Source organism: Ruegeria pomeroyi DSS-3 (assembly GCF_000011965.2).
In the GTDB taxonomy this organism is placed as follows: Bacteria; Pseudomonadota; Alphaproteobacteria; order Rhodobacterales; family Rhodobacteraceae; genus Ruegeria_B; species Ruegeria_B pomeroyi.
In genome coordinates, this window is sequence record NC_003911.12 from 3,856,005 (window position 1) to 3,968,909 (window position 112,905).

The following is a 112,905-nucleotide window of genomic DNA, read 5'->3' on the forward strand; positions in this document are numbered from 1 at the left end:
CAGTGCAGAGATCATCCATGAAGATGCCGCCGACGCCGCGCGCCCGCTTGCGGTGCGGGATATAGAAATACTCGTCCGCCCAGGCCTTCAGACGCGGGTAATGCTCGCTCCCATGCGGATCCAGATGCGCCCTTTGCGTGGCGTGGAAATGCGCCGTGTCCTCGGCGTATTCGATACAGGGGTTCAGGTCCGAACCGCCCCCGAACCACCAGGCATGTGGAGTCCAGAACATCCGCGTGTTCATATGCACCGCCGGCACATGCGGGTTCTGCATATGTGCCACCAGGCTGATGCCCGAGGCCCAGAAGCGCGGATCGTCCGCCATCCCGGGAATGCCCTTGCGCGCGGCCATCGCCGCCTGCGCCCGCTCGCCCAGCGTGCCATAGACGGTCGAGATGTTCACGCCGACCTTTTCGAACACGCGCCCGCCGCGCATCACGCTCATCAGCCCGCCGCCCGCGTCCGAACCGTCGTCGGATTGCCGCGTGGTCTCGGTCACTTCGAACCGGCCCGGCGCCATCTCGCTGAACGGCCCCTCGGCATGGCTGTCCTCCAGCCCCTCGAAGGCGGCGACGATCTGGTCGCGCAAGTCGCGGAACCAGGCAGAGGCGGTGGATTTCTCGGTCTCGAACATCGGATCTTCCTTCAATGCGCAGGTGCTGCCACCGGGTCCAGCAGGGTGCGACCACCATCGACCGTCAGGATCTGCCCGGTCATGAAGCTCGACGCATCCGAGGCCAGATATTGCGCGGTCAGCACCAGCTCGTTCGCGGCGGCAACCCGGCCCAGCGGCGTGTGCCGCTCGATATCCTGGCGGAATTCGCGATTGTCCTTCAGGGCCGCCTGCAGCGAGGCGCTCATCACCGAGCCGATGGCGATGGCATTGACCCGGATCCGTTGTGGCGCCAACGCCACCGCCATGGCCCGGGTCATCTGATCCAGCGCCGCCGTCGACACCGAATAGGCCAGCAGGTCGGGATGTGTGCGCCGCGCCGCGACCGAGGTCAGGTTGATGATCGCACCCGCCTGCCCCTCGCCGTTTTCGCCGGCCTGCTTGATCATCCGCTTGGCTACCGCCTGGCTGAGGCGATAGGCCGGGAACAGGTTCTGGTTCAGGGCAACGCGCACAGAATCGTCCTCGGTATCCAGCGGATCGGTCGGGATCACCTGCCGCGCGCCATTCACCAGAATGTCGATCTGGTCGAACGCATCGATCGTGGCGGACAGCAGGTTGGCAACGGTCAGCCGCTCGCGCAGGTCACCGGCGAAATAGCGGATATTGCCATCCTCGGCCAGGTCGCCCAGCTGCTCTTCCAGCCCTTTTTCATCCATGTCCGCGAACATGACATTGGCCCCGGCCGAGGCGAATTGGCGCGCGATGGCAAGGCCGATACCATTGGCCGCGCCGGTGACGATGGCGGTCTTGCCTGCGATGGAAAAGGACATGAGCTTTCTCCTGACTTTGGGCGCAACTTAGCCGGGTTCAGCGCCGGGGGCGAGAGGCGTGAAAGACCTTGAACCGGTTGTCGCCCGCAACCTCGGCCACCTGCTGAAACCGCTCGTTCAACGCCGCCTCGTAGGGCAGGTGCCGGTTGGCCACCATCCACAACTGCCCCGACCCGGTCAGATTGCGCGCCGCTGCGGTGATAAAGCCTTGCCCCAACGCCGGTTCGGCGGCACGCCCAGTGTGAAAGGGCGGGTTCATCACCACGCAATCCAGCCGCTCGGGCGCCTGCCAGCTCAGCACGTCGGCCCAGTGAAAGCTGGCGCGCGGATCGTCGATATTGGCGCGCGCGCAGTCCAGCGCGGCATGGTCGGCCTCGACCAGATGCAGCGCACGCACGCCCTCGCGCGACAGGATCCCCGCAGACAGATACCCCCAGCCCGCGCCCAGATCGGCGATCACCTTGCCGGGCTTCTGCGGCAGCGCCTCCAGCAGCAGGGCCGAGGCGGGGTCGACCCCATCGGCGGAGAACACGCCGGGTGCGGTGCGAAACCCCGCAACCTGCTGATCGGCGGGCGGGACCCAGTCGGAAAAATCCGCCGCCTCAGCGTGGAACCAGAAGATCTTGCCATGTGCCTTGGACAAAGGCCCCTCGACCGCGACCCGCTTGCGGATGTCCTTGAGCAGGCTGTCGACCCCGTCGGTCTTGGCCCCGTCCACCACCACCCGCCCGGAGGCGCGGCGGCAGGCCTCGGCCACCATCGCGCGCGCCTGCGCCTTGGCGCGCGGCAGGATCACCACCGCATCGGCGCAGGGCGCATCCGATTGCGCCACGGTATGAAAGCCGCGCGCGGCGAAATGGTCGTGCCAGGGGCGATAGGGTTGCACCACCTCGGTATCGGGCGGCAGCGCCGAGAGGTCGTGATCGGGCGTCGGACCCAGCACCGATAAAGGCGCGCTCAGGTCCAGCCCCGAGGCCAGCGCAAGCTCAAGACGCGAAGACATGTTCGGATATCCGTTCCGGGACCTTGCGGCGCAAATGGCGCGGCATCAGTCCTCTTTTTCCATGGTGCATTGCAGCGGATGCTGATGACGGCGGGCGAAATCCATCACCAGGCTGACCTTGGTCTCTGCAATCTCGTGGCTGAAGACACCGACCACCGCGACCCCCTTCTTGTGCACGGTCAGCATGATCTCGAACGCCTGCGCGTGGTTCATGCCAAAGAACCGTTCCAGCACATGCACGACAAATTCCATCGGCGTGTAATCGTCGTTCAGCAACAGCACCTTGTACAGCGGCGGGCGCTTGGTCCTGGGGCGCGTCTGCAACAGGACCGAGGCATCATTGTCCTGGTCATGCTTGTCCGACATCATGTGCAATTGTGCAGTCATGGGGTGCGCGTATCCGATTCCGGGTTCGGTTTGGTCGCAAGCTTATATAACCTTAGCGCAGAAATGGAAAAGAGAAAGCAAACGCGACAGATGGTGCAAAATCTGACCACTGTCGGCTTTGATGCCGATGACACGCTCTGGCATAACGAGCGGTTCTTTCAGATGACGCAGGACCATTTCGCCGGGCTGCTGGCCGATTTCGCCGAAGCCGACCACCTGATGGAGCGGCTGTTGGCCGCCGAACGGCGTAACATCCGCCACTATGGCTACGGGGTCAAAGGCTTCACGCTGTCGATGATCGAAACCGCGATCGAGGTGACCGAGGACCGGGTGCCCGCGGCCGTGATCCGGCAGCTGATCGAGGCCGGGCAAGAGATGCTGGCCCACCCGATCGAGCTGTTGCCGCATGCCCGCGCCGCGGTCGAGGCAGTGGCGCAGACCCATCGCGTGCTGCTGATCACCAAGGGCGATCTGATCGACCAGGAACGCAAACTGGCGCAATCAGGGCTGGGCGACTTGTTCCATGGGGTCGAAATCGTCTCTGAAAAGACGGCCCAGACCTATGAGACCGTCTTCGAGCGTCATGGCGAGGGGGCCGGGCGGGCGATGATGGTGGGCAACTCCATGCGCTCGGATGTGCTGGCGCCGATCCTCGCCGGGGCCTGGGGCGTTTACGTGCCGCACGGGCTGGAATGGGAGATCGAAAAGGCCGATCCGCCCGAAGACCGGACCCGGTTTCACAGCCTGCCGGACCTTGGCGCCCTGGCCGATCTGGTCGGGCAGCTGGGTTGAGCCTGAATCGCGCCCGGCGTGATCTGTGTCACGAAACAGGCCGCTTCGAATCACGCGGTGCCGCGCCACAATATTGCCATGATCGCCGGTGTTGGGTCGTGTCTCGCCCCACCCCCTAGATGTGGTTCAGGGGCGTGGCGGAATTTCCGCCGATGTTCACAACCTGCGGGTTTATTTTGAGAATTCGCTGTGTTAGCCTTGGGCAAAGCAGAATAAACAAGCCAGCCGGAAACCGGCGGCCCGAGGCAGACAGAGGCAATGATCGTGCAGGTTCGGCAGAAAATGCCGGCCCGTTTGGGCCTGATCCTTTTTTTCGCGATCTGGATGATCGCGGCGCTCTCTGGTGTGGCCAGGGCAGCCCCCTATGCCGCGATGGTGATCGACGCGCGCACCGGCGAGGTGCTGCATGCCACAAATGCCGATACCCGTCTGCACCCGGCCTCTCTGACCAAGATGATGACGCTCTACATCGCCTTCGAGGCGGTCCGCAATGGCGAGCTGACCATGGATACCCAGGTGCGGATCGACCCCTTCGCCGCTAAGGAACCGCCCTCGAAACTGGGCCTGCGCGCGGGGCAAAAGATCGCCTTTCGCTATCTGGTTCGGGCCGCTGCGGTGAAATCGGCCAATGATGCCGCCACCTCTATCGGCATTGCGATTTCCGGGTCCGAGGCCGCTTTTGCCCGGCGCATGAACCGCACCGCCAAGGCGCTGGGGATGACGCGCACCACGTTCAAGAACGCCCATGGGCTGACCGAATCCGGCCATCTCAGCACCGCACGTGACATGACCACGCTGGGGCGGCATCTGCTTTATGATTACCCGCAGTATTACAACCTGTTCTCGCGCCGCGAGACCAGCGCCGGGATCAAGACGGTTGCCAATACCAACCGCCGCCTGTTGGACGCCTATCAGGGCGCCGACGGGATCAAGACGGGCTATACACAGGCGGCGGGTTTCAACCTGGTCGCCTCGGCCAAGCGCGGCGACGAACGGGTGATTGCCACCGTCTTTGGCGGCAAATCCAGCACCGCGCGCAACGCCAAGGTGGCCGAGCTGCTGGATCTGGGCTTCCGCAAGGCCCCCTCGCGCGCACCGATCCGCCGGCCTGACATGCCGCTTTATGCGGGCGAGGTTGGGGAAAGCTCGAAAACCGTGCGCGTCGCTGGTGCCCCCACCAGCAGCCTGCGGCCCAATCAGCGCCCGGGCGGTGCCATCGCCACCGTGGTGGCACAGGCGGTTGCCGAAACCGCCCGACAGGACGAAGACCGTATACAGGCCGGTATCAACGCCGCTATGGCCCAGGCCGATATCGTCGCCCAGACGACCGATACACCCGATCCCGGCCTGCGGCCCAGCATGCGGCCCGAGAACCTGATCCTTGCCGCCTCGCAACCCGATGAGGTCGAGCCGGAACCCGAACGCGAGGTGGTCACCCGGTTGTCGACCTCGGGCGGGCATCTGTGGGGCATCAATATCGGGCGCTATCCCAACCGCTATGACGCGGAGAAGGTGCTGCTGCGCACCGCGCTGGCAGAAGTATCGACACTCGACGGCTCGCTGCGCAAGGTGCACCAGTCCTCGAAAGGGTTCGAAGCGACATTCCAGGGCATGACCCGTGATCAGGCCGATCGCGCCTGCCGCCGCCTTCAGGCCCGCAACGTCACCTGTTTCATGATCGGGCCGTCATAAGGCCAGGCATCCGACGACCTCGTGAATATTGGCCGCAGTCCCAAGCTGCGGCCTTTTCTTTGCCGGCTCGCTCAGCGCTCGAATGCGGTGACGCTGACGCCGCCTTCTTCCAGGCATGCCCGCACCGAGCGGGCGATCTGGACCGCCGTCGGCCCGTCACCATGCAGGCAGATGGTGTCGACCGAGGTTTCCAGATGTTTGCCGCTTTCGGTGATGATCGCGCCTGCGCGCACCATCTTGAGCATGCGCGGCCCGGCCAGATCCGGGTCATGGATCACCGCGCCGGGCAGCGCGCGGTCGACCAGCGTGCCGTCGTCGTTATAGGCGCGGTCGGCGAATATCTCGCCCACCCATTTGCAGCCCAGTTCGCGCACCGCCTGTTCCTGCTTGGTGACCGCCAGCACCATGATGATGATATCGGGGTCCACATCCAGCGCGCCCTGATAACAGGCGCGCGCCATGTCCTGATCGACCGAGCACATGTTGGCCAGTGCCCCGTGCAGCTTCAGATGCCGGACCTGCGTGCCCACCGCCCGCGCCATGCCCAGCGCCGCGCCCAGTTGATAGCGCACAAGGTTGCGCAGGCTGTCATGGGGCACCTTCATGTTGCGGCGGCCGAACCCTTGCAGGTCGGGAAAACCCGGATGCGCACCGATACCCACCCCGTTTTCCGCCGCAAGCGCCATGGTTTTCGCCATCACGTCCGGGTCACCGGCATGAAAGCCACAGGCGATATTGGCCGAGGTGATGATTTTCAGCAGGCTGTCATCATCGCCCATTTTCCAGGGGCCAAAGCTTTCGCCCATGTCGGCGTTCAGGTCCACGCGGGTCATGATATGCTCCTCAGTCGGTGGCGGACACAACGCCGCTGATCAGTTGGTAGGACAGAAGGTCGGGAATGTCATGCGGGTCGCGCACCAGCGGTTCGACCCGCGAGGAAAGACGCGCAAGGTCCTTGAGCCAGGCCGCGTGTACCGCGACCGCCTCCTCCAGCGACACGAAATGAAAGCGTACCGCCCCCCCCGGCGGCGTCTGCGCCGCGCGCGGCAGGTCACAGGGCAGCACGGTCGCGATCCGGGGATAGCCACCCGTGGTCTGGCATTCGGGCAACAGGATGAACGGGTTGCCGGTGCCGGTCATCTGGATGTCGCCGGGCGAGATCACCTCGGACAGGATGTTGAGCTGACCCTTGGCGGCGAAACCCGGACCGTCGCTGTCCAGCTGCATCCCCATCCGGTTGGCGCGCGGGCCCCGGCGGAACTCGGTCGCCTCGAACCGGGCCAGCGTCTCACCATCGAACAGCGCGGTCTGGAAACTGGCCACCACCCGCAGGGCGCCGCCGCCGAACCGGTCCTCAGCGGCGATCTTCATGCCCGCCTCGCCCTTGTCCGGCCCGTTCTCCAGCGTGTCGCCCACCGCCACCGCGCGGCCAACCCGCGCCGCCAGATGCGCCGAGCGTGAGCCGAGGAAAGGCTCGCTCGCAATGCCGCCACCCAGATGCAGGTATCCGTAACCGCCGCGCAGCACCGCGCCGATGCTCAGCCGCTGGCCCTTGGCCAGCGCGTGCGAGGCGTTCCACGCGACCGGGCTGCCGTCGATGCTGGCCTGCATCGGCGCGCCGGTGAGCGCGATGCGCAGAGGGGCGGTGGCCTCGAACTCTCCGCCCATGCCGGCCATCTCCAGCGCCGCCAGATCGGGTTTCTGCCGCAAGAGCGCGGCCCCTTCGTAGAGCGCGCGCAGATCGGCGGCGCCCGAGCGGGACAGACCCTGATCCAGGTAGCCTTCGCGCCCCTGGTCCTGGATCGTGCAAGCGGGGCCGATGCGGTGGACGATCAGGCTCATGCCGCGATCTCCTCGACCTTGGCACCGCCGGTGCCGTCCTCGTTATGGGCGCGGATATGGTCCAGCTCGACGCGTTCGATAGGTTCAAACACCATCTCGTCGCCGGGGTTGAGGGCAAATGTCGGCTCCATCCCCGGACGGAAGCAACGGAACGCGGTCTGTCCGATATGGCGCCAACCGGTGGGTGTGGGGCCTGCAAAGACGATCAGCTGGCGGATGGCGCAGACCAGCGCGCCCTCGGGTACCATCGGGGTCAGTTGCTGCAGGCGGGGAATGTCAAATTCGGGTGCCAGCGGACCAAGATAGGGCTGGCCGGGGGCAAAACCGATGGTCAGCACCCGAACGCGCGACTGTCCCAGTCGGCGCACCGCCTCGTCCACGTCCAGACCGGCGGCGGCGGCGGCATCCTCAAGCTGCGGCGCCAGATCGGTGCCATAGACCGTGGGCACGCGCCACAGTTTGCGGCCCGAGGGCAGCGGCGCGGCGTACCAGTCTCGTTCCGCCAGCAGGGCAGCCAGCCGTGCCTGCACCTCGGCATGGCTCAGGCACAACGGATCAAAGCGCAGATAGGCCGAGGCGAGCGAAGTCGAGCTTTCGACCACGCCTTCCCACCCGGCCTCGTGCAGCGCGCCGCGAAAGGCCAGCGCCGCGCGGTTCGACCGCTCGGTCATGGTGTCGGCAAAGGTGACAAGCATCCCGTCCAGCCCGACGGAACGGATCAGGGGAAACGGGTCAGACCGGGTCATAGAGCCTCCGCATCAGGGTCGGGGTCAGATACATGGGAAACTGGTAGCATCCCAGAAAGATCAACAGCGGCTCGGTCACTTCGCTGGGTAGCGCAACGAAGAACAGAGCGAAGTTGCGGTTGCCCGCAACGATCGAGGTGGGCACCGGATCGGCCCCGCCCGTGGCGCGCAGGGTCAGATAACACAGGGTCTGCCCGCCCAGATTGATGGCAAAGGCCGCCAGCAGCCAAAAGGCCAGCTCGGCCGGGCGCTCGGTCATGGCCGGGCGCACCGCAGACATCAGCGCGATCACGATCACCGCCAGCGCGATCACCGTCAGCCCGTCCATCGCGCGGCGGTTCAGATCGCTCAACTGCCGCGCGCCCCAGTGGCGTAGGGCAAAACCGCAACCCGCCGCCAAAAGAATGACCCCCAGCAGGCGCAGGGCGGCGCCAAAAACCTCGGCCGGGTCGCCGAAAGCGGGCAACAGCCAGAACACCGGAATCGCGGTCAGCGGCAACAGCGCGGTGCCCAGGATCAACAGCCGCAGCGCCGGCGCCGGATCCTGCGCCAGCAGGATAGTGAAGTTGGCCGAGCCGGTGACCGAGGGCGCGGCCAGAACCAGCGCCAGAACCAGCGCCAGCGGTGTGACCGGCAGACCCAGCAGGCGCAGGCCCAGCAGGAACAGGATCGGCAGCGCCAGTTGCAGCACCAGAACCCGGCGGGCGGTGCGGGTCAGGTCCGCCAGCGAGCCCGCCGCATCGACCGGGCCGATACGAAAGGCTGTCAGGAACAGCAACAGCGCCACCAGTTGCGGGATCCAGGGCCGCATCACCGCCGCCAGCCCCGGCAGGGCCAGGCCAGCACCCAGCCCCACCATCAGGCCCAGCCTGCCATGCCGGGCAACAAAGGCCAGCGCCTGTTGCATCGGTTCTGCTCCCTCGCCGCCCGGGCGCTATTGCCCCGGACCCGCCCTCAGATTGTCCGGCAGCCAGGTGGCCAGATCGGGGAACAGGATCAGCACGAACACCATCAGCACCATGATCAGGAACATCGGGATGGCGGCGCGGGCGATATAGCTCATCTCGTGATCGGTCATCCCCTGCAACACGAAGAGGTTGAAGCCGATAGGCGGCGTGATCTGCGCCATCTCGACCACCACCACGATGAAGATGCCGAACCAGATCAGGTCGATGCCCGCATCGCGGATCATCGGCTCGACCACCGCCATGGTCAGCACCACGGACGAGATACCGTCAAGGAAACAGCCAAGAATGACGTAGAAAACCAGAAGCACCATCAGCAGTTCGAACCGCGACAGATCCCAGGCGGCGATCAGGTTGGCCAGTCCGCGCGGCAGACCGGTAAAGCCCATCGACAGCGACAGAAAGGCCGCGCCGGCAAGGATCAGCGCGATCATCGCACTGGTGCGGGTGGCGCCCATCAGGCTTTCGGCAAAGGTCTTCCAGCTCAACGACCCCTGCCCCAGCGCCAAGAGCAGCGAACCGATGACGCCGAATGCGGCGGCCTCGGTCGCGGTGGCATAGCCCAGGTACATTGACCCGATCACCACCAGGATCAGCGTGATCACCGGCGCCAGGAAGCGCGAGTTGCGGATCTTGTCGGCAAAGCTCAGCTTGGGTTCGGGATTGGGGCTCCAGTCCTTGCCGAGGCGGGAATAGATCGCGACATAGCCCATGAACATCGCCGCCAGCACCAGCCCCGGCAGGATACCGGCAAAGAACAGCTTGGTAATCGACTCGTTGATGGTGACGCCATAGACGATCAGCGTCAGCGAGGGCGGGATCATGAGGCCCAGCGTCGCCGCCCCGGCGAGCGTGCCGATGATCATCCGTTCGGGGTATTTGCGCTTGCGCAATTCGGGGATCGACATCTTGCCCACCGTGGTCAGCGTCGCAGCGGACGAGCCCGACACGGCGGCAAAGACGGTACAGCCGACGATATTGGTGTGCACCAGCCCACCGGGCAGCGGCGCCATCCAGGGCGACAGGCCCTTGAACATGTCCTCTGACAAGCGCGTTCGATACAGGATCTCTCCCATCCAGATGAACATCGGCAGCGCCGTCAGGGTCCAGCTGGAGGAGGCCGACCAGATCGTGGTCAGCATGACATCGCCCACGGGGCGGGTGGTGAACAGCTCCATCCCGACCCAGGCCACGCCCATCAGCGCCAGCCCGACCCAGACGCCGGTGCCAAGCAGGGTGAAGAGAACGAAGAGAAACAGAATGATGACCGAAAGATTTTCCATCGCCGCCTACTCCCCGTGGCTCTGGTCGGCGAGGTCACGCGTGATGCGGTGATCGCCCTTGAAGATGACGTGGATCAGGTGATCGGTCAGCGCGATGGCCAGGATCACGGCGCCCAGCAACATCGCCGATTGCGGGATCCACAGCGGCGTGCGGTCCTGTCCCTGGCTGATATCGTTGAACTTCCAGCTCCAATAGACAAAGCGATAGGCGTACCAGACGAAATACCACATCACCGCCGTGCCGATGCCGAAACACCAGACCTCGATCCAGCGGCGCAGCCCGTCGGGCACCGCGTTGAGCAGGATCGAGACGCGGATATGACTGCCCCGGTTCAGCGCGTTGGCAAAGGCCAGGAAAGACGCGGCCGCCATGGCATAACCCGCGTAATCGGGCGCGCCCGGAAACACCTCGCCGGTCCAGCGGGCCAGCATCTGCACCACGATCAACCCCAGAATGGCGACCAGGCACATGGCGGCCAGAACGCCAGCGATGAGATAGAGCAAATCCAGTCCGCTGCGCAAACCTCTCAGTAGCGCCATGACACATCCTCCGTTTCGGAAAAATCAGCCGGATCGAGGCGGGCGGCGGACAACCCGCCGCCCGCGCCGCGTCCCGTCGCTTAGTCGGCCTTGAAGGCGTCGACGATGGCCTTGCCCTGATCACCGGCGGCTTCGAGCCACTCGCTGGTCATGGTCACGCCGATCTCTTTCAGCTCGCCCACCAGCTGATCCGAAGCCGGACCGACGGTCATGCCGCCGTCACGCAGGCCCTGAAGGGTAAAGCCCGTGTATTCCTTGGACCGCCAGTTGCCGGCATATTCGGCCAGCCCGGCACAGGCCTGGATCACGTTCTTGTTCTGATCGCTCACGCCCGACCACACATCCGAGTTCACGAACACATAGTTGCGCGGCAGCCAGGCATCGACCTCGTAGAAATAGTTCAGCGATTCCCAGACCTTGCGGTCGTAGCCGGTGGACCCCGACGAGATCATCGAATCCGCCACACCAGTGGCAAAGGCCTGGCTGATCTCGGCCGCCTCGATGGTCACCGGCAACATGCCGGTCAATTCCGCCAGCCGCGAGGTGGCGTTGTTGTACGAGCGGAACTTGATCCCCTTCATATCGGCGACCGCGTTCACCTCGTTCTTGAAATACAGGCCCTGGGGCGGCCACGGCACCGAATAGAGCAGGGTCAGGTTCTGCTCGGCCAGCAGCGCGGACAGCGGTTCCTTGGCGGCTTTCCACAGCTTGTCGGCATCGTCAAACGAGGTGGCGAGGAAGGGCACCGAGTCAAAACCGAACAGCGCGTTCTCGTTCTGATGGCCCGACAGCAGACGCTCGCCGATCGGCGCCTGGCCGGTCTGCACGGCGCGCTTGATGTCGGCGCCCTTGAACAGCGAGCCCGAGGGATGGGTGACGATCTCGATCTCGCCACCGGTGCCGGTGGTGACGCAATTGCCGAATTCGGCCGCGGTCACCGAATGGAAGTTCGAGCCGGAATAGGCCAGCGGCATATCCCAGGTTTCGGCCGTTGCGGACAGGGCCGCAACCGAGGTCAGCGCCGTCGCCGCAAGAAGAGTTGTCAGTTTTTTCATCGTAGTCTCCCTAGTTGGTTGGTTCGTTTTGGGGTTCTCAGTTTTGCCCGGCCTTCGTGTAGCGTGCCGGTGAATAGACGCTCAGGTCAATGTTGGGCTGCCGCCCGGCGATGAGCTGTGCCAGGATACGGCCGGTTTTCGGGCCGCCGGTCAGGCCGACATGGTGATGGCCAAAGCCGGTAAAGGCACCCTTGAGATGGGGCAGCTCTCCGATCACGGGAATAGAATCCGCGGGTGCGGGGCGGTGACCCAGCCATTCGGTGACTTCGTCGGCCTTGAGGCCCGGAAACACCGCCGCCGCACTGCGCTTGAGCAACTCGATGGGCGCGCGCGACGGTCCCGCATCGAGCCCGCCGAACTCGACCACCCCGGCCAGACGCAAGCGGCCCTCCATCGGGGTGGCGACAAATTTGCGCGCGGCCACCATGACCGGCGATTTCGGCATGAAGTTCGGATTCCAGAACTCGATGTGATATCCGCGCTCGGCCTCGAGCGGCACTTCAAGCCCCAGTTTCCTGGCCAGCGGTCCGGACCAGACCCCGGTGGCAATGACAGCGGCATCGCAGGGGATGGTCCGACCCCCGGCACGCACCCCGGTGACACGGCCGTTTTCCCGCGCGATATCCTCGACATCGGCCTGGATCAGCTGCCCGCCCGAGGCCACCACATGCGCGGCCAGATCCTTGACGTATTGACCGGGATCGGTGATGCGCCCGTGATCCTTGAGCCGGACGGCGAAGCGCAGATCGGACGAGAAGATGGGATCATAGCCCCGGAACTCCTCGGCCTCCATCTCGTCCCAGACAAAGCCGTTCTGCCGCCGCAGGTTCCAGCCGAACGCGTCACCCTGAAAATGCGCGCGGTCGTTGTAAATGAACAGATAGTCCGAGGGCACCACCCATTTTTCGGCCCCTGTCCCCTGTGCCAGCGCCAGATGATCCGCCAGGCTGTCGCCGACGATGGGCGCCATTGCAGCCGCCGTTTGCGTTGCATCCCGGGCATTGGCCCGGCGCAGATAGCGCAACAGCCAAGGTGCCAGACGCGGCAGATACCCCCATCTGAGGAAGAGCGGCTCGTTGGGGCTGAACAGCATCCGGGGCGCTTTGGCGATCAGCCCGGGCGTGGTCACCGGCACGATCGAGCACGAGGCCAGGACACCGCCGTTGCCATATGACGTACCTTCGGCCGGGCCGGCACGGTCGATCAGCACCACCTGGTGCCCGTCGCGCTGCAACCAGATCGCGGTGGACACGCCAACGATACCGGCGCCGATGATCGCAATGGTTTTTGCGGTATCCGTCATGATCCTCCCCAACCGGCCATGGCACGTGCCAGAACCGATTCCCTGAACGCCAGCATGGCATACATTTTCAAAACGTCAACAAAATGTCGATAAGTTGCCATCGAATGAGTCATCCCGATCTCCGGACGGCATAATGTTCAAGCTTCTCGGGATCGGCGCGCGCGCCCAACCCCGGCCCATCCGGCACGATGACCTGACCCGCCTCGACCCGGAACGGCGTTTCCAGAATATCCTCGTTGAGGAAGTAGCTGGCCTGATAGAACTCGCATCCCAAGGTGATTTCCGGAGTGGCTGCGATCATGTGGGTGCCGGCCAGATGCGCCAGCCCTGCCTCGAACATGTCGCCACCATAGGCCATCAACCCATGGGCGGCGGCAATCCGGGCCACTGTCTGGGCCCGCGTCAGCCCACCGGATTTCATGATCTTGATCGAGACGCCGTCACAGATGCCTTCGTGCGCGGCCCGCACCATGTCCTCGGGACCATAGACACTTTCATCTGCCAGCAGCGGGACATCAGTCAGCCCACGCAGCCTGGCCATCAGCTCGAAATGATGCGCGCGCACCGGCTGTTCGATGAAGTCGGGCTGAAACTGCGCCACGTCCAGCACACGCGGCACCGCCTCGTCGATCTCAAGTCCCTGATTGTAATCGACGCGCACCCGGAACTCGGGGAAGTCGCGCGCGATCAGCTCCAGCCGCATGATATCAAAGGCATGGTCGCGAAAGCCGGTCTTGAGCTTGATCAGGCCCACACCGTCGGCGCGCAAGCGTTCCATCAGCGCGATATCGGCGTCGAAGTCCGGGTTGGCAATGGAACAGCTGAGCGGGATCGTGTCGCGGCATTTACCGCCAAGCAACGCCCAGACCGGCAGGTTCGAGATGCGGCCGGCCAGATCCAGCAACGCGCTGTCCAGTGCCGCCTTGGCCTCGGTGCAGTGAGCGACCGCGCGGGCGGCCTCGTCCATGATCGCCACCCTGTCGCCAACGCGGCGCCCGATCACCAAGGGGCGCAGGTAGCGATCCAGTGCCGCATAGCTCGCCTCGGGCGTGCCGGTAAAGACCGCCCAGGGCGAGGCCTCGCCAAACCCCTCGGCGCCGCCCTCGGCAACGAGACGGAGAACGACAATCTCGCAACTCCCCTCGACCCGACCGATCCCGTGATCGCGCGCGGACACGACAGGCAAGGCCAAATGCCAAAGGTCCATTGCGATGATCTTTTGCTCAAGGTCGCCCATCATTGTCCCCCGTTGACCCAAGGAGAGTGTGCGGAAGCCTTTGCATCATTTCCAATACTAAGATTTGCACAAACCATCATTTCAGATGATACATAAACTGATATGAGCCGTTTCTTTCGCCACTATCAGGCCTTTCACGCCATCATCGAGACCGGCACCGTAACCGGCGCCGCCGAACGGCTGGGTGTGTCACAGCCCGCAATCTCCAACCTGCTGGCACAGCTGGAACGGCGCACCCGCCTGAAACTGTTCGAACGCAATCGCGGCCGCCTGCTGCCAACACCCGAGGCGATGGTGCTGTTCGACGAGATCGACACGGTCATCCGCGGGCTGGGCCAGGTGAGTCAGGCGGTGGTCGACCTGCAAAATCAGAAGGCCGGGCAATTGCAGGTGGCCACCAACCACGCCATGGCCTTCGGCTTCATGCCGGAACAGATCGCGCGCTTTGCCGCAGACAAACCGAATCTGACCGTCGCCTTTCAGTCGCAATACTCGGCCAAGATCCAGGACTGGGTCATGGCCGGCCTGTTCGAGATCGGAATTTGCGAACAGCCGGTTCGCACCGATGGGCTGGACTGGGTTCCGTTTTTCTTCGAGATCCAATGCGCGGTACCCGCCGACAGCCCGCTGGCCCGGCACGAGGAGCTGACACCAATCCTGCTGGACGATGTGCCCTTTATCGTCATGGGCGCCGACCACATGGTGACCCGGCGCGCGCGCGAGGCATTTCACCGCGAGGGCGCCAATCTGCGCATCCGCTGCCAGACCGACCTGTTCCGCAATGCGTTGAACCTTGTGAAACAGGGGCTTGGCGTCACGCTGGTCGACCCCTTTACCCTGTCCAGCGACGATCGCAGCGGCTATGTCCTGCGCCGATTTGCACCGCGCATCCTGCTGGACGTCATCATCGTCACGGCACGCGGCCGCCCGATCTCGGCGATCGGCGCGCAATTTCTGGAGCAGGTCTCGGCCAGCATGACCACCCTTGCCACCGCAGCCCCGGACCCCGCCGAGCCATGAACAATTCGCAACCAACCGCGAAAAACCGGCAATTTCGCCCTTGTCCTTGGGGGATGAAATCCATAAACGGGTCAGCGGAGCTGTGGCCGAGTGGTCGAAGGCGCTCCCCTGCTAAGGGAGTAGGCCCGGAAGGGTCTCGTGGGTTCGAATCCCATCGGCTCCGCCACCACAACCACATCAATAATTAATGTTATAATTCAATTCATTACCTCAAAGTCACAACAGCCAACCACACACGTTGACCACACCTCAGAAAAACCCAGTGAAGCGCTGTGCTCCTTTAGACTGATTCAGTACAGGGTCAGGGCCAACAAGTGCACTCAACCTCAATGACGGCTTCCACCAGACAGCGGAAGCTCAAAAAGTAGCGCTATGTACTGGTCAGGAGACAGAGTCGCCTCATCTACTTATCTGCTTTCGGCCCATTCCTGCCGTTGGCGGCTAGGGCAAGATGCTGCACCCGCAGCCCGCATTGCCGACTTTCGCTGCAACCGCAAAAACTGAGGCATGTCGAACTCACACATTGCGAACGAAGGGTGAATTCGCTGCGGTTGCCCCAATGGCTGCTTTCGACGTTCACGAATGACTTAGCAAAGCGATTTTTGGATATGCTGGCAATTCGAGTCCTTACGCCATAACCTGATGGGGCGTTACTATTGGACTCCCCATGCGTCTCCCTACACCGTTGCTTCTCGCCATTTTCATTGTCGTTAACTCGACGACTGTCGCAACGGGCCAGAACACGGATCCGGAGCTACCAAGGCCTGATCAAATAAGTGAGTACTATCAAGCATCAGCAGCTAGCTGGCCAGCAATACCCCACATTGCTTTGCTAGCAATTGTTGCCGCAGAAGATCGCCGGTTCTTTGAAAGGCCACTGCAACACTCAACGATCACAAAACAGATTGGGCAGTGGTACCCTCAGCCGGGAATCGAGAAGCATCAAAGAGTTGTGCTCTCATTCGCGGTAGGTGAAGTACTCTCGCATGATGAAGTCCTGAACTGGTATGCGAATGAGGTTTTCCTTGGGCAAGCGTGCTTTGGTCTTTCAAATGCTTCGATGGTTTACTTTGGAAAATCAGCTGCCGACTTGAATCTTGAAGAGATCGCTTATCTTGCAGCACTGCCTAAGGCGCCTTCGCTGTTCCATCCAGTGCGCTCACGCGACAGAGCCATTGAACGCAGAGATTTCATATTGATGGAAATGCGAAACGCCGGTTTCATATCCGGCGACGAAACTGACCGCGCCATGCAGACGGCCTTGAACGTGCATGACCCATTGGTGCGATGCGAGCCTCTCGAATAATGCTTGTCGTCATGTGGAGGCGAATGATATGCACATCTATCTTGGTCGTTTGGGCCTGCGGTCAAGCGGCGGCCGAGAACGAGATTCTCCAGTTCTTTCCGTCGGGACCTATGCATGAAGACGACCGACTAACAGGCTATTTTGAGGTGACCGTACAAGGCTGCGATGTGGAGTTGACCGAAACCTCTGAACCCTTTTTCACCGTGCGCAGATTTGATGTGCAAAGTTACGAGACCGATCCAGGGCGTCTTACTTGGCCATACGCTAAGCAGCTCTCGACGCGATATAACGTTGCTTGGTTCGGACGCAACCGCGCAACAGACGCATCTCTGGAAGAGCTCAACATCAAACTTCGGCGACTCCGTGTTTCTTGGAGCGATCGGAGGAGACTTAGTCCCGATGAAGTGCGAGCCAAATCAATGGAACTTGAGCATTGGCTTTCCGAAATCAGGTCTGGTGTGCTAGGCCAATTTGCTCAACGCAACCATACCGCGAGATATTTCTCTGACAGTGAAGATTTTTTGGGTTCAGTTTCGATCAATACTGCAATGGTAATGCCTGTGCGGGCTAGTGATATGTCGTCGCTCGCGCATGCGATGTACCGGCATGGCTTAACCTGCCACCGCAACTGAAAACCTCATCATCGTGTTTTCTAAGAGCGGCCATTCGCGGCGTTGCCGCAACTTGGTATCTCTGGTCTCGAAGCCGTCATGCGGCGATGCAACAGAGGGCACCGCACCCCTGACCGGCGTCAAGACGGTTTCGGCCCAAACCGGTCATTGCCCAACCTAACCCAATGCTTCACTGCGGCCATCCATAGCTGCCGTTCGCACCCTCGTTCGGCCTGGTTGGCCTCATCATGGAAGTCTGAAACTTGCTTCATGGCATAGGCAGCCTGGCTAGGCCTTTGCTCAAACTTCGGCCCCCAAAATATGTCGAAACGGCTGCGCGGTCAAAATTGGTTCAGACGTCGGTGACATCGCTCAGCTCGGGTGAGCCTCAAAGCGATTGCAAGAATCGGCATTTAAGGGTTGCATTGGATCGGCATGATACAACCATGACTTAATCGCAAATGATACTTTGGGGGGATTGATGCAACGAAGGGAATTCCTGCGCTCTTTAGGCGCGACGACGGCAATCGCGGCCGGTGTGCAGAACCTCGGCGTGTCCATGGCCATGGCCCGCACAGGTGAGCCCTTGCGCGACCTACCGGAATTGAGATCCCAAAACGGCCACGTCAAAACCAAGTTGATCATCGAGAACGGCAAGTTTCAGGTGGGCGACCGCGTCCTGACCGTTCCGGCCTATCGGTTTGAACATATGGACACCGGCTCGCTGCCAGGTCCAACGCTGCGCATCAGACCGGGCGATCATGTCGAATGGGACCTTGTGAACAAGATGACACCGACCGGAATTCCGGATGGGGCGTCGGACGAACAGAAAAATATGTTTCAGCAGCTGGAATACACCAATGTACATGTGCACGGGATGCAGGTGTCGCCAAAACCGGGGGCGGACAATGTCTATCAAGTGCTGCGGCCATTCTGCCCGCCAGAGCCCTATTCCTATCACGTGCCGGGCCCCGACACAGGCTTGCCCCAGCCAGCGGGCATGTTCTGGTATCACCCTCACAAACACGGCAGTACCGCCCACCAGGCATGGGAGGGTCTGTCGGGCGCGATCATCGTCGAGGGCGACATCGATGAGGTGCCGGAAATCAAGAATATCCGCGAGCGGGTGATCGTGCTGAACGGTCTGCTGGTCAATCCGGCGGGCGAGGTGCCGCGCGCAGCGATCGTACCCAATGCGGGCTTTTCGCCCTTCTCGCCGATCCCGTCCCAACCCACGGACATTATCCTTACGATGAACGGACAGTTGCGCCCGGTGATCGACATCCGACCAGGCGAAGTGCAGCGCTGGCGTTTTTTGAACGCAGCGCCGCATCGGTTCTTCTGGTTGAACCTGGATGGGCATGATTTCTATCAGATCGGCCAGGACGGCATCCCCTTTGCCGCGCCGCGCCCGGTCAAGCGCATCCTGATGGCACCCGGAAATCGAGCGGAGTTCCTGGTCAAGGGCGGAGAGGTCGGCCGCTATGACCTGCACGCGGATCAATATGAGCAGGGTCATCCCGGCGGCGCCCGCCCCGGCTGGGTGATTGGCACGATGGAGGTCAACGGAACGATCCGAGACGATCCATTGCCGAGCAAGCTGGTCGAGCCGCCGAAGATGCCGGATCTACCCATCGCCAACCGACGAGAAATCCGTTTCAAGGGGGAGATTTCCGGCAATGAAGAAAAAGGCGAATATGTTGGCAGCCACGACCATAGTGGCGGCATGCGCCCACCGGTGCAATTCTATCTCGACGGAAAGATCTTCGAGCTGAACCGCATCGACCAAAAGGTTCTTGCTGGCACGGTTGAGGAATGGACGCTGATCAACGAAGACGTTTTTCAACATCCGTTCCACATTCACGTAAATCCGTTTCAGGTGATCGATATCAACGGCCAACCGACCTATGACGACAGCTGGTGGGACGTAATCGCATTGCCGTCAAAAGGCAGGCTGACAGTTAGGATGTACTTCCGCCCGGACGTAGACGGCAAAACTGTCTATCACTGTCACATCTTGCCGCACGAGGATAACGGCATGATGGCAAACCTCTATATCTTCCCGCCAGGGACGGACATGAACAATCCGCCAGCGATCCCCGACACGCCAGAGCCAACGGGAATGGGGCCCTGCAAAGTATGAGACAGTATCTGAAATCCGCCTTCGCCGCCGCGACTGCGGCCCTGATTGCGCAGGTCGCAGCTGCCGAGACGAAATATCAACCCTGGCAACAGGATGGTGTCGCCAAGCGGCCATATATTTTCACACAACAGCACAATGTGGGAAAAGAAACCGATGACGAGGCCGGGGGGCAATTGATCCGACTGGGATATCCCTTGCAGGTTCAATTGCCGGGCAACCCGGCGCTTTGGACGTTTCAGCCGGATGCCAGCCTCAATGTGGAATACCTTGGCCGCACCATGGTCTATTCCCCCAACCGCATTGAAGGGACAGAGTCGATTCAGGTGTTCGACCTCGCCCTGACGCCGGACGCCGCGAGCGGAACGCAGGGGTATTTCACCTTTACCACCGAAGAACTGCCCCCGTCGCTCGACAAGGTCGTGCCGGGCGGCATCTACGTGGTCCATTTCGAAGTGATTGAACCGAGTAAATAAGTTTGCATGCCTGAGGTGTGATCGGCCCTGAGCTGCCGTTGTCCAACCCTTTATTTTGCTGCGGTTGCAGCCCGGATAGCTGACCATCAGGCCGATAGGGTTCATTATGTTTAATCAGCTATTCCCCTGAAATGACTTCTGGAGCATTCTGCTTGACGCCACGCGCCAGGTTGGCGCGCGGCAATCTTATGTTTGCTCAGAACAGGAAGTCGTCGGCTGTGAGATCAGCCATATTGATACCAGTCAGCGTGATTGTATTGCCAGCACCATCACTGATCAGGGCATCCGAACCTGATTGTGTTAGGTGGTTGGTGGTCAGGTCGCTGAAGGACGTGATCTGAGAGACGCCACTCAGGTCAATTGTCTCGCCCGATTGGCTGGTGGAGAAGTCCGCAATCGTATCCTGGCCAAAGTCGGACAGGAACACGAAGCTATCCGCACCCGTTCCGCCTTCGAGATAGTCGTTCGCCTTGCCCCCCGTGAGAGTGTCGTTGCCAGCTTCACCGTAGAAATGGTCGCCAAGAGCCTCCCGACCGGCTTCTGGGGCATCCGTTTGCCCGGAGGTGAGGTGGTCGTTGCCATCGCCCCCGTAGAGGGTATCCGCATCGGCAGTGATGCCGTCGTCGCCCCCTGTAAGCGTGTCGTTGCCAGCGTCTCCATGCAGCAGGTCTTTGCCATTCGAGCCAAAGATCTGATCGTCACCATCCCCGCCGCTTGCGTGGTCGAAACCAACCAGGTTTTCGGTTGGACCACTTGTGTAGATCACGTCATCGCCTTTGCCACCAGTGATGGTGTCGTCGCCTCCACCACCGTACATGCGATCACCAAAAGCTTGACGATCTGCATCTGGCGTTTCCACCTGGCCAGATGTGATGCTGTCGTTGCCCGCACCGCCTTCAAGCGTGTCGCGCTCCGCGGTGGCAAGGTCATCGCCGCCGTTGAGCGTGTCGTTGCCGTCACCGCCCTTCAGGTGGTCATAACCATTAGACCCGACCAGCAGGTCATCGCCTGCGCCGCCATCGGCCGTATCGTTACCGGACTGATTGGCTTCCGCTGCACCGCTGTAGATGCTGTCATTGCCATCACCGCCCCACAGTTCGTCGTTGCCACTGCCGCCTTTGAGAACATCATTGGCCGCGCCGCCCGTGAGTGTATCGTCACCCGCTTGACCGAACAGGTGATCACCAAGGCCCTCGCGTCCGGCTTCCGGCGCCAAGGTTTGTCCCGAGGTCAGGCTGTCGTTGCCATCGCCCCCGTCCAGCGTGTCAGCGTCAGCTGTGATACCGTCGTTGCCGCCCGTCAGAGTGTCATTGCCCGCATCGCCAAACAGCAAGTCCTTGCCGTTTGAGCCATGGATCAGGTCATCGCCGTCGCCCCCGCTGGCATGATCAAAGCCAACGAGGTTATCAGTTGGACCGCCGGTGTAGATGACATCGTCACCTTTACCACCGGTGATGGTGTCGTCACCTCCGCCTCCGTACATATAGTCGCCATAAATCTGGCGATCTGCGTCGGGTATCACAACTTGCCCGGAGGTGATGCTGTCGTTGCCGGTACCGCCCTCGAGCGTGTCACGCTCGGCTGTCGCCAGGTCGTCACCGCCATTCAGCGTGTCATTGCCGTCGCCACCTTTCAGATGGTCATAGCCATTTGACCCGATGATCAGATCATCTCCGGCTCCGCCGTCAGCAGTGTCGTTGCCCGAGACATTGGCGTCATCCGCCCCGACGTAGATGCTGTCGTTGCCATCGCCACCTGACAAGCTGTCGTTGCCTGCACCACCTTCCAGATGATCGTCGTCTGCTCCGCCAAACAGGAAGTCTCTGTCCGCGCCGCCATAGAGGCTGTCCGCGCCGCTTTCGCCTGAGAGGCGGTCAATGCCGCTGTCCCCGATGAGCCGGTCCGCGCCATCTCCACCCATCAGATCGTCGTTGCCTGCCAACCCGTTGAGCGTATCGTTGCCGTCTGCACCCCAAAGCACGTTGTGGGAGGCATCGCCGTACAACTGGTCGTCATGTTCGGAGCCGAATAGGTTTTCAATGCCAGAGAAGACATCTCCAACGGCATCCCCGGTAAAGTTCGATGCGTTAGTACCATCCAGGCGCACATACACGGCTTCGGACGAACCGGCATAGCTGGCCGCGTCAATGCCATCGCCGCCGTTCAGTGTATCCGCGCCCGCGCCACCATGGAGAGCGTCGTTGGCACTGCCACCGTCCAGGCTGTCGGTCCCGTCGTTGCCGTAAAGGATGTCATTGTCGCCGCCGCCATCAAGCGTGTCCGCACCTTCGCCGCCGAAAAGAGCATCCTGTGCATTGCCCCCCGACAGACTGTCGTCGCCCTCTCCACCATCCAGGTAGTCGTTTCCTGACCCGCCCGACAGGGTGTCGTCACCAACGTTTCCTTCCAGGCGGTCATCCCCAAGGTCGCCCACGAGGCTGTCATTGCCCGCTTCGCCATAGAGGCGATCAGACCCGTTCATTCCATCGAGCGTGTCATTGCCCTCGCCACCAAGCAGGACGTCAGAACCGTCGTGTCCTTTCAGGGTATCGTTTCCATTCTCGCCAAACAGGGTATCGGCACCAGCGTCGCCATAGACGCTATCGTCACCTTCACCACCCCATTGACGGTCGGCACCATTGCCGCCGCGCACGTAGTCATTTCCAAGGCCGCCGACCAGCACATCCGCCCCATCGTGACCGTAGAGCGTATCCTGGCCATCACCTCCTGTGATGCTGTCGCTGCCATCCTGACCGCGCAGAATGTCGTCACCGTCCTGGCCTGCGATACTGTCGGAACCGGAGTCGCCAAACACCGAGTCGTCATCCGCTCCTGCGTAGATCACATCCGCGCCATCTCCACCGCGCAGAGTGTCTTCGCTGCCAGATGTGCTTTCCTGTTGGTTCAGATACAGCCAGTGGCCAGTGCTGGTGCTGTCTGCATAAATCGTGTCATTCCCTGAACCTGCCGAAGTGTTGTTTGCCACAATGGCGTGCCCAAAAATGACGGCATTTGGGTCTGCTATCTCCAGATCATCGCGATCCGCGAAATAGAAGGTTGCCTCATTGTCTTCGCCTGCGTCCGCTTCAACCAGATAGATAACCTCGTCCTGATCCGCCAGCGAGGTTAACCAGGCCGCAAACTCGGCGTCGGTCATCGCGCCGGAGACGGCATCGTCCGTGCGACCCGCGGCACGACCATGTTCGATGTAATGACGGGTTGCCGCTGACAGGTCCGCGCCGAATTGCGAACGCATATCAGAGTAGTTCTTCAGATATTGTTCGGCGTCAAAGTCACCCCGGCTCAAACCAGCGTCATGACCGGTATCAATGTAGTGACGGGTTGCAGCCGTCAGATCAAAACCATGGAGCTGATACACCGAAGGATTTGCCGCTAGGTACTGAAGGGGATTGAACGTCACCTCACGGTTCTCGGCTTGGCCGTAGTTGACCCAGTGGTCCCGCCCAATGGTCCAATTGCTTGACGTGTTGTCAACTTCGTCATTGGCGATCAGGTCATCATAGGACGCGACATAGTTCAGGCTAAAGGCTTCCTCGTCTTCAAGTGCTTTATGAGACCAGAAGGTTTTCCCACTGTTTCCCAGGAAAACGACTTGCTCGACATCCTGAACATGGACAACAGCATCACCCGAGTAGAAGATGTATTGGCCTTTACCCTGGTGGGCCGTCGAGTAAATTGGTTGCCCGCCATCGGGGCCACCTTCAACCGTCCCGGTTTGGACCTGGCTTGTTTTGTGAACAGACTCCCATTGCCACATGTCCCGGTGACCGTTGAGGCGCAGCGTATCGGTCCCTAGACCCCCTTGAACCACATTCTGCCCGCTATGGGTTTGCAGCTCGAAGATATCGTTGCCGCCACCGCCCTTGTAGACGTCGTCGCCATCCCCATCGAAGAAGAGATCATATTCAGCACCGCCATAGGCGACATCATCACCCGCGCCGCCATAGATGGTGTCACGACCTTCGCCACCGTTGAGGAAGTCGTCGCCATCTCCGCCCATCAGGCGGTCATTATGATCTCCGCCGAATAGAACATCATCCCCGGCCTCGCCACGCAAGACATCGTTGGCTGCATCGCCATAGAGGGTGTCATCTCCATCTCGTCCCCAAAGAGTGTCTTCGTTGTCTCCGCCAAACAACTGATCATCGCCATTGCCCCCATCAAGGTTGTCGTGACCGTCGCCACCGAGAAGATAATCGTCGCCATCCTCGCCATGCAATTGGTCTTGGCCGATCCCACCAATGACTAGGTCATCGCCAACTTGAGCATAAAGTGTGTCGTTGCCTTCTCCCCCGGACAGGAGGTCATCCGCACCGCCCCCACGAAGAAGGTCTTGGCCTGCACGGCCATACAACCAAACGGAAGTTGAAGTGTATTCGGCAATCAAAGTATCGCTGGCATCGCCCCCAGATGCTCGCTCGAAGCCATTTGCAGCTAGATCAAATGTTATGCTTGACGTGCCAGAGTAGAGGGCACTGTCAAAACCATCGCCACCCCTAATGGCTACGTCGTCAGCATCAAAGATTACGAGGTCGTTTCCGGCACCGCCGTCTAGGCTGTCGCTTCCTTCGCCGCCAATCAGAATATCATCAGCTTGTCCGCCAAGGACTGTATCAGCCCCTGCACCGCCGTTTACCGAGACGCTACGTGTATGCCCCGAAGCATCGAGCAGGTTTGCATTATCATTGCCTTCAGCGCCATCCAGCCACGCGCTGACAAGATCAATGTCATCTGGTCCCGTTTCGTCCAGCTTTTGGTATTGGTATGTTTCGCCATTCTCCAGCTCAACTGTAAATCCTGAAGATGTTTCAACACGTCGCCATCCTTGTTCGGACGCTGCCAAGGATACATCGCCCACACCACCTTCAATAGCTTCCCCGTTGCGGGTATAGGACGCCAACCCGTGCAGAGTGTTGCCATAGACGGTGATGTCATCATCAGTGTGATCGTAGTCGGAACCATCGTCATAACCCAGGTTGATCTGCGTGATGCCCCAATCAGCCAGGCTGCGCAGTTCCCCGTTGTCTGTCTCGCCATCCTGATCGAGATCTTGCCATATTCGCAACTCGTTCCAAACACTGTCCGAAGTATTCAGAACACCATCATTGTTGTCATCGAACGCACGCCGAAGTCCTTGTAGATCGGTATCGTCCTCATTGCCCCATAGCGTAAAAGCCAATTCTCGGGCCTGATCGATCTGACCATCCCCTGATCCGCGCGATCCATCCGCGTTCAGATCAATGACAAGAAATCCGTCATCTGCTGATACCCAACTGGTACGTTCACGATACCCATCCTGGTCCCAGTCAAATGAGATCTTTTGGTCGAAACTGATCTCCACGCCGTCATTGTTCAAATCCAAAATGACGGGTTGCTCTCCACCGCCCCAGGCACTTGGGCTCCCGTCGTGCCCCACATGCCCTCCTGCACCCGGTGACGAAACCGTATTCCCTTCTTCATCAACGCTGCCTGCATTAACTGGATTGTTATTCCCGTCCAATACGTCGCGGTACCCGATTACCTTACCGAGAGTTCCTATTACCTCCGATACGGTTCGATTTGCGGGGACGTCTTTAACGCTATAGAATGAATCGTTATGAACCCGATTCCCGTCGGCAATGTATGTGTGGAAATCTTCAACTTCAAAATTGTAGGTTCTCCAACCTACTTGCGTGATGCTGTCATCTTTAGGGGGTGAGTTTTCGATTTCACCAGGGTGTACTTTTGATCGTTTTGCTGTGACAATATTTCCATGAAAATCAACTAAACTTACTTCTTCTCCGACAAATTGAAGTTGATCTCCTATCCGGAAAAAGTTACCTGATTCACCTAGGAACAGGTGACCCGGCGTCGTAAAGAGATCATCATATTCGTCCCCACGCCTTAGTCTAATCAAATCTGTTGTATGATTCTGAAAGGTCTGCTTTACTTTTCCTGGTTTCAGGTTGCCCTCTGTGTCATAGGACACCACTATGTCGCCCGAAGAGATGTTTTCAATTCTCTTTTTCCATACTTTTTTGTGTACGGTTTCTGTGTCATACGCGCCATATTCATTCGGCTGCAGCGAAGGGTCACTAGGCCACATATATATATTTGTGCCTGCTACAAAGCAGTTATTAATGGCATCGGATAAAGTGGTCGAGTTCAACCCCAACTTTTCAGCCGCAATTTCCAGTTTGTCTTCGACTATCGATACCTTGTCGGGAAAGGTGGCCTTTGCCAATTCCTTGGCCAAAAAGTCGTAAGCCTCTTGATCAAGACTCACGTGACCTTTTTGCGCAGCGTCCAACACGTCGAGGGAGTTTGCGTAAGCGGTAGCGTGGTCTCCAGCGCCCGAGTTGATTGCTGCTACTACCGCTTCAGCGCCCCAGGATATGGTCCCAAACGCTCCTGCTTTTGCGCCCAACGTTGCTATTCCAGCAGCTATAGCAGTATTAGATACTCCCTGAGCAAACTCAATCGATTGACTGTGATGGGGGGGGGTTGGGTCGAGCAATGGTTCACGGCCTGTTAGGATGCGCCCAATGTTTATAGCTAAGTCAATTGTTATGTCCGCAAAGCTGTTAGAGTTTAGATAGTCATTGCTAGCACGCAATCCCCTATGGTACTCGACTAGATCATCAAAATTATCAATGTCCCTGTATTTAGTAAGATTAAACTCGTTTGCCATGCTTGTTATTGATCCTATTGATGGTGAATATAAATGCTACTGAAGAGATGTATATGAGGGTGCAGAAATAAGCTCTTGACCCTTCTTGAAATAGGAATATCTGCGTGATTCTTTCCAAGAGACTGTGACTTGTGTTATGAGCTTGCTGCATGAGTACCATGGAGGAAAGGAAGAAGACGGCGAGAAGTACTCCCGTGATGTCATTTTTTTTGTATAGTGAAGCGCCAAGTAACGACATGATCGCAGCCATCCATAAGGAAAGGTAACCAAGCTCTGAGAGGATGGATGCTGCAACTACAACGAGGAAGCTTGCGTAGTTTCTCAAATTCTTTGTGGTGTCGTGGGCTGCTTTTGATTCGCCGTTTACCTTTGCGGGGTCTTCGTTTCGCATCGTTTGATTCTTCCGCAATATCAATTTGGTCCTGCCTCGGATACTAGGATTTCTTTCGGGTGTCCATATGCTATCCATATTCTTCGGATCGGTGCTAATTTCAAATATTTCGTTTGGGGCAGTGCATTCTGGGAGCGGCCCTTTTCACATCACGGCGTAGTTTGCGGCTAGGCTCCAGACCCATTGATTTCAGGCTTCTGGCGTGATTCAGGCTCCGCAAGGAGATCTGATCGATGAGCAATCTGTATTGGCTGACCGACGCCCAGATGGAGCGCCTGAAGCCGTTCTTTCCCAAGAGCCATGGCAAGCCCCGCGTCGATGATCGTCGCGTCCTCAGCGGCATAGTCTTCATCAATCGCAATGGGTTGCGTTGGTGTGACGCGCCGAAGGAATACGGCCCGGCCAAGACCCTCTACAACCGTTGGAAACGCTGGAGCGACAACGGGGTCTTCGCCCGGATCATGGTGGGCCTGGCCACCGAAAGCGCCGAGCACAAGACGATCATGATCGACGCGACCTATCTCAAGGCACACCGCACTGCGTCGAGCCTGTGCGTGAAAAAGGGGGGCGCGGGCGCCAAATCGGGCGCACCAAAGGCGGTATGAACACCAAGCTGCACGCCGTTGCCGATGCCAAGGGGCGGCCGATCGGGTTCTTCATGTCCGCCGGGCAGGTCAGCGATTATACCGGCGCCGCGGCTCTTCTGGGCAGTCTGCCGAAGGCGGGTTGGCTGCTGGCCGACAGGGGCTATGACGCCGATTGGTTCAGAGAAGCGTTGAAAGACAAGGGGATAAAGGTTTGCATCCCCGGCCGGAAATCCCGCAAGAAGGCCGTCAAATACGACAAGCGGCGCTACAAACGGCGCAACCGGATCGAGATCATGTTCGGCCGGTTGAAGGATTGGAGGCGCGTCGCCACCCGATACGACCGGTGCGCGGAAACGTTCTTCTCCGCGATCATGCTAGCCGCAACCGTTTTGTTCTGGTTATGACCCGAGAACGAGTCCTGAGCCTAGCAGGGCTGCCGACCTTGGTGGCAGCGCGTTTCACCAATCAGAACTTGGCGTAATGCCTGACCTGACAATCTGCAACAGGGGATCCGTTGCGGACCTACACACTTCAATCGCCACCACTTTGACCAACCAACCGAAAGACAACTAATGCTCTATTTCGACCATTGGACCAAGGTGCCCGCCGATATCTGGCGTTGGCCAAATTTTTCCCCCGAGGAAATCGCCTGCCGGAGCACCGGTAAGGTGGGCATTGACCCGCAAGCCATGGACAAGCTGCAAGCGCTGCGCGACCGGCTCGGGGCGCCTCTCATGCTCAACTCGGCCTATCGCTCACCCGAGCACAACCGCGCCGAGGGTGGTGCCCCTGCCTCGGAACACCTCAAGGCCCGTGCATTCGACGTGTCGATGATCAACCACGACCCGGCGGAATTTGAGGCCGCCGCGCGGGCGGTGGGCTTCACCGGCTTTGGCTTCTACCGCCGAAACAACTTCATTCACGTCGATATCGGCCCCGCGCGGGAATGGGGCAATCGCTGGTTTGACCGGGTGCCGCACGGCGCCCCGCTCCGACCCGCTCCTCGCTTCTCACCGCCGCCCAAGCTGCGCCCGGAGACCCTCGCCGAGGATCGCGGCGCACGCGGCACCGCCCTTGGCGCCGGGGGTGGCGTGGCGCTGATCGGCGCGCTCGGCAATGTGGTTGGTGACCTCAACCCAACCGCGCAGGCCATCGCCTTCGGCGGCGCCATCGTGCTGGCCGCCAGTCTGGCCTACCTGATCCGTGACAAGATACGCGAGTGGGCTTGATTGCCGTGGTTTTTGGTAGGTAAGCACTCACAAAGTGCAACCTCGCCCCGCTATGATGGCGGGGCGTTTTTTGCGTTTCCGAACCCAAGCGATTCGCGCAACATTTCCCGCAACAAATCCCGCAACATTTTTTGATTTGGTTCATTTATGTTGTTGATTTTAAATGATAACATTGGTGATGCTGAATCCCATCGGTCCGCCACCACAACCACCTTCAAAAATTTCATTAAAATTCTACTGCTTAAGCCAACGGCACGGCAGCCAACCACACACGTTGACCACACCTCTAAGAAAACCAGTGAAGCGTTATGCTGCTTTAGACTGATTCAGTACAGGGTCAGGCTACATAGCCCAGAGCAGGCAAGGCCCAGTTCACAACTTTTTTGCCCTGGTGCACCGAATTGCCTTAAGCGCAATACAGCATCTCCTCAGCACCTTTTCTCAACATGTTGGAACAAGCAGCCAGTTGGTGCTCTGAAATGAACTCATCAGGTTTGTGGCCTTGTTCCGCCATAGAGCCCGGCCCGCAAACGACTGTCTGGATGCCAAGCTCTGAAAGAACGCCCGCCTCCGTTCCGAAGGCAACGTGGCTTATGTTTCCATCGCACCAGGACCGGACGCGCGATACCAAAGGTTCGGAGACCGCTACCGAAAGCCCGGGATATCCCGCCAGAGCGTCGAGCGAGATGTGCGCCACATCAGCATAGTTGCCTTTGACCGCGTCTGCCGCCTGCTGAATGCGGGCCTCAATCACCTCGGGATCATCTTCTGCAAGATGTCTGAACTCGAACAATAGCGTGGCTTTGTCGGGCACGAGATTTAGTGCCTCGCCGCCGTGGAGCTGGCCAACATGCAGCGTCGTGTAGGGGACGTCATAGTCGCCGTTGAAATTTCCATCTTGTCGGAATTCGTCTTGCATCTGACGCAGCTTGGTAACGAAATCGACTGCAAGATGAAGCGCGTTGACAAACCGGGGGGCCAGCGCGGAATGGCCGGCCTCTCCCCGAAAGTCGGCACGATAGGAGCGTTTGCCCTTGTGACTGATCGCGACCTGCATCTCTGTTGGCTCGCCCACTATGGCCAGTTCCGGGCGCCCCAACAGTGGCCGCAGTCGATCTTTCATACGTGAAATCCCGACACAGCCGATTTCTTCGTCGTAAGAAATCAGAAGCTTCAGGGGCGCGTGCAAATCACGGCGATGAACCACATCGGCCAAAGCCAGCATTTCCGCCAAGAAGCCTTTCATATCCGTCGTGCCGCGCCCGTACAGCTTGTCGCCCTGCCGGGTCAGTTTGAAGGGTGGCACGCACCAACTCTGTCCTTCGACAGGGACGACGTCGGAATGCGCAGACAACAGAAGGCCACCGTCAACCGAAGGCCCGATCTCAGCAAAAAGGCCTGCCTTTGCCTCTTCAGGGTCTGCGATACGATGCACCCTGAATCCTCGGGTGCGCAGAAAGTCTTCGACGTAGGCGATCATGTCGAGGTTTGGCCGGTCACTGACCGTTTCAAAGGCGACCAAACGCTCCAATACTTCTAGCGAGAGGCTCACGTCAGCGCTTCTCCTCCGATGGCTCTCAATGCGCCAGATCGCACCTGTTCCCGCGCGTAGTCGATGAACGCACTCACGGTTCGAGACTTTTCCGCTCCACTTGTGGTCAGAAGGCCCATCCGCAGTGAACGGACTGGTCCCGAAATCGGCACATAAACCAGCGGGCTTCCATCAGGTGACATGTCGCTTTGTGGGCGCACATTGGCGATGGAATAGCCGAACGCGTTCCCCACCATCGAGCGCATCACGGCCATGTCGCGCGTCCGCTCCACGATGCGGGGCTTTTGCTGTGAGGTTTCAAACAGGGACAGGAAATAGTCAGCACTAATGGGCAGATCGAGAAGAATCATTGGCAAACCCGCCAGATCCTCAATGGAAATGGCCGGTTTATTTGCCAGTTCATGCTCTGCGTGAAGCAAGGCGAACGGATGCAAGCGTACGAGCCCGATGAACTTCAGGTCTGTCGGAATATCCATGTCGTAGGTCAGCGCAACGTCGATTTCCGAGCGTTGCAACGCATTGAATATCTCGGCCTGGTTCAACTCTTTCTGGACGATCCTGACATCGGGGAAACCGCTTTCAAAACCGCGTCGCATTCGTGGAAGCACCAGTTGCGCGAAAGTCAGCAGGCAACCTATTGCCAAGGGGCCGCGCGTAGACTCGGAGATATCAGCGGCAATATTTGCTATCTCCCTTGCGCCACTCAGTACCAGTCGGGCTTGTTCAAACACCCTTTGCCCGCCTCGAGTGAGCGACAGGCCCTGTGCGTGTTGGCGCACGAACAGTGAAATCGCGAGTTTTTCCTCAAGCTGGGTGATGGCCGATGAGATTGACGGAGACGAGACGTTCAGCCGATCTGCAGCCCGTACAATGCTGCCTGTTTCGCCGACGGCAACAAGGTATTCCAACTGCCGGAGGGTCAGGCGCGACAAGCACGGACTCCCCATGTGCTGCGCCGCGTGCCGGCAGCTGAGATTTGCATCCGGTCAGGCCACTTCAACGGCGGCATCCTGACTGGCCAGCCAGGTCTGGAAGTCACGGATTGTGCCTTCAAAATCATCCTCGGCAAGTGGCCCTTCGACCGCGTGGGCAGAGCGCAGCGCGACCTGCATGCGCTCGAGCTTTTCCCGATCCTCTCGATTGACTTCTTCCCACAGGGAAATGCGTTGTTGGATCGTGTCGTGATCAAGATTATCGCGATATACGGACATCGTCCACTTGACGCGGATCAGACTTGCGTTGACCGGAAAAATGCACAGCGACACCAGCAAGCTTGCGGCCTGGCTGGCCACCTGAGTTGGAAACTTGGCGAAGAGGGAAGAGCGTTTGCGCTCTGGCTCGCTCAGGCCCAGTGCTCCCTCGCCACGCGGCGTGATGTTGTCGGGGTAATTCGCGGCATATGAGGTGAAACCATCACCGCTGACCAGTTTGCGAGACAGCCCCGACGGGGTGTAGCCATGCAGCGTTTGCGGGTGGACCACACTCAGGTGGTAGCCTTCCATGAAGTTCTCGACCAAGCATTTCCAGTTGGTCTGCCAGTCTTCCTCGGCCACATGGACAAGGTGAAAATCTTCTGTCTCGTAAGGTGCCAGCATCGCATCAAGCTCTGGATGCTCAAAAGGTAGTGCGTCTGGTGTCAGATTCACATAGATGAACCCGTTCCAAAGCTGGACGGCATGTTCCGGCAGCTTGCAGGACTTGGCATCGAAACCGGCATTCTCCATCCGTGGGGCACGCAGCAAGGCTCCGTCACGCCCGTAGGCCCAAGCATGGTAGGAACACACAAACCGTTTGGTGTTGCCGCGACCCTCTGCCAAGGGCATGCCTCGGTGGCGGCACACATTTGCCATGACGCGCACGCTCTGATCATCGCCGCGTACCACCAGCAACGGCTCATTCAGAAGCTGGGCAGTAAAGAAATCGCCCGGTTCGGGAATTTCGTCGACCCGACCCAGACAATGCCAGCCGGTGCGCAGAACGGTACGCGCTTCATGTTCGAATTGCTCCTGCGACGTATAGAACGCACCGGGCATGCCCATCGGTCGATCCACGGGCAGGGCGGCCAGGTCTTGAAGCTTCGTACGCAGATAGGTCATCCCAGCCTCCCTCTTGTTCATGGAATCATGCGTCCCCTGGAACGCCGTAGGATGGCGCGGCACCGGGATCGAGCGCGCGGCGCACGTAATCGTTCAGTTGCGGTTTGTAGATATCCCAGGCAGTCGCGACCGCCTCGATAGGACAATCTTCGGTCCAGTCGCAGCGCAGGTCAGCCACAGGCCAGCTCACCTTGTCGACCAGCATCATACCAGCAGAATGTACAGGCCCGGCCTCCCCCCCGGCGGACAGCCCTGCGCGCATGGCGGCGATCAGCCGGTCGCCCAGATGGCCCTCGGAGGTTTCGAATGCAAGAACAATGGCTGCAGGCACCCCATCATGGGCCAGCAGATTGCCACCTGATGCAACATCTTTACCCTGCGCCTCGTTCCAGTTGCCCAGCACGTTCTGGCCAGAGTGTATGGCGGTGGTCCCCTGACCATCAATCGCCAGAAGTTGCCGGTATGCGATATGCGTAGCTTCGCCTGCAATCTGGCGCACCGCCGCCTCAGCAGAGGCGCCCCGTTCCATCAGGTCCAGCGTCTTTGGCCCTAGGCTGGGGTCAGTGACATTCTGACTGGCGACAGCCCCCACACCGGCTCGCGCAAAAGCGCAGCGGGCCGCAACGGCCGGAGAGGAAGAGGAGATTGCCATGCCGAACATGCCGGTCTTGGCGCAGCGCGCCACGAGTGAGAACGTCATCGGCCTAATCCGGGATCACGGCGGTGGCGTCGATTTCCACCAGCCATTCGGGCCGCGCGAGGGCCTGCACAACCAGCCCGGTCGAGACTGGGTGTACGCCTTTGATATATTCGCCCATGGTGCGATACACCGCCTCGCGGTGGCGCACATCGGTGATGTAGACGACGACCTTGACCAGATGCGCCATCTCTCCCCCTGCTTCCTCGATCAATTGCTTGATGTTCTGCATCACCTTGTGGGTCTGCTCGGCCGGGTCGTGACTGTCGATGTTCTTCGCATCATCCAGATTCTGTGGGCACTGCCCGCGCATCCAGACAGTGCGTCCGCCGCGCGTGACAACAACTTGGCATAGGTCATTATCAAGCGCCTGCTCAGGGTAAGTATCGGCGGTATTGAATGTGCGGATACGGGTGTGGGCCATGCTAAGACGAGCTCCCTGCGTCGATTCGGGCCATAAGATACTTTGCAAAGTCGTAGTTCGGGCGTTCCAGGTGGCTCAGATGGCCGGGTGTCGCCACTTCTGAACATAGGCCACGATAGACTTTTTCAGTGCAGCCGCGATCCTCGACATTCACCTCATCCAGAAGTGTCTTGAGCGCGGTAAAGTTATCCTGCGCATCCGGATCAGCTGCAAAATCGTTCGACATACCGCCGCCGAAACGAATGTGCACCTGACCTGGCCCCTTGGGATGCAGGGACAGATACCAAAAGTATCCCGGTGTCAGCGTGATCATCAAGCTTGGGTAGAGCGCCAGCAGATAGGTCGTACGCCTTGCGTCGCCTTCCAGCCGGTCATTGCTGGGATGCGCCATGGCGATCCGCAGGGATTCATCCTTTAGGATCGTATGATAGTTGAAAGCCGCATGCCCCGGCGGACAGATCATGTCTTCAAGCCTGGACAGACCCCCGATCGTTCCGGCGTGACACACCGGCAAATGGTAACTTTCCATAAAATTCTCGGCCAGCACCTTCCAGTTGGTGTCCCAGACATGTTCTTCGTAGAACGCCTCCGAATAGTTTGCCATGTCATAGCCTTCGATCTTCGCCGCCACTTCGGCCAGCTGTGCGGCCACCGGGGTGGCCTCCGGATCAAGACAGACAAACACCCACCCCAGCCATTCTTCGCACCGGACCTGCGGCAGCGCATATTGGTCTTTGCAAAAGCCCTCATTCTTGGTCATCGCAGGCGCGCCGCGCAGCTTGCCATCAAGGTTGTAGGTCCAGGCATGATAGGGACAGACAATCGTTTTGGCGTTGCCACGCCCATGCAAGAGGGTCGACATACGGTGAAGGCAGACGTTGCTCATTGCACGCAAATCGCCGTCGCGGTCGCGAAGCACCACGATGGGCTGGCCTGCCAATTCGCACGCCACATAATCTCCCGGAGCCGACAGCGCATCGGCACGGCCGACACAATACCAATCCTTGCGAAAGATATACTCCAGTTCCGCGTCGACAAAGCTCTGTTCGGTGTAAACCTCGGTGGGCATCGCCCGCGCGCGTTCAAAGGGGACCGACGTGTTCTCGCGCAGGGCGGCGATGGGATCAATATGGTCTTTGGGCATGAACAAACCTCCAGAGCCGAGTCGCGTTCGGCAACCGCATTTTCATATTGAGGCGGCTGTTGCTGGAAACAAACCGTATGTCTACCTTACCAACAGTTAGATTAAATCTAATCGACATAAGATAAAGCAAAATCAATGTTGCTCAGCGAATGGGGTCGATTGCAATCCACGCGGTCCCCCGGATTTGGGCACAAGAAAAGGTGACGCGATGGAAAAGTTCGACACCGTAGTTATAGGGGCAGGCCAGGCGGGCATCGCCACCAGTGAACATCTGCGCGCCCTAGGCATTGATCATGTCGTGCTGGAACGGGGCCGTATCGCCGAACGCTGGAGAAGCGAGCGGTGGGATTCGCTTGTCGCAAACGGGCCAGCCTGGCATGATCGCTTTCCCGGCATGGCGTTTTCCTGCGATGGCGATGTCTTCGCGGACAAGGAGTGCGTCGCCCGGTATTTTGAAGACTATGCCAAAATGATTGACGCGCCCGTGCGCACCGGTGTCACGGTCGAGCGCGCTCGCCCCCATGCCGACCGCGCAGGCTTTCTGGTTGAGACGTCCCAAGGCACTTTCGACGCGCGCAATCTTATCTGTGCCACGGGACCGTTTCAGAAACCGGCGATCCCACCAATCATCCCCGAGACCTCTGACCTCACGCAGATGCATTCGACTGCTTATCGCAATCCCGATGCTTTGCCCGACGGCGCCGTTCTGGTCATCGGTGGGGGCTCATCAGGGTCGCAAATCGCTGCAGAGTTGCACGATGCCGGGCGCAAGGTTTTCTTTTCGATCGGCCCCCACGACCGCCCCCCTCGCCGCTATCGCGGGCGTGACAATGTCTGGTGGCTGGGCGTTCTGGGTATCTGGAATATGGATACACCCGCACCCGGCACCGAACATGTGACCATAGCCGTCAGCGGGGCGCATGGTGGGAAAACCGTGGATTTCCGGCTCCTTGCCGAACGCGGCATTACCCTGTTGGGGATGTCGTCAGGATATGAAGACGGTGTTCTGCACATCGCGAATGACCTGAAAACGAATCTTGATGCAGGGGACGCGAACATGCTGTCCCTGCTTGAGGCAGCAGACGCCTATATCAAACGCACCGGCATCGACTTGCCGCCAGAGCCTGAGGCATGGGTGATACCAGACGATCCGGACTGTGTTTCAAACCCGGTCCGAGCGCTGGACCTAAGCGAAAACAACATCGGCACAGTTATCTGGGCGACCGGGTTCCAGTTCGATTATGACTGGCTGGAAGCAGATACGCTGGACGACCGGGGCAGCCCGATCCATCAGCGCGGAATCTCTGCCGTGCCGGGGCTCTACTTCGTCGGCTTGCCCTGGCAATCGCGCCGCGGATCGTCGTTTATCTGGGGCGTTTGGCATGACGCCAAGTTCATCGCCGACCAAATCGCTATCCAGGAAAACTATCTGGCCTATCGACCAACTGCATCCTCATGACCGTCGCTACAGAAGCGGATGCAAAAACGGTCTGAACAGCAATCTGCAAACACATTGAGGTGCGTTCGCAACTGTGTCTCTCAGAGGTCGTTCGGTTGGTCTGAACAGTATCGAGCCAGTTCGTAAGTGGATTTCCCGCTCGGTTATGTCGACCGGGATTGGTGAGGACGGGTTGAGATATGCCTGATGGGGTGTCTGCCCGTCCAGCGATGAATGCGGTATCCTTCTCCACCCGCCAGCTCATGAGAACGCCCAAAAAACCGCACGGACGTGCGAATTTTGTACAGGTTTTGTACGAGATTTCGGTCGTTTTCGGATAGTTTGGCGGAAACGAAACGGGCGTTTCTGCAAGCTTCGGCAAAACCCTTGCAGATAAGCCATATTTTTTCAGGTGGTTTTGGTGACCCCGGCAGGATTCGAACCTGCAACCTGCCCCTTAGGAGGGGGCTGCTCTATCCAATTGAGCCACGGGGCCTCCGACCCCTCTCTACCGGGCTTTGACGGGCTTGTCATCGGCCTATCGCTAGCAGTTGAACCTTGCCTGCCGTTCGCGCTAGCATCGCTGCAAAACCCCTTGAAGCAGGTGCCCCCTTGACAGCAGATACCAAACGTCCGCTCACCCTTCGCGATGTCTCCGAAGCTTCGGGGGTTTCCGAGATGACCGTCAGCCGGGTGTTGCGAAATCGCGGGGATGTGTCCGACGCAACCCGCGCCCGGGTTCTCGCCGCGGCCAAGGAGTTGGGTTATGTCCCCAACAAGATCGCCGGCGCACTGGCCTCGAACCGGGTCAACCTCGTGGCGGTGATCATCCCGTCGCTGTCGAACATGGTGTTCCCCGAGGTGCTGACCGGCATCAATCAGGTGCTCGAAGATACCGAGTTGCAACCGGTGGTCGGCGTCACCGACTATCTCCCCGAGAAAGAGGAGAAGGTGCTGTACGAGATGCTCTCGTGGCGCCCCTCGGGCGTGATCATCGCGGGGCTTGAGCATTCCGAGGCGGCGCGCGCCATGCTGGATGCCGCCGGGATCCCGGTGGTCGAGATCATGGACAGCGACGGCAAGCCGGTGGATGCGATGGTGGGGATTTCGCACCGCCGCGCCGGGCGCGAGATGGCGCAGGCGATCCTGAAGGCAGGCTATCGCCGGATCGGTTTTATGGGCACCAAGATGCCGCTCGACTATCGCGCCCGCAAACGGTTCGAAGGATTCACCGAGGTGCTGGGCAAGAACGGGGTCGAGATCGAGGATCGCGAGTTCTACTCCGGCGGCTCGGCGCTGGCCAAGGGGCGCGAGATGACGCAAGCCATGCTGGAACGCTCGCCAGACCTCGATTTCCTCTATTACTCCAACGACATGATCGCTGCGGGTGGTCTGCTCTATCTGCTGGAACAGGGGATCGACATTCCCGGCCAGATCGGACTTGCCGGCTTCAACAATGTAGAGCTTCTCCAAGGCCTGCCGCGCAAACTGGCCACGATGGATGCCTGCCGGCTGGAGATCGGGCGCAAGGCGGCCGAGATCATCGCCAAACGGCTCGAAGACCCCGAGGCCGAGATCGAGACGCGCATCACGCTGGAGCCCAAGATCAGCTATGGCGACACGCTGAAACGGCGCTGAACACGTGGCGCTGCAACGGCTCGACAACCGCGCGGCGCGGGCGCTGTTCCTGGACCGGCACGGGTTGGCGGAACAGCCCAGCGGACCGGCACGCGGGGTCGCTCTGCTCGAGTTGATCACCCGGCTCGGCTTTGTGCAGCTTGACAGTATCAACACCGTGGCGCGGGCGCATGACCTGATCCTGTTCTCGCGCCGCCCCTCCTATCGCCCGCCCGATCTGAAGCGGCTGTACGAGCAGGACCGGGCATTGTTCGAACATTGGACCCATGACGCCGCCGTCATCCCGATGGCCTTCTACCCGCATTGGCATATGCGGTTTCAGCGCGATGCAGAGATGCTGCGCGCAAGGTGGAAGAACTGGCGCCGCGACGGGTTCGAGGGCAAATTCGCCGCCGTGCTCGACCATATCCGCGATCACGGGCCGGTCGGTTCCTCCGATGTCGGCAAGGACGAGGAAAAGACCTCGGGCGGCTGGTGGGACTGGCATCCCTCCAAGACCGCGCTGGAGTATCTGTGGCGCTCGGGCGCGCTGACGGTGATCGGGCGCGACGGGTTTCAGAAACGCTATGATCTGACCGAGCGGGTGATCGAAGACCATCTGCGCCCCGGTGCGCTGGACCATGATCCCGAGGCAACGGTGGATTGGCTGTGTAACGCCGCCCTTGACCGGCTGGGTTTTGCCACCACGGGCGAGCTGGCCGCTTTCTGGGACAGCTCCAGCCCGGCCGAAACCCGCAACTGGGCGGCTGGGGCCGAAGCGCGGGGCGAGGTCGAAACCATCGAGATCACCTGTGCCGATGGCAGCCTGCGCAAGGTGCTCGCGCGGCCCGATGTATTGGACCAAGCCATCGCCGTGCCACCCGCGCCGGGCCGTATCCGCGTGCTCAGCCCGTTCGACCCGGCGCTGCGCGACCGCAAACGCGCCGAGCGGCTCTTTGGTTTTCACTACCGGATCGAGGTCTTCGTGCCCGAACCCAAACGGGTCTATGGCTATTATGTTTTCCCGCTGCTCGAAGGCGACAGGCTGATCGGGCGCATCGACATGAAGGCGCATCGTGATTGTGGAGAGCTTCGGGTGCGCGCGCTCTGGCCCGAACGCGGGCTGCGCTGGTCGCCCGCCCGTACCCGGCGGCTGGAGGCCGAACTGGACCGCATCCGCCGCCTGGCCGGGGTTGAACAGGTCATCCTTGCCAAGGACTGGCTGCGCGACCCTCTCTGAACATCGCATCGCCGTTGCTTCTTTCTGGTCCGAAATACTCCCGCCGGAGGCATCCGGCAGTGCGGCGCACAGGAAAGGCCAGAGCAGATATCAGGCGGTTTTCCAGCGCGCCGACAAGGAGCGTGCGGTCTGCGCCAGCAGCATGACATCCAGACCCACCGCCAGAAACTGGGCGCCCATCTCCAGATAGGCCTGGGTCGCCTCTTCATTGGTGCCCAGGATGCCCGGCGCCTTGCCTGCGGCGCGGATGCGGGCCATCGCATCTGCGACGACGGCGCGCACCTCTGGGGCGGCGCTGTTACCCTGGAAACCCATGTCGGTGCTCAGATCGGCCGGGCCGATGAACACGCCGTCCACGCCCTCGACCGTCAGGATCTCGTCCAGCGCCGCCATGCCGGCGCGGTTCTCGACCTGCACCAACAGACAGATTTCCTGATCGGCGGTCTGGATATACTCGCTGACGCTGCCGAACCGGCTGGCCCGGGCGGCGGTGGCGCCGACACCACGCACACCGGTCGGTGGATAGCGGCAGGCGCGCACCAGCTGGCGGGCCTGATCCGCGCTTTCCACGATCGGCACCAGCACGGTTTGCGCGCCGGCGTCCAGCGCCTGCTTGATGATCCAGTCCTCACCCACCGGCACCCGCACCACCGGATGCGACGGGCTGGCTGCCAAAGCGGTCAGCTGGTCGCGGATCGAGCGGATGTCATTGGGCGCATGTTCGCCATCCACCACCAGCCAGTCGAACCCGCAGGTCCCCATTACCTCGGCGACAATTGGTTCGGCAAAACTCATCCAGCAACCGATCTGGCGCCTGCCTTCGGCGAGGGCCTGCTTGAACGGGTTCTTGGGCGCGGGCATGGGGGTCTCCTCTGGTCGGGTCCTGGCGGCGAGCCTGCGTCAGCGCGCGGGCTCTGTCCAGCACTCAGGGCAGTGCGCGGGCGATTTCGGTGATCACGTCAAAGGCCATGCCCACGTCCTCCTCGGTGGTTTCGAATTGGCCGGCCTGAAACCGGATCACCAGCGCACCATCGACGCGGGTCTGGGTCAGATAGATACGCCCGTCATCGTTGATGGCGTTGACCAGCCGAAGGTTCAACGCGTCCAGGTCGGCCCCATCGCGCCGATAGCGAAAGGTCCAGAGCGACCACATCGGCGGCGTCACCATCTCGAAATCCGGTTCGGCGGTAAGCCGGTCATGCAATGCGCCCGACCAGGCGATATGGTTGCGCAACCTCTGGCGCAGCCCCTCCATCCCATAGCTGCGCATCAGGAACCACAGTTTCAGCGCCCGGAACCGGCGGCCCAGCGGCACCGACCATTCCGAATAGTTGATGATCCCATCGCGTCCGTGGGTCTTGAGATACTCTGGCTGGATCGCCAGCGTGCGCACCAGATCGTCGGGGTTTTTCAGGAAATGCGCCGAACAGTCGAACTGTACCCCCAGCCATTTATGCGGGTTGAACACGATACTGTCGGCGCGCGCGATGCCGGACCAGTAATGGCGGAACTCGGGGCAGATCATCGCCGACCCGGCCCAGGCCGCGTCCACATGAGTATAAAGGCCGTATTTCTCGGCCACGTCCAGACAGCGGTCCACCGGATCGGTGGCACCGGTGCCGGTGCCACCCACACACAGGATCAGGCCCGCCGGATGCCGCCCAGCCGCCAGATCGGCCTTGATCGCGGCCTCCAGCGCGTCGGGGTCCATGCCGCGCCAGTCGCCCTTGATCGGTATCCGAACCAGATTGTCCTGGCCGATCCCGGCGACCCAGATGGCGCGATCGACCGAGGTATGAACCTCGGACGAGCAATAGATCCGCAGCGGTTTCTGACCGAACAGGCCCTGCCGGTTCCCCTGCCAGTTCAGCGCCTTTTCCCTGAGCGTCAGCACCGCCGCCAGCGTCGCCGACGAGGCGCTGTCCTGGATCACGCCCGCGAAGCCTTCGGGCAGGTCCAGCGCCTGGCGCAGCCAGTCCATCATCCGCGTTTCCATCTCGGTCGCGGCGGGAGAGGTCTGCCACAACATGCATTGCGGCGCGATGGCCGAGGCCAGGAACTCGGCCAGCACCGAGGGCGCCGATGCGTTGGAGTTGAAATAGGCAAAGAAGCGCGGATGCTGCCAATGGGTGATGCCGGGCATCACGATATCCTCGAAATCGCGAAAGATATCCTCCATCGCTTCGGGCGTCTCGGGCGGTGTTGCGGGCAAGGCGTTCAGGATCGCGCCCGGCTCGGTCCGGGCGCGCACCGGTCGTTCGCCCACGGTCAGGTGATAGTCCTGCGTCCAGTCGGCGACCCGTCGGCCCCAATCGGCGAATTCATCCCATTTCATCTGTCATGTCCTCGCCTGCCCTCAAGGGGCAATGATTGGTTGCGCCTTGAGTTGGCTTGGCACCGGTTCGGCACTTTCAAAGGTTGATCCCTCTTCGAACCAGCTTTTCGGGGCGGGTGCCCCCCACAGGGTCTGGCGCTGCGGGTCGGTCAGCGACCAGCGGATCGGTTCGAGATCCGGGTCGACCGTCTGATAGTCCGAACAATAGATCTCGATCCGGTGCCCGTCGGGGTCGCGGACATACAGGAAAAAGGCGTTCGATATCCCGTGCCGCCCCGGCCCGCGCTCGATATTGGCGACATAACCGCTGGTGCTCATCAGATCGAGCAGGTCGATGATGTTGAGCGGAGTGGGGACCCAGAAGGCGGTGTGATGCAGGCGGGGACCCAGCCCGTTGGTAAAGGCGACATCATGCACACCGCCCTTGCGGTGCATCCAGGCGGCCCAGAGGCGGCCGCTTTCGTCATCTTCGGTATATTCGGTGACACGAAACCCCATCTCGCCGTAAAAGGCGACGCTGGCATCCACATCCGCCGAGAACATGTTGAAATGGTCGATCCTGAGCGGCTTCACGCCGTTATAAAGCCGGTATTTCTGGTGGATCGGCGGCAGCCGGTCCATCCGCACATAGAATTCCAGCGGAATGCCCCAGGGATCGCGGGTGCGCAGCGTGCGGCCCATATGGGGCCGCTCGACCCAGGCGGTGGGCAAAGATTTTTCGGCGAAAAATCTTTCGGCCCGCTCCAGATCCGGTTCGTCATAAAGTTTGAAGCCCAGCACACCTACATCCGCCGTATCGGCCTCAACCAGGACGATGCAGTGATGGCCGCGCTCTTCCATCGCGCGCAGATAGAGTCGCCCGGATTCTTCATGGGTGACCTGAAGGCCAAGGATATCGACATAGAAGGCACGACTGGCCGCAAGATCCCTTACCCGGTACTCCACATGGCTGAGCCGCACGATGTTGAAGGGCGGGTAGAGATTGGGCGCGGGGACGGGCATCGGGTTCTCCTGACTGTCGAGCGAGACCGGTTTCTCGATTTATTATTAACATGTGAAATTAATCTGGATTTGTCAAACTCGAACTCCAAAACAGGATGCGGACAATCCGACGTTGCGGGAAGGGGCGATTTCGGCGAAATTGGCCTATGAGTTCCGATTTGCCCAACACGTCCAGATCCTTGCCCATCGCGCTCCTGCGCGCGCGCGAACGGGTTATGCGCCCGGTGCGCGGTATTCTGATGGATGTGGGAATCACCGAGCAGCAATGGCGGGTCCTGCGGGTGCTCGAGGAGGAGGGGCCGCAAGACCCGACCCGAATCGCCGAAGGCGCCTGCCTGCTGCTGCCCAGCCTGACCCGGATTCTGCAGAAGCTGGAAGAGAAGCAGCTGATCGCGCGCCAGCCCGACCCGGGTGACGGGCGCAAGCAGATCGTCAGCATCACCCCGGGCGGCACCCAGATCATCCGCGACAATCAGGGCGCCAGCCAGGCCGTGTTCGAGGGTATTCAGGCGCAGATGGGGCCCGAACGCTATGAGATGCTGCTTGACCTGCTGAACGAGCTTTACCGCGACAAAGCTGATTGAATTCAAAGCCGTATCAGGAGTGCGTCAAATCTTGACAGAGGGTCCCTGCCGGAGAGGAGGGGGTTCTCTCCGGCAGGGTGGCCAGGCCAGGTGTAGCTGCGCCGCCTGACCCTTCCAGCAGCCCCAGACGTGATTGGTTACCGTCCGTAGCGCTGGTCACCGGAACGCGCGCGAGCTGGTAGGGGCAGCTCATTGCAACACTGTGCGGGACACGGGGGTTCAGCCCGACAGTGACGCGTTCCGAAGGCTAGAAGTCTTTAGTTCAATTTCTCTTCTTCCCCAGAAAGTCCTGCTATCCGTGATGGTGCAACCTGAATTGTAGCGTGTTGCGCGCCAATCGCAAGGATTGCGCGAATTTATGCCGATGCAATCCTCAGTTGCGGGCGATTTGCCGCGCACAGGGGTTTGGCGGGGCCTGCGGTGGCAAGAGTTGCCAGAACGAATGCAGCGCCTAAGATGGCCAAGGGCGAGGAGAGGGGACAAAATGAGTGAACAGCTGGGAACGCTGGAAGAATTGCCGCAGGACTATCGCGAACAGATGGCTGCGGCGGGTGTAGCACCGCTCTGGCCGATGATGCGCAACGTGCTCCCGCATGACGCACCACGGCCGGTGACGCGGGCGGGGCACTGGTCCTTTCCTGCTTTGCGCCCACTGCTGCTGCGTGCAGGCGAACTGACGCCGGTGGAAAAAGCCGAACGCCGGGTGCTGGTCCTGTCCGATCCGGGGCGCGGCACGGGTGCGATGCAGGCGACAGCGACCATTTATCTGGGTCTGCAACTCCTGTTGCCCGGAGAATCGGCGCCTGCGCATCGCCACACGCCCTCGGCGGTGCGGATCGTGGTCGAGGGGCTGGGCGGCTATACTGTGGTCGATGGCGAGCGCCTGCCGATGGAGCCGGGTGACCTGGTTCTGACGCCGGGCGGCGAATGGCACGATCACGGGCATGATGGGGACGAGCCGGTGATCTGGCTCGACGCGCTCGACCTGCCGCTGTTCGTGCAGCTCGAAGGGTCCTATGCGATCGAGGGCGAGTTGCAGGCGCAGCGCAACCGCCCCGATGCCAGTCAGGTCGAATACAGCGCCGCCGGGCTGGCCCCGTCGCGACGGCCGGGTCGGGGTGCGCGGCGCTATCCGATGATGCGCTATCCCTGGGCCGCGACCGAGACAGCGCTGCGCCAGATGGCGGCCTATGGCGAGGGCATTGCCGAGCTGGATTATATCAACCCCGAAACCGGCGAGGATGTGTTGACCGCGCTTGGCTTCACCGCAATGATGCTGACGGCGGGACAGGTCGAGACGCCGCCGCTGCGCTCCTGCTCTTCGGCCTTTCACGTGATCGCGGGCTCCGGGCGCAGTGAGATCGACGGGCAGGTAATCGAATGGGGTCCAAAGGACACGTTCACCGCGCCAGTCTTTGCGCGCATCCGGCATGAAGCGGAAAGCGAGGCGTTTATGGTCCGAATCCACGACCGGCCGCTGCAAGAGAAACTTGGTTACTACGAGGAACGCGCCAGATGAGCGACAGCCTGTTCACCCTTTCCCCGATCCCCGGCATCCCGGTCCGCGGGGAAAGCGCCACCTATCCGATCGGGCGCATCTTCTGCGTTGGCCGCAACTATGCCGCCCATGCCGCCGAGATGGGCAACGAGGTCGACCGCGAGGCGCCGTTCTATTTCACCAAATCCGCCGCCAATGCGATCCTGACCGGGGCCACCGTGCCCTATCCCCCTGGCACCGAGAATTTCCATTACGAGATGGAGCTGGCCTTTGCCATTGGCAAGCCGGTGTTCCGCGCCAGCCGGGCCGAGGCCTGGGACGCGGTCTATGCCTATGGCTGCGCGCTCGACATGACCCGGCGCGACCAGCAGATCCGCGAGCGCGACAAGAAACGCCCCTGGGACCTGGGCAAGGATGTCGAGAACGCGGCGGTCTTTGCGCCCCTGACCCGGGTGGCCGACTGGTCGCCTGAGGACGACAAGCGCATTCATCTTGAAGTGAATGGCGCGATAAAACAGGACGCCACCCTGGCCGAGTTGATCTGGAAGATCGACGAGATCGTCAGCCATCTGTCGGGCTATTACCATCTGCGCCCGGGCGATCTGGTGATGACGGGCACACCTGCCGGTGTCGGCCCGGTCGTCGCCGGGGATGTGATCACCGGCGGGATCGACGGGCTGGACCCGATCGCGCTGACGCTCGGCCCGGCAGAGTAACCCATGAGCGCAGAACGCATCCTGATCGCGGGCGGCGGCATCGGCGGGCTGGCCGCCGCGCTTGGCCTCGCCCGGCAGGGGCGGCGGGTGCTGGTGTTGGAAAAGGCCGCGCAGCTGGGTGAGATCGGCGCCGGAATCCAGCTGGGTCCAAACGCGTTTCACGCCTTTGACTATCTGGGTGTCGGCGATGCCGCCCGGGCGCTGGCGGTCTATATCGACAATCTGCGCCTGATGGATGCGATCACCGGTGTTGAGATCACACGTATTCCGCTGGACGATCCGTTCCGCGCGCGCATGGGCAACCCCTATGCGGTGGTGCATCGCGGCGATCTGCACGGCGTGTTCCTGCGCGCCTGTCAGGACAGCCCCCTGGTCGAGCTGCGCACCAGCAGCGCGGTGGTCGGTTATGAGCAGGACGGCACCTCGGCCACTGCCCTGTTGCAAGATGGCACGCGTGAAACCGGCGCGGCGCTGATCGGTGCGGACGGGCTGTGGTCGAAAGTGCGGGCGCAGATGCTGGATGACGGGCCGCCCCGCGTGTCGGGCCATACCACCTATCGCTCGGTCATCCCGGTCGAGGATATGCCCGAGGAGCTGCGCTGGAATGCGGCAACGCTCTGGGCCGGGCCGAAATGTCATATCGTCCATTATCCGCTGCAGGGCTGGCGCAGCTTCAACCTGGTGGTGACCTATCACAACGACGCACCCGATCCGGTGGCGGGTATGCCGGTCACTGCAGACGAGGTGCGCAAGGGGTTCGAACATGTCTCGCCCGTCGCGCGGCAGGTGATCGACAAGGGCCAGGATTGGAAGCTCTGGGTGCTGTGCGACCGCGACCCGGTGATGACATGGACCGAGGGGCGGGTTGCGCTGTTGGGGGACGCGGCCCATCCGATGCTGCAATATTTCGCCCAGGGCGCCTGTATGGCGATGGAGGACGCGGTTCGCCTGTCGGCCCTGGTGGGCGAAGGCGGCGAGATCGAAACCCTGTTGCGACGTTATCAGGACAGCCGGCGCCTGCGCACCGCGCGCGTGCAATTGCAGTCGCGGGAGATCGGCGAACATATCTATCACCCGGATGGCGCCCATGCGGCGCTGCGCAATGCGATGATGAGCGCCAAGACGCCCGAAGAGTGGTACGATTCGATCGAGTGGCTTTATGGGGGCACCGGCCTGACCGGCGCCGTCTGAGGGGAGATGTAAGCAATATATTGCAAATATAGCTGCTTTGCGCATTATATTGCTTAGAGAAGGTCAAAGGGAGGACAACATGACCTATCGGAGAAAGATTCTGGGCCTGATCGGCGGCGCCGCGGTAGCGGCTCTGGCGACCGGGTTCAGCGCCGGCACCGCGCTGGCGCAAGAGGTGACGCTGAAACTGCACCAGTTCCTGCCGGCACAGGCCAATGTGCCGAAACTGGTGCTGGATGTCTGGGCCGACGGCGTCGAAAAGGATTCGGGTGGTCGCATCAAGGTCGAGCGCTATCCCTCGATGCAGCTGGGCGGCAAGCCGCCCGAGCTGATGGATCAGGCCATCGACGGCGTGGCCGATGTGGTCTGGACCGTGGTCGGCTATACGCCGGGCCGCTTCCCCTCGACCGAGGTGTTCGAGCTGCCCTTCATGATGACCAACGCGCGCGCGGTCAGCCATGCCTACTGGGAAATGTTCGAAAAGCATATGAAGGATGACGAGTTCAAGGATGTGCATATCCTGGGTACATGGGTGCATGGGCCGGGCATGATCCACACCGCCGATCCGGTGGAAACCCCCGCCGACCTGCAAGGCATGAAAATCCGCGGCGGCTCGCGCTCGGTCAACTCGCTGCTGACCAAGCTGGGCGCCACCCCGGTCGGCATGCCGGTGCCGGCAGTGCCCGAAGGCCTGAGCAAGGGCGTGATCGACGGCACCACCATCCCGTGGGAGGTGACCACCGCGCTCAAGGTTCCGGAGCTGGTCGAGAACCATACGGAATTCGAGGGCCGCGCGCTTTATACGCTGACCTTCGTGCTGGCGATGAACAAGGCCAAGTATGACAGCCTGCCCGACGATCTGAAGGCGGCGGTCGACAAGAATTCGGGCCTCGAATTCTCGGTCTTTGCCGGTGGGACACAGGCCGATGCCGATGGTCCGGCGCGTCAGGTGGCCGAGGATCTGGGCAACAACATCATCACCATCGATGCCGCAGGGGTCGAGGAATGGCGTGCCCTGGCCCAGCCCATTTATGACGAATGGCTGGCTGATATGGACTCCAAGGGCAAGGACGGCAAGGCGCTTCTCGAAGAGGCGCAGATGCTGATCGAGAAGTACACGCCGCAATATTCCAACTGATCCGGCAATTGCCAACGGATACGGCGCGCTCTGCGCCGTATCCGCCAGGCGGCCCGAAACCGACCGAGGACCGATGCATAAACTGATGACGGGGTTGGCCAGAACGCTGGCCATCGTCGGTGGGATCGTGCTGAGCCTTCTGATCCTGCTGACCTGCGCCTCTATCCTGGGCCGTTTGTTGAACGGCTTTTTCCATGGCGATTTCATGCAATCGGCGGCCCCCGGCCTGGCCGATTGGGCCATCGGAATCGGTATCGGCCCGGTCAACGGCGATTTCGAACTGGTCGAGGCCGGGGTCGCCTTTGCCATCTTCTGCTTTCTGCCGCTCTGCCAGATCACCGCCGGGCATGCCTCGGTCGATATTCTGGCCAATACCTTCAGTCGGCGGGTGAACCGGTTTCTGCGGATGGTGACCGAGGTGATTTTTGCCGCCGTACTGGTTCTGATCGCGTGGAAACTGTTCGATGGCATGATGAGCAAGCGCGCCTATGCCGAGACAACCTTTCTGCTGCAGTTCCCGATCTGGTGGGCCTATGCGCTCAGTTTTGTCGCGGCTTTCGCGGCGGCGCTGGTCGGAGTCTATATGGGGGCGGTGCGCAGCTATGAATGCTTTAGTGGCCGTATCCTGGTCTGGGACGGGGTGGAGGCGACACAGTGAGCGCGCTTGAGATCGGCATCGCCTCGTTTCCCGCCCTGATGGTGCTGATCTTTCTGAGGGTGCCCATCGGGCTGGCCATGTTCCTGGTCGGGCTTGTCGGGCTGGTGCTGGTAACCGACGGCACCCAGGTCGCCTTTGCGCGGCTCAAGAACGAGACCTATACGACCTTTTCCAGCTATTCGCTGACCATCGTGCCGATGTTCCTGCTGATGGGCCATTTCGCCACGCTGGGCGGCATGTCCACCGCGCTGTTCAAGGCTGCCGAGGGCTGGCTGGGCCATCGCAAGGGCGGTATCGCCATGGCCTCGATCGGGGCTTGCGCCGGGTTTGGCGCCATCTGCGGTTCGTCCCTGGCGACGGCGGCCACCATGGGCCGCGTCGCCCTGCCGGAACTGCGCCAATACGGCTATGCGGGCGGGTTTTCCACCGCGACGCTGGCGGCGGGCGGCACGCTGGGCATCCTGATCCCGCCCTCGGTGGTGTTGGTGATCTATGCCATCCTGACCGAACAGAATATCGCCAAGCTGTTCCTGGCCGCCTTCATACCCGGCATCATGGCGGCGCTGGGCTATGTCCTTGCCATCTCGGTCTATGTGCGGCTTTACCCCGACAGCGCCGGCACGCGCCCAGCGGTCCCCTATGGCGAACGGTTTGCGGCCCTGTTGCAGGTCTGGCCGGTGCTGCTGGTCTTTGGTCTGGTGGTGGGCGGCATCTATCTGGGCTGGTTCACCCCGACCGAAGGCGCCGCCGTGGGCGCGCTGGGCACCGGGGTGATTGCCTGGCTGAATGGCGGGCTGACCCGCACCAGCCTGGCCGAGAGCTTTCTGGTCACCGCGCGTTCCACCGCGATGATCTTTTTCATCGTGCTGGGCGCGGCCTTTTACAACGGCTTCCTTGCCCTGACCCAGGTGCCGCAGGAACTGTCGAATTTCGTGGTCAGTCAAGGGTACAGCCCATGGGTGGTGCTGGCGCTGATCCTTGCTTTCTACCTTGTGTTCGGCTGCCTGATGGACAGCCTCAGCATGATCCTGCTGACCATCCCGATCTTCTTTCCGGTGATCTCGGCGATGGATTTCGACCTGGTCTCGTTGGCCACGATGCAGGCCGATGCGGCAATGGAGGTGCTGAAGGCGGGCGTGCCCGAAGCGATGAGCGCCGAGACGCTGGCAGGCATCAAGGACGCCATCGCCAGTGGTGCTGAACTGACCCGCGAGCAAATGAAAGAGCTGGGCATCCGCGTTACCCGTGGCATGGCCAACCGGGCCGAGGCCGAACATGTGGCGATCTGGTTCGGCATTCTGGTGCTGATCGTGGTCGAGGTCGGGTTGATCACGCCGCCGGTGGGGATGAACCTGTTCATCATCAACGCGATGGACCGGACCACCCGCATGGCCGACACCTACAAGGCGGTGATGTTCTTTGTCGGTTCGGACATCGTGCGCGTGATCATTCTGGTCGCGTTCCCCGCGATCACGCTGTTTCTGCTGCCGGGATAGGCGCCACCGCCGCCCGGTCCGATGACCCCGACCCCGGCCGCCGCCGGGCGGGGCGGCTTTGGGAGGCGCGCATGACGCGATATCTGGACCATGAGGTAGAGGCCGCGCAGCGCGCGGACGGCACCATCCTGCTGCGCTCGGCCCATGCGCCTGTGACACCGATTGCCCGTACCACCGACTGGCTGCACCGCTGGGCGGCAGAGACACCAGACGCGGTATTCCTGGCCGAGCGCAGCGGTGCCGGCTGGCGCGAACAGAGTTATGGCGAGACATTGGGCCGGGTGCGGGCGCTGGCCGCCGGGCTGCTGGCATGCGGGCTGGAGCCGGGTGACCGTATCCTTGTCGTCTCGGGCAACAGCGTCGATCACGGCACTCTGGCACTGGCCGCGCAATATGTCGGGCTGGTGATCGTGCCGGTGGCCGAGCAATACGCCCTGATCCCCGGCGCGCTGAAGCAGCTGCACCATATCATCGGCCTGATCGACCCGGCCATGGTCTATGCCGAGGACGGCGCGCAATTCGCCGCCGCCCTGGCGATGGAGGAGACGGCAGGCCGCCGCATCGTCGTCGGGCGCAATCTCGCGCCGGGCATGACCCTGCTGGGCGAGTTGGAACGCGAGAGTGGCGATATCTCGGGCGCCGCCGATGCGGTCGGCCCCGATACGGTGGCCAAGATCCTGATGACCTCGGGCTCGACCTCGCATCCCAAAGGGGTGCTGACCACACAAGGCATGCTCTGCGCCAATCAGGCGCAATATGCCCGTGCCCTGCCGTTCCTTACCGAACGCCCGCCCCGGCTGGTGGATTGGCTGCCCTGGAACCATGTCTTTGGCGGATCGAACAATTTCAACCAGATGCTGGCCTTTGGCGGTGCGCTTTACATCGACGGGGGCAAACCCGCCCCGGCGCTGATCGGCAAGACATTCGAAAACAATCGCCTGATGAACGGCACCATCGCCTATAACGTGCCGGTGGGCTTTGCCCAGTTGCGCGACGAGATGCGCCGTGACCCGGCGTTGAAGCATCACTTCTTCGCCGACCTGGACATGTTGTTCTATGCCGGTGCCTCGCTGTCGGCGGATGTCTGGCGCGACCTCAGCGAGATGGCCGCCGAGGTGCGTGACACCCAACCGCTGATCACCACCTGCTGGGGCATGACCGAGACCGCGCCGGCCTGTATTTTCCAGCACGTTCCCGCCAATCTGCCAGGCATCATCGGGGTGCCGCTGACCGGAGTGACCGCCAAACTGGTGCCGGCGGATGGCGACCGGTTCGAGCTGCGCGTCGCGGGTCCCAATGTCTTTGCCGGTTACTTTCGCGATCCGGAGAAAACCGCCGCCGCCTTTGATGACGAGGGGTATTTCTGTACCGGCGACGCGGTGGCGATGGTCGATGCCAGGGATCTGTCGCAGGGGCTGCGGTTCGAGGGGCGGTTGGCCGAAGACTACAAGCTGGCCACCGGTATCTGGGTGCGCGCCTCGGCCCTCCGGCTCGAAGTGCTGGCCGCGCTGGCGCCGCTGGCGGCCGATGTGGTGCTGACCGGTGAGGGCGCGGCCGAGATCGGCTTGCTGATCCTGCCCACACCCGCGCTGGCCACGGGGCTCGCGGCGGAGGGCGGCGTGCTACGTCCCGGCGCCATGGCTGACGAGATCGCCGACCGCCTGTCGCGGCTGAACGCGGATCGCGGCAGCTCTGCCCGGATCGCGCGGGCGCTGATTCTGTCGGACCCGCCATCCATGGCCGAAGGAGAGGTCACTGCCAAAGGCAACCTGAACTTTCGCAAGTTGCTGGAAAGGCGCGCGGAAATCGTATCCCGTCTGTATGGCGATGATGATGAGGCGAGAATTGATGTGCATTAAGTTGCATAAATTGGAACTCCAGTTTAGCAATATCTTGCATAAATGTGTTTGGGATGCATGATGGTGCCGCCGGAGAGAGGCGCGCGCGGGAGTGGGAGAGGAGGCCCGCCCGCGCGCTGCCCCGGCCATCACCGGGAGGAGGCAGAATGAGCGCAAACGCCGCGCATTACTTTGTGGACCGCCATGTCGAAGAGGGGCGTGGCGCGCGCCCGGCCTTTCGCGAGGCCGCCGGAGCGCGGCGCCGGCAAAGCTATGGCGAACTGGCCCGCGACAGCGGCGCGGTTGCCGGTGCCCTCGCTCGCGCGGGCATCCCGCGCGAGGCGCGCGCAGCGATGCTGGTGCTGGATCAGCTGGAATTTCCCGCCCTGTTCTGGGGCTGCCTCAAGGCGGGCGTGGTGCCGGTGCCGCTGAACACGCTGCTGGCCACCTCGGTCTACGAGGTGATCCTGAACGACAGCCGCGCCTCGATCCTGTTTGTCTCGGAAGAGCTCTGGCCGGTGGTGCAGCCCGCCGCGCTGGCCTCGCCGCATCTGACCCGGATCGTGGTGATCGGCGCCGCGCCCGATGGCACCCAGAGCTATGCGGATTTCGTGCAGGGTGCCGATATCCTGCCTGCGGTCGAGGTCTCGCCCGACGATGTGGCCTTCTGGCTCTATTCCTCGGGGTCAACCGGACAGCCCAAGGGGGTGCGGCATGTACATGCCAGCCTCAAGGCCACCGCCGACAGCTATGGTGCGCGGGTGCTGGGGATCGAACCGGATGACCTGGTCTACTCGGCGGCCAAGCTGTTCTTTGCCTATGGGCTGGGCAACGGCATGACCTTTCCGATGTCGGTCGGGGCCGAGACCATCCTGTTCAACGGGCGTCCAACGCCGGACGGCGTGCGCGATATCATCGCCACCGAGAAACCAACCGTGTTCTGTGGGGTGCCAACGCTGTATGCCGCGATGGTTGCCATGCTCGACCGCGAGGGCGTGCCGGACGTGACGCTGCGCCGCTGTATCTCGGCAGGCGAGGCGCTGCCGGAAGAGATCGGCCGGTCCTGGCACCGGCAATGGGGGGTCGACATTCTGGATGGCGTCGGCTCGACCGAGATGCTGCATATCTTTCTGTCGAATGCGCCGGGCGACGTGGTCTATGGCACCTCGGGCCGACCGGTGCCGGGATACGAGGTGCGGCTGGTGGACGAAAGCGGCGCCGATGTCGGGCCCGGAGGCTTGGGAGAGCTGCTGGTGCGCGGTGCCTCGGCGGCGGACGGGTATTGGAACAAGCGCGACAAGAGCCGCGCCACCTTCGAGGGGGAATGGACCCGAACGGGTGACAAGTACGAGCTGACGTCCGATGGCCGCTATGTCTATTGCGGGCGCACTGACGACATGTTCAAGGTCTCGGGCATCTGGCTGTCTCCGTTCGAAGTGGAACAGGCGCTGGTCGCGCATCCCGCCGTACTGGAGGCGGCGGTGGTGGCGGCGCGCGACGCTGACGGGCTCGAGAAACCCAAGGCTTTCATCGTGCTCAAGGCGGCAGAGACCGAAGGGCTGGCAGATACCTTGCGCGACTTCGTCAAGGAGAAGGTGGGCAAGTGGAAATACCCCCGCTGGATCGAATTCGTCGAGGACCTGCCCAAGACCGCCACCGGCAAGATACAGCGGTTCAAATTGCGTGAGGGAGGCTGAGCGATGGACTGGAGTGCAAACCCCGCCGACAAGCTGCGCATTGATGAAGTGGGATTGGAATATGCCTGCCACGGCCCGGCGCCCGGTGACGCCCCGACCCTTGTGCTGCTGCACGAGGGGCTGGGTTGCGTGGCGATGTGGCGGGATTTTCCCGCGCAGCTTGCTGCGCGCACCGGGCTGGGCGTGCTGGTCTATTCGCGGCAGGGCTATGGCGGATCGGACCCGGTTACCCGGCCCCGGCCGCTGGATTTCCAGACCCGCGAGGCGCTGGAGGTGCTGCCCGCCATACTCGATGCCGCCGGTATCCGTCAGGCGATCCTGCTTGGCCATTCCGACGGTGCCACCATCGCCGCGATCCATGCCGGCAGTGTGGCTGGTCACCGGATACGCGGCGTGATCCTCGAGGCGCCGCATTTCTTTACCGAGCCGGGCGGGCTGGCCTCGATCACCGAGGCGCGCGCGGCCTATGAAAGCGGCGATCTGAAACAGAAACTGGCGCGCTATCACGCCGATCCCGATGGGGCCTTTCTGGGCTGGAACGACGCCTGGCTGGATCCCGGTTTCGCCACCTGGAACGTGGCCGAGGTGATCGACTATATCCGGGTGCCGATCCTGGCCATTCAGGGTCGGCAGGACCAATACGGCACGCTTGCCCAGATCGAAGAGATCGAGAGCCGCGCCTATTGTCCGGTGGATACGCTGATCCTCGATTGTCGCCACGAACCACATCGGGAATGCGCCGACCGGGTGCTGGACGAGGTCGCCGAGTTCTGTTCCAGGCTGCTGCGTATTGAGGCCGCCGATGTGATCCCGGCCTGAGCGATGGAACTGCCGCCCCTCTCGGACCCCTATATGCCCGGGTTGACCGCGCGGCCGCCCGAAGACCTGTTCGAGGCCCTGCATCAGAGCGTTCCCAACCAGTTGCGACCCGATAGTCTGGCCGCCTGCCCCGCCTGGATCGCTGGTTGGCGGCTGCTCGAACTGGGCTACTTCTGGGAGGCGCATGAGGTGTGGGAGCCGGTGTGGATGGCGCTGCCCCCCAATGACGCGGCCCGCCACGCGGTCCGGGCGGCCATTCAGCTGGCCAATGCGGCGCTGAAACTGCGCATGGGCCGGCAGGGTGCAGCGCAACGGCTCTGCTCCCTTGCGCGAGAGGCTGCCGGCCGCGCCAATGGGGCTGCGGCGCCCGAGGGGTGGCATGATCTGTTCCGCACCCATCTGGAGGCGGTTGAGGGTCGATTCGAAGTTCTGCAAAATAATGCATAAATCTGAAGGTCAGAACGGAAATGTTACTGGGGAATCTCTAACAAATTGATTTTGCTAAAAATCATAGATGCATTATTGTGCCATTTACGGCTTGAAAAATGACCGACGAGCATTAAACTGCATATCATCTTAACTCCTGGAGCGAGGCATGACCCAGCGTATCGACTTTCAGACCGACCCGTCCCGCTATCGTCACTGGCGGGTCGCGTATGATGGCGAGATCGCCAATCTCTACATGGATGTGGATGAACAGGGCGGCCTGTTCCCCGGCTACGAGCTCAAGCTCAACTCTTATGATCTTGGTGTCGATATCGAGCTGGCCGATATCGTCCAGCGGATGCGGTTCGAACATCCCGAGGTCAAGGTGGTGGTGATGCAATCGGGCAAGGACCGAGTGTTCTGCGCTGGTGCCAATATCCGGATGCTGGGCGGTGCCAGCCATGCGCACAAGGTCAACTTCTGCAAGTTCACCAACGAGACCCGCAACACTTACGAGGCGGCCGAGGCCGATAGCGGCCAGAAATACATCGCCGCGGTCAAGGGAGCCTGTGCGGGCGGCGGCTACGAGCTGGCGCTGGCTTGCAACTATATCATGCTGACCAATGACAGTTCCTCCTCGGTGGCATTGCCCGAGGTTCCGTTGTTGGCGGTGCTGCCTGGCACCGGCGGGCTGACCCGGGTTACCGACAAGCGCAAGGTTCGTCGGGACCTGGCCGATGTGTTCTGCTCGGTCGAAGAAGGTGTGCGCGGCCAGCGCGCGGTCGATTGGCGGCTGGTGGACGAGATTGCCCCGAATTCGAAATTCGACGAGGTGGTGCAAGAGCGCGCGCGGGAGTTTGCGAGCGCCAGCGTCAAACCCTCGGGCCTGACGGGGATCGCGCTCACCCCGCTCGACCGACGCTTTGCCGAGGACGGGTCGGTCACCTATTCCACGGTCGAAGTCGTTGTGGAGCGCGAGGCGGGTCGGGCGACCCTGACGATTTCCGGCCCGACGGACGCCGCCCCCGATACGGTCGACGCATTGCAGGCGCAGGGGGCCGAGGCCTGGATCCTGCGCGCGGCGCGCGAGCTGGACGATGCCATCCTGCATCTGCGCCTGAACGAACGCCGGATCGGGACGCTGGTGATCCAGACCCAGGGCGATGGCGCGGCGGTAGCGGCGCATGAGGCGCTGTTGCTTGAAAATCGCGACCACTGGCTGGCCAACGAGATCCTGCAGCATTGGAAGCGGGTGCTGAAGCGGGTCGATATGACCTCGCGCAGCCTGGTTGCCATTGTCGAGCACGGCTCCTGTTTTGCCGGCCCGCTGGCGGAACTGCTCTGGGCGGTGGACCGATCCTACATGATGCTCGAAGAGTTCGAAGGCGATAACCGTCCGCTCGCGGCCATCACGCTTAGCCCGGGCAACTTCGGAACCTATCCGATGGGTAATGACCTGAGCCGGCTTGCAACCCGGTTCCTGGGCACGCCCGAGGCGGTCGAAGCCGCCCGCGCACGCATCGGCGAGGCGCTGGAGGCGGAAGAGGCCGAGAAGCTTGGTCTGGTGACCTATGTGCTTGACGATATCGACTGGGAGGATGAGGTGCGTGTCTTCCTGGAAGAGCGCGCCAGCTTCTCGCCCGATGCAATGACCGGGATGGAGGCAAACCTGCGTTTTGCCGGACCCGAGACGATGGAAACCCGTATTTTTGGCCGGCTCACCGCCTGGCAGAACTGGATTTTCCAGCGCCCCAACGCGGTGGGCCCGGACGGGGCACTGCAACGCTATGGCACCGGGGTGCGCGGCGATTACGACATGGAACGTGTGTAGAGGGGGCGCAGATTTTCGCAGAAAATCTGTAGAAAAATCTTGTTCAAGATTTTTCCCCGCCAAGGAGGATAGCGATGCTTGATCTGATCAACGTGAGTTACGACACCCAGATCCCGAACAATGTGGGTCTGAGCCAGGACAAGAAGGTGCTGAAGGCGCTGGAGAAATGGCACCCCGGTTACATCAACTGGTGGAACGACCTGATCCCGCAGAACTTCCAGGAATCACTGGTCTATCTGCGCACCGCCGTCAGCGTCGACCCCAAGGGATGGGCCAAGTTCGACTATGTGAAGATGCCGGAATACCGCTGGGGCGTGCTGCTGGCGCCGCAGGTCGAGAACCGCACCATCCCGTGTGGCGAGCATTACGGGCAACCCGCCTGGCAAGAGGTGCCCGGTGAGTACCGCAACCTGCTCAAGCGCCTGATCGTCATTCAGGGCGATACCGAACCGGCCTCGGTCGAACAGCAGCGTCTGCTGGCATTGACCGCACCCTCGCTTTACGACATGCGCAACCTGTTCCAGGTCAATGTCGAAGAGGGTCGCCATCTCTGGGCGATGGTCTATCTGCTGCACAAGTATTTCGGCCGCGACGGCCGGGAAGAGGCCGATGACCTTTTGCGCCGTCAATCCGGCAGCGAGGAGGCGCCGCGCATGTTGGGGGCCTTCAACGAGGAGACGCCGGATTGGCTGTCCTTCTTTATGTTCACCTATTTCACCGACCGTGACGGCAAGATGCAGCTGGAAAGCCTGGCGCAATCCGGCTTCGATCCGCTCAGCCGCACCTGCCGCTTCATGCTGACCGAAGAAGCGCACCACATGTTCGTGGGTGAAACCGGAGTGGGCCGCACCATCGAGCGCACATGTCAGGTGATGAAGGAAAACGGCATCGACGACCCCTATGACACCGGCCGCATCCGTGATCTTGGGGTGATCGACCTGCCGCTGATCCAGAAAAAGCTGAACCTGCATTACACGCTGTCGCTCGATCTCTTCGGGCAGGAGGTGTCGACCAACGCCGCCAACGCGTTCAATGCGGGCATCAAGGGCCGTTACATGGAAAACCGGCTCACCGACGATCATCAGTTGCAGCAGGACACCTATACCGTCTGGGATTTCGAGGATGGCAAGGCGGTGCAGAAACAGGTGGCGGCGCTGACCGCGATCAACATGCGTCTGCGCGATGACTATACCAAGGATGCCGCCGGTGGTGTCGGGCGCTGGAACAAGATCATCGAGAAACACGGCGTCGATTTCCAGCTTTCGCTGCCGCATGAAGCGTTCCATCGCAAGATCGGCGTCTTTGCCGACAAGCATTTCGACCCGTCGGGCCAGCCCGTCTCGGGGGCCGAATACGACGCCGGTCTGCCCAAATGGTTGCCGACGCACGCGGATGGCGATTTCATCCAGTCGCTGATGAAACCCTGCTATGAGCCGGGCCAATACGCGCGCTGGATCGCCCCGCCCAAGGTGGGAATCGACAACCGTCCGGGCGACTTCGAATATGTGAAACTTCACATGGCCTGATGCCGGACAGTGGCCGGACCCCGTGGGCGGTAACATTTTGTGACCCGTCCACGGATTGACGGAAGGGGTGACTCTCCTGTTCGCTGAACCCGGCCTGATCGGACAACACGAGGAACCGACCATGCAGATCGACCGTTCGAAACCCGAAACGCCGCACCTGCACGCTCTCTCGGGGCAGATATCCACATTGCAGGGGCCCTGTGTCGGTTGTTCCGACTGCGTGGGCCTGTGCAAGGCGCTGATCGACACGCTTGTGGTGCCCGACCTCGTCCTGACCAGGAAACGCGAGACCTCATGAACCAACCGCTCAAGCAGCACCTGATCGACCCCGAAATCTGTATCCGTTGCTACACTTGCGAAATGACCTGCCCCGAGCAGGCCATCGAACATGACGACATGAATGTCGTGGTCGACGTCGAGAAGTGCAAATTCTGCATGGACTGCATCCCGGTCTGTCCGACCGGGTCGATCGACAACTGGCGGGTGGTGGACACGCCCTATTCGCTGGAGGATCAATACGGCTGGATGGACCTGCCGCCTCAGGAGGACGTGGCGGGAGACGAGGCGGGGCTTGAGGCGCTGGACGATGCCATGGCGGCCCTGCTGGCCGAGGCGCACAAGGGCGCGGGCGGCAAATCGCGCGCCCCTGCCACCGCCTCCAAGCCGACGATCAACCTCTATACGCTGGGCAAACCGGCCGAGGCGCGGGTGACCGGCAACTACCGGTTGACGGCCGAAAGCAGTGACAGCGATGTGCGCCACATCATCCTGGATTTCGGCGGCCAGCCTTTTCCGGTGCTCGAAGGGCAGAGCATCGGGATCATTCCGCCCGGCACCGATGAGGCGGGCAACCCGCATCTGCCCCGGCTGTATTCGGTCTCCAGCCCGCGCGACGGCGAGCGGCCGAATTTCAACAACCTGTCACTGACGGTAAAGCGCGAACCGCACGGCATCTGCTCGAACCATGTCTGCGATCTGAAGCCCGGCGACACGGTACGGGTCACCGGACCCTTTGGTGCCACTTTCCTGATGCCGTCGGATCCGGCGGCGCATCTGCTGATGATCTGCACCGGCACCGGCTCGGCACCCTTCCGGGCCTTTACCATGCGGCGGCAGCGCGAAAGTCCCAAGCTGCGCAACAGCCTGACCCTGGTCTTTGGGGCGCGCAGGCCACAGGAGCTGCCGTATTTCGGACCGCTCGCCAAGGTGCCCGAACAGTTCATGGCCAAGCATTTCGCCTTTTCCCGCCAGGATGGCGCGCCCAAGCACTATGTCCAGGACCGGTTGCGCGCCGAGGCGGACCGGGTAGGAGAGCTGCTGGCCGATCCCCTGACCCATGTCTATGTCTGCGGTCTCAAGGCGATGGAACAGGGCGTCGAAGAGGCGTTCAAGGACATTGCCCGCGCACAGGGCATCGACTGGACCGGCCTGCGTGACCGAATGCGCGACGAAGGGCGCTATCACGTCGAAACCTATTGATCCGGTCCCGGGAAGAGAGCGGATTGCACCAAGGGCCGGGCTGTCCTAAGATTGCGCACTATTTTGCACAAACCCTGCGGGCCGCATGACCGAGATCACCAATTTCCGGGGCGAAACCACGCCCAACAGCGCGCGCGACCAGGCCGAGGCAGAGGTCGCTGATCTGATCGCGCGGGTGGGCGAGCGGGTGCGCGCGGCGCGGCAACGGCGCGGTATTCCGCGCCGGGTGCTGTCCGAGATCTCGGGCGTGTCGCCGCGCTATCTGGCACAGCTCGAGGCGGGCGAGGGCAATATCTCGATCGGCCTGTTGCAGCGGGTGGCAACCGCGCTCGATCACCGGATCGAATGGCTGGTGGGCGAGGATGATCCCTGGTCTTCGGACGCGATGCGGGTGGCCGATCTCTATCGGGTCGCGGGCATGGATACCCGGGCCGAAGTGCTGCGTCTCTTGAGCCCCGCGCCCTCGCTGGCGGCGCGGGCCGGGCGCATCTGCCTTGTGGGGCTGCGTGGGGCCGGGAAATCGACCCTGGGACAACGGCTGGGCGCGGCGCTGGGTCTGCCGTTTGTCGAGCTGAACGACGAGATCGAGGATCAGGCCGGCATGCCGGTTGCCGAGGTCATGGCGCTTTACGGCCAGGAAGGCTATCGCAAGCTCGAGGCGCAGGCGGTGGCCCGGATCGTCGCCACCCATGACGCGCTGGTGCTGGCGGTGGCGGGCGGTATCGTCGCCGAGCCCGAGACCTACAAGACCCTGCTGGCGCATTTCCATACCGTCTGGCTGCGCGCCTCGCCAATCGAACACATGGAGCGGGTGCGTGCCCAGGGGGATGAGCGGCCGATGGCCGGCAATCCCGAAGCGATGGAGGAGTTGCGCTCGATCCTGACCAGCCGCGAGGCGCTCTATGGCAGGGCCGAGGCGCAGATCGACACCTCGGGCCAGAGCGTCGAGGCCTCGCTGAGCCAACTCACCCGCCTCGTGCGCGAGCGTGGATATCTCGACTGACCGCGCGGCCAGCGGCCAAGATTTTTCGACGAAAAATCTCTGCCTCCGGCCCGATTTCTGCGGCAAGAGGACGGGGGCGGCGCGGGATACGTATTTCCTCATAATTGACCGAAACGGCATGGCGACCTTAGCCTGAGGCGGTTCAGACTAAGACGCGCCGCTACCCATGGCGCATATCGGGGAGGAGAGACGTGAAACGCATTCTTTGCGCAGGAACGGTGTCGATTCTGGCGCTGGCATCCGCTGCGGCCGCCGACATCAAGATCGCCCATGTCTATGGCAAGACAGGCCCGTTCGAGGCCTATGCCAAACAGTCCCATGACGGGCTGATGCTGGGGCTGGAATATGCCACCGGCGGCACCATGGAGATCGACGGAGAGAAAATCGTCGTGATCGAGAAGGACACCCAGCTGAAGCCTGAAAACGGCAAGGCCCTGCTGGAAGAGGCCTATGGCGATGACGAGGTCGATCTGGCCGTCGGCCCGGTCAGCTCGGGCGTGGCGTTGGCGATGCTGCCGGTGGCCGAGGAATACGAAAAGGTGCTGATCGTCGAACCGGCGGTGGCCGATTCGATCACCGGCGCCAACTGGAACCGCTATATCTTCCGCACCGGGCGCAACAGCAGCCAGGACGCGGTGTCGAACGCCATCGCTCTGGCGGGCGAGAACGTGCATATTGCCACGCTGGCGCAGGACTATGCCTTTGGCCGCGACGGCATCGCCGCCTTCAAAGAAGCGCTGGAGGGCGCGGGCTCGGGTATCGTGCACGAGGAATACGTGCCGACCGACACCACCGACTTTACCGCCGCGGCCGAGCGTATCTTCAACGCGATGAAGGATCTGGACGGCGAAAAGCGCCTGTTCATCATCTGGGCCGGTGGCGGCAATCCGATGGGCAAGATCCAGGCGATGGATCCCAGCCGTTTCGGCATCGAGATCGCGACCGGCGGCAACATCCTGGCGGCAATGGCGGCCTACAAGGATTTCCCGGGCATGCAGGGGGCGACCTATTACTATTACGAGATCCCGCAGAACCCCGTGAATGACTGGCTGGTCAAGACCCATCAGGACCGTTTCGGCACCCCGCCCGACTTCTTCACCGCGGGCGGCATGGCGGCGGGCATCGCCGTGGTCGAGGCCATCAAGAAGGCAGGCTCCACCGATACCGAGGCGCTGATCTCGGCCATGGAAGGCATGGAATGGGAGACACCCAAGGGCAAGATGATGTTCCGCCCCGAGGATCACCAGGCGATGCAGTCGATGTATCACTTCAAGATCAAGGTGGACCCGAATGTCGACTGGGCCATCCCTGAACTGGTGCGCGAGTTGACGATCGACGACCTGCCGATCCCGATCCGCAACAACTGACTCCCCGACCTGACCGGTCCCATGGCGCGTTGCGCCGGGGCCGGTCTTTTTGCTAGCGGAAGATAAAGCCATGACATCCCCCATCCTGGCGACCGAGGGGCTGACCGTGCGGTTTGGCGGCCATGTGGCCGTGGACGCGGTTTCCTGCGCCTTTCACACCGGGGAGCTCACCGCGATCGTGGGTCCGAACGGTGCCGGCAAGACCACATATTTCAACCTGATCTCGGGCCAGATCCCGGCCAGCGCGGGCCGCGTCCTGCTGCGCGGGCGCGATATCTCGGGGCAGTCGGTGTCTCAACGCACCCGCGCCGGGATCGGGCGCGCGTTTCAGCTGACCAACCTGTTTCCCAATCTCAGCGTGTTGGAAAACGTGCGCCTGGTGGTGCAGTCCAAGGCGGGGCAAGGCATGAACCTGTGGTCGATGGCCAGCCGGCACGCGGAGCTGACCGAGGCCGCCGAGGCGATCCTGACGCGGGTGCGGCTGATCGACAACCGCGACCAGACCGTGTCTGAACTGAGCCACGGCAACCAGCGCAAGCTGGAGGTCGCGTTGCTGATCGCGCTCGACCCCACCGTCTATATGTTCGACGAACCCACGGCGGGCATGAGCGTCGACGAGGCGCCCGTGGTGCTGGACCTGATTGCCGAGCTGAAAGAGCAGCGCGACCGGACGATCCTGCTAGTCGAACACAAGATGGACGTGATCCGCACGCTGGCTGATCGCATCATCGTGTTGCACAACGGCGCGCTGGCCGCTGATGGCGACCCGGCCACGGTGATGGCTTCGGACGTGGTGCAAGAGGCCTATATGGGCCGGGAGCTGGAAGATGTCTGATCCGATCCTGCGGCTGGAGGGCGTCTATACCAACATCGCCCAGTATCACATCCTGCAAGGCGTTGACCTCGAGGTGCCGCGCGGCGCGGTGACCATGCTTCTGGGGCGCAACGGGGTGGGCAAGACCACCACGCTGCGATCCATCATCGGCCACTGGCGCGCGCATCAGGGTCGGATCCTGCTGGACGGGCAGGATATCACCCGGATGCCAACCCCCGCTATCGCGCGGGCCGGTGTCGGGTTTGTGCCCGAGGATATGGGCATCTTTGCCAATCTCACGGTTGAAGAGAACATGGTGCTGGCCGCCGTGTCCGGCCCCATCGACAGCGCGCGGCTTGACTGGGTGTTCCAGGCCTTTCCGCCGCTCAAGACCTTCTGGAAATCCGAGGCGGGGAACCTGTCGGGCGGGCAGAAACAGATGCTGTCGATCGCGCGCGCGATGGTCGAGGAACGCAGGCTCTACCTGATCGACGAGCCCACCAAGGGGCTGGCGCCCGCCATCGTGTCGACCATGGCCCGAGCGCTGCGCGAGCTGAAGGCGCAGGGTGCCTCGATCCTGCTGGTGGAACAGAATTTCTCGGTCGCGCGGGCGCTGGGCGACAGCGCCTGCGTGATGGATGACGGGCGTATCATCTGGTCCGGCGAAATGCGCGAACTGGTCACCGATGCCGCCCTGCAAGAGCGGTTGATGGGTCTGAGCATGGAGGCCCATTGAGATGCGCGGGAAGAGGTTGGAGATGAGTACTTTTGACCAGAAAGAAGCAGGAGGTCCGTCATGAGCATGGCCCCCGAACACGCGCCAACAATGGCGCGGCTATCCCTGGCGCAGCGGCTGGCCCCGTGGATGCCGGTGCTGCTGGTGCCGCTGCTGGTCCTGGCCGGGCTGCTGGCGATCCCGAACACGTCGTCCTGGCTGACGCTGACGGTATCGGGGCTGGCGATGGGGATGATGATCTTTCTCATGGCCTCGGGCCTGACGCTGGTCTTTGGACTGATGGATGTCATCAATTTCGGCCATGGCGCGTTTGTCTCGGTGGGCGCCTTTGTCGGCGTTTCGGTGCTGCTTCTCTTGGGTGGCATGACCGGCGCGCCCTCGTTGGCGCTGAACCTTGCGGCCATGGGGCTGGCGGTGATCGGGGCGATGCTGGCCACCGGCGCCATGGGCTGGGCCTTTGAGAAGGTCATTGTCGAGCCGGTCTATGGTCATCACCTGAAACAGATCCTGGTCACCATGGGCGGGCTGATCGTGGTCGAGCAGCTGATCATCGTGCTCTGGGGGCCCGAAGAGATCTATATCTCGCGCCCCGAGGCGCTGAAGGGCGCGATCACATTCGCCGGCGCCGCGCTGGAGAAATACCGGCTGGTGGCGGTGGGTCTGGGCCTTGTGGTCTTTGCCGCCATGCGCTGGACGCTGAGGCGCACCAAGATCGGGCTGATCGTGCGCGCGGGCGTCGAGAATGGCGAGATGGTGCAGGCGCTGGGCTATCGGCTGCGGCTGGTCTTTGTCGGCGTCTTCATCGCCGGATCCGCGCTGGCCGGGCTGGGGGGCGTCATGTGGGGCCTCTATCAGGAGGTCGTGAGTGCACATATGGGCAATCAGGCGATGATCCTGATCTTTATCGTCGTCATCATCGGCGGGCTGGGCAGTGTCGAGGGCTGTTTCATCGGTGCCCTGCTGGTTGGGCTGATGCAGAATTATGTCGCGTTCCTGGAACCCAAGGTGGCGCTGATTTCCAATATCGGCCTGATGGTTGCGATCCTGATGTGGCGCCCGATGGGCATGATCCCGGTGGTGAAGGCAAAATGATCAAAGCGGTTCTTTCGGGCGACATGCCCCGCTCATTGGTGCTGGCCCTGATCCTGGGGCTGATCCTGGTCTGTCTGGCGCTGGCGCCCTTCCTGTTTCCCGGCGTGCGCACTGTCGATACGGCGGCACGGATCTGCGTGTTCATCGTGCTGGTGGCCAGTTACGATCTGCTCTTGGGCTATGGCGGCATCGTCAGTTTCGCCCATACCATGTTCTTTGGCATCGGCGCCTATGGGGTCGCACTGGCCCTGACCCATCTCGGGCGTGGCTTCGATGCGATCCTTGTGGGCGCGGGTGCAAGCGCGCTGCTGGCAGCGGCGCTTGCCTTTGTCATTGGTCTCTTCAGCCTGCGGGTACGGGCGATCTTCTTTGCCATGATCACGCTGGCGGTGGCCTCGGCGGTGGCCGTTCTGGTCAGCCAGCTGTCGGGCCTGACCGGGGGGGAGGATGGGCTGACCTTCAAGACACCGCGCGCGCTGGGCCCGGCCTTCAAGTTCGGGGACGAGCTGTTCGGGGTGAAGCTGAACGGCAAACTGTTGTCCTATTACGTGGTGTTCATTGGCAGCCTGGTCCTGTTCCTGCTGATGCTCAGGGTGGTGAATTCGCCCTTTGGCCGGGTGTTGCAGGCGATCCGCGAGAATGATTTCCGGGCCGAGGCGATCGGCTATCGGGTGGTCTATTACCGGGTTGCGGCGACCTGCCTTTCGGCAGCGGTGGCGGCGCTGGCGGGCAGTCTCTATGCGATCTGGCTGCGCTATGTGGGGCCGGATACCACGCTGAGCATGGAGATCATGATCGACATCCTGCTGATGGTGGTGATCGGCGGCATGGGAACCATGTATGGCGCTGTGATCGGAGCAACGCTGCTGGTTCTGGCGCAGAACTATCTGCAGAACCTGATGGGTGTCGCCGGGTCGCTGGTCGACGGGGTGCCGGTGCTGCCGCAGCTTTTGGATGCCGACCGCTGGCTCTTGTGGCTTGGGGTTCTGTTCATCCTCAGCGTCTATTTCTTTCCCACCGGCGTGGTGGGCCGGTTGCGGCGCGGCTAGGCTTTGCGAATACGCTCGGCGGCGGCGGCATATCCGCCCGCCGCCCCGTCGATGAAATGCACATGATCATCGCGCATCGCCGAGGGCACGAAACAGGTCATCATCGCCTCGTCCTGAGCAAACAGACCATAGCGGATCTTGCCGCGGCGCCGCGCATCTTCAAGGATCGTCTCGATCCTGGCGCGCGTCTCGGCGTCGCAATCGAGGGTCATCTTCAGCCCGTCATCGAATTTGCGGTAATCGGCATTGCGGCTGACCATGCGGGCATAGTGATCGGGCCGGAAGTCGCCCAGCCGAAGGCCGGTGCGAAACAGCAGCCAGATCAGCAGGTTCTGACCCAGAAGCTTCATTTTGTGCAGGGCCAGACTGCGGCCCTCGCGCGACACATGGGCATCCAGCGTCAGGCCCGGCGGTGGCCAGGTCACGCCGGGGCCGCCGGGCGGTACCGGGTGGCCGCTCCGCTCGAGCCCGTCAGCAGTGGCCATGACGCGGCGGGCCAGATCGGCAAAGTCACGCTCGCTTGCCGTCTCGGTGGGGGCGATCACCAGCGACACGATCTGCCCGTTCCGGGCGCGCATGTTGGACCAGCGGCAGGACAGGCCGGTCAGATCGGGCTGAGCGCCGGGAGGGGCAGGATCGACAACGAATTCACCAGCCTTCATCCGTGCTTCGGCCCAGGCCAGCCCCCGGCCCGAAAACATGGCGTAATCGACCCCCTGCGAAGCCGCATAGCGGGCCACCCTTACATCCCGCCGGGCGGCGCGGATCGTGGCGACCGGCACCAGCGCGGCGCGCAGGGCGATGTCGAACTCCTCTGCCGCCCAGCGGCGCAGATCGGCCAGCACTGTGCGGACCCGCTCGGCCTTGTCGCCGGGGACCGCGAAACCGGCGCCGTCGCCGCCAAAGACATAGGGAAAGCGCTGGTCGCCCATTGCGTTGATCATGGCCGAGATCACCGCCGCGCCGACCATGTTCACGGTCTTGTAGCGCCCGCGCGCGATCTCTCCGGTACTGTCGACGATATCGGCAGTGCCCAGCACCCAGTCATCGGGAAGGGGTGTGAACCGCGATGGTTCAGACAGCTCGGGGAAATCCATCACCGGGCGCAGCGAGGCATAAAACGAATCCGGATCTTCAACCATGTGACCCTCACAACAATATGACTCTACATAGCAGCCTGACGGCGAAATCCAGAGCCTTGCCGCACAGCAGGCGCGCTTGTGCCGCGACAGATAACATGTCAACCATCACGCAGGCGCATATCGGAGAGGTAAACGCATGCAGGCCGGTCTGATCATTCTGTGTCTGGCCTATGTGCTGAGCCAGTTCTTTCGTGCCTTTCTGGCGGTACTGACCGCAGACCTGGCACGTGATATCGGTGCGCAACCCGACGATCTGGCCTTTGCCTCGGGCCTGTGGTTCCTGACCTTCGCCGCGATGCAGATTCCCGTGGGCTGGGCGCTGGACCGGATCGGACCGCGCCGGACCGCCGCGGCCCTTCTTCTGGTGGGTGGCGGTGGTGGTGCCGCGCTGTTTGCCCTGGCCACGACGCCTGTTCACATTAGCGCGGCCATGGTGTTGATTGGGGTCGGTTGTTCGCCGGTGCTGATGGCCTCTTACTTCATCTTCGCGCGCGAATATCCGCCCGCACAATTTGCCACCCTGGCCGCCGTGATGCTGGGCGTGGGATCGGTGGGCAACCTGGTGGCCTCATACCCGACCGCGCTGGCGGTCGAACTGATGGGCTGGCGCGCGACGCTGGCCGGGTTGGCGGCAATCTCGGCAGCGGTGGCAGCGGGTATCTGGCTATCGGTGCGCGACCCCGAGATGGTGCAGCACGACACCAAGGGATCGCTGCTCGATCTGCTCAAACAGCCGCTCTTGTGGACGATCCTGCCGCTGATGCTGGTGGCCTATGCGCCTGCGGCGGCGCTGCGCGGGCTTTGGGCGGGACCCTATCTGCGCGATGTGTTTGACCTGGACACCGGCCAGATCGGGCAGGCGACGCTGATCATGGGGGCGGCGATGATTGCCGGCACCTTTGCCTATGGACCGCTCGACCGGGTTCTCGGCTCGCGGAAATGGGTGGTCTTTGGCGGCAACCTGGGCGGCGTACTGGCACTGGCCCTGCTGGTTCTGTGGATCGACCTCGGCGTCTGGTCCTCGGTTGCGCTGTTGGCGGCGATCGGCTTTCTTGGCGCCTCGTTCCCAGTGATCATGGCGCATGGCCGCGCCTTTATTCCTACGCATCTGGTGGGGCGTGGAGTAACCTTGCTCAACCTCTTCGGCATTGGCGGCGTCGGGTTGATGCAATTCGTCACCGGGCGCCTGCACGAAAGCTATGCCGCCGCTGGCCCGGCCGCGCCCTATACCGCAATCGTGACCTTTTTCGCGGTCTCGCTGGTCGTTGGTCTGGTGATCTATCTGTTCAGCCGCGACAGTCTGGCCTGACTGGGGTCTTTCCTCGCCGTCACTTTCCCTGTATGGAACCGCCGCCGGTCAAGGCGACCGGGTATATCTGGAGAAACAAGAAAATGGGTTATCGCGTCGTCGTCGCTGGCGCCACGGGCAATGTGGGCCGCGAAATGCTGAACATCCTGGCCGAGCGCCAGTTCCCCGTGGATGAGATTGCCGCGCTGGCAAGCCGTAAATCCCTGGGCACCGAAGTCAGCTTTGGCGACAAGACTATCAAGACCCAGGATCTGGACACTTTCGACTTCACCGGCTGGGACATGGCGCTGTTCGCCATCGGCTCGGACGCGACCAAGGTCTATGCGCCCAAGGCGGCCGCGGCCGGTTGCGTGGTGATCGACAACAGTTCGCTCTACCGCTACGACCCGGACATTCCGCTGATCGTGCCCGAATGCAACCCGCAGGCGGTGCATGGCTATGCCAAGAAGAACATCATCGCCAACCCCAACTGCTCGACCGCGCAGATGGTGGTGGCGTTGAAGCCGCTGCACGACCGCGCCACGATCAAGCGCGTCGTCGTCTCGACCTATCAATCGGTCTCGGGCGCGGGCAAGGACGGCATGGACGAGCTGTGGGAACAGACCAAGGCGGTCTATAACCCGACCTCGGACGTGCCCCCGAAGAAGTTCCAGAAGGAAATCGCCTTCAACGTCATTCCCCATATCGACGTCTTCATGGAAGACGGCTCGACCAAGGAGGAATGGAAGATGGTCGCCGAAACCAAGAAGATCGTCGATCCCTCGATCAAGGTCACCGCAACCTGCGTGCGGGTGCCGGTGTTCGTCGGTCACTCCGAGTCGATCAACATCGAGTTCGAGGAATTCCTGGACGAGGACGAGGCCCGCGACATCCTGCGCGAAAGCCCCGGCATCATGGTGATCGACAAGCGCGAGCCCGGCGGCTACGTCACGCCCAAGGAATGCGTGGGCGATTTCGCCACCTTCATCAGCCGCATCCGGCAGGATTCGACCGTCGAGAACGGGCTGAACCTGTGGTGCGTCTCGGACAACCTGCGCAAGGGCGCGGCGCTGAACGCGGTTCAGATCGCCGAATTGCTGGGCCGTGAGGTTCTGAAGAAGGGCTGACATCGCCCGATCAAGACTCTTTTCAGCACCCTCGCCCGGTCGGGCGGGGGTGTTTTTGTTTGCTCTGTTCACAAGATCAACTCAAGGTCGAGTCAGGGCGGGTTTCTCTACCGGAATTGACCTGTTTCCGAAATCTCTAAAATCTGTCCTAAACATGGCTAATTTTGGCCAGATCGCGGACAAACTTTTGTTTTTAATGTGATTTATCACTTTTTTGACACAATCTTGCACGATTCCCGACCGAATCGCGGCCAAACATCAAGTCATCAGGAAATCGAACCTTCGGCGGATACATCAGGGACCACCGGAAAAATACCCTCGCAGAGGTACCGGTAGAGTTGTGCCCCCTCCCCGGTGCCGCCGAGAATGTGCCCAAGTGTAAAGAGTTCGGACCACCGCCCCTTCCCCCCAAGCGGTGCGATCCGACCCATCAGGAACAACAAGGCGGTATCGCCTCTGGACAAAGAGGAAAACGAAAATGGCAACCATCATCACCTTCCCGCGTCGCGACATCCAAACCCCCGTTTCGGGCGTCGAAGCCAACGCCGACAACGTCCTGTCGCTTGCCGACTGGCGGGCACGGGGCCGGGCGCTGCGCACCGCAAACGGCGTGTTCTTCGTTTCGACCCCCTGGGGCAGCTCCGGCGACGCCGCCTGATCCAGACCGTTCAGCACCATATTCAGGAGTGACAGAGATGACCCAGACCCTTGCCCACAAAGCCCGCCACAACCGTATCGCCGCGCTGCAATATCTGCGCCTGACCCGTCAGGGAGCCGAGCGCGAAAACGAGGTGATCAACCTGTTTGCCCACCGTGCCCGCCAAAAGGCCAAGCCGATCTTCAGCTCGGTCCGGGCCCGGGTCGAGGATGAGCGGATCGCCGCCTAAGACCTTTGGATCGGATTTCGAAAGGGCGCCCATCGGGCGCCTTTTTCTTGTGCAGTCAGGGTTGAGATGCCAGCCTGCCGCTATCCCATTGCCTCTGATCAAGGATTTCTGATGCGCTTTTTTGTTCCGTTTGTCGTGGCCCTGTTCAGCACGGTCACACCGGGTTTGGCCGGGTCCTATTCCACCGAGACCACGGTCACGGCGGCGACTGTCTTTCCCCAGGGGGCCGCGGTCCGGCGACAGCTTTCCATGGAACTGCCGGCCGGGCGGCATGATTTGACCCTGTTGGGCATTCCCGTTGACGGCCCAGAGCTGGAAACCCTCGATATCCAGGTAGCGGGTGCGCGCGTGCTGGCGCGCAAGTTCCGGCATTCGGATGTGCCCTGGCACGATTATCGCAGCGCGGCCTATCTGGCAGCGCGCGAGCGGGTCCGCGCGGTCGAACAGCAAATCCTGGCTGTCCGGGACGCGGCAGAGACCGCGCGGCTCAGGGCTCGGGCCGCTGATCAGGCGTCGGGCTTTCTGGCCCGTCTCGGCGAGAACGAGGGTTTGGCCGGGGCCGAACCCGAGACCTTGCGCGCCATCACCCGGATGATCGCAGAAGAGGCGCTGACCTCGGCCCGTGCGGCGCAGGACGCCGAGATCGAGGCGCGCGGGATCGAACGCAAGTTGACCGCGCTCGAGGAAGAGCTGCAAGCGGCGATGCAGGATCTGGCCGCCGTTTCCGGGGCAACCGAGGATCGGGGCGTGCTGACGCTGGACCTTGAGCTTGAGGCAGAGGGGACGGTCGAAATCGACATCGGTTATCTGACCTTAGAGGCTGGCTGGCAGCCCGTAACCGATCTTTATCTCACCACCGGCGCCTCTCCCCAGGTCGACATTCGCCTGGGCGCGCGGGTGACGCAGGATACTGGCGACGACTGGAGCGAGATCGCGCTCAGCATCTCGACCCTGCGCCCGATGGACAGGGCCAGCCCGTCAACGCTCTGGCCGCTTTTGCGCCGGATCGTCGAGCCCGAGCGTGAAGAGCGGATGTTCAAAGGCGCCATGGCCGAGGCGGTCGTCGAAGCACCGGTTATCGTCGACGAGTTTCAACCCGCCTATGACGTTCCCGGCACCGGCCAGACCTATACGCTATCCGCGCCGGTTACGCTGATCTCGGGGGTCGAGGACACGTTTCTGGAGATCGGCAGGGTGAGCGAGGCAGCAGAGGTGTTTGCCCAGGCGGCGGCGCAGCATGACAGCCACGCCTTTCGGATGGCGCGGTTTCGCAATTCCACGGGGCGCACGATCCTGCCATCTGACAGCGGGCGCCGCTTTGTCGATGGGGTGATGGTGGCCCTTGAAGCGACGCCGCAGATTGTCGAGGGCGAAGAGGTGACGCTCGGGTTCGGGCCGATCTACGGATTGACGGTCGAACGCGCGGTGCTGAACAGGTCGACGGGCGACACCGGGATCATCACGCGCTCGAACGCGCAGAACGAGCGGGTCGAGATTGCGGTGCGCAACCTGACCGGAGAGAGCTGGCCGCTCAGGGTTTTTGATCAGGTGCCCTATTCCGAGCAGGAGGATCTGGTGATTGACTGGACCGCCACACCCAAACCGGATGAACAGGATGTGGACCGGCTGCGCGGCATTCTGGCCTGGAAGATGGAGCTTGCGCCAGAGGCAGAGCGGATCATCCGTCTGGATACGGCGATCAACTGGCCCGAGGGGATGGAGCTGCGGTGATATCGTTCCTGTCTGGCCGGCCAAGCATCCGGTCGGCCAGATATCTGTGACTGTGACCGGGGAACGGCGCATCGAAGCGGCGCATCAGCGTGGCATAGGAATGTCCAAGCTCCGAGGCCTTGCACAGGCGTTCGCCCGACGGGTGGCGATGCAGGGCAAGGCCGCCGCCCGCCTCGCGCAGCGCGAAACCCTGACGCGACAGGCGGCATGAGAGGTCAGCCCAGCTGCGGGCATGGGCGAAATCGGCGGCGAGGAGCGTCCGCAAGGACGCGAGGAGCCGCTCATCCGCCCGATTGGGCGTCTTCGCGTTTCGGCTGCGCCGCTGGATTTCCGCCTCCACTGCAACGCGAACGAACTGGCCCAGCGTAACATCGCTGTCCTGCGCCAGCCGCATCGCGGCGCGCAGGGTCGATTCATCCAGTTTCAGCATGATCTCTCGGAGCGACATGGCTCCGAGCCTCCACGATTCAAGTTAACGTAACCCTAACGCTTTAGACCGGCACGAACCGCTCATCCCCCGGTTCATAGCATTGCAGGCCACCTTCGCCGATATCGGTCCACAGGCCATGCAGGCTCAGCGATCCTTCCTCGACCGCCGAGGCGATGAAGGGGAAGGTCATCAGGTTCTCCAGCGAGGCGACGACGGCGTGTTTTTCTAGTTGCCGAACCTGCTCGTCTTCGTCTTCGATCTTGGCCACATGATCGTATTTCGGCTTCAGGATATCCATCCAGCGCCCGACAAAGCTTTCCTTGGCCTCCAGCTGCGGCGCGTGGCCCTTGCACATGTCCAGGCATCCGCGCACGCCACCGCATTGCGAATGGCCCAGCACGATCAGATGCGCGACCTTCAGCACCGTCACTGCATATTCCACTGCGGCACTGGTGCCGTGATGGTCGCCATCGGGCAGATAGGGCGGCACCAGATTGGCGACGTTGCGGTGGATAAAGAACTCTCCCTGATCGGCCCCGAAGATCGAGGTGACATGCACCCGGCTGTCGCAGCACGAGATCACCATGGCGCGCGGCCGCTGGCCTTCGCTGGCCAGACGCCGATACCAGACCTGGTTCTCGGTATAGGTAGTCGCCTTCCAGCCGTGGTAACGCTGGACCAGATAGTTGGGCAGAGGGCGGGCGAGTTTCATCGTTGAATTTCCTGTCGCTGACCTGTCGTGACAGCCTCCTTTAGGCCAGTTTGAAAGAAAATTCGAGGTATTTCCCGTCGCACCGGAAACCTTTTGAAAACCTCTCTGAAACCAGAATGCCAGACGTGTCGTGGGGGCACAGGACTTTGGGGTGAGATGTGGTGGTTGAAGTAATCACGCTTGTGCAAAGCGAGTCCGTAAGGCTGGACCCGGATCGGCTGGGCGGGCTCTATCGGCAATTGGGAGACGCCGGGGCCGAGGATGTCGTCTGTCGCGCGATCGAGGAACTGGCCGTGCGGCTGACCAATTGCGAACGATTGTGGCGCGCGCGCGACTGGACGGCGCTGCGCAAATGTGCCCGGTCGCTGATTGCGATCTCGGAACAGATCGGCATGGTGGCGCTGGCCCGCGTTGCCCGGCAGGTCACCGATGCGATCGACAATGGCGACTATGTCGCCACCAGCGCTGTGCTTTACCGGCTGATCCGGGTCGGCGAGAAATCCCTGACCGAGGTCTGGGACCAGCAGGACCTGTCGATCTAGCCTTGTGATCTGAGGGCTTGCAGGTCGCTGTGGGCCCGATAGTCTGGGCCTGTCACCATGTTGGAAAGGTCGCAGATGCCCCTCAGTTTCGCCCCCGCCGATGCGGATGCGCTGCCGCTTCACGTCATCGAAAAGACCGCTCTGGATGGCTGGTTGCAAGGGCAGCCGGCATCGGTTGCGGCCTGGGTCAGGGCCAGCGGCTTTACCGGCGCCATCGGTCAGGCGCTGCCGGTCCCGGGCGAGACCGGAGCGCCCGTGATGGCGCTCGCGGGCTATGGCAGCGCCGAGACCCGGGCGCGCAAGCGGTTCGTGCTGGCCGCCGCGGCCGAATCCTTGCCCGAAGGCATCTGGCGCATCGGCTCGGGCCTGCCCGAGGCGCAGGCCGAGGCCGAATGTTTCGGTTGGCTGATGACCGGTTATGCCTTTGACCGGTACAAGGGGCAGTCTCCGGCCAAGGCGCGCCTGGTGGCCCCCGCCGGGGTCGATGCCGCCCGGATCGAGGCGATGGCGACATCCGAGGCGCTGACCCGCGATCTGATCAACACGCCGGCTCAGGATATGGGCCCCGATGCGCTGCAAGCGGCGGTCGAGGCACTGGCGGCAGAGTTTGGCGCCACCTGCACCGCGATTGTCGGCGACGATCTGCTCAGCCACAATTTTCCGATGATCCATGCGGTCGGTCGTGCCGCCGCGCGCGCCCCGCGCCTGATCGAACTGCGCCGGGGCACGGTGGGGCCGAAACTGACGCTGGTGGGCAAGGGGGTCTGTTTCGATACCGGTGGTCTGAACCTCAAACCGGGCAATAGCATGGCCCTGATGAAAAAGGACATGGGCGGGGCGGCCAACGTTCTGGGTCTGGCGCGGATGATCATGGCGCTTGATCTGCCCGTGCAGCTCAGGGTGCTGATTCCCGCGGTCGAAAACGCCGTTTCAGGTAATGCGTTCCGCCCCGGCGACATCCTGACTTCGCGCAAGGGGCTGACGGTCGAGATCAACAATACCGATGCCGAGGGGCGGCTGGTGCTGGCTGACGCGCTGGCACTGGCGGATGAGGGTGCACCCGATCTGGTGATCTCGATGGCGACGCTGACCGGGGCCGCGCGGGTGGCGGTCGGCCCCGATCTGGCGCCCTTCTACAGCGATGACGACAGCGCCGCGCAGGCCCTGGCCGAGGCGGCGCTGGGCGCGGCGGATCCGGTCTGGCGAATGCCGTTCCACACCCCCTATGAAGAGATGATCGAACCGGGCATCGCCGATCTGGACAATGCTCCAGGCGGTGGCTTTGCCGGGTCGATCACCGCCGCGCTGTTCCTGCGCCGCTTTGTTGTGGCACCCTATATGCATTTCGACATCTATGGCTGGCAGCCGGTCAAGGCGCCGGGCCGTCCCAAGGGCGGTGTGGGACAGGGGCCGCGCGCCCTGCTGGCGGCCCTGCCCCGGATGCTGGACCTATGAGCGCGCATGCCATCCTGCGCCCGGTCGTCGACCTGTTGCGCTGCCCGGAGGGGCCGCGCGACCGTCAGGTTCTGCTGGGCGCGCGGGTCGAGCTTCTGGAGCGGCAGGAAAACTGGGCGCGAATCCGCGCCGACAAGGATGGCTACGAGGGCTGGCTGCCCGCGGATGTGCTGGGCGCGGATGCGGTGCCCACCCATTGGGTCAGCGCGCCATCGACTCATGCCTATGCCCGCGCCGATCTGAAAAGCCCGGACCTGATGGCGCTCAGCTTCGGGTCGCGGGTGGCGGTGCACGCGGTGTCGGGCCGGTTCGCAGAGACGGCGCAGGGCCATATCCCGGTGCAGCACCTGACCCCGATGGGCCAGAGGTTGACCGATCCCGTGGCGGTGGCCGAACTGTTTCTGGGCACACCCTATCTTTGGGGTGGCGACAGCCGCTGGGGTATCGACTGTTCGGGGCTGGTGCAGGCGGCGCTGCTGGCCTGTGGCCATCCCTGCCCGGGTGACAGTGGCCCGCAATCGCGCGCTGTGGGCACGCTGATGCCGCCCGGCACCCAACCCCGGCGCGGCGACCTGCTGTTCTGGACCGGTCACGTGGCGCTGGTGGCGGATGCCGAGCGTATCCTGCACGCCAATGCCAATGACATGGCGGTCGCCTACGAGCCGACCGCCGCGGCAATCGCGCGTATCATCGCGCAGGGCGAAGGACCAGTGACAGCGCATCGCAGGCCCGCCATCCACGCTTGAACCCGTGTCGCGGGTTCGGTAGGGACAGATTGCGCGCAATCGGGAGGCATTTATGCAGGATGATCCGAAAACACTGGTTTCCACCGACTGGCTCGCCGCCCATCTGAAGGATCCCGATCTGCGGATTCTCGATGGGTCCTGGCACCTGCCGCATCTGGGACGTGACCCCAAGGCAGAATATGAGGCCGCCCATATCCCCGGCGCACGGTTCTTTGACATCGACGATATCTCGGACCACCGTTCGGACCTGCCGCATATGGTGCCGCCGGTCGAGAAGTTCATGTCGCGCCTGCGGGCGATGGGCGTGGGCGATGGCCATCAGGTCGTGGTCTATGACTCGCTCGGCCTGCAATCGGCGGCCCGCGTCTGGTGGCTGTTCAAGCTGATGGGGCAGGACAATATCGCCGTGCTGGATGGTGGCTTGCCGAAATGGCAGGCTGAGGGGCATCCGATCGAGGATCTGCCGCCGGTGATCCGAGATCGTCACATGACAGTGCGGGTCCAGAACCATCTGCTGCGCGATGTTACTCAGGTTTCGGCGGCGGCCAAGCTGCACGATCACGAGATCGTCGATGCCCGCTCGGCCGGGCGCTTTGCCGGGACCGACCCCGAGCCGCGCCCGGGGCTGCGCGGCGGCCATATTCCGGGGTCCAAGAACGTGCCCTTTGGCACGCTGCTGAACAAGAACGGCACCATGAAATCGCCCGCCGATTGCCGCGCCGTGTTCGAGGCTGCCGGCGTCGACCTGAAGAAGCCGGTGATCACCACCTGCGGTTCGGGCGTGACGGCGGCCATTCTCAGCCTGGCGCTGCAGCGCATGGGCAAGACCGATCACTCGCTTTATGACGGCTCCTGGGCTGAATGGGGTGCCTTCCCAACCCTGCCCGTCGCAACTGGAGAGAACTGATGTTCGAAAACCTCAAGGCGCAGCCTGCGGACAAGATCCTTGCCCTGATGCAGATGTACAAGGACGATCCGCGCAGCGACAAGATCGACCTGGGCGTTGGCGTCTACAAGAACGCCGAGGGCGTGACCCCGGTGATGCGCGCCGTCAAGGCGGCCGAAAAGATCGTGTGGGAGCAACAGGAGAGCAAATCCTATACCGGGCTGATCGGCGATCCGGCCTATTCGGATGCGATGATCAAGCTGATCCTGGGCGATGCGGTGCAGCGCGCCAATGTCGGCGCTGCGGCCACGCCGGGTGGCACCGGCGCATGCCGGCAGGCGTTCGAGCTGATCAAGATGGCCAGTCCCGAGGCGCGGGTTTTCGTCTCGGACCCGACCTGGCCCAACCATATCTCGATCCTGAACTACCTGGGCATGACCATGGTGCCCTATCGCTATTTCGATGCCGACAGCCGTGGCGTCGATTTCGAGGGCATGCTGGTCGATCTGGGTCAGGCGCGCGCGGGCGACGTGGTGCTGCTGCATGGCTGCTGCCACAACCCGACCGGCGCCAACCTGAACCTGAGCCAGTGGAGAGAGGTGGTGAAGCTGATCAATGCCAAGGGCCTCGTGGCGATGATCGACATCGCCTATCAGGGCTTTGGCGACGGGCTGGAGGAAGATGCGCAGGGCACCCGACTGGTGGCCTCGTCGGTCAAGGAATGCCTGATCGCGGCGTCCTGCTCCAAGAACTTTGGCGTCTATCGCGAGCGCACCGGCCTGTTGATGGCGGTCAGTCAGGACAGCGGCCAGACCGCGCTGAACCAGGCGACTTTGGCGTTTCTGAACCGTCAGAACTATTCCTTCCCGCCCGATCACGGCGCGCGGGTGGTGACCACCATCCTGAACGACGACGCGCTGCGCGCCGACTGGATGGCCGAGCTGGAGGAAATCCGCCTGTCGATGCTGGGTCTGCGCCAGCAGCTGGCCGACGAGTTGCAGCGTCTGAGCGGCTCGGACCGGTTCAGTTTTATCGCGCAGCACCGGGGCATGTTCTCGCGTATCGGCGCGGCGCCCGAGTTGGTCGAGAAGCTGCGGACCGAGTTCGGCATCTACATGGTGGGCGACAGCCGGATGAATATCGCCGGGCTGAATGCCCAGACGGTGCCGATCCTGGCCAAGGCGATCATCGACGCCGGGATCTGAACCCCGGTCCCGGACAGGCAAAGGCCGCCCCAATGGGCGGTCTTTGGTTGTTTCAGGAGGTAAAGCCGGGCACGAACTTGCGCAGATAGGCCAGCCATTCGGGCGGCAGCGTGATGTCGTAGAACGCCCCCAGCAGCATCGCCACGATCAGCCAGGCGATGATGATCCCGGCCAGCACGATGCCCCAGAACGCCACGCGCGCCTGTCCGCGCGCGCCCCGGCGCAGCAGGATCAGCCGCAGGGCACAGCCCAGATGCACGAACAGGGCAATCACGCCCAGGCTGTAATAGGGAATGAAATACCAGGTGAAGGGCGCACCGCTCATCACCGAGGCGGGCCAGTAGAAATTGGTGTCCAGCCCGTCGACCCAGCGCGCCAGCATCAGTGCGATCAGGTGCTCGGTCATGAAGTAGAGCACCACCCCGCCCGAGATCACCTGTGCCCGCGCCCATGGCTCGCGCAGGCCGCGCCGGATGCGGGCGATCAGCAGCTTCAGCCCCAGCCCCATCTGCACCAGTGCCGAGGCCAGAACCAGCGGCTCGGTCACCGGGTTGCGATAGATCAGGCGCAGCGCGTCCTGGGTGGCGTTATAGGCGTCCACGCCCCATAGCCCCGACAGGTGGGCGATGAAATGCAGCAGCAGGAACGCGGCGAAAAGCGCCCCGTTCCAGCGGTGAATCTTGCGGGCCGTCATGGCGTTTGCTCCTGGGTCGGTTTGTCTTGTGAGAGCTTTTCCTGAAACCAGGCCAGCGCCTTTGCGGCCTGTTCGGGCGGGGTGTCCTGCATCCCCATCCGCAGGAGATCGGCCAGCGTCACGCCTGCCAGTTCGCGCCGCCACGCCGCCTCGGCCCGCCACATGGACCGGGCGATGCCGCAGGGGCGCAGGTATTGCGAATCCTCGACCCCGCTGGGCCCGCAGCGGCGCAGTTCAGTACAAGTGAAATGCCGCGTCTCGCCGTCGATGGCCTGCACCATCTGCAACAGCGAGATCTCGGCCGGTGCACGGGCCAAGGCATAGCCGCCGCGCGGCCCGCGGCGGGTTTCGACAATGCCCGCCGCCGACAGTTTCTGCATCTGCTTGGCCAGATACGGCTCGGGCAGGTCGAAGAATTCGGCCAGCAGCCGCGCGGGCAAGGATGTGTCGGGGGGCAGCGCGGCCAGCAGGCTGCAGGCATGCGCCGCCCATTCCAGTCCTTCGGTGTGTTTCATAAATACGGATAAAGAATATCCGCAATTGATTCGTCAAGCGCCAGGGCACAAAAAAACCCGGGCACAAAGGCCCGGGCAAGGTCTCACCAATGGTGAGGAAGGAAGGTCAGCTTTTCGAAAATTCGGGATAGGCCTCCATGCCCAGTTCCGCCATGTCGAGCCCGTTGATCTCTTCCTCTTCGCTGACACGGATACCCATGACCATTTTGAGGATGAACCAGACCGCTCCCGACACAACGAAGGTGAAGAGGCCAACCACGACGATGGCATAAAGCTGGGTACCCAGGTTTGCATCGCCATTGGTCAGGCAGACCGCCAGCGTGCCCCAGACACCGGCCATCAGGTGCACCGGAATGGCGCCGACCACATCGTCGATCTTGAGCCGGTCAAGGAAGGGCACGGCAAAGACCACGATCACACCACCCACGGCACCGATCAGGGTGGCCGAACCCAGGCCCGGGGTCAGCGGCTCGGCGGTGATCGACACCAGGCCGGCCAGTGCGCCGTTCAGCACCATGGTCAGGTCGACCTTCTTGTAGAGCAACTGGGTCAGCAGCAGCGCGGCGACGGCCCCCCCGGCAGCGGCGGTGTTGGTGTTGGCAAAGATGCGGCTGATATCGGCAACGTTCCCCGCCGTATCCATGTACAGCTGCGAGCCACCGTTGAAGCCGAACCAACCCAGCCACAGGATGAACGTTCCCAGCGTGGCCAGCGGCAGGTTCGAGCCCATGAAGGGGATCACGCGGCCGTCCTTGTACTTGCCCAGACGCGGGCCAAGGATCAGGGCACCGGCCAATGCTGCCCAGCCACCAACCGAATGCACCACGGTCGAACCGGCAAAGTCGAGGAAGCCCGCAGCGTCAAGGAAACCACCGCCCCATTTCCACGAGGCCTGGATCGGATAGATCAACCCGGTCAGAACCAGCACGAAGACCAGAAAGGGCCACAGCTTGATCCGCTCGGCCAGCGTGCCCGACACGATCGAGGCGGTGGTGGCGCAGAACATCAGCTGAAAGTAGAAATCGGAACCGACCGAGGCATAGGTCAGGTCGGTCTCGGTATCGGCCAGGCCCACCGGTTCCATCGCAGCGGGCGAGAAGGCGCCCAGAACACCGTCGATCGACCAGCCGTCGCCCGGATACATCAGATTATAGCCGATCAGGTAATACATCAGCGCCGCCAGCGAAAACAGCGCGATGTTCTTGGTCAGCTGCATGGTCACGTTCTTTTGCCGGACCAGCCCGGCCTCGAGCATGGTAAAGCCCGCGGCCATCCACATGACCAGAAAGCCCGAGACCAGGAACATGAAAGTGGTGAAGATATAGCCGATTTCCTCGTTCGGCGGGGTGATGTCCGCCGTGGCCTCCTGGGCCAGGCCCAGCGTGGGCAGCGCGATCACCGCCGCCGCCGGAAGTAGTGTCTTGATAAGCGTCATGGCTTTGGTTCCCTTGGATGATTCTGACGGTCGGCTTACAGCGCGTCGTCGTCGGTTTCCCCGGTGCGCACGCGCAGGGCCTGCTCGACGTCGAGGACGAAAATCTTGCCGTCACCAATCTTGCCGGTGCGGGCGGTACGGGCGATGGTGTCGGCGATCTGCTCGGCGATCTGGTCGGCGACGACCAGCTCCAGCTTGATCTTGGGCACGAAGTTCACGGTGTATTCCGCGCCGCGATAAATCTCGGTATGGCCCGACTGGGTGCCGAAGCCCTTGATCTCGGTGACCATCATTCCGCGAATGCCGGCCTCGGTCAGCGCCTCGCGCACCTCGTCCAGCTTGAACGGTTTGATCGTTGCAATGATCAGTTTCACGTCTTTCCCCTTCGTTCAGCCGGCGCATCCGGCGTGTTTGCACTTGCAGAAAGACAGCGTCAGAGGCGTTTTCGGAACGAAATCCCGGCAAACTCGGCCCCGGAATCGCGCAAAGTTGCACATTTTTTGCACATCGACGTGCGGTTGCCTAAAAATGCATCGGCGATTAAAGGGAAAGATCGGGAAAAACACACCTCAACAGTATCGCCCGCCCGCGCTATGGTGCGGCAAAGGCAAAGACCGGGCAGAGTGGGCATGACGGATTCCAAGCGTCGCAAATCGCAGCTTGTCGCGGACAAGCGATACCCGACCAAGGGCAAACCGGCCGCCGCCGGCGCCAAGCGCAAACCTGCGCCCAAGCGCAAGGCGCCCGCGCCCAAGCGGCCCAGGCGCGGTGGTCCGCTGGGTTGGCTCTCGCGGTTCTTCGGCTGGATCTTCGGCCTGATCTGGGGATTTGCCTGGCGGATCGGGATGATCGTTGCGCTGCTGGTGGGGCTGGCGGTTGCGCTGGTCTATTCGACCCTGCCCGATGTCACCGCGTTGCTGGACGGACGGGCGCGCGGCTCGGTCACCTTGTTGGACCGCGAGGGCGATGTCTTTGCCTGGCGCGGCGACCAGTTCGGCGGTGTGATCACCACCGACACCGTTTCGCCGCATCTCAAGAATGCAGTCGTCGCGACCGAGGACAAGCGGTTCTATTACCATGTCGGCCTCAGCCCGCGCGGCATCGCCAGCGCGGTGCGCATCAACCTGCGCGAGGGGCGTGGGCCGCTGTCGGGGCACGGCGGCTCGACCATCACCCAGCAGACCGCGAAACTTCTGTGCCTCGGGGTGCCTTTCGACCCCGAAGAATGGAAATCCGAAGCGGCATACGAGGCCGACTGCCGCCGCGGTTCGCTGTGGCGCAAGGTCAAGGAGGCGGTCTATTCGCTGGCGATGGAGGCCAAGTACAGCAAGGACGAGATCCTCAATATCTATCTGAACCGCGCCTTTCTGGGCGCTGGCGCCCGGGGATTCGAGGCTGCCAGCCAGCGTTATTTCGGCAAGTCCTCGGCCCAGGTGGACCCGGCAGAGGCCGCGATGCTGGCCGGGCTTTTGGTGGCGCCGACCCGATACGCGCCCACCAACAGCCTGAAACGCTCGCAGGAAAGGGCGCGCGTCGTTGTGGCGCTGATGGAGGAGCAGGGATACCTGACCGCCGCCCAGGCCGATGGCGCCCGCGCCAACCCGGCCCGCCTGTCCGAAGCCGCCGCCGCCCAGGCGGGGGGATATTTCGCCGATTGGGTGATGAGCGAGCTGCCCGACTATTTCGGCGGCAACACCACCGAAGACGTGATCATCCGCACCACGCTTGATCAGCGCATCCAGACCTCGGCCGAAGAGGCGATGCGCTTTGTGTTCCAGGAAAAGGTGCGCGACGGGTCCAAGGCGCAGGCCGCGATCGTGGTGATGTCGGCCGATGGCGCGGTGCGTGCCATGGTCGGGGGTCGCGACACAAAGGTCACCGGCGCGTTCAACCGCGCCACCCAGGCGGCGCGTCAGACCGGGTCGTCGTTCAAGCCCTTTGTCTATGCCACGGCGCTGGAGCTGGGTCACTCACCGCTCGATACCGTGGTGGACGAGCCTTATTGCATCAATATCGCGGGCTCGGGGCAATGGTGCCCCAAGAACTATACCAACAAGCATTATGGCCGGGTGACCCTGGCACAGGCGCTGAAGGATTCGCTGAACGTGCCGGCGGTCAAGGTGGCCGAGGCGATGGGGCTGGACAATGTGCGCAGGGTGGCCAGCGATTTCGGCATCGATAGCGATCTGGCGGCGGGTCCGGCGCTGGCGCTGGGCGCCTCGGAAAGCTCGCTGATCGAGATGACCGGCGCCTATGCCGGTATCCTGAACGGCGGTTCTTCGGTCGAACCCTACGGTCTGACCGAACTGCACTTGCAGGGCGAGAACGAGGTGTTGATGGCGACCGGAACCGGCATCGGCGAGCGGGTGATCAACAAGGACGCCGCCGCGCAGCTGATCTGGATGATGGAGAAGGTGATCTCCGAAGGCTCGGGCCGTCGCGCCGCGCTGCCGGGGCGCCCCGCCGCGGGCAAGACCGGCACCACCCAGGCGGCGCGCGATGCCTGGTTCATCGGCTTCACCGCAGACTACGTGACCGGCGTGTGGATGGGATATGACGACAACACACCGCTCAAGGGGGTGACCGGCGGCGGATTGCCGGCCGAAATCTGGCACGAGACCATGATCCGCGTGCACGAAGGCACCCCTGTGAACCCGCTGCCAATGCAGGCACCGCGCCAGCCCAAGCCGATCGCCCAGCCCAAGCCACAACAACCCAAGGGCGGGTTGGGGCAGGCGGTGGATCAGTTGTTGCGGGATCTGTTCGGGAACTGACCGGCCCGGGCCGGGCGCGAGGTTACCCCGCGCTCGCCAGGTCGCGGATCAGCGCGTTCAGGTCGCCCTTGCGCCGGTCCAGCATCGAGCCGATCTCGGTCCGCTCGGTCAACAGCAGGTTCACGCCTTCGATGAACATGTTGAAGAACTTGTCCTTGCCCGATTTGTCCGACACGAGGAAGGTCACGTCGAACGGCGCCTGACCTTGCAGTTTGACCGATGTCTTGACCTCGTAACCGGCCTTGATCTTGCGCGCGGTCTTGACGGTCACCTCGCCGCCGATGAATTCGCGGAACCGTTTGCCATATTTGCGCGAGATATATCCCTGAAACGCCTGGGTGAACGATTTCAACTGCGCCGGCGATGCGGTGCGCGCGTCCGGGCCCAGCGCATAGCGGGCCATGATCGGCACATCGCCATAACGCACAAAGAGCTTCTCGAAATCGCGGATCATAGCGTTTTCGGATTTGCCCGAGGCGATGACGCGGTTGATCTCGGTCACCACCTCGTTGACCAGCGAGGCCGCGCGCGCCTCGGTCAGCGCGACTGCGGGCAGCGGCAACGCCAGCGCTGCCAGCCCGGCACAGGCGGTGGTCACGAAAGAGCGGCGGGAGAAGAGCTTACTCGGCATAAGGGTCCTCATAGGGGTCGGTCACTGCGGCAGAGCTCGGCTCTGCATAGGGGTCGGTGTAGAGGCCCAGATAGGCATCCTCGTCATCGCTTGCCAGTTCGAAGCGGCGGTTTTGCAGATAGATCAGACGAAGCTGGGCGTAACTGTCGGAACTGCCGTAGAGAATGGAATCGACCGTATCCGAATAAAGGCCCCGGTCACCCAAGCGCCGGACCACTTCGGCATAAAGCCCCAGGTTGTTGATCGGACGGGTCGGGGCAAAGTCGACGGGATTGGTGAACAGGTTGACCACCACGCCGACCGCGTCGCGCGCCGTCGAGGGCCCATAAAGGGGCAGTTCCAGATAGGGCCCCTCGGCGACGCCCCAGACATGCAGGGTTTCGCCGAAATCGGTATCGGCGCGCGGGATCTCGAAATCGCTGGCCGGGTCGGCCAGCCCGGCAAAGCCGACGGTCGAGTTCACCACGAAGCGGAACAGAGTGGTGCCCATTTCCTTGGGTTTGCCCTGCAACAGATAGTCCACCGCCTGTCCCGGCAGCGACAGGTTTTCGGCAAACATGTTGAACGAATTCACCATCGGACGCGGCACCACGGTCACGTATCCCTTGGCCGCTGGGCGGAAAAGCGCCTTGTCCACCCCCCGGTTGAAGTTGTGTATCGCGCGGTTTGTGTTTTCATAAGGGTCATGAACGCGCCCACCCGCATTCGAGTCCGGCGACTGCCCGGCACAGGCGGACAGAAGCGCGGAGATCGCAACGAGGCTGAACCGAAAGATGGAGAGTGAGAGTTTGGACATGTCGGTCTCGGTACGTAACCTGCGGGCTGATATTCGATTCGGGCTTGAAAAATGCGCGGTTAGGATGTGTTTCTACGGATGCATTGGAGACACATAGTTTATCTTTGGAGGATTTGAAACAGGGTCGGCACGAACCTGCCCTGTGGATAATGCAATTGTGTCCTGCGAGGGACGCGCAAGAGTTGGAACTGAGGTGACATGAAACCAAGATCACATCTGCACGGTGCAGAAGAGCTGCGCGCCGCGCGTCGGCAGAGTCGGGGCCTCTATTGGTTCGTCGCCTTGTTCAGCTTCTTTGCCAACCTCCTGATGCTGACCGGGCCGCTTTACATGTTGCAGGTCTATGACCGCGTTTTGGGCAGCCGCTCGGAACAGACCCTGGTGGCGTTGTCGCTGCTGGTGGTTTTCCTCTATGGAGTCATGGGCATACTGGATTACACGCGCGGCCGGGTGATGTCGCGGGCCGGTGCCCGGTTTCAGGAGGCGCTGGACCAGCGCGTGTTCGACGCGATGGTGCGGCGGTCCGCGGTGGCCCAGGACCCGGTTGCGCAGACCGGATTGGCCGATCTCGAATCGGTGCAGCGTTTCATCGCCTCGCCGGTTGCGATGGCGATCTTCGATCTGCCCTGGACCCCGATCTTTCTGTTCGCGATCGCGATCTTTCACCCTTGGCTTGGTCTGTTGGCCGTTGGCGGCGGAGTCCTGCTGATCGGGATCACCGGTTTCAACCAGCTGTTCTCGCGCAAGCCGGCGCTGAATGCCGCCATTGCAAACAATCGCGCCGGCAAGATGGGCGACGAGATTCGCACCGAAGCCGAAACCATTCAGTCGATGGGCATGCGGCGCGCGGCCTTCGACCGTTGGCGCAAGGCGCGGGTGACGTCGCTGACCGAAGGGCTGACCGCCGGCGATGTGATGGGCCGCTTTTCGACCCTGACAAAGACACTGCGCCTGTTCCTGCAATCGGCGATGCTGGGTCTTGGTGCCTATCTGGTTCTTCAGGGCGAATTGACGCCGGGTGCGATGATCGCTGCCTCGATCCTGATGGGACGGGCCCTGGCGCCGGTCGAGATGATCGTGAACCAGTGGCAGGTGGTTCAGCGTTCGCTCAAGGGGTGGTCCAGCCTCAGCGAATTGCTGGAAAAGGCGCCGCCTGAAAACAAACGGATGGATTTGCCAAAGCCGAAGGCCAAGCTGGACGTTCAGTCGCTGACCGTGGTGCCACCGGGTGATACCCGCGCGCAACTCAAGACGGTCAGCTTTACCGTACAGCCGGGGCAGGCGATCGGCGTGATCGGCCCATCGGGATCGGGCAAATCGACCTTGGCCCGGGCGCTCACCGGGGTCTGGCGTCCCGCCGGCGGCACTGTCCGGTTGGATGGCGCGGCGCTCGATCAATATGATCCCGACGTTCTGGGGCAGCATATCGGCTATCTGCCGCAACGTGTGCAGCTGTTCGAAGGCACGATTGCCGAGAACATCGCACGGCTGAGCGGAAAGCCCGACGCCAAGAAGGTCGTCGAGGCGGCAACCAAGGCCGCTGTGCATGACATGATTCTGCAATTGCCGGATGGCTATGACACCCATATCACCGCGGGGGGCGGGCGCCTGTCCGGCGGTCAGATGCAGCGGGTGGGCCTGGCCCGTGCCCTCTATGACGATCCGGTGATTGTCATTCTGGACGAGCCCAATTCGAGCCTGGACAACGATGGATCGGTCGCGCTGAACAAGGCGATCCGATCTCTGAAAGAGGCCGGAAAATCGGTCTTGATCATGGCGCATCGCCCCGCTGCGATCGCGGAATGCGACATGCTGCTGGTGCTTGACCATGGCGTTCGCATGGCATTCGGCCCCAAGGATCAGGTCCTGAAAGAGATGGTGACCAACCACCAGGTCATCAAAGGCAACAAGACCATGGGAGGCGTCCGATGAGCGCGCAAGACTTCTCGGCCCGCAAACCGATCATACTTGGCCTGCTCGGTCTGATTGTTCTTGTTGGCGGCTTTGGGACCTGGGCAGTGCTTAGCCAGATCGCAGGCGCGGTGGTGGCTGGTGGCCGCATCGAGGTGGATCGCAACCGGCAGGTGGTGCAGCATCTCGACGGCGGCGTGGTGGCCGAAATCCTGGTGGACGAGGGCGATACCGTTCCCGAGGGCCAAACCCTGATCCGGCTTGATTCCAACCTTCTGAACTCGCAATTGCTGATCGCCGAGGGCCAGCTGTTCGAACTTATGGCCCGGCGCGGCCGGCTGGAGGCCGAACGCGATAGCAATTCCGAGATCGTCTTTGACGAGGACCTGCTGGAGGCCGCGCGCGCGCGCGCCGAAGTGGCCGAATTGCTCGACGGGCAGGAACGCCTGTTTCGTGCACGACAGGAATCGGTGACCAAGGAAACCGAACAGCTTGAAAAGAGACGCGGTCAGATCGGCAACCAGATCGAGGGGATCGTGGCGCAACAGCGCTCGCGCCGCTCGCAGCTGGAACTGATCGAGCAGGAGTTGGTCAGCCAGCAATCGCTGCTGGACAAGGGTCTGGCGCAGGCTGGCCGCGTTCTCAGCCTCGAGCGGACCAAGGCCGAGCTAGAAGGCGAACTGGGCGAGTTGATCGCCTCGCAGGCGCAGCAAGAGGGGCGCATCACCGAGATCGACATCGAGATCCTGAAACTGGGCACTACGCAGCGCGAGGACGCGATCACCCAGCTGCGTGATTTGCAGTATCGTGAGCTGGAAGTGGCCGAGCAGCGCCGCTCGCTGCTCGAGCAGCTGTCGCGGCTGGATATCAAGGCCCCCGTCTCGGGTATCGTCTATGGCCTTCAGGTGCACACGCCGCGCTCGGTCATCCGGCCTGCCGACCCGGTGCTGTTCCTGGTGCCGCAGGACCGACCCCTTGTTATCGCGGCCAAGGTGGAAACCATCCATATCGACCAGATTCATTTGGGCCAATCGGTGACCTTGCGGTTCTCGGCGCTGGATCAGCGCCTGACGCCGGAACTGATCGGCACGGTCATGCAGGTCTCGGCCGATGCCTTTGTCGACGAGGCCAGCCAGGCCTCGTATTACCGGGTCGAGATCCAGCTGAACGAGGGCGAGGTCGACAAGCTGCCCCCGGGTGCGATCCTGATCCCCGGCATGCCGGTCGAGGCCTTTATCCGCACCGCCGACCAGTCGCCGATCTATTATCTGGTCAAGCCGCTGGCGGATTATTTCACCAAGGCGTTCCGGGAAACCTGATCTTTGGCCCTTTTCGCGGCGGACGTTCCCGGCTAGCGTCCGCCCGTCAATGCGAACAGGAGGACGCACGCCATGGGATATGAGGACAAGCTGGCCAGCCTGGGGGTGACCCTGCCCAACGCGCCGGCACCGGCGGCCAACTACGTGCCTTTCGTCAAGATCGGGAATATCGTCTATGTCTCGGGCCAGATCTCGAATGACGAGACTGGCCTGATCACCGGCAAGCTGGGTGACGACATGGATGTCAATGCCGGTGCTGCTGCCGCCAAACGCTGTGCGATCAACCTGCTGGCACAGGTCAAGGCCGCCTGTGGTGGCGACCTGGACCAGCTGGTGCGGGTGGTAAAGCTGACCGCCTTTGTCAACTCGACCCCTGATTTCACCGCACAGCCGCAGGTGATCAACGGTGCCTCCGATTTCCTGGTCGAGGCGTTGGGCGAAGCCGGGCGGCATTCGCGTTCAGCCGTCAGCGCCGCCGCGCTGCCGCTGGGCGTCGCGGTCGAGATCGACGGTATCTTCGAGGTCAAATGACGCCGATGCTGCCCGCCGCCCTGCTGGGGCAGCCCGTCGCCCATCGCGGCTTTCACGACATAGCCGCCGGGCGGCCCGAGAACAGCCGCGCGGCCATCCGCGCGGCGATCGACGCCGGTTATGGGGTCGAAATCGACCTGCAGCTGACGCGCGACGGGCAGGCGGTGGTATTCCACGATTACGACATGGGCCGGCTGACGGGCCGGGCCGGCCCGATCCGCCAGATCTCCGCTGCCGAGGCCGCGGAAGTTGCGTTGCTGCATGGCGACGGCGAGGGTATTCCGACTCTGGCCGAAATCCTCGATCTGGCGGCGGGTCGCGCGCCGTTGTTGATCGAACTCAAGGATCAGGATGGCGGCATGGGCCCGGATGTGGGGCCGCTGGAACAGGCCACCGCCGACGCGCTGGCCGGGTATCGCGGGGCGGTCGCGGTGATGTCCTTCAACCCGCATAGTATCGCGGCGATGGCGCGTTTGGCGCCCGACCTGCCGCGCGGGCTGGTGACCAGCGCCTATGACCCCGCCGAATGGCCGCTGTCGCTGGCGACCTGCGAGCGGCTGCGCGATATTCCCGATTACGACCGGGTCGGTGCCAGCTTCATCAGTCACGAGGTCGAAGACCTTTCCCGCCCGCGCGTGGCCGAGTTGAAGGCGCGTAGCGTGCCGGTCCTGTGCTGGACGGTACGCTCGGCAGAGCAAGAGGCCGAGGCACGCCGGATCGCCGACAATATCACCTTCGAAGGTTACGCGGCTTGATCCCTCCGCGCGGGACCACAGATTAACCGGCAAGGAGGCCGGCATGGATCAGGCGCAGATCGAGGTTCAGATAGTGCCGTCGCTGACTGGGATCGCGGCGGCGGACTGGGATGCCTGCGCCTGTCCTGAAAGTGCGGATGGCGGCCCGCCGCATGACCCGTTCACCACCCACCGTTTCCTGAGCGCGCTGGAGGAGAGCGGATCGGTCGGGCGCGGCACCGGATGGCAGCCGCAATATCTGACCGCCCATCTGGACGGCATGATGATCGCCGCCGCGCCGATGTATGTGAAATCCCACAGCCAGGGAGAGTACATTTTCGACCACAGCTGGGCCCATGCCTATGAACGGGCGGGCGGGCATTATTACCCCAAGCTCCAGATCACCGTTCCGTTCACACCTGCGACCGGGCGGCGCCTGCTGGTGCGTCCGGGATATGAGGGTATCGGCCAATCGGCGCTGATCCAGGGTGCGGTGCAACTGGCGGCCAACAACAATGTCTCCAGCCTGCATGTCACCTTTTGCACCGAAGCAGAGGCCGAGGCAGGCGCCGAGATGGGGCTGATGCACCGGGTCTCGCAACAATTTCACTGGGTCAATGACGGTTATGCCGATTTCGATGGCTTTCTGGCGGCGCTGTCCTCGCGCAAGCGCAAGGCAATCCGAAAGGAGCGCGCTCAGGCGCAGGGCTTCGGTGGCCAGATCCGAGAATTGACCGGCGGTGATCTCAGGCCCGAACATTGGGATGCGTTCTGGCGCTTCTACCAGGACACGGGCGCGCGCAAATGGGGCTCGCCCTATCTGACACGTGCGTTCTTCGACATCGCCCATCAGACCATGGCCGATGACATGGTGCTGGTGCTGGCCGAACGCGATGGGATCCCGGTGGCGGGGGCGCTGAACTTCATCGGGCGCGAGGCGCTTTTCGGCCGCTATTGGGGCTGTGTCGAACATCACCCCTGCCTGCATTTCGAACTGTGTTACTATCGCGCCATCGACTGGGCCATCGCCCATGGTCTTGCCCGGGTCGAGGCGGGCGCACAGGGCGAGCACAAGCTGGCGCGCGGTTATCTGCCAGCGGTGACGCACAGCCTGCACTGGATCGGCGATCCGGGGTTCGCCGATGCGGTGGCCCGGTATCTGGAGGCGGAACGCGCTGCGGTGGATGAAGAGATCGAGATCTTGACCGATTACGGCCCGTTCAGACGGGCGCAAGTAGAGGAGCGGGAATGAGCGAACGTTTGTCCGAGGAAACCCGGGGGCCGCTGCTGGGGCCGCTCTTTGCCAATGGCTGGGCCATGGTCGATGGCCGCGATGCGATTGCCAAGACCTTTGCCTTTGACAATTTCGTCGAGGCCATGGGCTGGATGATGCGGGTGGCGATCTGGGCCGAGAAATGGAACCACCACCCCGAATGGTCCAATGTCTATGGCAAGGTCGCGGTTGTGCTGACCACCCATGACGTCGACGGGCTGAGCGCACTTGACGCCAAGCTGGCCCGCAAGATGGACAGCCTCTGCTAGCGCGTCGCGTGTTTCCCGCCCCATGCCGCCGTCCGCTCGGCCTGGCGCATCAGTTTCTGAAAACTGGGACAGTCCAGATGTGACGGCGCCGGGCAGTCGGCGACATGCCTGAGTGTCTCCTGTAACAGTTGCAGGCGCCGGATCTGGCGGCCCAGATCATCGGCGCGCGCGTGCAACTCGTCGCGCGGCAGGTCGGGGCGCCCGTCCGCGCCCAGCATCTGAGCGATTTCAGGCAGGCTGAACCCGGCCGCCTTGCCCATCGAGATCAGGGTCAGCCGCAACAGGGTCTGTGGCCCGTATTGCCGCCGCAGCCCCTTGCGCCCGATCGGCGCGATCAGGCCCTGTTCCTCGTAATAGCGCAGCGTCGAGGGCGGCACGCCCGACTGCGCGGCGATCTCGCCGATATCGAGAATTTTCATGCTTGACCTCAAGTTGACTTGAATTCGCACAGTGCGCGCCTGTTGCGAATGACTCAAGAGGCCGATCATGAAATCCCCCGTCGAAACCACACCTGCCGGCGCAATCTGGCGTGACCGGCGCGCGCAAGCGCTGCTGCTGGCGGCAACGCTGACCATCATGGCAAACGCCACCATCAGCCCGGCCCTGCCCGGGTTGGCGCGCGAATTCGCCGATCACCCGCAGGTGGCCTTGCTCACCCGGCTCTTGGTACCTGCACCCTCGCTTGCGGTGGTGCTTGTGGCGCCACTGGTCGGTGTCCTGTCGGACCGCATCGGGCGGCGTGGTCTGCTGCTTTGGGGGATCGCGCTGTTTACGCTGGCGGGCAGTGCCGGTCTGCTGCTGCCGGGGTTGGAGAGCATCCTTGCCAGCCGCCTGATCCTGGGGGTTGCGGTGGCCGCGATCATGACCACCCAGACCGCGCTGATCGGCGACTATTTCAGCGGTGCGGCGCGGGCGGCGCTGACCGGATTGCAGACTTCGGCACGCAATTTCGGTGGTTTTGCCTTCATTTCATCCGCCGGGTTGCTCGCAGGTCTGTCGCCGCGGCTGCCCTTTCTCATCTATGCCCTGCCCTTGCTGGTCCTCCCCTTCATATTGCGGTCCCTGCCGCGCCCGGACCCACGGGCCGCGAGGCAGGGCGCAGAGACGTTGGTGACAGACGGGCACCCGCAGTGGCGCCTGATCCTGATGGGCCTGTTGCTGTTCCAGATGATCACCAACATGACCTTTTTCATCATGCCGACGCAGATCCCCTTCTATCTGGATGCGCTGGGTCATGACGGCGCGGTGATGACCGGCACGGTGCTGGGCCTGCTGACCCTGGCCGGAGGGTTGGCCGCGTTGGCTTACGGGCATCTTGCCGCCCGGCTGGGCGTGACCGGGATCTGGGCGCTGGGATATGGCGCCATGGCGATGGGCATGGCCGCCATCGGGGTCCAGGCGGGGCTGCCCGCGATGCTGGCCGGGGCGGTGTGCATCGGGATCGGCTTTGCCTGGGTGCTGCCTGCATTTGTGACCGTGATGCTCGCAGTGGCCCCGGCGCGGCGTCGGGGCACGGCTGGTGGCCTGCTGACCACGTCCATCTTCCTAGGCCAGGTCCTGTCGCCCTTCCTGAGCCTGCCGATCATCGCCTCCATCGGTTTTGACGGGCTCTATCTGGGGGCCGGGGCGCTGCTGGCGACGATCAGCGCGCTGGCGCTGATCGCGGGTGTTTTGCAGCGCAGGCGCATTCGCGCCCGCACCGTCTGAGGTGTCAGATCTGCTCCAGCAGTTCTTCGCCAACGGTCAGCTTGCAGGCGCCCGCCTCTGTTTCGAGGTTCAGGACCTTGACCACCCCGTCCTCGGCCATCAGGGCAAAGCGCTGGCAGCGATCGTAGAGGCCCACCACCGGTGCGCTGAACGCCAGCCCGATTGCCTTGGTGAACTCGGCGGTCGGGTCGGCCAGCATGGTGATCCCGGCCTCGGCCGCGCCGCTTTGCTGGCCCCAGGCCGTCATCACGAACGGATCGTTCACCGAGACGCAGATCACCTCGTCCACGCCCTTGTCGGCCAAGGCCTGGCGGGTGCGGATGAAGCTGGGCAGGTGGGTCATGGAACAGCCACGGGTAAAGGCGCCCGGCAGGCCGAACATCACCACCTTGCGGCCCTTCAGCTTGGGCTCAAGATCGACCGTCTCGGGGCCCTTGTCACTGAAGACCATGAATGTGGCGTCCGGCAGCGTATCTCCGACTGAAATCATCCTTGTGAACCTCGTTGTTGGATTTGCGGAACTCGTCCCTCCGGCATATAGCTGTCAGATATGACAAGGCCATTGGAAAAAGCGGGGCAGGCAGAGAGATGAGCCATATCGTTGTGATCGGTGCCGGACAGGCCGGGGCGTCTCTGGTGGCGCGGTTGCGCAAGGACGGGTTTGAGGGCGAGATCACCCTGATCGGCGCCGAACCGGTGCCGCCCTATCAGCGCCCACCGCTCAGCAAGGCCTATCTGCTGGGCGAGATGGAGAAAGAGCGTCTGTTCCTGCGGCCCGAGAGTTTCTATGCCGAGCAGAACATCGCCCTGCGTCTAAACGCGCGGGTGAGCGCCATCGACCCGGCGGCCAAGACCGTTTCGCTGGGGGGTGAGGTCATCCCTTATGACCAGCTCGCACTGACCACCGGGTCCGAACCGCGCCGCCTGCCCGCCGCCATCGGTGGCGATCTGGCTGGCGTGCATGTGGTGCGCGATCTGGCCGATATCGACGCGATGGCGCCTTCGGTGACCGAAGGCGCACGCGCCCTGATCGTGGGCGGCGGCTATATCGGGCTTGAGGCCGCCGCCGTCTGCGCCAAGCGCGGGGTCCAGGTGACGCTGGTCGAAATGGCCGACCGCATCCTGCAACGGGTCGCGGCACCCGAAACCAGTGCCTATTTCCGCGCGCTGCACACTGGCCACGGGGTCGATATCCGCGAGGGCGTGGGCCTGACCCGGCTGATCGGCGCGCAAGGCCGCGTGACCGGCGCGGTGCTGACCGATGGCAGCGAATTGCCGGTCGATCTTGTCGTGGTCGGCGTCGGCATCGCGCCCGCCACCGCGCTGGCCGAGGCCGCGGGTCTGGTGCTGGAAAACGGCATCCGCACCGATGCGCAGGGCCGCACCTCGGACCCGTCGATCTGGGCGGCGGGCGATTGCGCCTCGTTCCCCTACAAGGGCGGACGCATCCGGCTGGAAAGCGTGCCCAACGCCATCGACCAGGCCGAAACCGTGGCACAGAACATGCAGGGCGCGGGCAAGGATTATGTGGCGCAGCCCTGGTTCTGGTCCGACCAGTATGACGTCAAGTTGCAGATCGCCGGGCTGAACACCGGTTATGACCGCGTGGTGACCCGCCCGGGCGAGGGTCAGACCGTGTCCTTCTGGTACTACACCGGTGACCAGCTGGTGGCGGTCGATGCCATGAACGACCCGCGCGCCTATATGGTCGGCAAGCGGCTGATCGACAGCGGCAAGACCGCCGATCCGGCCATCGTGGCCGACCCTGCGGCGGACCTGAAGCCGCTGCTCAAGGCGTGAGGATCATCGCGGGCGCATTCCGGGGCCGGGCGCTGGCCTCGGTCGGCAAGGGCGATGCGGGGGCGCATCTGCGCCCGACCACCGACCGCGTTCGCGAAAGCCTGTTTAGCGTGCTCACCCATCTCGATGTGATAGAGGGCGCGCAGGTGCTCGACCTGTTTGCCGGTACCGGCGCGCTGGGGCTCGAGGCGCTGTCGCGCGGCGCCGAACATGTCACATTCGTCGATGACGGGCGGGTGGCGCAGGGGCTGATCACCAAGAACATCAACCTGACCGGCAGCCTCGACTGGACCACGCTGATCCGCCGCGACGCCACGCGCCTTGGCCCCAATCCCGGCGCGCCCTGCGGGCTGATCTTTCTCGACCCGCCCTATGGCAAGGGCATGGGCGCCCGCGCCCTGGCCACCGCGCTGGCGGGCGGTTGGGTGGCCGATGACGCCCTGATCGTGTGGGAGGAAAGCGCACCGATGCCCGCGCCCGAGGGGTTCACCCTGCATGATGCGCGCAAATATGGCGATACCCACATCACCCTGATGTGGCGCGCGGCGCCGTCCTGATCCGATTGCCTTGCTCGATCGCGCAAGCGCCGCAAACAGGCGGGACATGTCGCTGCAAAGCGGTATTGAGGCACAAGCGAACAGGATGGAGGGGACCCGATGACGCTTTCCTTGGGTGTGGATACGGGCGGAACCTATACCGACGCGGTGCTGATCCGCGACGAACGCGACGTGATCGCGACCGCCAAGGCGCTGACCACGCGTTCCGACCTGGCCATCGGGGTCGGCAACGCTATTCGCGCGGTGCTGGATCAGGCGGGTGCGGCGCCCGGCGATATCGGGCTTGCCTCGCTGTCGACGACGCTGGCCACCAATGCGCTGGTCGAGGGGCAGGGCGGGCGCGTGGCGCTGGTCTATATCGGGTTCGGCGAGGGCGATCTGGACAAGCACGGGCTGCGCGAGGCGCTCAAGGGCGATCCGGCTTTGGTAATTGCGGGCGGTCACTGTCATACCGGGTCCGAAGCGGCGCCGCTCGATCTGGGCGCGTTGCAGTCGTTTCTTGTCTCTAACAAGGGGATTTCGGGCTTTGCGGTGGCGGGTCTTTTTGCCACCCGCAACCCCGAACACGAACTGATGGTGGCCCGCGCGATCACCGAGGCGACCGGGGCGCCAGTGACCTGTTCGCACCAGCTGTCGGCCAAGCTGAACGGGCCGAAACGGGCGGTCACGGCGGTGCTGAACGCGCGCCTGATCGGTATGATCGACCGTCTGATCGGCCGCGCGCAGGATACGCTGGTCGAGATCGGTATCGACGCGCCGATGATGGTGGTGCGGGGCGACGGCGCGCTGATGAGCGCCGAACAGGCGCGCGAACGGCCTATCGAGACCATCCTCAGCGGTCCGGCGGCCTCGATCGTGGGCGCGCGCTGGCTGACCGGGGTCAGCGATGCGCTGGTTTCGGATATTGGCGGCACCACCACCGATGTGGCCCTGATCCGCAATGGCCGGCCCAAGATCGACCCGTCTGGTGCCCAGGTTGGCGGGTTCCGCACCATGGTCGAGGCGGTGGCGATGCGGACCTATGGGCTGGGCGGAGACAGCCAGGTGCATGTGATTGCCGAGGGTTTGCAGGGCGGTGTCCATCTTGGCCCGCGCCGGGTTCTGCCCTTGTCGCTGATCGCGGCAGAGGCGGGCGCGGTGGTGCATGCGGCGCTGGATGCGCAATTGCGCGCAGCCTCGACCGGGGAATATGACGCGCGCTTTGCGCGGCGGGTTCTGGGGGTACCGGCAGATGGGATCGGCCCGCGCGAGACGGTGCTGCTCGACCGGTTGGGCACGCGGGTCTTGCCGCTGTCCGATCTGCTCAGGACGCGGATGGAACAGGGCGCGCTGACCCGGCTGGTGGACCGGGGTATCGTACAGGTCTCGGGTCTGACCCCGTCGGATGCAAGTCACGTACTGGGACGCCTCGACGCCTGGGACGCCGAGGCCGCGCAAAAGGGGATGGAGCTTTTTGCCCGCAAGCGAACCGGTAATGGCGAGCGTCTGGCCAAGGATGGCGAAACGCTGGCCACGATGATCATCGACCAGCTGACCGAGCAGACCGCGCAGACCTTGTTAGAGACTGCTTTTGCCGAAGAGGACGCGGATTTCGGCCTGCCGCCCGAGCAGCTTGCCCGCCATGTTCTGACCCGCCGGGGGCTGTCAGGACATCGCGGCCTCCTGGCGCTGGATGTGGCGCTGAACCTGCCTGTCGTGGGGTTGGGGGCCTCGGCGGCCAGCTACTATCCGGCAGTGGGCGCACGGCTGCGCTGCGACACGATCCTGCCTGAACATGGCGGCGTGGCCAATGCGATCGGGGCGGTGGTGGGCCGGGTGACCCTGCGCCGGGCAGGCAGCGTGACGGCCCCCGCCGAAGGGCGCTATCGCGTGCATCTGGTCGACGGGCCGCAGGATTTCGGTGACCCCGAGCAGGCCATGTCCTTATTAGAGACTGTTTTGCGGGGCGAGGCAGAGCAGGCCGCGCGTGCGGCGGGGGCCGAGGATATCCGCATTCTGGTCAACCGCGACATTCGCCAGGTGCCGGTCGAAGGGCGCGAGGTGTTCATCGAGGCCGAAGTCACGGTCGAGGCCAGCGGCCGCCCCCGTATCGCGGCAGAGTGATCCGGGCGCGCAACAGGCGCGCCCGGACAAAATCAGGCTCTATTCAGCCGCATCAGCGCGTTTCGGCAGTACCCAGTCGGCGCGCGCGAAATGGCAGGTATAGCCGTTGGGATGCTTTTCCAGATAGTCCTGGTGGTTCTCTTCGGCCTCCCAGAAATCACCCACCGGTTCGACCTCGGTCACCACCCTGCCCGGCCACAGGCCCGAGGCGTCGACATCGGCGATGGTATCCAGCGCGACCGCTTTTTGCGCCTCGTCCACGTAATAGATGGCCGAGCGATAGCTGGTGCCCAGATCGTTGCCCTGCCGGTTGACCGTGGTCGGGTCGTGGATCTGGAAAAAGAACTCCAGCAACTGCCGGAACGAGATGCGGGTCGGATCAAACCAGATCTCGATCCCCTCGGCATGGCTGCCGTGATTGCGATAGGTGGCGTTGGGCACGTCACCGCCGGTATAACCGACGCGGGTCCGGTCAACCCCGGGCATCTTGCGGATCAGATCCTGCATGCCCCAAAAACATCCTCCTGCCAGAACGGCGCGTTCAAGGCTCATGCGATATCCTCCACCTGATCGAGATAGTCAGCGTACCCCTCTGCCGTCATGTCGTCACGATGGACAAAGCGGAGCGAGGCCGAATTGATGCAATAGCGCAGCCCGCCGCGATCGCGCGGACCGTCGGGAAAGACATGGCCCAGATGGCTGTCCCCGTGTTTCGAGCGGACCTCGGTGCGGATCATGCCATGGGTGCGGTCTTCGAGTTCCAGCACATGGGTGGTTTCGATCGGCTTGGTGAAACTGGGCCAGCCGCAGCCGGATTCGTATTTGTCCGACGACGCAAAGAGCGGTTCGCCCGAGACGATGTCGACATAGATGCCCGGCTCCTTGTTGTGGAGCAGCTTGCCGGTGCCGGGGCGTTCCGTCCCGCTTCTCTGGGTGACATGGAACTCTTCGGGGCTTAGCGCGGCGATGGCCTCGGGTGATTTCGTGTAACGGGTCATGGAACCTCCGTTCAGGGGTGGTCACGCGCAGTATTTGAGATCGGCTGGGTGAAAGCAAAGGGTTGTTTCACGCCGCTCGCGCAGACGTGCATTGATCCGGAACTCTCTGCCATACGTAACCTGTGGGAAAGGAGAGCCAAGATGGTCCGCATCATTTTTCTGATCGTTCTTCTGCTTGTCGGCCGGTCGGTTCAGGCAGGTGCCGTTTCCGGCAGTTTTCCCTCGATAGATGGGGGCACGCTGTCTCTGGAAGAGTGGCGGGGGCAGCCGGTCCTGGTGGTCAACACCGCTTCGCAATGCGGGTTCACCGGCCAGTATGCCGGGCTGCAAGCTCTGTGGGAGAGATATCAGAGCGCCGGTTTGGTCGTGCTTGCCGTGCCGTCGGATGACTTCAACCAGGAACTGGCGACCGCGGCCGAGGTCAAGGAGTTCTGCGCGCTGAATTACGCTCTGACGTTGCCGATGACCAATATCCTGCATGTGAAGGGGGCAGACGCGCATCCGTTCTACAAGGCGGTCAAGGCCGAGACCGGGTTCGAGCCGGCCTGGAACTTCAACAAGGTTCTGGTGGCACCGGACGGGTCTATTGCGGCAACCTTCGGGTCGGCTGTCAAACCGGATTCGGCGCGGATGCAGCGCGAGATCGAGGCATTGCTGAACTAGGGTTTACGCGCGCTTGCCTGCCGCGACAGTTGCACGGCAAGGATACCAGCGGTGGTGATCGCCACGCCGATGGCATCAAGCGCGCCCAGCCGCTCGCCCAGCAGGGCGGCGGCGATGGCCACACCAAACACCGGGTTGAGAAAGTGAAACGTGGCCGCCCGGATCGCGCCGATCCGGTTGAGCAGCAAGACCCAGACAAAGGTCGCGGTCAGGCCGGGCACCAGCGTCGTATAGGCGAATGCCAGCGCCAGCGGCAGCGTCGGCGTGACATGCACGGTCTCAAAGATCGGGGTGGCGAGGAACAGGACGGCGGATCCCACCAGCATCTGCAAGCCGACCACCATCATGAAATTGCCGCCCGAGGTCGCGCCGCGCAGGGCCAGCGTTGCAGCGGCAAGCGCCAGAGCGCCCAGACCGCAGAGCAGCACCCCGAACAGATCGACACCCGCGCCGATGCGCGCGCCCATGATCAGTGCCACGCCCAGAAAGCCCGCCAACAGACCGGCGATGCCCAGCGCCGGCAACCGCTCGCCAAACAGCCCCCAACTGGCCAGCGCCACCAGCAGCGGCATGGTCGAGGCGATGATCGCTGCGACCGAGGCTTCGACCGTCTGCATCGCATAGAAGTTCAGACCCAGATAAAGCGCGTTCTGGCAGATGCCAAAGACGATGGTCGCCTTCCACTGGTTGCGGGTCAGCCGCCAGGTCTGGCCCATCGCACGGGCGATGATGACGCCCAGAAGGCCCGAGATCAGGAACCGGCAGGCCAGCGAGAACAGTGGCGAGGCATCCGCGACGATGATCCGGGCCGAGGAGAAGGCCGAGGACCACATGAAGGCAAAGGCCAGCCCCATGGCGATGGCGCGCAGATCCACGGTGTATTCTCCCCCTCGGTCAACGCGGCGACAGTTTCGGAAATCGCGGGCCGGTGCAAGGGGGCTCTGCCGCTGCCGTCCTGCGGGATATCTGGGGCAAGAGGAAAGAGGGGATTAGGATTCTGCCGAAAGCGCGGGCCAGAAACACAAGGGCCGCCCCGAAGGGCGGCCCAGAAAAACGCGATCCGGTGGGGATCAGCCGTTCACGCTGTCCTTCAGCGCCTTGGCGATGGTCATCTTGACCACCTTGTCGGCTGCCTTGGTGAAGGTTTCGCCGGTGGCGGGGTTGCGGACCTGACGCTCGGGGCGCTCGCGGCAATAGATCTTGCCGACGCCCGGCAGGGTCACGGCGCCACCGCCCGACACTTCGCGGGTGATCAGCGCGCAGACCGCATCCAGAGCGGCGCTGGCGGTTTTCTTGTCACTGCCCATATCCTCGGCCAGTGCGGCAACGAGCTGAGTCTTGGTCATAGGCTTTGCCATTTCTTGGTCTCCTTTTTCGTGCCCGATCCATAGGGCCTCATTGCGGCAATCTAACTTTATCTTGTGAGCGAACACAACGAATAGTAGCGCCGAAAATCCCAAAAATAGGGGTTTTTCGGCGTTTTTCCGCAGTCAGAGGAAGGCCGTTTCGTCAAATGACCGCAATTTGCGGCTGTGCAACCGCTCCAGAGGCATGCCGCGCAGGGTTTCCATGGCTCGGATTCCGATGCGCAAATGGCGGCTGACCTGGGTTGTATAGAAGGTCGAAGCCATACCGGGAAGCTTCAATTCGCCATGCAGCGGCTTGTCGCTGACGCAAAGAAGCGTGCCATAGGGCACCCGGAATCGATAGCCATTGGCCGCGATGGTGGCGCTTTCCATGTCCAGCGCGATGGCGCGGGACTGGCTGAGGCGCTGCACCGGGCCGGACTGGTCGCGCAGTTCCCAGTTGCGGTTGTCGATGGTGGCGACGGTGCCGGTGCGCATGATCCGTTTCAGGTCATAACCGCTGAGCTCTGTCACCTCGGCCACCGCCTGTTCCAGAGCGATCTGGATCTCGGCCAGCGCCGGGATCGGCACCCAGACCGGCAGGTCGTCATCCAGCACGTGATCCTCGCGCAGATAGGCATGGGCCAACACGAAATCGCCCAGCGCCTGGGTGTTCCTGAGGCCGGCGCAATGACCCACCATCAGCCAGGCATGCGGGCGCAGCACGGCGATGTGGTCGGTCGCTGTCTTGGCGTTGGACGGGCCGACGCCGATGTTGACCAGCGTGATGCCCGATCCGTCGGCACGCTTGAGGTGATAGGACGGCATCTGCGGCAGTTTCGCCAGGGTCTCGATCTGGGTGTCTGGATCGGTGATCTCGACATTGCCGGTGCTGACAAAGCTGGTGTAGCCGCTGGCCGGATCGGCCAGCTGGGCGCGGGCATAAGCCTCGAACTCGGACACGTAGAACTGATAGTTGGTGAACAGGATGTGGTTCTGGAAATGCGCCGCGTCGGTGGCGGTGTAATGCGCCAGCCGCGCCAGCGAGTAATCCACGCGCTGCGCGGTGAACAGCGACAGCGGGCCCGCGCCGTCTTCGGACACATGGGTGCCGTTGACGATATCGTCATTGGTCGTGGCCAGATCGGGGACGTCGAACACGTCGCGCAGGGTGAACCCGGCGGCGCCTTCGTGCGGAACCACCAGATCGGGGGCGTTGGCCACCGCGAAATGCAGCGGAATCGGGGTGGAGGACGGGCCGATCTGTACCGGCTGGCCATGATTGCGGATCAACAACCCGATCTGCTGGGTCAGATAGGACCGGAACAGATCAGGCCGGGTGACGGTGGTGGCATGGGTGCCGGGGTGCGAGACATGGCCAAAACTCAGCCGGCTGTCCACCTGCGCATAGGAAGAGGTGGAAAAGCGGATCTCGGGGTAGTAGGCCCGATACCGCGCGCCCGGCTCGGTGCCTTGCATGGCGGTGGTGAAGCTTTCGCAGAGAAACCCGGTGGCCTGGCTATACAGCTCTTCCAGTCGGGCGACCGCCTGGGCGGCGTCGGTGAACGGCGCCGGTTCGGGGGTCGGGGGGGTGATCAGTTGCGTCATGCAAGCGGCTCCAGCAGGTCGATCCGTTCAAAACTGCGCACGTCGATCAGGCCCAGATCCGAGATGCGCAATTCGGGGATCACCACCAGTGCAAGCAGCGAATGCTGCATATAGGCGTTGTTGAGCGTGCAACCGCAGGCGGCCATCGCCTCGACCATGGCCTGTGCCTTGGCGGCGACCTCGGCGGCGGGGCTGTCGGACATCAGCCCCGCGATGGGCAGTTCCACCAGCGCCAGTTCCTGACCGTCGCGCCAGATGGTGATGCCGCCGCCGACCTCGGCCAGCCGGTTCGCGGCCAGTGCCATCTGCTCTCGGTCGGTGCCGACCACGATCATGTGGTGACTGTCATGCGCCACGGTCGAGGCCATGGCCATGCGGCCCTGATAGCCGAAGCCCGAGACAAAGGCATTGGTGACGCCGCCGGTGGCCCGGTGGCGTTCGACCAGCGCGATCTGGCAGACGTCATCGGGGTGCTCGGCGGTCTCTACGAGCCCTTCTCGCACCGGCAGCTCCGCTTTCAGCGCCTTGGTCGGCGCCTGGTTTTCCACCACCCCGATCACATTGGCGCGGACCCGGTTGGCGCCGGTTGGGGCCGCGATCTCGAAATCGCGCGCGCTTAGCGCATGGCCCAGATGCACGGTACCCCGGGCCGTGTCGGGCCAGTCGTAATGGGGACAATCGACGGCAATCTTGCCGTTCTCGGCCACCACCTGCCCTCGCGCGATCACCAGTTCGATGGGCAGGTCGCGCAGGTCCGAGGTGAGGATCACATCGGCGCGCCGACCCGGTGCGGTCGAGCCCAGCTCGCGCTCCAGCCCGAAATGGGTGGCGGTGTTGATCGTCGCCATTTGCAGGGCAATCAGCGGGTCGCAGCCACAGGCGATGGCATGGCGCACCACCCGGTTCATATGGCCATCGTTTACCAGCGTGGCCGAATGGCAATCGTCGGTACACAGGATGAAGTTGCGCGGATCGAGCCCCTTTTCCGTCACCGCAGTGATCTGGGTTTCCACGTCATACCAGGCGCTGCCCAGCCGCATCATGCTGCGCATGCCCTGGCGCACCCGGGCGATGGCGTCAGCCTCGCAGGTGCCTTCGTGATCGTCCGCAGGCCCGCCCGCAACATAGGCGGCAAAGGCAGGGCCCAGATCGGGCGAGGCATAATGCCCGCCCACCGTCTTGCCCGCGCGCTGGGTCGCGGCGATCTCGGCCAGCATCTTGGGGTCGGCATTGGTGACACCGGGAAAGTTCATCATCTCGCCCAGGCCGATGATGCCGGGCCAGGTCATCGCCTCGGCCACATCCTCGGGCGTGATCTCATACCCGGTGGTCTCCAGTCCCGGCGCCGAGGGCGCGCAGGAGGGCATCTGGGTAAAGATGTTGACGGGCTGCATCAGCGCCTCGTCATGCATCATCCGCACACCGGCTAGGCCAAGGACATTGGCGATCTCATGCGGGTCGGTGAACATGGTTGTGGTGCCATGCGGGATGACGGCGGCGGCAAACTCGGCCGGGGTCAGCATGCCGCTTTCGATATGCATATGCCCGTCGCAGAGGCCCGGGATCATGTAGCGCCCGTTCGCCTCGATGATCCGGGTGTCGGGGCCGGAGCAATGGCTGGCATCTGGGCCAACAAAGGCGATGCGCCCCTCGGCAATCGCGATGGAATGGCCCGGAAGCGCCTCGCGCGTGTGCACGTTGATCCAGGTGCCATTGCGGATGATCATGTCCGCCGGTTCGCGGCCTGCGGCGACGGCGACCAGGCGGGGGGCCACATCGGCCCAGCTGGGAAAAGTCGTTGGTTCCATGGCATAACTTTCCCGAAACCGCGACCGGGCGCAAGCCCTGCCGGATGGGTTTCATCAAAGCTTCGTCTTTGCCCGCTTGACAGCGGAAGGCGGTCGGCATGAACCTGCCGCCATGGATTATGACAAGATAGATGCGGATGGGTTCGGGCGGTCGCTCAAGGGGATCGGGTTGAACCTGCTGGTGCGGGACGTTCCTGCGCAATGCGCCTTTCTAGAGGCTGTTTTTGCGATGAGGTCTCATCAGGTGACGGCCGACTTCGCCATTGTCAGCTATGGCAATCAGGTGTTCCAATTGCACAGCGACGGCACCTATCACGCAAACCCGCTGCTGGGGCTGTTGCCGGAAAACCCGCCGCGCGGGGCGGGGATCGAAATCAGGCTCTATGACAGCGATCCCGATAGGGCGGTGGCACGGGCCGTGGCCTTTGGCGCGACGGTCTTGCAGGCGCCGGCCGACAAGCCGCATGGCCTGCGCGAGGCCTATATCCTGTGCGACAATGGCTATGCCTGGGTACCGAGCCGGCCCAAGGACAGCGCCTGACCGCAGCGCGCCGCAGGCGCGCTGCCCGGCCCAACGGGAGGAGGTGCCGCGTCAGCGGCATCAACGACGGGCGGGAGTGCCCCCTTTCCCGGATCACCCGACTTCGCGGGCGATTTCGGCGCGGATCCAGTTGGCAAAGGCGACCGCGCCGGGGGTCTCCTCCGCCTGCGGCGACAGCAGCAGGTAATAGGCCTCGGGCATGGCCGCGCGATGGGCAAACGGCGCGATCAGCCGCCCCTGCTCGATCAGGCTGCCCGCGATCGTGTCATGCGCCAGGCACAGCCCGCCGCCCGCCATCGCCACCGACAAGCCAACCATATAGGTGGTGGCATAGGTGATCGGCGGATCGGGCCAGTTCAGGGCCTGTTCCTCGGCCCAGGTCGCCCAGTTCGACAACAGGTTGGAACAGTCATAGAGCGGCTGCCCGACCAGCGTTTCCAGTGTCACCTGATAGCCGGGCGCGCAGACGGGATAGTACTGTTCGCTGCGCAACAGCTCGGTCCGCACCGTATCCGCCGGGCGCAGGGAATAGCGGATCTCGACCGCCGCGCCCTCGGCCATTTCGCGCGGCTCCCACAGCTCGGTGAAGATGTTCAGATGCACATCCGGGTGCAGCGCGCGGAACCGGGGCAGGCGCGGGCCCAGCCAGTTGACCGCAAATGTGATGTTGCATTGCACCTGCACCGTGTTCTGGTTGTCTCCGGTCACCGCGCGGGTGCCCCGGATCAGGGTGCGGAACGCCTCGCGCACCACCGGCAGATAGGTGATCCCGGCCTCGGTCAGTTCCAGCGCCCGGGGCCGGCGGTGAAACAGCGGCTGGCGCAGGTGCGATTCCAGCGCCTTGATCTGCTGGCTGACCGCGCTTTGCGTCATGTTCAGATCGCGCGCGGCGCCGGTAAAGGACAGATGCCGGGCGGCGGCCTCGAAGGTGCGCAACCAGCCGAGCGGGGGGAGAGGATTCTGCATACCATAACTCTGCCATAAGTCTTTCTAATGCGAAAAGGGTGAATTTTTCGTTGGTCAAACCTGACGCCAAAAGGCAGCTTTTGGGCAACCCGAATGCCAGCCGACACCAGGAGAGAGCCCATGTCCGTCACCAGCCTGCGCCCCAATATCGACCATTGGCAGGAGCGCGTCGATCTGGCCGCGTCCTTTCGCTGGATCGAGCGGCTGAACATGCATGAAGGGGTTGCCAATCATTTCAGCCTGGCGGTGAACCCCGAGGGGACGCAGTTCCTGATGAACCCCAACCAGATGCATTTCGCCCGTATCCGCGCCTCGGACCTGCTGCTGCTGGATGCCAACGACCCCAGAACGATGGAGATGCCGGGGGCGCCCGATCCGACGGCCTGGGGCCTGCACGGTTCGATCCACCGCCATTGCCCGCATGCGCGCTGCGTGATGCATGTGCATTCGATCTTTGCCACCGTTCTGGCCAGCCTTGCCGACAGTACCCTGCCGCCGATCGACCAGAACACGGCGATCTTCTACAACCGCTATGTCATCGACGACGAGTTTGGCGGGCTGGCGTTCGAAAGCGAGGGCGAGCGCTGCGCCTCGATGCTGAACGATCCGAAGAAGCGGGTGATGATCATGGGCAACCATGGCGTGCTGGTGATCGGCAGCGACGTGGGCGACACGCTGAACCGGCTCTATTATTTCGAGCGCGCCGCCGAGACCTATATCCGCGCCTTGCAGACGGGCCGTCCGCTGCGCGTGCTCAGCGACGAGATTGCCGAGAAAACGGCGCAGGAGCTTGACGACTATCCGGGGCAGTCCGAGGCACATCTGCGCGAGGTCAAGGCGGTGCTGGACGGTGAAGGGTCGACCTACGCCAGCTGACAGTTTGAAACTCACAACCTGCCCGAACCGGCCCGTGGGCGCCGGAGGATGGCGCTTGTCCAGAGACGAGGAAAGACGATGACCGATTTCAGTCAGGACGCCGAAGCGGCACGCTGGAATTATCGCCCCGAAAACCCGGTGGGGCTGAACCCGCTGTTCAGCTGGCCGCCGCGCCCGGCGGCGGTGCTGCGGTGGTATCGCGGGGCATGGCTGCAGCTGACCTCGCTGACCCTCTGTCTGGTGCTGGCCGTCGCCGCCTATACCTGGTTCCTGCCGCCGCTTGAGGCGATGCAGAGCTTTGCGCCCGGCTGGATGTTCCGGGTGTGGCTGTTGAACATGGTGCCGCAGATCATGGTCGCGGGCGGTCTGCACTGGTGGTTCTACATGCGCAAGGGCCAGGGCATGTACAAGAAGTTCGACCGCCGCGACCTGACCCGGGACAATGGTACCTTTACCTTTCGCAATCAGCTCTGGGACAATATCTGGTGGACATTGGGCAGCGCGATGACCGTCTGCACGGTCTATCAATGGCTGATCTACTGGGTGATGGCGAATGGCTGGGTGCCCACGGTCACCTGGGCGCAGGCGCCGGTCTGGTTCGTGGTCTGGATGTTTTTCATCCCGATGTGGTCGGGGCTGCATTTCTACTGGGTGCACCGGCTGGAGCATCACCCGAAGCTCTACAAGCATGTGCACGCCGTACATCACCGCAATGTCAACATCGGCCCGTGGTCGGGCATCTCGAACCACTGGTACGAGAATATCCTCTATTTCACGACCTATTTCATTCATCTGCTGGTGCCCTCGCACCCGCTGCACCTGCTGTTTCACATCTACTTCCAGCAGGTCAGCCCGATCCTGTCGCATTCGGGGTTCGAGAAGATCAAGACCGGAGAGACCGAGGCCGCCAAGACCGGGGACTTCTTTCACCAGCTGCATCACCGCTATTTCGAGTGCAATTACGGCACGTCCGAGATCCCCTTTGACAAGTGGTTCGGCACCTTCCACGACGGCAGCGCCGAGGCGACCACCCGCACCCGCGCCTATAAGAAGCAGATGTATACCTGACCCGGTCGACAGGTTTCACAAGGGCCGCCCGCCTGGGCGGCCTTTCACGTTTTTGAGGGCGCGCGCGCCGGGTCTTTACCTTTGCCCCGCGCCTCTGCTACAGGCGCCCGGTCCGGATCATCCGGGCGCCGGTCGCAGCCTACCCGGCTTATGAAAACAAGGGACCCAAACGTGAAGACACTTGTCATCTGCTCCGGCGGATTGGATTCGGTATCGCTGGCCCACAAGGTGGCCGCCGAGCACGATCTGATCGGCCTTATCTCTTTCGACTACGGTCAGCGCCATCGCAAGGAGCTGGACTTTGCCGCCCGTGCCGCCACGCGGCTGGGCGTGCCGCATGACCTGATCGACATGCGCCAGATCGGCGCGCACCTGTCGGGCAGCGCCTTGACCGATGATGTTGACGTGCCCGACGGGCATTATGCCGAGGACACAATGAAGATCACCGTGGTGCCCAACCGCAATGCCATCATGCTGGCCATCGCCTTCGGCATCGCGGCGGCCAAACAGGCCGATGCGGTGGCGACCGCCGTGCATGGTGGCGATCACTTCATCTATCCCGATTGCCGCCCCGGTTTTACCCAGGCGTTCGAGGCGATGCAGGCGCAGGCGCTGGACGGCTATGCCAGTGTCCGGCTTTACACCCCCTTCGTGCACGAACCGAAATCGGCCATCGTGACCGAGGGCGAGCGCCACAACACGCCCTTTGCCGATACCTGGTCCTGCTACAAGGGGGGCGAGGTGCATTGCGGCCGCTGCGGCACCTGTGTCGAACGACGCGAGGCGTTCCATCTGGCAGGTGTCGCAGACCCGACCCCCTATGCCGACCCCGAGTTCTGGCGCGCGGCGGTGGAGGGGCGCTGATGTACCGGATCACCAAGGAGTTCCATTTCTCGGCCTCGCACCAGCTGTGCCATCTGCCCGACGACCACCCCTGCGCCCGGCTGCACGGGCATAACTATATCGTCGAGGTCGAACTGGCTGCTGCCGAGCTGGATGCCAACGGCTTTGTCCGCGATTACCGCGAGTTGAAGCCGCTCAAGACCTGGATCGATGACGCGCTGGACCATCGTCACCTGAACGAGGTGTTCGGTCATGACATGGTCACCTCGGAACGGTTGGCGAAAGAGGTCTATGAGTTCTGCAAGGCGCGCTGGGCGGAAACCAGCGCCGTACGGGTCAGCGAAACGCCCAAGACCTGGGCCGAGTACCGGCCATGACCACCCTGCGTATCGCCGAAATCTTCGGTCCCACGATACAGGGGGAGGGCGCGGTGATCGGCGCGCCCACCGTGTTCGTGCGGGCGGGCGGTTGCGATTACCGTTGTTCCTGGTGCGACAGCCTGCATGCGGTGGACAGCGCCTATCGCGACACCTGGACCGCGATGACAACCGAGCAGGTCTGGGCCGAGGTCGCGCGCCTGTCGGGCGGGGTGCCGCTGACGGTTTCACTGTCGGGCGGCAACCCGGCTATTCAGGACTTCGGCCCGTTGATCGAGATGGGCAAGGCGCAGGGCTATCGCTTTGCGCTGGAAACCCAAGGATCGGTCGCGCGGGGCTGGTTTCGCGAACTGTCGCCTCTGATCCTCAGCCCCAAACCGCCTTCGTCCGGCGAAACGGTCGATTGGGACCGGTTCGCCGACTGTATCGCACGGGCGCGCGACGCGGTGACGGTGATCAAGATCGTGGTGTTTGACGAGGCCGATTACCTTTGGGCGCGCGAGGTGGCGGCGCGTTTCCCGAACTTGCCGATCTATCTGCAACCGGGCAACCACACGCCGCCGCCGCCTGATGCCGAGGATGCGGCCATCGACATGGACGGCATCATGGCGCGTTACGAATGGCTGATCGGTCGGGCCCTGTCCGACCGATGGTTCACCCCCACAATCCTGCCGCAGCTGCATGTGCTGGTCTGGGGCAACAAGCGTGGCGTCTGAGACGCCGAGAGGAGCATGACAATGGCCAATCAGGATATCTATGCAAACTTGACCCAACTGGGTGGCAAGACCGAACTGCCGAACTCGCCCGAAGAGGCGGTACTGGAAAAGGTGCCCAACCCGCAGGCGGGCACCGATTACGCGGTGCGCTTCACCGCGCCAGAGTTCACCTCGCTCTGCCCGCTGACGGCGCAGCCCGATTTCGCCCATATCGTGATCGACTATGTGCCGGGCGACTGGCTGGTGGAAAGCAAGTCGCTGAAGCTCTATCTTGGCTCGTTCCGCAACCACGGTGCATTCCACGAGGATTGCAGCGTCTCCATCGGCAAGCGGCTGGTCGAGCTGCTGGCGCCCAAATGGCTGCGGGTCGGGGCCTATTGGTATCCGCGTGGCGGTATTCCGATCGACGTGTTCTATCAGACCGGGCCGGAATTGCCCGGCGTCTGGATCCCCGATCAGGGCGTGCCGACTTATCGCGGGCGGGGCTAGGTTCAGGCACCTAGGATTTCTCGAACAGCGCGATATAGGCCAGGTCGTCCTTGTGCGGCCCGGCAGCCAGATCGCCATAGATGCGGACCTGGGGCAGTTTGAGGTTCTCGATCTGCCCCTGCGCCATCCGGCGCAGCGCAAGGTCGAAGCCCTTTTCCTCGAAATGCCTGGCATTGATCGAGATGGCGAATTGCGCGCCGGGCCGAGCCACGCGCAAGAGCGCGGGAAAAACCTCGGGACCCAGATGGCCATGAGTGAAGGTGCCTGACGAGACGATGCCGGAATAGCTCTCGCGTGGGGCGGGGATGCCCTGGTTCAAGTCGGTCTCGATGGCGTCGCGATAGATGTCCTTGCGCATGGCGCGCTCCAGCATCTCGGCGCTGATATCGGCGGCGTCGATGGGGCCGACGCCAAGCCCGGCCAGAATGGCACCGCAGAGGCCCGTTCCGGCCCCCACATCCAGCACCGGCCCTTGCCCGCCCGCCGCAACAAAGGCGCGCGCGGTATGCGCGGGCAGCTGGTAATCTTCGCGCGCGGCAAAGCCGTCGTCGTAATCGCCAGCCCATTCGGCATAGAGCTGCCGGTTGTCCTCGGGCGATTGCAGCCCATAGGCCGCGTCCAGATCGGGTGTCTTGATGCTCATGCACAATTGAAGGCCCAAGAGTGGATTCGAATCAAGTGCGTCGATCCAGCGCTTGCACATCGCGCGCGGGCGCAGCATCTAGGATGCCATGACTGGAACACTGCTTTCTTTTGGACATGGCTATACCGCCCGGGTGCTGTCGCGGGCGCTGGCGCCGCAGGGCTGGCGCATCATCGGCACCAGCCGCAACCCCGACCAGATGGAGGCGATCCGCGCCTCGGGCGCCGAGCCGCTGCTGTGGCCAGGCGAGGAACCTTCGCTTGACGGAGTCACCCATCTGCTGATCTCGACCGCACCAGATTCGGGGGGCGATCCGGTGTTGGCGGCGCTGGGCGACCAGATCGCAGCGCGCGCGGCGCAGTTTCGCTGGGTCGGTTACCTGTCAACCACCGCCGTCTATGGCGACCATGACGGCGCCTGGGTGGATGAGACGACGCCGCTGACCCCGACCGCTGCGCGCGGGCGCTGGCGGGTGATGGCCGAACAGCAATGGCAGGCGGTTCCCAACCTGCCGTTGCATGTCTTCCGGCTGGCCGGAATCTATGGTCCGGGGCGCGGGCCGTTCTCGAAACTGGGCAAAGGCGGCATCCGCCGGATCATCAAGCCCGGACAGGTGTTCTCGCGCATCCATGTCGAGGATATCGCCCAGGTTCTGGCCGCCTCGATGGCGCGGCCCGATCCGGGCGCGGTCTACAATGTCTGCGACGACGAACCGGTGCCGCCACAGGACGTGATCGCCTATGCGGCCGAGTTGCAGGGCCTGCCGCTGCCGCCCGCGGTGGATTTCGACAAGGCCGACCTGACCCCGATGGCGCGCAGTTTCTACAGCGAGAACAAGCGGGTAAGAAACGACCGGATCAAGGAAGAGCTGGGTGTTCGACTGAAGTACCCCAACTACCGCGTGGGGTTGGAGGCCTTGCAGGCCGACGCCGAAACATAAGCAGCGACATCCGCATCAATCCGGGTGCCACGCCGGATATGCGGTATGAAAACGCACGGTCTTCATCGTGCTGATACCGTAGCCGCAGCCGTCAACACAATCTGGCGACAGCCAGAGAGCGACCTGATTTGATTGCAGAAGGTCTGGTGGTGGCGGGAGCGGGTCTGAAAGAAAACTTTCTCCGACAAAGCACGTAGGACGGGCATTGCGGATCATCGCAGGCCCACCTTGGCACATCGATGCCGTCGGGGGCGGTCACATCATCAGAACCGGTTCTTGCCTTACTTCGCTTGTCCGAAGCCCAGGGTTGCCGGGCTTTCGCACGTTGGTGGGCCTCGACTGTCCGAAATGATCACGCCGCGACACAGGGTTCAGTGCCACCTCGGGCGGTTTGACCGGGCGCAGCGGGTTGTTCTTCTGTCTGGCTATTGCGACAGCATCACCGCCTCGACCCGGCGATTGGCCTCGCGGCCCTCGGGCGTGAGGTTGCTGGCGATCGGGGCGAGGTATCCGACCCCGTCGGCGCTGATCTGGTCGGCGGGGATGCCATATTCCTCGACCAGGCGCGCGCGCACCGCCCCGGCGCGTTTGCGGCTCAACTCGATGTTTGGCTCCAGCCCGCCGACGGTGTCGGTATGTCCGACCAGCACAAGCCGCAGCTCTGCGTTCGCCGACAAGAGCTGTGCCAGTTCGGCCAGCGTGTCGAACGGCCCCTCGCCCAGCGCATCCGATCCGGTCGCGAATTCAAGCCCCGACAGAATCACCCTTCCCCGGGTCTGCAACCGCCCGGCTAGGTCCATCGGCACCACCACCGCAGCGGGTTTCTCGACCGTGACGGGGTCGGTTGCGACCGATCCGGCGGGGAACGCCTGGATCAGTTGCACATAGGCATCGGGTGGATTGCGGCTGACCAGCAGGCTCAGCGCCTCGTCCCCGCGCATCGCCGACAGGAAGCGATAGTCGCGCACCGCCACATACATGTCGGGGCTGGGCACCACCTCGGTGGCAAAGCGGAAATCGAAGCCGCCGCAACTTTCAGCCGGGCAATCAAGCAGGATCTCGAACCCCGCCTCGAGGATCTGATCGCGCAGCGGGGCAAAGACCTGCAAGGTGGTCTTGGACCCGACGCTGATCCGCCAGGTGCGTTTTTCGATCCGCCCTTCCAGCTGGACCGAGGGCACCCCCTCGGCCCCGTGTACCCCGGTCGGCAGGGCATAGCCGTCAAGCGCGCGAATACGCTCGGTCAGCTGCCGGCTGCCCTGCGGCAGGGTCAGGCTCAGGTCCTGCGCCAGCGCGGGTGTTGCCGCCAGCGCGGCGCAGAGGGCCAGCCTGAGGATCATCGGAATTGCGAATGGTACTCGTCATTGGGCACCATCGCCGTGGCGCTGGCGACCCGGTTGGACATGTTGTAGAACCCGGCCACATTGGCGATGTCCCAGATGTCGCGGTCGCTGAAGCCGACATCGCGCAGGGCCTGACGGTGCGATTCCTCGATCTCGGCGCTGGCGGTGGTCATCTTGGCGGCGAAATCCAGCATCGCGCGCTGACGCGCATCCAGCGGCGCGACACGATAGTTCATCACCAGCATCTCGCCCAGCTTGGGATCGCCCGACAGCTGCCGTACGGCGGCGCCATGAGCGACAAGACAGTAGAAACACTTGTTGATCGACGACACCACTACCGCGATCATCTCGCGCTCCAGCTTGGACAGGCCCGAGGGTGCCAGCATCAGGTCGTTATACATCGCAGTAAAGGCGTTGAGCTTGGCAATGTCGAAGGCGTTGGCCTTGAGCACATTGGGCACCATGCCCAGCTTCTCGACGCAGATGTCGAAGTATTTTTGCGTTTCCTGCGGCAGCGGGTCCACCATCGGCAGGTCCAGCGCGGTGGGGCGGGTCTGGTCGGTCATGCGGTCTGTCTCTCCTCCTGAAGAAGGCGATAGTGATACTCTCCCACCAACTGCATGCCGAGAGAGCGATAGAGCGCGTTGGCGCCCTCGTTCGCCTTGGTGCAGATCACGCTAAGGGTATGGGCGCCGTTGTCCAGCGCCCAAAAGGCCGCGCCGCGCATCGCCCATTTGCCCAGACCCTTGCGGCGCTGGTGCGGCGGAATCTCAAGGGCATGCAGCATGGCGACACCGTCATGGATAGCGACAAAGGCGACCCCGCCGGGCTTGTCCTGATGCCGCATCAGCAGACCGGTCTTGGGCCCCTTGACCCGATCCATCACCGCCAGACGGCCGGGCCCGATCCCGCCCTCGGCCCAGAGCTCGCGCATGATCGCCAACGGCTCCCACAGGGCAAAGACGGTAACACGCGGCATCGGGAGGTCAGTCAGCTGGCTGACCGGGCAGGCATAGATATTGACCGGGTCGACGATCGAGTAGCCGCGTCCGGCCAGGGCCGCATCCAGCCCCTCGTCCCCCGGGCGCAGCTGGAACAGCGGCGGCTGGCCCATCTGCCGCATCGCAGCCTCGGCGGCTTCGATCTGAGGCTCGGAGACCGCGCCCGAGGCTGAGGCGGCCGAGACCCGCTTGCCGCCGCCGCGGCCCTCGCGCAGGGTCAGGGTGCCATCTGTC

The 112,905-nt window shown here is 62.7% G+C and carries 109 protein-coding genes and 2 tRNA genes (2 of these 111 running past the window's edge); 64 read left to right on the forward strand and 47 right to left on the reverse strand.

Annotated features, from left to right (window positions below; translation table 11 throughout):
- The 4 genes in view from hemF to clpS are tightly spaced (at most 45 nt apart) and all read right to left on the reverse strand, a layout consistent with a single transcriptional unit that may run on beyond the window.
- Window positions 1–634: the 5' portion of an oxygen-dependent coproporphyrinogen oxidase gene (gene hemF / locus SPO_RS18515; RefSeq protein ID WP_011049333.1), read on the reverse strand. The gene continues 251 nt to the left of window position 1, outside the view; 634 of the gene's 885 nt are visible here — the first part of the coding sequence; it begins with the start codon at window positions 632–634; the stop codon falls past the left edge of the window.
- A gap of 11 nt (window positions 635–645) precedes the next feature.
- Window positions 646–1,446 carry an SDR family NAD(P)-dependent oxidoreductase gene (locus SPO_RS18520; protein ID WP_011049334.1) on the reverse strand — a complete coding sequence of 267 codons (801 nt, stop codon included), beginning with the start codon at window positions 1,444–1,446 and terminating at the stop codon, window positions 646–648.
- A 37-nt stretch (window positions 1,447–1,483) separates the two neighbouring features.
- On the reverse strand, window positions 1,484–2,449 hold the full coding sequence (locus tag SPO_RS18525) for a class I SAM-dependent methyltransferase (protein WP_011049335.1): 966 nt from the start codon (window positions 2,447–2,449) through the stop codon (window positions 1,484–1,486).
- A 45-nt stretch (window positions 2,450–2,494) separates the two neighbouring features.
- Window positions 2,495–2,836 carry an ATP-dependent Clp protease adapter ClpS gene (gene clpS, locus SPO_RS18530; protein WP_011049336.1) on the reverse strand — a complete coding sequence of 114 codons (342 nt, stop codon included), beginning with the start codon at window positions 2,834–2,836 and terminating at the stop codon, window positions 2,495–2,497.
- Window positions 2,837–2,926: 90 nt separating this feature from the next.
- Between clpS and SPO_RS18535 the strand changes: the two genes are divergently transcribed.
- Window positions 2,927–3,628, forward strand: coding sequence for an HAD family hydrolase (locus SPO_RS18535; protein ID WP_044028810.1), 702 nt, complete (start codon window positions 2,927–2,929; stop codon window positions 3,626–3,628).
- A gap of 258 nt (window positions 3,629–3,886) precedes the next feature.
- Entirely contained in the window at window positions 3,887–5,320 is a 1,434-nt protein-coding gene (locus SPO_RS18540; protein WP_011049338.1) for a D-alanyl-D-alanine carboxypeptidase family protein, read from the forward strand.
- Between the two features lie 71 nt (window positions 5,321–5,391).
- Here the strand turns inward: SPO_RS18540 and SPO_RS18545 are convergent, their stop codons facing one another.
- From SPO_RS18545 to SPO_RS18585, 9 genes are all read right to left on the reverse strand, one after another.
- Complete coding sequence (locus SPO_RS18545) at window positions 5,392–6,153, reverse strand: LamB/YcsF family protein (RefSeq protein WP_011049339.1); 762 nt, start codon at window positions 6,151–6,153, stop codon at window positions 5,392–5,394.
- Between the two features lie 10 nt (window positions 6,154–6,163).
- Complete coding sequence (locus SPO_RS18550; protein ID WP_011049340.1) at window positions 6,164–7,162, reverse strand: biotin-dependent carboxyltransferase family protein; 999 nt, start codon at window positions 7,160–7,162, stop codon at window positions 6,164–6,166.
- Window positions 7,159–7,908, reverse strand: a complete 750-nt coding sequence (locus tag SPO_RS18555; protein ID WP_011049341.1) for a 5-oxoprolinase subunit B family protein — start codon at window positions 7,906–7,908, stop codon at window positions 7,159–7,161. Before SPO_RS18555 ends, SPO_RS18550 begins: the two co-directional genes overlap by 4 nt.
- Window positions 7,895–8,815: a hypothetical protein gene (locus SPO_RS18560; protein ID WP_011049342.1), complete on the reverse strand. Its 921-nt coding sequence runs from the start codon at window positions 8,813–8,815 to the stop codon at window positions 7,895–7,897. Before SPO_RS18560 ends, SPO_RS18555 begins: the two co-directional genes overlap by 14 nt.
- A 27-nt stretch (window positions 8,816–8,842) precedes the next feature.
- Window positions 8,843–10,156: a TRAP transporter large permease gene (locus tag SPO_RS18565; RefSeq protein WP_011049343.1), complete on the reverse strand. Its 1,314-nt coding sequence runs from the start codon at window positions 10,154–10,156 to the stop codon at window positions 8,843–8,845.
- A 6-nt stretch (window positions 10,157–10,162) separates the two neighbouring features.
- Complete coding sequence (locus SPO_RS18570) at window positions 10,163–10,696, reverse strand: TRAP transporter small permease (RefSeq protein WP_011049344.1); 534 nt, start codon at window positions 10,694–10,696, stop codon at window positions 10,163–10,165.
- A gap of 80 nt (window positions 10,697–10,776) precedes the next feature.
- Window positions 10,777–11,751 carry a TRAP transporter substrate-binding protein gene (locus SPO_RS18575; RefSeq protein WP_011049345.1) on the reverse strand — a complete coding sequence of 325 codons (975 nt, stop codon included), beginning with the start codon at window positions 11,749–11,751 and terminating at the stop codon, window positions 10,777–10,779.
- Window positions 11,752–11,788: 37 nt separating this feature from the next.
- Complete coding sequence (locus SPO_RS18580; RefSeq protein WP_011049346.1) at window positions 11,789–13,054, reverse strand: NAD(P)/FAD-dependent oxidoreductase; 1,266 nt, start codon at window positions 13,052–13,054, stop codon at window positions 11,789–11,791.
- A gap of 109 nt (window positions 13,055–13,163) precedes the next feature.
- Window positions 13,164–14,291, reverse strand: a complete 1,128-nt coding sequence (locus SPO_RS18585) for a muconate cycloisomerase family protein (RefSeq protein ID WP_044029402.1) — start codon at window positions 14,289–14,291, stop codon at window positions 13,164–13,166.
- 102 nt (window positions 14,292–14,393) lie between these two features.
- Between SPO_RS18585 and SPO_RS18590 the strand changes: the two genes are divergently transcribed.
- The 6 genes from SPO_RS18590 (at window position 14,394) to SPO_RS18605 (ending at window position 19,844) form a co-directional block, all read left to right on the forward strand.
- On the forward strand, window positions 14,394–15,311 hold the full coding sequence (locus tag SPO_RS18590; protein ID WP_011049348.1) for a LysR family transcriptional regulator: 918 nt from the start codon (window positions 14,394–14,396) through the stop codon (window positions 15,309–15,311).
- Window positions 15,312–15,387: 76 nt separating this feature from the next.
- A tRNA-Ser gene (locus tag SPO_RS18595) sits at window positions 15,388–15,477 on the forward strand.
- A 501-nt stretch (window positions 15,478–15,978) separates the two neighbouring features.
- On the forward strand, window positions 15,979–16,617 hold the full coding sequence (locus SPO_RS22620) for a transglycosylase domain-containing protein (RefSeq protein WP_011049349.1): 639 nt from the start codon (window positions 15,979–15,981) through the stop codon (window positions 16,615–16,617).
- A gap of 110 nt (window positions 16,618–16,727) precedes the next feature.
- Window positions 16,728–17,249 (forward strand): hypothetical protein, encoded by a 522-nt coding sequence (locus SPO_RS22965; RefSeq protein ID WP_144084033.1) that lies wholly within the window; start codon window positions 16,728–16,730, stop codon window positions 17,247–17,249.
- 460 nt (window positions 17,250–17,709) lie between these two features.
- Window positions 17,710–19,371: a multicopper oxidase family protein gene (locus SPO_RS18600; RefSeq protein WP_011049351.1), complete on the forward strand. Its 1,662-nt coding sequence runs from the start codon at window positions 17,710–17,712 to the stop codon at window positions 19,369–19,371.
- The gene (locus SPO_RS18605; protein ID WP_011049352.1) at window positions 19,368–19,844 is read left to right on the forward strand and encodes a hypothetical protein; all 477 of its coding nucleotides are present in this window, start codon (window positions 19,368–19,370) and stop codon (window positions 19,842–19,844) included. The genes SPO_RS18600 and SPO_RS18605 overlap by 4 nt, the downstream gene beginning before the upstream one ends.
- 196 nt (window positions 19,845–20,040) lie before the next feature.
- On the opposite strand, the gene SPO_RS22625 is transcribed toward SPO_RS18605, so the two are convergent.
- Together SPO_RS22625 and SPO_RS22970 are read right to left on the reverse strand one after the other, a co-directional pair.
- Window positions 20,041–26,535, reverse strand: coding sequence for a type I secretion target repeat-containing protein (locus tag SPO_RS22625; RefSeq protein WP_011049353.1), 6,495 nt, complete (start codon window positions 26,533–26,535; stop codon window positions 20,041–20,043).
- Complete coding sequence (locus tag SPO_RS22970; RefSeq protein WP_044028821.1) at window positions 26,519–26,926, reverse strand: hypothetical protein; 408 nt, start codon at window positions 26,924–26,926, stop codon at window positions 26,519–26,521. The genes SPO_RS22625 and SPO_RS22970 overlap by 17 nt, the downstream gene beginning before the upstream one ends.
- Window positions 26,927–27,159: 233 nt before the next feature.
- On the opposite strand from SPO_RS22970, the gene SPO_RS22630 reads away from it, so the two are divergent.
- Together SPO_RS22630 and SPO_RS18645 are read left to right on the forward strand one after the other, a co-directional pair.
- Window positions 27,160–27,917, forward strand: a protein-coding gene (locus SPO_RS22630) for an IS5-like element ISSpo7 family transposase (protein WP_144084034.1) whose coding sequence is annotated in 2 segments (ribosomal slippage) — window positions 27,160–27,484 and window positions 27,484–27,917 — 759 coding nt in all. Because the reading frame shifts where the segments join, the coding sequence is not laid out codon by codon here.
- Window positions 27,918–28,085: 168 nt separating this feature from the next.
- On the forward strand, window positions 28,086–28,742 hold the full coding sequence (locus SPO_RS18645) for a D-Ala-D-Ala carboxypeptidase family metallohydrolase (protein ID WP_011049354.1): 657 nt from the start codon (window positions 28,086–28,088) through the stop codon (window positions 28,740–28,742).
- 406 nt (window positions 28,743–29,148) lie between these two features.
- Here the strand turns inward: SPO_RS18645 and argE are convergent, their stop codons facing one another.
- The 6 genes from argE to SPO_RS18675 are packed head-to-tail and all read right to left on the reverse strand — an operon-like array spanning window position 29,149 to window position 34,655.
- Window positions 29,149–30,294, reverse strand: coding sequence for an acetylornithine deacetylase (gene argE, locus SPO_RS18650; protein WP_011049355.1), 1,146 nt, complete (start codon window positions 30,292–30,294; stop codon window positions 29,149–29,151).
- Window positions 30,291–31,226: a LysR family transcriptional regulator gene (locus SPO_RS18655; protein ID WP_011049356.1), complete on the reverse strand. Its 936-nt coding sequence runs from the start codon at window positions 31,224–31,226 to the stop codon at window positions 30,291–30,293. The genes argE and SPO_RS18655 overlap by 4 nt, the downstream gene beginning before the upstream one ends.
- Before the next feature lie 54 nt (window positions 31,227–31,280).
- Window positions 31,281–32,390, reverse strand: coding sequence for an aromatic ring-hydroxylating oxygenase subunit alpha (locus tag SPO_RS18660; RefSeq protein ID WP_011049357.1), 1,110 nt, complete (start codon window positions 32,388–32,390; stop codon window positions 31,281–31,283).
- Between the two features lie 25 nt (window positions 32,391–32,415).
- On the reverse strand, window positions 32,416–33,090 hold the full coding sequence (locus SPO_RS18665) for a DUF1028 domain-containing protein (protein WP_011049358.1): 675 nt from the start codon (window positions 33,088–33,090) through the stop codon (window positions 32,416–32,418).
- A gap of 4 nt (window positions 33,091–33,094) precedes the next feature.
- Complete coding sequence (locus SPO_RS18670) at window positions 33,095–33,511, reverse strand: RidA family protein (protein ID WP_011049359.1); 417 nt, start codon at window positions 33,509–33,511, stop codon at window positions 33,095–33,097.
- Window position 33,512: 1 nt separating this feature from the next.
- On the reverse strand, window positions 33,513–34,655 hold the full coding sequence (locus SPO_RS18675; protein WP_011049360.1) for an aromatic ring-hydroxylating oxygenase subunit alpha: 1,143 nt from the start codon (window positions 34,653–34,655) through the stop codon (window positions 33,513–33,515).
- 208 nt (window positions 34,656–34,863) lie between these two features.
- Between SPO_RS18675 and SPO_RS18680 the strand changes: the two genes are divergently transcribed.
- Complete coding sequence (locus SPO_RS18680) at window positions 34,864–36,114, forward strand: flavin-containing monooxygenase (protein WP_044028827.1); 1,251 nt, start codon at window positions 34,864–34,866, stop codon at window positions 36,112–36,114.
- Window positions 36,115–36,512: 398 nt separating this feature from the next.
- Here SPO_RS18680 and SPO_RS18685 read toward each other — a convergent pair.
- Window positions 36,513–36,589 (reverse strand) — tRNA-Arg (locus SPO_RS18685).
- A 116-nt stretch (window positions 36,590–36,705) separates the two neighbouring features.
- Here SPO_RS18685 and SPO_RS18690 point away from each other — a divergent pair.
- On the forward strand, window positions 36,706–37,731 hold the full coding sequence (locus tag SPO_RS18690; RefSeq protein WP_011049362.1) for a LacI family DNA-binding transcriptional regulator: 1,026 nt from the start codon (window positions 36,706–36,708) through the stop codon (window positions 37,729–37,731).
- Between the two features lie 4 nt (window positions 37,732–37,735).
- Window positions 37,736–38,950 (forward strand): winged helix-turn-helix domain-containing protein, encoded by a 1,215-nt coding sequence (locus tag SPO_RS18695; protein ID WP_011049363.1) that lies wholly within the window; start codon window positions 37,736–37,738, stop codon window positions 38,948–38,950.
- 90 nt (window positions 38,951–39,040) lie between these two features.
- On the opposite strand, the gene SPO_RS18700 is transcribed toward SPO_RS18695, so the two are convergent.
- The 3 genes from SPO_RS18700 to hpaD form a co-directional block, all read right to left on the reverse strand.
- Complete coding sequence (locus SPO_RS18700; protein ID WP_011049364.1) at window positions 39,041–39,811, reverse strand: HpcH/HpaI aldolase family protein; 771 nt, start codon at window positions 39,809–39,811, stop codon at window positions 39,041–39,043.
- 64 nt (window positions 39,812–39,875) lie between these two features.
- Window positions 39,876–41,285, reverse strand: coding sequence for a pyridoxal phosphate-dependent decarboxylase family protein (locus SPO_RS18705; protein WP_011049365.1), 1,410 nt, complete (start codon window positions 41,283–41,285; stop codon window positions 39,876–39,878).
- A 21-nt stretch (window positions 41,286–41,306) separates the two neighbouring features.
- Complete coding sequence (gene hpaD / locus SPO_RS18710) at window positions 41,307–42,287, reverse strand: 3,4-dihydroxyphenylacetate 2,3-dioxygenase (RefSeq protein ID WP_011049366.1); 981 nt, start codon at window positions 42,285–42,287, stop codon at window positions 41,307–41,309.
- Window positions 42,288–42,433: 146 nt separating this feature from the next.
- Between hpaD and hpaR the strand changes: the two genes are divergently transcribed.
- The 21 genes from hpaR to SPO_RS18815 all read left to right on the forward strand — a co-directional run bounded on the left by hpaR (window position 42,434) and on the right by SPO_RS18815 (window position 65,245).
- Window positions 42,434–42,871, forward strand: a complete 438-nt coding sequence (hpaR, locus tag SPO_RS18715) for a homoprotocatechuate degradation operon regulator HpaR (RefSeq protein ID WP_044028829.1) — start codon at window positions 42,434–42,436, stop codon at window positions 42,869–42,871.
- Window positions 42,872–43,355: 484 nt separating this feature from the next.
- Window positions 43,356–44,390, forward strand: coding sequence for a cupin domain-containing protein (locus SPO_RS18720; RefSeq protein WP_011049368.1), 1,035 nt, complete (start codon window positions 43,356–43,358; stop codon window positions 44,388–44,390).
- A complete protein-coding gene (locus tag SPO_RS18725; protein ID WP_011049369.1) occupies window positions 44,387–45,085 on the forward strand; it encodes a fumarylacetoacetate hydrolase family protein in 699 nt (232 codons plus the stop codon). The genes SPO_RS18720 and SPO_RS18725 overlap by 4 nt, the downstream gene beginning before the upstream one ends.
- Window positions 45,086–45,088: 3 nt before the next feature.
- The gene (locus SPO_RS18730; protein WP_011049370.1) at window positions 45,089–46,276 is read left to right on the forward strand and encodes a 3-hydroxybenzoate 6-monooxygenase; all 1,188 of its coding nucleotides are present in this window, start codon (window positions 45,089–45,091) and stop codon (window positions 46,274–46,276) included.
- A gap of 79 nt (window positions 46,277–46,355) precedes the next feature.
- Entirely contained in the window at window positions 46,356–47,414 is a 1,059-nt protein-coding gene (locus SPO_RS18735; protein ID WP_044028831.1) for a TRAP transporter substrate-binding protein, read from the forward strand.
- A 73-nt stretch (window positions 47,415–47,487) separates the two neighbouring features.
- On the forward strand, window positions 47,488–48,072 hold the full coding sequence (locus SPO_RS18740) for a TRAP transporter small permease (protein WP_011049372.1): 585 nt from the start codon (window positions 47,488–47,490) through the stop codon (window positions 48,070–48,072).
- The gene (locus tag SPO_RS18745; RefSeq protein ID WP_011049373.1) at window positions 48,069–49,568 is read left to right on the forward strand and encodes a TRAP transporter large permease; all 1,500 of its coding nucleotides are present in this window, start codon (window positions 48,069–48,071) and stop codon (window positions 49,566–49,568) included. Before SPO_RS18740 ends, SPO_RS18745 begins: the two co-directional genes overlap by 4 nt.
- 71 nt (window positions 49,569–49,639) lie before the next feature.
- Complete coding sequence (locus SPO_RS18750) at window positions 49,640–51,427, forward strand: feruloyl-CoA synthase (protein ID WP_051420405.1); 1,788 nt, start codon at window positions 49,640–49,642, stop codon at window positions 51,425–51,427.
- A gap of 146 nt (window positions 51,428–51,573) precedes the next feature.
- A complete protein-coding gene (locus tag SPO_RS18755; RefSeq protein ID WP_011049375.1) occupies window positions 51,574–53,103 on the forward strand; it encodes a benzoate-CoA ligase family protein in 1,530 nt (509 codons plus the stop codon).
- 3 nt (window positions 53,104–53,106) lie between these two features.
- Window positions 53,107–53,922, forward strand: coding sequence for an alpha/beta fold hydrolase (locus SPO_RS18760; RefSeq protein WP_011049376.1), 816 nt, complete (start codon window positions 53,107–53,109; stop codon window positions 53,920–53,922).
- A 3-nt stretch (window positions 53,923–53,925) separates the two neighbouring features.
- Window positions 53,926–54,369: a DUF309 domain-containing protein gene (locus SPO_RS22325; RefSeq protein WP_011049377.1), complete on the forward strand. Its 444-nt coding sequence runs from the start codon at window positions 53,926–53,928 to the stop codon at window positions 54,367–54,369.
- Window positions 54,370–54,517: 148 nt separating this feature from the next.
- Window positions 54,518–56,179, forward strand: a complete 1,662-nt coding sequence (gene boxC / locus SPO_RS18770) for a 2,3-epoxybenzoyl-CoA dihydrolase (protein WP_011049378.1) — start codon at window positions 54,518–54,520, stop codon at window positions 56,177–56,179.
- Between the two features lie 74 nt (window positions 56,180–56,253).
- Window positions 56,254–57,705 carry a benzoyl-CoA 2,3-epoxidase subunit BoxB gene (gene boxB, locus SPO_RS18775; RefSeq protein WP_011049379.1) on the forward strand — a complete coding sequence of 484 codons (1,452 nt, stop codon included), beginning with the start codon at window positions 56,254–56,256 and terminating at the stop codon, window positions 57,703–57,705.
- Between the two features lie 67 nt (window positions 57,706–57,772).
- Window positions 57,773–58,003 carry a hypothetical protein gene (locus tag SPO_RS23135; protein ID WP_158454190.1) on the forward strand — a complete coding sequence of 77 codons (231 nt, stop codon included), beginning with the start codon at window positions 57,773–57,775 and terminating at the stop codon, window positions 58,001–58,003.
- Window positions 58,000–59,184, forward strand: coding sequence for a benzoyl-CoA 2,3-epoxidase subunit BoxA (gene boxA, locus SPO_RS18785; protein WP_044028834.1), 1,185 nt, complete (start codon window positions 58,000–58,002; stop codon window positions 59,182–59,184). The genes SPO_RS23135 and boxA overlap by 4 nt, the downstream gene beginning before the upstream one ends.
- A gap of 85 nt (window positions 59,185–59,269) precedes the next feature.
- Entirely contained in the window at window positions 59,270–60,187 is a 918-nt protein-coding gene (locus SPO_RS18790; protein WP_011049382.1) for a helix-turn-helix transcriptional regulator, read from the forward strand.
- Between the two features lie 191 nt (window positions 60,188–60,378).
- Window positions 60,379–61,554 carry a substrate-binding domain-containing protein gene (locus SPO_RS18795; RefSeq protein WP_011049383.1) on the forward strand — a complete coding sequence of 392 codons (1,176 nt, stop codon included), beginning with the start codon at window positions 60,379–60,381 and terminating at the stop codon, window positions 61,552–61,554.
- 70 nt (window positions 61,555–61,624) lie between these two features.
- On the forward strand, window positions 61,625–62,389 hold the full coding sequence (locus SPO_RS18800) for an ABC transporter ATP-binding protein (RefSeq protein WP_011049384.1): 765 nt from the start codon (window positions 61,625–61,627) through the stop codon (window positions 62,387–62,389).
- The gene (locus tag SPO_RS18805) at window positions 62,382–63,104 is read left to right on the forward strand and encodes an ABC transporter ATP-binding protein (RefSeq protein WP_011049385.1); all 723 of its coding nucleotides are present in this window, start codon (window positions 62,382–62,384) and stop codon (window positions 63,102–63,104) included. The genes SPO_RS18800 and SPO_RS18805 overlap by 8 nt, the downstream gene beginning before the upstream one ends.
- 60 nt (window positions 63,105–63,164) lie before the next feature.
- Complete coding sequence (locus SPO_RS18810) at window positions 63,165–64,196, forward strand: branched-chain amino acid ABC transporter permease (protein ID WP_011049386.1); 1,032 nt, start codon at window positions 63,165–63,167, stop codon at window positions 64,194–64,196.
- Complete coding sequence (locus SPO_RS18815) at window positions 64,193–65,245, forward strand: branched-chain amino acid ABC transporter permease (protein WP_011049387.1); 1,053 nt, start codon at window positions 64,193–64,195, stop codon at window positions 65,243–65,245. Before SPO_RS18810 ends, SPO_RS18815 begins: the two co-directional genes overlap by 4 nt.
- On the opposite strand, the gene SPO_RS18820 is transcribed toward SPO_RS18815, so the two are convergent.
- Window positions 65,242–66,387 (reverse strand): DUF3095 domain-containing protein, encoded by a 1,146-nt coding sequence (locus SPO_RS18820; protein ID WP_011049388.1) that lies wholly within the window; start codon window positions 66,385–66,387, stop codon window positions 65,242–65,244. The genes SPO_RS18815 and SPO_RS18820 overlap by 4 nt on opposite strands.
- A 136-nt stretch (window positions 66,388–66,523) precedes the next feature.
- On the opposite strand from SPO_RS18820, the gene SPO_RS18825 reads away from it, so the two are divergent.
- From SPO_RS18825 to SPO_RS18845, 5 genes are all read left to right on the forward strand, one after another.
- The gene (locus SPO_RS18825) at window positions 66,524–67,696 is read left to right on the forward strand and encodes an MFS transporter (RefSeq protein WP_011049389.1); all 1,173 of its coding nucleotides are present in this window, start codon (window positions 66,524–66,526) and stop codon (window positions 67,694–67,696) included.
- Window positions 67,697–67,779: 83 nt separating this feature from the next.
- Complete coding sequence (locus SPO_RS18830) at window positions 67,780–68,802, forward strand: aspartate-semialdehyde dehydrogenase (RefSeq protein ID WP_011049390.1); 1,023 nt, start codon at window positions 67,780–67,782, stop codon at window positions 68,800–68,802.
- 478 nt (window positions 68,803–69,280) lie between these two features.
- Entirely contained in the window at window positions 69,281–69,460 is a 180-nt protein-coding gene (locus SPO_RS18835; protein ID WP_044028836.1) for a hypothetical protein, read from the forward strand.
- Window positions 69,461–69,497: 37 nt separating this feature from the next.
- Window positions 69,498–69,689, forward strand: coding sequence for a hypothetical protein (locus SPO_RS18840; protein ID WP_044028838.1), 192 nt, complete (start codon window positions 69,498–69,500; stop codon window positions 69,687–69,689).
- A gap of 111 nt (window positions 69,690–69,800) precedes the next feature.
- Complete coding sequence (locus SPO_RS18845) at window positions 69,801–71,420, forward strand: DUF4139 domain-containing protein (protein ID WP_044029408.1); 1,620 nt, start codon at window positions 69,801–69,803, stop codon at window positions 71,418–71,420.
- On the opposite strand, the gene SPO_RS18850 is transcribed toward SPO_RS18845, so the two are convergent.
- A complete protein-coding gene (locus SPO_RS18850; protein ID WP_011049392.1) occupies window positions 71,389–71,868 on the reverse strand; it encodes a hypothetical protein in 480 nt (159 codons plus the stop codon). The genes SPO_RS18845 and SPO_RS18850 overlap by 32 nt on opposite strands.
- Before the next feature lie 43 nt (window positions 71,869–71,911).
- Window positions 71,912–72,562 (reverse strand): carbonic anhydrase, encoded by a 651-nt coding sequence (locus SPO_RS18855; RefSeq protein ID WP_011049393.1) that lies wholly within the window; start codon window positions 72,560–72,562, stop codon window positions 71,912–71,914.
- Between the two features lie 158 nt (window positions 72,563–72,720).
- Between SPO_RS18855 and SPO_RS18860 the strand changes: the two genes are divergently transcribed.
- From SPO_RS18860 to SPO_RS18880, 5 genes are all read left to right on the forward strand, one after another.
- Window positions 72,721–73,104, forward strand: coding sequence for a hypothetical protein (locus SPO_RS18860; protein WP_011049394.1), 384 nt, complete (start codon window positions 72,721–72,723; stop codon window positions 73,102–73,104).
- Window positions 73,105–73,179: 75 nt separating this feature from the next.
- A complete protein-coding gene (locus tag SPO_RS18865; protein WP_030003270.1) occupies window positions 73,180–74,559 on the forward strand; it encodes a leucyl aminopeptidase family protein in 1,380 nt (459 codons plus the stop codon).
- The gene (locus SPO_RS18870) at window positions 74,556–75,305 is read left to right on the forward strand and encodes a C40 family peptidase (RefSeq protein WP_011049396.1); all 750 of its coding nucleotides are present in this window, start codon (window positions 74,556–74,558) and stop codon (window positions 75,303–75,305) included. The genes SPO_RS18865 and SPO_RS18870 overlap by 4 nt, the downstream gene beginning before the upstream one ends.
- A gap of 52 nt (window positions 75,306–75,357) precedes the next feature.
- A complete protein-coding gene (gene sseA / locus SPO_RS18875; RefSeq protein WP_011049397.1) occupies window positions 75,358–76,212 on the forward strand; it encodes a 3-mercaptopyruvate sulfurtransferase in 855 nt (284 codons plus the stop codon).
- Entirely contained in the window at window positions 76,212–77,396 is a 1,185-nt protein-coding gene (locus SPO_RS18880; RefSeq protein ID WP_011049398.1) for an aromatic amino acid transaminase, read from the forward strand. Before sseA ends, SPO_RS18880 begins: the two co-directional genes overlap by 1 nt.
- A 52-nt stretch (window positions 77,397–77,448) precedes the next feature.
- On the opposite strand, the gene SPO_RS18885 is transcribed toward SPO_RS18880, so the two are convergent.
- The 4 genes from SPO_RS18885 to SPO_RS18900 all read right to left on the reverse strand — a co-directional run bounded on the left by SPO_RS18885 (window position 77,449) and on the right by SPO_RS18900 (window position 80,414).
- A complete protein-coding gene (locus SPO_RS18885) occupies window positions 77,449–78,090 on the reverse strand; it encodes a hypothetical protein (RefSeq protein ID WP_011049399.1) in 642 nt (213 codons plus the stop codon).
- Complete coding sequence (locus SPO_RS18890) at window positions 78,087–78,605, reverse strand: RrF2 family transcriptional regulator (RefSeq protein ID WP_011049400.1); 519 nt, start codon at window positions 78,603–78,605, stop codon at window positions 78,087–78,089. Before SPO_RS18890 ends, SPO_RS18885 begins: the two co-directional genes overlap by 4 nt.
- A gap of 106 nt (window positions 78,606–78,711) precedes the next feature.
- The gene (locus tag SPO_RS18895; protein ID WP_011049401.1) at window positions 78,712–80,040 is read right to left on the reverse strand and encodes an ammonium transporter; all 1,329 of its coding nucleotides are present in this window, start codon (window positions 80,038–80,040) and stop codon (window positions 78,712–78,714) included.
- A 35-nt stretch (window positions 80,041–80,075) separates the two neighbouring features.
- Window positions 80,076–80,414: a P-II family nitrogen regulator gene (locus SPO_RS18900; RefSeq protein ID WP_011049402.1), complete on the reverse strand. Its 339-nt coding sequence runs from the start codon at window positions 80,412–80,414 to the stop codon at window positions 80,076–80,078.
- 255 nt (window positions 80,415–80,669) lie between these two features.
- Here SPO_RS18900 and SPO_RS18905 point away from each other — a divergent pair, with 255 nt between their 5' ends.
- A complete protein-coding gene (locus SPO_RS18905) occupies window positions 80,670–82,814 on the forward strand; it encodes a transglycosylase domain-containing protein (RefSeq protein ID WP_044028840.1) in 2,145 nt (714 codons plus the stop codon).
- A 22-nt stretch (window positions 82,815–82,836) separates the two neighbouring features.
- On the opposite strand, the gene SPO_RS18910 is transcribed toward SPO_RS18905, so the two are convergent.
- Together SPO_RS18910 and SPO_RS18915 are read right to left on the reverse strand one after the other, a co-directional pair.
- Window positions 82,837–83,445, reverse strand: a complete 609-nt coding sequence (locus tag SPO_RS18910) for an MlaC/ttg2D family ABC transporter substrate-binding protein (RefSeq protein ID WP_011049404.1) — start codon at window positions 83,443–83,445, stop codon at window positions 82,837–82,839.
- Window positions 83,435–84,241 carry an MlaA family lipoprotein gene (locus SPO_RS18915; protein ID WP_011049405.1) on the reverse strand — a complete coding sequence of 269 codons (807 nt, stop codon included), beginning with the start codon at window positions 84,239–84,241 and terminating at the stop codon, window positions 83,435–83,437. Before SPO_RS18915 ends, SPO_RS18910 begins: the two co-directional genes overlap by 11 nt.
- Window positions 84,242–84,439: 198 nt before the next feature.
- Here SPO_RS18915 and SPO_RS18920 point away from each other — a divergent pair, with 198 nt between their 5' ends.
- The 6 genes from SPO_RS18920 (at window position 84,440) to SPO_RS18945 (ending at window position 90,278) form a co-directional block, all read left to right on the forward strand.
- Entirely contained in the window at window positions 84,440–86,173 is a 1,734-nt protein-coding gene (locus tag SPO_RS18920) for a type I secretion system permease/ATPase (RefSeq protein WP_011049406.1), read from the forward strand.
- A complete protein-coding gene (locus tag SPO_RS18925) occupies window positions 86,170–87,471 on the forward strand; it encodes an HlyD family type I secretion periplasmic adaptor subunit (RefSeq protein ID WP_011049407.1) in 1,302 nt (433 codons plus the stop codon). The genes SPO_RS18920 and SPO_RS18925 overlap by 4 nt, the downstream gene beginning before the upstream one ends.
- Window positions 87,472–87,543: 72 nt before the next feature.
- Window positions 87,544–88,002, forward strand: a complete 459-nt coding sequence (locus tag SPO_RS18930; RefSeq protein ID WP_011049408.1) for a RidA family protein — start codon at window positions 87,544–87,546, stop codon at window positions 88,000–88,002.
- Complete coding sequence (locus tag SPO_RS18935) at window positions 87,999–88,757, forward strand: glycerophosphodiester phosphodiesterase family protein (RefSeq protein ID WP_011049409.1); 759 nt, start codon at window positions 87,999–88,001, stop codon at window positions 88,755–88,757. The genes SPO_RS18930 and SPO_RS18935 overlap by 4 nt, the downstream gene beginning before the upstream one ends.
- A gap of 43 nt (window positions 88,758–88,800) precedes the next feature.
- Window positions 88,801–89,988, forward strand: coding sequence for a GNAT family N-acetyltransferase (locus SPO_RS18940; RefSeq protein WP_011049410.1), 1,188 nt, complete (start codon window positions 88,801–88,803; stop codon window positions 89,986–89,988).
- Window positions 89,985–90,278 (forward strand): 4a-hydroxytetrahydrobiopterin dehydratase, encoded by a 294-nt coding sequence (locus tag SPO_RS18945; RefSeq protein ID WP_011049411.1) that lies wholly within the window; start codon window positions 89,985–89,987, stop codon window positions 90,276–90,278. Before SPO_RS18940 ends, SPO_RS18945 begins: the two co-directional genes overlap by 4 nt.
- On the opposite strand, the gene SPO_RS18950 is transcribed toward SPO_RS18945, so the two are convergent.
- Window positions 90,275–90,697 carry a helix-turn-helix domain-containing protein gene (locus SPO_RS18950; RefSeq protein WP_011049412.1) on the reverse strand — a complete coding sequence of 141 codons (423 nt, stop codon included), beginning with the start codon at window positions 90,695–90,697 and terminating at the stop codon, window positions 90,275–90,277. The two genes, SPO_RS18945 and SPO_RS18950, sit on opposite strands and share 4 nt — an antisense overlap.
- Window positions 90,698–90,764: 67 nt before the next feature.
- Between SPO_RS18950 and SPO_RS18955 the strand changes: the two genes are divergently transcribed.
- Complete coding sequence (locus SPO_RS18955; RefSeq protein ID WP_011049413.1) at window positions 90,765–91,985, forward strand: MFS transporter; 1,221 nt, start codon at window positions 90,765–90,767, stop codon at window positions 91,983–91,985.
- A gap of 4 nt (window positions 91,986–91,989) precedes the next feature.
- Here SPO_RS18955 and SPO_RS18960 read toward each other — a convergent pair whose 3' ends face one another.
- A complete protein-coding gene (locus SPO_RS18960) occupies window positions 91,990–92,475 on the reverse strand; it encodes a peroxiredoxin (protein ID WP_011049414.1) in 486 nt (161 codons plus the stop codon).
- Window positions 92,476–92,573: 98 nt separating this feature from the next.
- Between SPO_RS18960 and SPO_RS18965 the strand changes: the two genes are divergently transcribed.
- The 3 genes from SPO_RS18965 (at window position 92,574) to SPO_RS18975 (ending at window position 96,445) form a co-directional block, all read left to right on the forward strand.
- Window positions 92,574–93,785, forward strand: a complete 1,212-nt coding sequence (locus SPO_RS18965) for an NAD(P)/FAD-dependent oxidoreductase (protein ID WP_011049415.1) — start codon at window positions 92,574–92,576, stop codon at window positions 93,783–93,785.
- The gene (rsmD, locus tag SPO_RS18970; RefSeq protein ID WP_011049416.1) at window positions 93,782–94,342 is read left to right on the forward strand and encodes a 16S rRNA (guanine(966)-N(2))-methyltransferase RsmD; all 561 of its coding nucleotides are present in this window, start codon (window positions 93,782–93,784) and stop codon (window positions 94,340–94,342) included. The genes SPO_RS18965 and rsmD overlap by 4 nt, the downstream gene beginning before the upstream one ends.
- 99 nt (window positions 94,343–94,441) lie before the next feature.
- Complete coding sequence (locus tag SPO_RS18975; protein WP_011049417.1) at window positions 94,442–96,445, forward strand: hydantoinase/oxoprolinase N-terminal domain-containing protein; 2,004 nt, start codon at window positions 94,442–94,444, stop codon at window positions 96,443–96,445.
- Window positions 96,446–96,484: 39 nt separating this feature from the next.
- Here SPO_RS18975 and msrA read toward each other — a convergent pair whose 3' ends face one another.
- Both msrA and msrB read right to left on the reverse strand, forming a co-directional pair.
- Window positions 96,485–96,997 carry a peptide-methionine (S)-S-oxide reductase MsrA gene (gene msrA / locus SPO_RS18980; protein ID WP_011049418.1) on the reverse strand — a complete coding sequence of 171 codons (513 nt, stop codon included), beginning with the start codon at window positions 96,995–96,997 and terminating at the stop codon, window positions 96,485–96,487.
- Window positions 96,994–97,443, reverse strand: coding sequence for a peptide-methionine (R)-S-oxide reductase MsrB (msrB, locus tag SPO_RS18985; RefSeq protein ID WP_011049419.1), 450 nt, complete (start codon window positions 97,441–97,443; stop codon window positions 96,994–96,996). Before msrB ends, msrA begins: the two co-directional genes overlap by 4 nt.
- A gap of 141 nt (window positions 97,444–97,584) precedes the next feature.
- On the opposite strand from msrB, the gene SPO_RS18990 reads away from it, so the two are divergent.
- Window positions 97,585–98,106 (forward strand): glutathione peroxidase, encoded by a 522-nt coding sequence (locus SPO_RS18990; RefSeq protein ID WP_011049420.1) that lies wholly within the window; start codon window positions 97,585–97,587, stop codon window positions 98,104–98,106.
- Here the strand turns inward: SPO_RS18990 and SPO_RS18995 are convergent.
- The 4 genes from SPO_RS18995 to ade all read right to left on the reverse strand — a co-directional run bounded on the left by SPO_RS18995 (window position 98,103) and on the right by ade (window position 102,868).
- Window positions 98,103–98,981 (reverse strand): DMT family transporter, encoded by an 879-nt coding sequence (locus SPO_RS18995; protein WP_011049421.1) that lies wholly within the window; start codon window positions 98,979–98,981, stop codon window positions 98,103–98,105. The genes SPO_RS18990 and SPO_RS18995 overlap by 4 nt on opposite strands.
- Before the next feature lie 195 nt (window positions 98,982–99,176).
- Window positions 99,177–99,464, reverse strand: a complete 288-nt coding sequence (locus SPO_RS19000; RefSeq protein WP_044028844.1) for an HU family DNA-binding protein — start codon at window positions 99,462–99,464, stop codon at window positions 99,177–99,179.
- A gap of 132 nt (window positions 99,465–99,596) precedes the next feature.
- The gene (locus SPO_RS19005; protein ID WP_011049423.1) at window positions 99,597–101,060 is read right to left on the reverse strand and encodes an AMP nucleosidase; all 1,464 of its coding nucleotides are present in this window, start codon (window positions 101,058–101,060) and stop codon (window positions 99,597–99,599) included.
- Window positions 101,057–102,868 (reverse strand): adenine deaminase, encoded by a 1,812-nt coding sequence (gene ade, locus SPO_RS19010; RefSeq protein WP_030003271.1) that lies wholly within the window; start codon window positions 102,866–102,868, stop codon window positions 101,057–101,059. The genes SPO_RS19005 and ade overlap by 4 nt, the downstream gene beginning before the upstream one ends.
- Before the next feature lie 112 nt (window positions 102,869–102,980).
- Between ade and SPO_RS19015 the strand changes: the two genes are divergently transcribed.
- The gene (locus tag SPO_RS19015) at window positions 102,981–103,409 is read left to right on the forward strand and encodes a glyoxalase (RefSeq protein ID WP_011049425.1); all 429 of its coding nucleotides are present in this window, start codon (window positions 102,981–102,983) and stop codon (window positions 103,407–103,409) included.
- A gap of 93 nt (window positions 103,410–103,502) precedes the next feature.
- Here the strand turns inward: SPO_RS19015 and SPO_RS19020 are convergent, their stop codons facing one another.
- Window positions 103,503–104,375, reverse strand: a complete 873-nt coding sequence (locus tag SPO_RS19020; protein ID WP_011049426.1) for a LysR family transcriptional regulator — start codon at window positions 104,373–104,375, stop codon at window positions 103,503–103,505.
- 120 nt (window positions 104,376–104,495) lie between these two features.
- Between SPO_RS19020 and SPO_RS19025 the strand changes: the two genes are divergently transcribed.
- The 6 genes from SPO_RS19025 (at window position 104,496) to queF (ending at window position 108,744) form a co-directional block, all read left to right on the forward strand.
- Window positions 104,496–105,251, forward strand: a complete 756-nt coding sequence (locus tag SPO_RS19025; RefSeq protein WP_011049427.1) for a class II aldolase and adducin N-terminal domain-containing protein — start codon at window positions 104,496–104,498, stop codon at window positions 105,249–105,251.
- 78 nt (window positions 105,252–105,329) lie between these two features.
- On the forward strand, window positions 105,330–106,319 hold the full coding sequence (locus SPO_RS19030; RefSeq protein ID WP_044028846.1) for a sterol desaturase family protein: 990 nt from the start codon (window positions 105,330–105,332) through the stop codon (window positions 106,317–106,319).
- Between the two features lie 171 nt (window positions 106,320–106,490).
- Window positions 106,491–107,183, forward strand: coding sequence for a 7-cyano-7-deazaguanine synthase QueC (gene queC / locus SPO_RS19035; protein ID WP_011049429.1), 693 nt, complete (start codon window positions 106,491–106,493; stop codon window positions 107,181–107,183).
- Window positions 107,183–107,539: a 6-carboxytetrahydropterin synthase QueD gene (gene queD / locus SPO_RS19040; RefSeq protein WP_011049430.1), complete on the forward strand. Its 357-nt coding sequence runs from the start codon at window positions 107,183–107,185 to the stop codon at window positions 107,537–107,539. Before queC ends, queD begins: the two co-directional genes overlap by 1 nt.
- On the forward strand, window positions 107,536–108,255 hold the full coding sequence (gene queE, locus SPO_RS19045; RefSeq protein ID WP_011049431.1) for a 7-carboxy-7-deazaguanine synthase QueE: 720 nt from the start codon (window positions 107,536–107,538) through the stop codon (window positions 108,253–108,255). The genes queD and queE overlap by 4 nt, the downstream gene beginning before the upstream one ends.
- A gap of 21 nt (window positions 108,256–108,276) precedes the next feature.
- On the forward strand, window positions 108,277–108,744 hold the full coding sequence (gene queF / locus SPO_RS19050) for a preQ(1) synthase (RefSeq protein WP_011049432.1): 468 nt from the start codon (window positions 108,277–108,279) through the stop codon (window positions 108,742–108,744).
- Between the two features lie 10 nt (window positions 108,745–108,754).
- Here the strand turns inward: queF and SPO_RS19055 are convergent, their stop codons facing one another.
- On the reverse strand, window positions 108,755–109,387 hold the full coding sequence (locus tag SPO_RS19055; RefSeq protein WP_044028849.1) for a class I SAM-dependent DNA methyltransferase: 633 nt from the start codon (window positions 109,385–109,387) through the stop codon (window positions 108,755–108,757).
- An 88-nt stretch (window positions 109,388–109,475) separates the two neighbouring features.
- Between SPO_RS19055 and SPO_RS19060 the strand changes: the two genes are divergently transcribed.
- Complete coding sequence (locus SPO_RS19060; RefSeq protein ID WP_011049434.1) at window positions 109,476–110,327, forward strand: SDR family oxidoreductase; 852 nt, start codon at window positions 109,476–109,478, stop codon at window positions 110,325–110,327.
- 425 nt (window positions 110,328–110,752) lie between these two features.
- On the opposite strand, the gene SPO_RS19065 is transcribed toward SPO_RS19060, so the two are convergent.
- The 3 genes in view from SPO_RS19065 to SPO_RS19075 are tightly spaced (each overlapping or abutting the next) and all read right to left on the reverse strand, a layout consistent with a single transcriptional unit that may run on beyond the window.
- Window positions 110,753–111,667, reverse strand: coding sequence for an OmpA family protein (locus SPO_RS19065; protein WP_011049435.1), 915 nt, complete (start codon window positions 111,665–111,667; stop codon window positions 110,753–110,755).
- A complete protein-coding gene (locus SPO_RS19070) occupies window positions 111,664–112,236 on the reverse strand; it encodes a peroxidase-related enzyme (RefSeq protein ID WP_011049436.1) in 573 nt (190 codons plus the stop codon). Before SPO_RS19070 ends, SPO_RS19065 begins: the two co-directional genes overlap by 4 nt.
- Window positions 112,233–112,905: the 3' portion of a GNAT family N-acetyltransferase gene (locus tag SPO_RS19075; protein ID WP_011049437.1), read on the reverse strand. Its footprint extends 56 nt past the window's final position; 673 of the gene's 729 nt are visible here — the last part of the coding sequence; its start codon lies off the right edge, out of view; it ends in the stop codon at window positions 112,233–112,235. Before SPO_RS19075 ends, SPO_RS19070 begins: the two co-directional genes overlap by 4 nt.

Excerpts from the sequence above, each read along its gene's own strand:
- SPO_RS18820 (WP_011049388.1), bottom strand. The coding sequence starts at position 66,387 with ATGGTTGAAGATCCGGATTCGTTTTATGCCTCGCTGCGCCCGGTGATG.
- SPO_RS18660 (WP_011049357.1), bottom strand. The coding sequence starts at position 32,390 with ATGACCTATCTGCGTACGAAGCTTCAAGACCTGGCCGCCCTGCCCGTG.
- SPO_RS18930 (WP_011049408.1), top strand. The coding sequence starts at position 87,544 with ATGGGATATGAGGACAAGCTGGCCAGCCTGGGGGTGACCCTGCCCAAC.
- SPO_RS18525 (WP_011049335.1), bottom strand. The coding sequence starts at position 2,449 with ATGTCTTCGCGTCTTGAGCTTGCGCTGGCCTCGGGGCTGGACCTGAGC.
- SPO_RS18760 (WP_011049376.1), top strand. The coding sequence starts at position 53,107 with ATGGACTGGAGTGCAAACCCCGCCGACAAGCTGCGCATTGATGAAGTG.
- SPO_RS18830 (WP_011049390.1), top strand. The coding sequence starts at position 67,780 with ATGGGTTATCGCGTCGTCGTCGCTGGCGCCACGGGCAATGTGGGCCGC.
- SPO_RS18895 (WP_011049401.1), bottom strand. The coding sequence starts at position 80,040 with ATGACGCTTATCAAGACACTACTTCCGGCGGCGGCGGTGATCGCGCTG.
- SPO_RS22965 (WP_144084033.1), top strand. The coding sequence starts at position 16,728 with ATGCATGAAGACGACCGACTAACAGGCTATTTTGAGGTGACCGTACAA.
- SPO_RS18740 (WP_011049372.1), top strand. The coding sequence starts at position 47,488 with ATGCATAAACTGATGACGGGGTTGGCCAGAACGCTGGCCATCGTCGGT.
- queF (WP_011049432.1), top strand. The coding sequence starts at position 108,277 with ATGGCCAATCAGGATATCTATGCAAACTTGACCCAACTGGGTGGCAAG.
- SPO_RS18955 (WP_011049413.1), top strand. The coding sequence starts at position 90,765 with ATGAAATCCCCCGTCGAAACCACACCTGCCGGCGCAATCTGGCGTGAC.
- SPO_RS18940 (WP_011049410.1), top strand. The coding sequence starts at position 88,801 with ATGGATCAGGCGCAGATCGAGGTTCAGATAGTGCCGTCGCTGACTGGG.
- SPO_RS18730 (WP_011049370.1), top strand. The coding sequence starts at position 45,089 with ATGAGCGCAGAACGCATCCTGATCGCGGGCGGCGGCATCGGCGGGCTG.
- SPO_RS19015 (WP_011049425.1), top strand. The coding sequence starts at position 102,981 with ATGGATTATGACAAGATAGATGCGGATGGGTTCGGGCGGTCGCTCAAG.
- msrB (WP_011049419.1), bottom strand. The coding sequence starts at position 97,443 with ATGACCCGTTACACGAAATCACCCGAGGCCATCGCCGCGCTAAGCCCC.
- SPO_RS18945 (WP_011049411.1), top strand. The coding sequence starts at position 89,985 with ATGAGCGAACGTTTGTCCGAGGAAACCCGGGGGCCGCTGCTGGGGCCG.
- SPO_RS18960 (WP_011049414.1), bottom strand. The coding sequence starts at position 92,475 with ATGATTTCAGTCGGAGATACGCTGCCGGACGCCACATTCATGGTCTTC.
- ade (WP_030003271.1), bottom strand. The coding sequence starts at position 102,868 with ATGGAACCAACGACTTTTCCCAGCTGGGCCGATGTGGCCCCCCGCCTG.
- SPO_RS18585 (WP_044029402.1), bottom strand. The coding sequence starts at position 14,291 with ATGGGCGACCTTGAGCAAAAGATCATCGCAATGGACCTTTGGCATTTG.
- SPO_RS18535 (WP_044028810.1), top strand. The coding sequence starts at position 2,927 with ATGGTGCAAAATCTGACCACTGTCGGCTTTGATGCCGATGACACGCTC.
- SPO_RS22620 (WP_011049349.1), top strand. The coding sequence starts at position 15,979 with ATGCGTCTCCCTACACCGTTGCTTCTCGCCATTTTCATTGTCGTTAAC.
- clpS (WP_011049336.1), bottom strand. The coding sequence starts at position 2,836 with ATGACTGCACAATTGCACATGATGTCGGACAAGCATGACCAGGACAAT.
- SPO_RS22325 (WP_011049377.1), top strand. The coding sequence starts at position 53,926 with ATGGAACTGCCGCCCCTCTCGGACCCCTATATGCCCGGGTTGACCGCG.
- SPO_RS18905 (WP_044028840.1), top strand. The coding sequence starts at position 80,670 with ATGACGGATTCCAAGCGTCGCAAATCGCAGCTTGTCGCGGACAAGCGA.
- SPO_RS18865 (WP_030003270.1), top strand. The coding sequence starts at position 73,180 with ATGCCCCTCAGTTTCGCCCCCGCCGATGCGGATGCGCTGCCGCTTCAC.
- hpaR (WP_044028829.1), top strand. The coding sequence starts at position 42,434 with ATGAGTTCCGATTTGCCCAACACGTCCAGATCCTTGCCCATCGCGCTC.
- SPO_RS18550 (WP_011049340.1), bottom strand. The coding sequence starts at position 7,162 with ATGAGCCTGATCGTCCACCGCATCGGCCCCGCTTGCACGATCCAGGAC.
- SPO_RS18825 (WP_011049389.1), top strand. The coding sequence starts at position 66,524 with ATGCAGGCCGGTCTGATCATTCTGTGTCTGGCCTATGTGCTGAGCCAG.
- SPO_RS19055 (WP_044028849.1), bottom strand. The coding sequence starts at position 109,387 with ATGAGCATCAAGACACCCGATCTGGACGCGGCCTATGGGCTGCAATCG.
- SPO_RS18665 (WP_011049358.1), bottom strand. The coding sequence starts at position 33,090 with ATGACGTTCTCACTCGTGGCGCGCTGCGCCAAGACCGGCATGTTCGGC.
- SPO_RS18910 (WP_011049404.1), bottom strand. The coding sequence starts at position 83,445 with ATGCCGAGTAAGCTCTTCTCCCGCCGCTCTTTCGTGACCACCGCCTGT.
- SPO_RS18680 (WP_044028827.1), top strand. The coding sequence starts at position 34,864 with ATGGAAAAGTTCGACACCGTAGTTATAGGGGCAGGCCAGGCGGGCATC.
- SPO_RS18670 (WP_011049359.1), bottom strand. The coding sequence starts at position 33,511 with ATGGCCCACACCCGTATCCGCACATTCAATACCGCCGATACTTACCCT.
- SPO_RS18975 (WP_011049417.1), top strand. The coding sequence starts at position 94,442 with ATGACGCTTTCCTTGGGTGTGGATACGGGCGGAACCTATACCGACGCG.
- SPO_RS18880 (WP_011049398.1), top strand. The coding sequence starts at position 76,212 with ATGTTCGAAAACCTCAAGGCGCAGCCTGCGGACAAGATCCTTGCCCTG.
- boxC (WP_011049378.1), top strand. The coding sequence starts at position 54,518 with ATGACCCAGCGTATCGACTTTCAGACCGACCCGTCCCGCTATCGTCAC.
- hpaD (WP_011049366.1), bottom strand. The coding sequence starts at position 42,287 with ATGCCCGTCCCCGCGCCCAATCTCTACCCGCCCTTCAACATCGTGCGG.
- SPO_RS18590 (WP_011049348.1), top strand. The coding sequence starts at position 14,394 with ATGAGCCGTTTCTTTCGCCACTATCAGGCCTTTCACGCCATCATCGAG.
- SPO_RS18725 (WP_011049369.1), top strand. The coding sequence starts at position 44,387 with ATGAGCGACAGCCTGTTCACCCTTTCCCCGATCCCCGGCATCCCGGTC.
- SPO_RS18675 (WP_011049360.1), bottom strand. The coding sequence starts at position 34,655 with ATGCCCAAAGACCATATTGATCCCATCGCCGCCCTGCGCGAGAACACG.
- SPO_RS19005 (WP_011049423.1), bottom strand. The coding sequence starts at position 101,060 with ATGACGCAACTGATCACCCCCCCGACCCCCGAACCGGCGCCGTTCACC.
- SPO_RS19025 (WP_011049427.1), top strand. The coding sequence starts at position 104,496 with ATGTCCGTCACCAGCCTGCGCCCCAATATCGACCATTGGCAGGAGCGC.
- SPO_RS19060 (WP_011049434.1), top strand. The coding sequence starts at position 109,476 with ATGACTGGAACACTGCTTTCTTTTGGACATGGCTATACCGCCCGGGTG.
- SPO_RS18920 (WP_011049406.1), top strand. The coding sequence starts at position 84,440 with ATGAAACCAAGATCACATCTGCACGGTGCAGAAGAGCTGCGCGCCGCG.
- SPO_RS18735 (WP_044028831.1), top strand. The coding sequence starts at position 46,356 with ATGACCTATCGGAGAAAGATTCTGGGCCTGATCGGCGGCGCCGCGGTA.
- SPO_RS18850 (WP_011049392.1), bottom strand. The coding sequence starts at position 71,868 with ATGTCGCTCCGAGAGATCATGCTGAAACTGGATGAATCGACCCTGCGC.
- sseA (WP_011049397.1), top strand. The coding sequence starts at position 75,358 with ATGCAGGATGATCCGAAAACACTGGTTTCCACCGACTGGCTCGCCGCC.
- queD (WP_011049430.1), top strand. The coding sequence starts at position 107,183 with ATGTACCGGATCACCAAGGAGTTCCATTTCTCGGCCTCGCACCAGCTG.
- SPO_RS18600 (WP_011049351.1), top strand. The coding sequence starts at position 17,710 with ATGCAACGAAGGGAATTCCTGCGCTCTTTAGGCGCGACGACGGCAATC.
- SPO_RS19030 (WP_044028846.1), top strand. The coding sequence starts at position 105,330 with ATGACCGATTTCAGTCAGGACGCCGAAGCGGCACGCTGGAATTATCGC.
- SPO_RS18520 (WP_011049334.1), bottom strand. The coding sequence starts at position 1,446 with ATGTCCTTTTCCATCGCAGGCAAGACCGCCATCGTCACCGGCGCGGCC.
- SPO_RS18815 (WP_011049387.1), top strand. The coding sequence starts at position 64,193 with ATGATCAAAGCGGTTCTTTCGGGCGACATGCCCCGCTCATTGGTGCTG.
- boxB (WP_011049379.1), top strand. The coding sequence starts at position 56,254 with ATGCTTGATCTGATCAACGTGAGTTACGACACCCAGATCCCGAACAAT.
- SPO_RS18645 (WP_011049354.1), top strand. The coding sequence starts at position 28,086 with ATGCTCTATTTCGACCATTGGACCAAGGTGCCCGCCGATATCTGGCGT.
- SPO_RS18885 (WP_011049399.1), bottom strand. The coding sequence starts at position 78,090 with ATGACGGCCCGCAAGATTCACCGCTGGAACGGGGCGCTTTTCGCCGCG.
- SPO_RS18580 (WP_011049346.1), bottom strand. The coding sequence starts at position 13,054 with ATGACGGATACCGCAAAAACCATTGCGATCATCGGCGCCGGTATCGTT.
- SPO_RS18835 (WP_044028836.1), top strand. The coding sequence starts at position 69,281 with ATGGCAACCATCATCACCTTCCCGCGTCGCGACATCCAAACCCCCGTT.
- SPO_RS19070 (WP_011049436.1), bottom strand. The coding sequence starts at position 112,236 with ATGACCGACCAGACCCGCCCCACCGCGCTGGACCTGCCGATGGTGGAC.
- SPO_RS22625 (WP_011049353.1), bottom strand. The coding sequence starts at position 26,535 with ATGGCAAACGAGTTTAATCTTACTAAATACAGGGACATTGATAATTTT.
- SPO_RS18750 (WP_051420405.1), top strand. The coding sequence starts at position 49,640 with ATGACGCGATATCTGGACCATGAGGTAGAGGCCGCGCAGCGCGCGGAC.
- SPO_RS18935 (WP_011049409.1), top strand. The coding sequence starts at position 87,999 with ATGACGCCGATGCTGCCCGCCGCCCTGCTGGGGCAGCCCGTCGCCCAT.
- SPO_RS18790 (WP_011049382.1), top strand. The coding sequence starts at position 59,270 with ATGACCGAGATCACCAATTTCCGGGGCGAAACCACGCCCAACAGCGCG.
- SPO_RS18755 (WP_011049375.1), top strand. The coding sequence starts at position 51,574 with ATGAGCGCAAACGCCGCGCATTACTTTGTGGACCGCCATGTCGAAGAG.
- SPO_RS18915 (WP_011049405.1), bottom strand. The coding sequence starts at position 84,241 with ATGTCCAAACTCTCACTCTCCATCTTTCGGTTCAGCCTCGTTGCGATC.
- SPO_RS18705 (WP_011049365.1), bottom strand. The coding sequence starts at position 41,285 with ATGAAATGGGATGAATTCGCCGATTGGGGCCGACGGGTCGCCGACTGG.
- SPO_RS18560 (WP_011049342.1), bottom strand. The coding sequence starts at position 8,815 with ATGCAACAGGCGCTGGCCTTTGTTGCCCGGCATGGCAGGCTGGGCCTG.
- SPO_RS18925 (WP_011049407.1), top strand. The coding sequence starts at position 86,170 with ATGAGCGCGCAAGACTTCTCGGCCCGCAAACCGATCATACTTGGCCTG.
- SPO_RS18720 (WP_011049368.1), top strand. The coding sequence starts at position 43,356 with ATGAGTGAACAGCTGGGAACGCTGGAAGAATTGCCGCAGGACTATCGC.
- SPO_RS22970 (WP_044028821.1), bottom strand. The coding sequence starts at position 26,926 with ATGCGAAACGAAGACCCCGCAAAGGTAAACGGCGAATCAAAAGCAGCC.
- SPO_RS18700 (WP_011049364.1), bottom strand. The coding sequence starts at position 39,811 with ATGCCCGCGCCCAAGAACCCGTTCAAGCAGGCCCTCGCCGAAGGCAGG.
- SPO_RS18845 (WP_044029408.1), top strand. The coding sequence starts at position 69,801 with ATGCGCTTTTTTGTTCCGTTTGTCGTGGCCCTGTTCAGCACGGTCACA.
- SPO_RS18810 (WP_011049386.1), top strand. The coding sequence starts at position 63,165 with ATGAGCATGGCCCCCGAACACGCGCCAACAATGGCGCGGCTATCCCTG.
- SPO_RS18990 (WP_011049420.1), top strand. The coding sequence starts at position 97,585 with ATGGTCCGCATCATTTTTCTGATCGTTCTTCTGCTTGTCGGCCGGTCG.
- queE (WP_011049431.1), top strand. The coding sequence starts at position 107,536 with ATGACCACCCTGCGTATCGCCGAAATCTTCGGTCCCACGATACAGGGG.
- boxA (WP_044028834.1), top strand. The coding sequence starts at position 58,000 with ATGAACCAACCGCTCAAGCAGCACCTGATCGACCCCGAAATCTGTATC.
- SPO_RS18870 (WP_011049396.1), top strand. The coding sequence starts at position 74,556 with ATGAGCGCGCATGCCATCCTGCGCCCGGTCGTCGACCTGTTGCGCTGC.
- SPO_RS19000 (WP_044028844.1), bottom strand. The coding sequence starts at position 99,464 with ATGGCAAAGCCTATGACCAAGACTCAGCTCGTTGCCGCACTGGCCGAG.
- SPO_RS18575 (WP_011049345.1), bottom strand. The coding sequence starts at position 11,751 with ATGAAAAAACTGACAACTCTTCTTGCGGCGACGGCGCTGACCTCGGTT.
- SPO_RS18890 (WP_011049400.1), bottom strand. The coding sequence starts at position 78,605 with ATGAAACACACCGAAGGACTGGAATGGGCGGCGCATGCCTGCAGCCTG.
- SPO_RS19065 (WP_011049435.1), bottom strand. The coding sequence starts at position 111,667 with ATGATCCTCAGGCTGGCCCTCTGCGCCGCGCTGGCGGCAACACCCGCG.
- msrA (WP_011049418.1), bottom strand. The coding sequence starts at position 96,997 with ATGAGCCTTGAACGCGCCGTTCTGGCAGGAGGATGTTTTTGGGGCATG.
- SPO_RS18540 (WP_011049338.1), top strand. The coding sequence starts at position 3,887 with ATGATCGTGCAGGTTCGGCAGAAAATGCCGGCCCGTTTGGGCCTGATC.
- SPO_RS18565 (WP_011049343.1), bottom strand. The coding sequence starts at position 10,156 with ATGGAAAATCTTTCGGTCATCATTCTGTTTCTCTTCGTTCTCTTCACC.
- SPO_RS18805 (WP_011049385.1), top strand. The coding sequence starts at position 62,382 with ATGTCTGATCCGATCCTGCGGCTGGAGGGCGTCTATACCAACATCGCC.
- SPO_RS18855 (WP_011049393.1), bottom strand. The coding sequence starts at position 72,562 with ATGAAACTCGCCCGCCCTCTGCCCAACTATCTGGTCCAGCGTTACCAC.
- SPO_RS18840 (WP_044028838.1), top strand. The coding sequence starts at position 69,498 with ATGACCCAGACCCTTGCCCACAAAGCCCGCCACAACCGTATCGCCGCG.
- SPO_RS18965 (WP_011049415.1), top strand. The coding sequence starts at position 92,574 with ATGAGCCATATCGTTGTGATCGGTGCCGGACAGGCCGGGGCGTCTCTG.
- SPO_RS18545 (WP_011049339.1), bottom strand. The coding sequence starts at position 6,153 with ATGACCCGCGTGGACCTGAACGCCGACATGGGCGAAAGCTTTGGCCCC.
- SPO_RS18800 (WP_011049384.1), top strand. The coding sequence starts at position 61,625 with ATGACATCCCCCATCCTGGCGACCGAGGGGCTGACCGTGCGGTTTGGC.
- SPO_RS18555 (WP_011049341.1), bottom strand. The coding sequence starts at position 7,908 with ATGACCCGGTCTGACCCGTTTCCCCTGATCCGTTCCGTCGGGCTGGAC.
- SPO_RS18950 (WP_011049412.1), bottom strand. The coding sequence starts at position 90,697 with ATGAAAATTCTCGATATCGGCGAGATCGCCGCGCAGTCGGGCGTGCCG.
- SPO_RS19020 (WP_011049426.1), bottom strand. The coding sequence starts at position 104,375 with ATGCAGAATCCTCTCCCCCCGCTCGGCTGGTTGCGCACCTTCGAGGCC.
- SPO_RS18570 (WP_011049344.1), bottom strand. The coding sequence starts at position 10,696 with ATGGCGCTACTGAGAGGTTTGCGCAGCGGACTGGATTTGCTCTATCTC.
- SPO_RS18605 (WP_011049352.1), top strand. The coding sequence starts at position 19,368 with ATGAGACAGTATCTGAAATCCGCCTTCGCCGCCGCGACTGCGGCCCTG.